The sequence below is a fragment of the Pseudomonas sp. YuFO20 genome, from assembly GCF_035064975.1.
Lineage (GTDB): Bacteria > Pseudomonadota > Gammaproteobacteria > Pseudomonadales > Pseudomonadaceae > Aquipseudomonas > Aquipseudomonas putida_AE.
In genome coordinates this window covers 56,645-144,685 of record NZ_JAXDEO010000007.1, presented here as the reverse complement: position 1 = coordinate 144,685, position 88,041 = coordinate 56,645, and the positions used below count along the sequence as shown (strand labels likewise).

Sequence of the window (88,041 nt, the reverse complement as noted above, 5' to 3'; positions counted from 1 at the left end):
GATGGTGCCGGGGATGCGGCCCATTTCTTCGCGGACCATGTCGCCCAGGGAGCGACCGTTGCGGCGGGTGGACATGAACAGGACCATGAAGTCCTGCACGGCACCGGCCAGCACCACGCCGGCAATCAGCCACAAAGTACCGGGCAGATAGCCCATCTGCGCCGCCAGGACCGGACCGACCAGCGGCCCCGCGCCAGCGATGGCCGCGAAGTGGTGACCGAAGAGGATATGCTTGTTGGTCGGGACATAATCCAGACCGTCATTGTTGAGCACGGCGGGGGTAGCCCGTCGAGCATCGAGTTGCATGACATTATTAGCGATGAACAGACTGTAGTAACGATACGCAACGAGATAGATGGCCACGGCAGCGACCACGATCCACAAAGCGTTGATCGCTTCACCTCGGCGAAGTGCCACGACGCCCAGGGCGCACGCCCCAACGATTGCCAGCAGCAGCCAGGGTAAGTGGCGTAGCGGGCTATTATTATTTTTCATTTTATTATTCCAGCCAGAGTGGACAAGAAAGACAGCAACATCGAGTTTAGCTCGCCTGACAGCAAAGGCCATACCCCAACATTGGTCTAGACACCTGGCGGCGCTGGCAGCTTTTCGCGATGCCGGTCTATAGTCAGCGTACATTTCCGAGGATCGTGCCATGAGCGAGCTCCCTGCCGAACGTCGCCGTTTCAAACGTATTGCGTTCGATGCCAGAACCGAGCTGGGCCAGGGGCCGTTCATCTGGCCGGTGAAACTGATCGACCTGTCGCTCAAGGGCTTGCTGATCGAGCGGCCGGAACCCTGGCTGGGCGATCCGCAGCAGGATTTTTTTGTCGACATCCATCTGAGCGAAGACGTCGATATCGAGATGGATGTGCAGTTGACCCATCAAGACCACGGGCAGCTCGGCTTCGAGTGCAGGCATATCAGCCTGGAGTCCATTGAGCGCCTGCGGCGATTGATTGAATTCAATCTGGGGGATCCGCAGGAGCTTGAGCGGGAACTGGGTGCCCTCATCGAAATCTGAATCGCCCCCCTGCAGGAGCGAGCTTGTTCGCGAAAAACGTCCGGATCACGCGCTCACTCAGACAGCGCGCGTCATCGTTAACGTCCATCGCGAGCAAGCTCGCTCCTACAGGGGATTGGTGTTATTCGAACAGGGCGTCGAGCGCCTGCTCCAGTCGGGTGACCGCGATGATCTGCAACCCCGGCGGCGCTTCTTTCGGTGCATTGCCCTTGGGCACGATCGCCCGCTTGAAGCCGTGCTTGGCCGCTTCCTTCAGGCGTTCCTGACCGCTAGGCACCGGGCGCACTTCACCGGACAGGCCGACCTCACCGAACACCAGCAGGTCATGGGGCAGCGGCCGATTACGCAAACTCGACATGACGGCTGCCATCAAGGCCAGGTCAGATGCCGTTTCCAGTACTTTCACCCCACCAACCACATTGAGAAACACATCCTGGTCGTGGGTGGGAATGCCGCCGTGCCGGTGCAAGACCGCCAACAACATCGCCAGGCGGTTCTGGTCCAGGCCCAGGGTCACCCGGCGCGGATTGGCCAGGTGACTGTCATCGACCAGCGCCTGGACTTCCACCAGCATCGGCCGTGTGCCTTCCCATGTCGCCATGACCACACTGCCTGGGACTTCTTCCTGGGCACGGGTCAGAAAAATAGCCGAAGGATTGGAGACTTCTTTCAGGCCCTTGTCGGTCATGCCGAACACACCCAGTTCGTTGACCGCGCCGAAACGATTTTTTACCGCCCGCAAAAGGCGCAGGCGCCCATCTGATTCGCCTTCGAAATACAGTACGGTGTCGACCATGTGCTCCAGCACCCGCGGCCCCGCCAGGGCGCCCTCCTTGGTCACGTGCCCCACAAGGAAAATCGCGGTGCCACACTGTTTGGCATAACGCACCAACAGCGCCGCGCTTTCGCGAACCTGAGACACGCCACCCGGCGCCGATTGCAGCTGTTCGGTAAAAATCGTCTGGATCGAGTCGATCACCATGACCCGGGGCTTTTCCAGCCGGGCGGTGGCAATGATGGTTTCAATGCAGGTTTCGGTCATGACCCGTAGCTGATCCTGAGGCAGCCCCAGGCGTCGAGCGCGCATGGCCACCTGCTGCTGCGACTCTTCACCCGTGACATACAACGCCGGCATGCTCTTGGCCAGATTGCACAAGGTTTGCAGCAGAATGGTGGATTTGCCGATGCCGGGATCGCCGCCGATCAGCACTACCGAGCCGTCTACCAGGCCGCCACCGAGCACCCGGTCGAGCTCACCGGAAGCCGTGGAGAAACGCGGGACTTCCTCGACACTGACTTCAGCAAGGGTCTTGATTTGCGCCTGCTGGCCGGCCCAGCCGGTGCGACCGCTGGGCGCCGCTGCCCCGCCACTTTCCACCATGGTTTCGGTGAGCGTGTTCCAGGCGCCGCACTCGCCACATTGTCCGGCCCACTTGGGAAAGGTTGAGCCACACTCGGTGCAGCCGTACATGCGCTTGGCCTTGGCCATCGGAACTCCCGGCAAAAACCGCGATGATAGCTCAGGTCAGCTGTCCTGGTACGTCGCGATTGATGCCAGACAACCTTAATTGAATACGGCTGGTGAATAGCAATCTTGTTCGAAAGACCTCAATTACAAATTCATAACATATAAGTTATTTACTTATACACAAATTCACCAAAATACCTGGCCACCCTAACAGCGACAGAAAAAAACCTGTACAAATATTAACTATCAACTCCCTGCACGTATAACACCCCTTTTATAGCCATACAAATATGGACGCCTGAATTTTACCTCCCACTAACTCCGATTATAGATTGACACCCTGACCTAATAACCAGTGCAACCTGCTGGAAGACTTATCACCCATTTACCGGTGAGCGTCCGAACATTCAAATCACTAGTGCAATCCATAGCGATTTCTTTCAAGCCCATCATCGATTGCCCAGCGGCTGGAAGCAGATGCAAGGAGATCCCGGCGCATGGAGAAGCGCAATTTGTAAACTTTTTACCGCAGAATCAGTCGATTGCAGGCAGACCTCACACGCAGTCGTTTCGAGCAGGATGCGATCTGCTGATTTACACTGCGTTCACCAACCTCATCTGTAACAAGGAAATGTCCTATGGGCGTGATAAGCGAGTTCAAGGCCTTCGCCGTCAAAGGCAATGTGATCGACATGGCCGTCGGTATCATCATCGGCGCTGCTTTCGGCAAGATCGTGACGTCGTTTGTCGGCGATGTGATCATGCCCCCTATCGGTCTACTGATCGGCGGGGTGGACTTCAGTGACCTGGCCATTACGCTCAAGGCCGCCCAGGGCGATGCCCCGGCGGTGGTGCTGGCGTACGGTAAATTCATCCAGACCCTGATCGACTTCGTCATCGTCGCCTTCGCAATCTTCATGGGCGTCAAGGCCATCAACCGCCTCAAGCGTGAAGAAGCCGTCGCGCCCACCCTGCCGCCGGTTCCGACCAAGGAAGAAGAGTTGCTCGGTGAGATTCGCGACTTGCTCAAGGCCCAGAACAACCGACCTTGAAACAAACGGCGCCATCAAGGCGCCGTTTTTTTACCAGAAGTTCTCGACCGCCACCTGACCGGGTCGCCGGCTGAGGCTCAAGTGCATGTCGCGCTGCTTGAGCAATTTGCGCGTGTCATCGATCATCTGCGGGTTTCCGCACAACATCACCCGTGAATGCTCAGGCGTCAGCGCCACGCCAGCCGCCCGCTCCAGCTCGCCGTTTTCAATCAAGGTGGTGATCCGCCCGTTGAGGGCGCCGGGGTGCCGCTCGCGAGTCACGGTGTTGATGAGCTGCAACTTGTGGGCAAACTCCTGCAAATAGTCGCGCTGCGCCAAGCCGGCGATCAGCGCCTGATAAGCCAATTCCCTGGACTCCCGGACGCTATACACCAGGATGATGCGCTCGAATTTTTCCCAGACCTCGAAGTCCTGCAGGATCGATAGAAACGGTGCCAGACCTGTACCGGTGGATAACAGCCACAAATCACGGCCGTCGACGAAGCGGTCGAGTGTCAGGTAACCATAGGACTGCCGATCGACCAGCAGCGTATCGCCCACGCCCAGCCGGCTGAGCTCGCTGGTGAATTCGCCGCCGGGTACGACGATGGAAAAGAACTCGAGAAACTCGTCGTAGGGTGAAGACACCATGGAATAGGCGCGCCATACCGTACTGCCGTCCGCCTTGACCACGCCCAGCCGGGCGAATTGCCCCGCGCGAAAGCGAAAACCTGCATCCCTCGTGGTGCGCAGGGTGAACAGGTTCGACGTCAACGGCTGGACATCGAGCAAGGTCTGGCGGGTAAATTTCTCTTCACTGGCAGTCATGGGGTGCTCCCTTCAACACATGACCGCAGTGTCTCGCATTGCGGGCCCCATAAACACCGGCGATTTGTAGTGTTTTTAGCGAAACATCTTCTGATGAGTGACTATTCCCAAACACATTTAACCACTTAGTTAAACAATAAGAAAACCTGCGCAATTACATTAACACTGACATCTTTCGAACTCGATAACATTAGAACCATAAACCTGATTTGAAAATTTAAACAAAACAAAAAATTCTCACCGCCCTGTATGAAACATCCTACAATCCGTGCGTACTGGACATTGGATCCATACACACCCGAGCCGAAAAAGACGGGAGCTCAAAGATGGAAAGGTGGAAGGAGTTACAACTCAGCCAGATAGCCGGCGCAAAGGAGATCGACACCGCCTACCAGGTAGCGCTGCGTTTCGCGAAAAATATCGGATATAAATTTTTTGAATTTTCAGTCACTTACAAAACCAGATCGGAGCAAATAAACACACTCAGACTCAACAATTATCCTGCAAGCTGGAACACCGAGTATGAACAGAAAAAACTTGGTAAAATTGACCCAGTAGTGGCTCATTGCAATCAAACCATGTTGCCCGTTCTATGGAGTGAAGAGCTTTTCTGCAAAGTCCCATCGATGTGGGAAGCGCTTGGAATTCAAGGATTTCAACACGGCTGGTCGCAATCGTTGCATGACGATGAAAGCGGCCTGTTCAGCATCCTGAGCCTGGCCCGGAGCCATTGTCCCATCAGTGCGTTTGAGCTGTACGAGAATTTCGGCTTTTCCGTCTTCATAGGACAGCGTCTGCATGCACTGGTCGCACAATCGCTTCCAACGCATTCGGCAAAATCGGCTGCGACGAATTTGTCGCTTCGGGAAATCGACGTGCTGAAACTCGCAGCCGATGGCAAGACGGCCTACGAGAGTGCCAGGATTCTCAATCTCAGTGCACGCACCGTCAATTTCCATGTGCAGAGTGCGATTGAGAAACTGGAGGTCAATAACAAGATTTCGGCCGTCATTGCCGCAGTCAAGGCGGGCTATTTCGGCAGCGGCGCGCTGCGCTGATCACAAAACCTGCGGGTAATCCAAAAGAAAAAATCGTACCATTTGCATCCCTCTTGAGTGTTGACGTGTAAAAAAGCATGCCGCAGTTCACTCGGACGGTCCCGCCCGCAACAAACGCCTCAGGGCCGCGGAACATCCTCGTTTATCTATCAGAGCCCCCTGCCCGATGCCCTTGCTCGAAACCCCGTTCGCCCAGCTCGACCTGATCCGCCAGCCCGAACAGCAGAACGAACCGCTGCAAGCCTTTGACGCCGCAGACGAGTACCTGCTCAATCACCTGGCCGAGCAGCAGCCCGCGGCGAATTCGCGGGTACTGGTGCTGAACGACAGTTTTGGCGCATTGGCCGTCAGCCTGGCAGGCAGGGTCAATGTGACCAGCAGCGGCGATTCGTTCCTGGCCTTGCAGGGGCTGGAAAAGAATCTGGTCCGTAACGGCCAGGCGTTTGACGCCGTGCCCCACGTACCGGCCAGTGAACCCTTTATGGGACCGTTCGACCGGGTGCTGATCCGGGTGCCGAAGACACTGGCATTACTGGAAGAACAACTGATCCGCCTGCAAGGCCAACTGTCGCCCGGCGCCCAGGTGATTGCCGGAGCAATGCTCAAGCATCTGCCGCGTGCGGCCGGCGATCTGCTGGAGCGCTATATTGGCCCGGTGCAGGCCTCGTTGGCGGTAAAAAAAGCCCGGCTGTTGATCGCCACGGCTCAAGCCAAAGCCGCCGTCGAGTCCCCCTACCCGAGCCGTTATCGACTGGATGATCCGGCGATCGAACTGCTCAATCACGCCAACGTGTTCTGCCGTGAAGGCCTGGACATCGGCACACGAGCCTTCTTGCCGCACCTGCCGAAGAACCTCGGCAGCGCAAGGGTCGCCGATCTCGGTTGCGGTAACGGCGTGCTGGCCATCGCCAGTGCCCTGCAAAACCCCGAAGCCCGCTACACGCTGGTCGATGAATCCTTCATGGCGGTGCAATCGGCCGCCGAAAACTGGCGCGCCACGCTGGGTGAGCGGGAGGTGATCGTGCGGGCGGGCGATGGCCTGGCCGGGCAGGAGCCCCAGTCGCTGGATGTGGTGCTGTGCAATCCACCTTTTCACCAACAACAGGTGGTGGGTGACTTCCTCGCCTGGCGGATGTTCCAGCAAGCCCGTGAGGCGCTGGTGGTGGGCGGAGCGCTGTACATCGTCGGCAACCGCCATCTGGGCTATCACAGCAAGTTGGCGCGTTTGTTTCGCGGAGTGGAGCAAGTGGCGGCCACCCCGAAATTCGTGATCCTCAAGGCCCGCAAGTAACACGCAAAAAAACCCTCCAGCTGGAGGGTTTTTTATGCCATAGGGCTTTCAGTGAGTCGTCAGGCCTGCGGCGTTCATGAACATGCGCATCAGGCTGGCCACAATGAACAGCGCGCCGACGCTGCCCGCCCAGATCAAGGCCAACCAGCCGAGCCGCTGCCACAGCGGTTTTTTTTCGGCTTGCTCGATGTCGTGCAGGGAATGTTTGCCGGGCATGGCACATTTCTCCAATAAAGGTCGGATGGCGCCTGTGCTGACGCCATCGCGAGCAGGGGCCTAGTGATAACCATCCTCGTGAGTGACCTTGCCGCGGAACACGTAGTAGCTCCAGAAGGTATACCCCAGGATGAACGGGATGATGAACAGCGTGCCCACCAGCATGAAGCCTTGGCTTTGCGGGGGTGCGGCGGCGTCCCAGATCGAGATCGACGGCGGCACGATGTTCGGCCACAGGCTGATTCCCAGCCCGCTATAACCGAGGAAGATCAATACCAGCGTCAACAGGAATGGCGTGTAGTGCGCATTGCGCGCCACCGCGCGGATCAATCCGTAGAGGGTCACTAGCACCAGGATCGGCACCGGCAGGAACCAGAACAGGTTCGGCAAGGTGAACCAGCGCGCTGCAATCTCGGCGTGGGCCAGAGGAGTCCAGATGCTGACGACACCTATCACCGCCAGCAAGACGAACGCCAAGGGGCGCGCCAGATCGTGCATCTGTTCCTGCAACTTGCCTTCGGTCTTCATGATCAGCCAGGTGCAACCGAGTAAAGCATAGGCCACCACCAGCGCGGCGCCGCAGAACAGGGTGAAGGGGGTCAGCCAATCCAGCGAGCCGCCGGCAAACTGCCGATCGACCACCGGCAGGCCATCGATGAACGCCCCCAGCGCTACGCCCTGGAAGAACGTTGCGGCGATCGAACCGCCGATGAATGCCTTGTCCCACAAATGGCGCTTGTCGTCCTTGGCCTTGAAGCGGAATTCGAACGCCACGCCGCGGAAGATCAGCCCGATCAGCATGAAGATCAGCGGTAGATACAAGGCCGAGAGCACCACCGAATAGGCCAGCGGGAAAGCCCCGAACAACGCCGCACCGCCCAGCACCAGCCAGGTTTCGTTGCCGTCCCAGACCGGGGCGACGGTGTTCATCATCACATCGCGGTCGCTCTTGCCGGGAATGAACGGAAAGAGAATGCCGATACCGAGGTCGAAACCGTCCATGACCACGTACATCATGATGCCGAAGATGATGATCACGGCCCAGATCAGCGGAAGATCAATACCCATGATTCAAATCTCCTTGGTCACGGTGTGGTCGTGATCGGCGTGTTCATCGTCCGCTGCGGACAACGGACGCGCCGGCGTACGTTTCTGGCCGGGACCGCCTTCGTTGGTTTCCTTGCCTTCGTCGATCTTCGGCCCTTTGCGCACCAGGCGCATCATGTAGCCGAGACCTGCACCGAACAGCGCGAAATACACCACCACGAACAGGATCAAGGTGATGCTCATCTGCATGAAGCTATGGTTGGAGGACGCATCCGCCGTGCGCATCAGGCCGTAGACCACCCACGGCTGGCGACCGATTTCAGTGGTGAACCACCCGGCGAGGATCGCAATCAACCCGGACGGCCCCATCCACAACGCCAGGTAGAGGAAAGGCCGCGAGGTGTACAGCTTGTCGCGCTTGCGCAGCCACAGGCTCCACAGACCGGTGAAGATCATCAGCAAGCCAAGGCCGACCATGATCCGGAACGACCAGAACACAATGGTCGAATTCGGCCGATCCTCGGGTGGAAATTCCTTGAGCGCCGGCACCTGTTTATCCAGCGAGTGGGTCAGGATCAGGCTGCCCAGGTACGGAATCTCGACGGCGAATTTGGTCTTTTCTTCCTTCATGTCCGGCCAGCCGAACAGGATCAACGGAGTCGCCTCGTCGCCCTTGTTTTCCCAGTGGCCCTCGATCGCGGCGATCTTGGCCGGTTGATGCTCCAGCGTATTGAGGCCATGGAAGTCGCCGATGACCGCCTGGATCGGTGCGACGATCAAGGCCATCCACATCGCCATCGACAACATGGTGCGGATCGCCGGATTGTCCTTGCCGCGCAGCAGATGCCAGGCCGCCGAGGAACCCACGAAGAACGCCGTGGCGACAAACGCCGCCGTCGCCATGTGCATCAAGCGGTACGGAAAGGACGGGTTGAAGATCACCGCCAGCCAGTCGGTGGGAATCACCTGGCCGTTGATGATTTCAAACCCCTGGGGCGTTTGCATCCAGCTGTTGGAGGCGAGAATCCAGAAGGTCGAGATCAGCGTGCCAATGGCGACCATGACCGTGGAGAAGAAGTGCAGGCCGCGTCCGACCTTGTTCCAGCCGAACAGCATGACACCGAGGAAACCGGCTTCGAGGAAGAATGCCGTGAGCACTTCATAGGTCAGCAACGGACCGGTCACCGCGCCGGCGAAGTCCGAGAAGCGGCTCCAGTTGGTGCCGAACTGATAGGCCATGACCAGTCCGGAGACCACACCCATGCCGAAATTGACGGCAAAGATCTTCGACCAGAAATGGTAGAGGTCCCGGTAGGTGTCGTTATTGGTTTTCAGCCACAAGCCTTCGAGCACCGCCAGGTAACTCGCCAGGCCGATGGTGATGGCTGGAAACAGGATGTGGAACGAGATAGTGAACGCGAACTGAATTCGGGCGAGATCAAGTGCCTCTAAACCGAACATAAGTCTTCCTCTGTCAGGTAGTACGGCTGCGGGCTCGAAGCCTGCACCCACGGCCCCCACGGATATGGAGTGTGGCGAATCTCTGTTTGTTCTTTTTTTGTACGCATCACAACGCAGGGAGTCTGGCCTCATGGCCGCCGGATCAATTCCTTTTGTCGGTCTTGATCTGGATCAATCAACGATGAAAGAGTAGTCCCATTTACGGGGATGACCCGCGTGGTCTTTTGCCGCGTGACAAGTTGCCTCACGGCTTCAGTCACAGGTTGAAATGAATCAATGGAAGGCAGTGGACCAGAAGTCAGCGGAATCGATGCTTGGCTAACGAAATTTTCCCGCGCCGCAACTTCCTGTTACAGGTTGGTGATAATCTCGACCTTTCCCTCCCCAGACTTGCCTTCAAATGCCCAGCCAAGAGCCCTTGCTGTTACGTCACCATCGTCCTTTCATCGCCTTCTGGCTGGCCCGGGTTTTCACCGCCAGCGGTTTTCAGATGCTCACCGTGGCCATTGGCTGGAACCTCTACCAACTGACCGGCAACGTGCTCGACCTGGGCCTGGTCGGCCTCGTGGAGTTCGCGCCGCGCGTGCTGTTCATGCTGCACACCGGGCACGTTGCCGATCGCTACGACCGGCGCAAGGTCGCGGCCATCTGCCAGTCGCTGCAAGCCCTGATCGCCCTGTCGCTGGCCATCGGCAGCGCGACCGACCATGTCACTCGGGAAATGATCTTCATCCTTGCATTCCTGCTCGGCGCCGCGCGCTCCTTCGAAATGCCGACCACCCAAGCCTTGCTACCGAGCATCGTGCCCAGCGCACTGTTTCCCCGGGCCGTGGCCGCCGCGCAGTCGGCCCAGCAATCGGCGACCATCGTCGCCCCGGCACTCGGTGGCTTGCTCTACGCCTTCGGCAGCGTCTGGGTGTATGGCCCGACGGTGATCCTGTACATCATCGCCTGCGCACTGATGCTCAACCTGCCCGCCCGACAAACACCTCTGAACAAGGGCAAGGCCACTCTGGATTCACTCCTGGCGGGCATCCGTTTCATCCGCAGTCGCCCGGACATTCTCGGGGCAATCTCCCTTGACCTGTTCGCTGTCCTGCTGGGGGGTGCGACGGCATTGCTGCCGGTGTTCGCCAAGGACATTCTGTTGACGGGCCCGTGGGGCCTGGGCCTGCTGCGTTCGGCACCGGCGGTGGGCGCGCTGCTGATGTCGCTGTTCCTGGCGCGGTTTGCCGTGGAACGCAATGTCGGACGGGTGATGTTCACCGCTGTGGGGGTGTTCGGCGTCGCGACGATCGCCTTTGGCTTGTCGACTTCGTTCTGGTTCTCGCTGGCCGTGCTGGTGGTCCTCGGCGCGGCCGACATGATCAGCATGGTGATCCGCGCCTCGTTCGTGCAACTGGAAACCCCGGACGAAATGCGCGGCCGGGTGAGCGCCGTGAACGGGCTGTTCATTGGCGCTTCGAACCAATTGGGCGAATTCGAATCCGGCCTGACCGCCCACTGGTTCGGCACCGTGCCAGCAGTCGTCATGGGCGGTATCGGCACGCTGGTGGTGACAGGGACCTGGATCAAGCTCTTCCCGACCCTGGCCAACCGCGACCGGATGCATGTGCCGGTGGAAGAGGTAAAGGCCTGAGGCTGTTGCCATCACAATTTTGCCGACCAGGTGCAATACGTAATTAACGCATAGAGTGTAAGGTATCGCCTTACACATTCCCCACGGGAGGCAGAACATGCCCACGCACAACCCGCCGCACCCTGGTGAAACACTATTGATGGATGTATTGCCCGAGTTGGGCATCAGCGTCGCGGAACTTGCCCGGCATCTTGGGTTTGCGCGTCCTCACCTGTCGCGGGTACTGCATGGACATGCACCAGTCAGTCCGGATCTGGCCGTACGCCTGGAGCGCGCTGGAATCGGCAAGGCTCGCATGTGGCTAGGGGTCCAGACCGACTATGACCTATGGCAAGCAGAGCAGCGTGAGCAACCGCCCATCAAACCCATCGCCGCTCACGCCTGACGCCGTCTAAATCATCAACTCCCCCGCCACTGCCACCCGCGTGGCTTTGCCACACAACTGTTCCACCAGGGTCAGGGCAAACTCCAAAGCGCCACCCGACCCTTGGGCGGTGATGCAATTGCCGTCGACCACCACCGGTTGATCGACGAAGTTGCAGCCCGACAGTTGATGGCTGGCCGAGGGCAGGCAGGTCATGCGCCGCTGGCGCAGCACGCCGAAGGATTGCAGGGCTGTTGCGGGGGCTTCGGCAATGCCAGCGAACAGGCGACCTGCCGCGGCCTGGTCCTTGATCAGTTGCTGCAGGGGCTGATGGGCGCTCAGATGTTGCGTCCCTGTGGCACCGCCAGGCAGGACGATCAGATCGAACGGCTGGGCCAGCAGATCCACCAGCATCGCATCGCAGGTCAAGCGCGTACCTCGGGCACAGGTGAGCATGCGCCGTCCCTCGATGCTGGCAACCACTACCTCGACTTTTGCGCGGCGCAATACATCGATCAAGGTCACGGTCTGCAGGTCATCGGCGCCCTCGGCGAGGGTAATCAAGGCTCGAAAGGTCATGGGAACTATCCAGGGGATGGTTCTTGAAGCGTAGTCAGCTTTCCTGACGCCTGTTCGGGCCGCCGTCGTTACTTGATGTAAAGCTGGGTCGACAGCGTGTTGCCCGGCGCGTTGATCGAGGTATTGCTGAAGATGAACGTACCTTCCTGCTTACCTGCCAGATTGAAAATGTAAAGGTTGCCGACGATCCTGGTCCTTTGCGAGCAGTCGGTCAGGTTGCCGTTGTCATAAGCGCAAACCGGCGTGCGGGTGCCGTCCACTTCGAAGCCATCGAGCGCGGCATGGGGCTGGCTGCGACCGTAGCCCACTTCCAGCACATAGATCCTGATGTTGGGCCCCGCGTGGTTGCAGCGGGTCTGTGTCTGCCCTTCGTCAATCGTCTCGAAACCACAACCCGGCGACTCGACCTTGAGCACTTTTACCTGGGTCAACGGCGGTGCCGATGCCGCCGAGGCGGATTGTGCCGCCAGCGCCAGCAGCATCAAGACAGCGGACATGATCGTCAGACGCTTTTTCATCCAATTGCCACCCAAAAAAACCAGCGCGCAGTATGGCGGGTTTGGACTGAACACAAAACATCGACGACGATCACCGCCATAAGCAGCCATAACCCCACGCTGCTGGTATGATGCGCGGCTTTTTCCGGCCCACAGTATTTTCCCAGGCGCGTTCAGCGGTCTGTGCTTTGCTGTTGAGGTCGATACATTCACGGCGCCGGGCGCGCCACGGGGAGCAGACATGCTGGAAAGGCTGTTTCAACTCAAGGCACACAACACCAACGTGCGGACCGAGATTCTGGCGGGCGTCACGACTTTCTTGGCCATGGCCTACATTCTGTTCGTCAACCCGAGCATCCTCGGCGAGACCGGCATGGACAAGGGTGCGGTGTTCGTCGCCACCTGTCTGGCAGCCGCCATCGGCTCCACAGTCATGGGCCTGATCGCCAACTACCCGATCGCGCTCGCGCCGGGCATGGGCCTGAACGCCTTCTTCACCTACACCGTGGTCCTGCACATGGGCCATACCTGGCAAGTGGCGCTGGGGGCGGTGTTCATCTCGGCGGTGTGCTTCTTCCTGTTGTCGATCTTCCGTATCCGGGAATGGATCATCAACAGTATTCCGCTGCCGCTGCGTTCGGCGATTGCGGCCGGTATCGGCCTGTTCCTGGCGCTGATCGCCCTGCACAACGCCGGTATCGTGGTGAGCAACCCGGCGACCATGGTCGGCCTCGGTGACCTCAAGCAACCGGCACCCATCCTCGCCACCCTGGGTTTTGCCCTGATCGTCGCCCTCGAAGCCCTCGCCGTGCGGGGTGCAGTGCTGATCGGTATCCTGGTGGTGACCATCGCTTCCATCGTCATGGGCTTCACCCCGTTCGGCGGCGTCATGTCGATGCCGCCGTCGCTGGCCCCGACCTTCCTGCAACTGGACATCAAGGGCGCACTGGACATCGGTCTGGTTAGCGTGATCTTCGCTTTCCTGTTCGTCGACCTGTTCGACAACTCCGGCACCCTGATCGGCGTCGCCAAGCGCGCCGGGCTGATGGGCAAGGACGGCCACATGCCGAAAATGGGCCGCGCACTGATCGCCGACAGTACCGCCGCAATGGCCGGTTCCCTGCTGGGCACCTCGACCACGACCAGCTACATCGAATCCGCTGCGGGCGTGAGTGCGGGCGGCCGCACCGGCCTGACCGCTGTCGTCGTGGCGATGCTGTTCCTGCTGGCGCTGTTCTTTTCGCCACTGGCCGCCAGCGTTCCCGCGTTCGCCACGGCCCCAGCGCTGCTGTTCGTCGCCGTGCTGATGACATCCGGCCTGGCCGAAATAGACTGGGACGACATCACCGTCGCCGCGCCGGTCGTCATTACCGCGCTGGCCATGCCATTCACTTATTCCATCGCCAATGGCATCGCCTTCGGTTTCATTGCCTGGACCGCCATCAAACTGATGTCCGGTCGTGGCCGTGAGCTGAACCCGGCGCTGGTGATCCTGTCGATTCTGTTCGTGATCAAGCTCGGTTGGTTCAACGCATGACTTTTGATTCCCAGGCCTACACCGTCCAGCTCGAAGAAAAGGTCACACGCCTGCGTGACCTGCTGGCCCCATTCGACGCGCCCGAGCCTGTGGTCTTCGACTCGCCGCTGCAGAACTTCCGCCTGCGTGCCGAATTCCGCCTGTGGCGCGAAGCCGGCGAGCGCCACTACGCAATGTTTTCCCAGGAAGACAAACGCACGCCGATCCTGATCGAAGAGTTCCCGATCGCCAGCCAGCGCATCAATCAATTGATGCCGCAGCTCAAGGCCGCCTGGCAAGCCAGTGCGCCTTTGAGTCACAAGCTGTTCCAGGTGGAGTTTCTGACGACCCTGGCCGGCGATGCGATGATCACCCTGTGTTATCACCGCCCGCTGGACGAGCATTGGCATGCAGCCGCGAGCAAACTGGCGGCGGACCTGAACGTCAGCATCATCGGCCGCTCCAAGGGCAAGCGCGAAGTCATCGGTCACGATTACGTAGTCGAGCAGCTGGAGGTCGGCGGCCGCACCTTCAGCTACCGCCAACCGGAAGGCGCGTTCACCCAGCCCAACGGCACCGTGAACCAGAAGATGCTCAACTGGGCGTACGACGCCCTCGGCGATCGCCCTGACGATTTGCTGGAGTTGTACTGCGGCAACGGCAACTTCACCCTGCCGCTCGCGACCCGCGTGCGCAAGGTGCTGGCCACCGAAATCAGCAAGACCTCGGTCAACGCGGCGTTGAGCAACCTCAGCGAAAACGCTGTGGATAACGTCACGCTGGTGCGTTTGTCCGCCGAAGAGCTGACCGAAGCCTTGAACGAAGTGCGCCCGTTCCGCCGCCTGCAGGGCATCGACCTGAAAAGCTACGAGTTCGGCAGCGTCTTCGTCGACCCGCCCCGCGCCGGCATGGATCCGGACACCTGCGACTTGACCCGACGCTTCGACAACATCCTCTACATTTCCTGCAACCCGCAAACCCTGGCGGACAACATCGCCCAGTTGCACGACACCCACCGCATCACCCGATGCGCGATGTTCGACCAGTTCCCATGGACGCATCACATGGAATCCGGGGTGTTGTTGACCCGGCGGTGATTGCTGTGGCCACAAACAAATCAGCCGTCATCACGACGGCTTTTTTGTGGGCGTTCAAACCACGACGTCGACTTTGCGTGGACGTCCACCTTTCCTGCCATTGGCCCTCGCCGCCTCGGCCTTGGCGGCGCTGCTCTGCCGACCGTTGCGCGAAGCAATCACCGAAGCCGCCATCGCCATCAATGGCTCGCTGGCCGAGATCATTCCGGCGATAGAGATCTGCAGGTCCTTGCCTTCGTGGCAGAGCGCGGTGCCGGTAAAACCCACCTCGAAACCAGCAAAATCCTCGATCTCGAATCCATCGAACTCAGGGTAATTTCCAACTGGCAGCAACACCCCGCTGCCATCTTCGAAGCTGACCGCCAGACACGGAGCCTGAAAGGTTACCGACGTCGCCTGCAGCCCGCTGCTTTGGCGAGACTTGCCTCGTTCAATCGCTCGATCAAGGCGGGCCTCTGTCACCGGCCGATCTATCTGGACCTTGGCTTTTACCGTTTTCATAACTCGATCTCCACACATTCCTGTGCACCTATCAGGGATAACCGCGTCCGGTTCGTTTGCGGCTCATACAAAGCCGAACCAATCATGTTGGTGGTACTGACAATCCTCTTCACCACAACGACCTCTCCGGTTTGCCAATCCCACAATTGATTATCAAGGCAGGCCGTTTGCAGTTTTCGCCACCAGATGCGACGAGCACGCAGCAAATGGGCAGGCAGCTTGAGCGATTGGCGCAACCCCTCAAGTACCGCAATCGGTGGCCGACGCGAGAGTGGAACCACATCCCAGAGTTCGACACCGTTGTGCCAAAAGCTGAATCTGAAACGCGCACTCCACGCGCCTGCCTCCACATGTGCGTGAGGAGGACAATGTTCATCACGCAGCATGATCACCACCGAGAGCCCTTTGTAGCTGCATATCTTCATGCTAACCCATCCGTTAGGTTAATGAGTCGAAAGATTCGACATTCCTGGGGAAAACTGACGACCGGTGCCTCGAACACTCAATCGTCAATACGCCTCTGAGACTAGCGTTCAGCGGCGCCCTGGGCCGATGGAGGCCCCGGTAAAATCGTAAGCATTGCTTTCACGCACCCCACAAAAAAGCCGTCGCTGGGACGGCTGTCTTTTGAAGGTCCTGCATCTCCCTGAAATACTGATTTAATGAGTTCATTTGATCCCCGGTGCAATCAATCATGCAGCGACAATTCGACGATCTTCAATTGGGCAGCATCGAGCTTTTTTGCCTGGCTGCCGAAGCCGGCAGCTTCACTGCCGCCGCACTGGTGGCGGGCGTCACACCGGCCGCGGTGAGCCGTTCGGTGTCGCGTATGGAAGAACGCCTTGGCGTGCGGTTGTTTGCACGCACCACCCGCAGCGTCAAGCTGACCGACAGCGGTCGGCGCTACTACGAAGAATGCCGCCAGGCACTGGCGCAACTGGTCGAAGCCCAGCGCGAGGTCATGGGCCAGCAACAGGTACCTTCAGGAACCTTGCGCATCAGCATCCCGACCACTTATGCCCACCACCGCATCCTGCCGTTGCTGCCGGCCTTTCGCGCGCGCTTTCCGGCGGTGAAGGTCGAGTCGCACATCAGTAATCGCAACATCGATTTCGTCGGCGAAGGTTATGACATGGCGATCCGTGTGCGCGCTATTCCGGACTCCGGCCTGATCGCCCGGCAGCTTGAAGATGCCGCGCTGGTGATGATTGCCAGCCCCGAATACCTCAAGCGGGCCGGCACGCCGCAAACCCTCGACGACCTGCAACAGCACGAGTGCATTCAATACGAACTGCCCAGCAGCGGCCGGCGCATTGCCTGGTTGTTCAATGACGGTGGCATACAGCGCGAAATTCTCGCCGAGGGCAACTTCAGTTGTTCCGACGATGTATTGGGTGGCGTGACCCTGGCGAAACATGGTGCGGGGTTGTTCCAGACCTATCGATTTATCGTCGAGAAGGAACTGGCCAATGGCTCGCTGGTGGAAGTGCTCAAACCTTATGGGGGGCGTTCGCGGCCGTTTACCCTGCTCTACCCGCAAAGTCGTCATATGCCCCTGCGGTTGCGCGCGTTCATCGACTTCCTGGTGGAGCAGTTGCCACGCTGAAACGAAACCGTCCGATCACCGCACACAAAAGAACCGTATGCGGGCGGTCCAATTGACCAAATTAACCATCTGGTACATTTTATCTCCACAGGCCGAGACCTTGGCCAACGCCAAAAATAATAAGTGGAGAAACCTTGATGTCCCCTATCATTCTGGTGCTCAACGGCCCGAATCTGAACCTGCTTGGTACCCGTGAACCGGCGACTTACGGCCACGAAACCCTGGCTGATATTTCCGCCATGTGTGGCCGAGCCGCCGAAGAGTTCGACCTGGCGGTGGAGTTTCGCCAGACCAACCACGAAGGCGAACTGCTCGACTGGATTCATGCCGCCCGCGGCCGTTGTGCCGGGATAGTGATCAACCCGGCCGCCTGGACGCACACTTCGGTGGCGATCCGCGATGCGCTGGTCGCCAGCGAACTGCCGGTGATCGAAGTGCACCTGTCCAACGTGCATGCCCGTGAGCAATTTCGGCACCACTCCTTCGTCTCGGGCATTGCTACGGCGGTAATGGCCGGTTTTGGCAGCCATGGCTATCGCCTGGCACTGGAGCATTTCAGCCAACGTCTGAAGGGGTGAGCGTGATGAGCAAGAATCAAACCGTACTGGCAGGCCTGATCGGCGCCGGCATCCAGGCTTCCCGCACCCCTGCCCTGCACGAGCATGAAGGCGATGCCCAGGATTTGCGTTATCTGTATCGCCTGATCGATCTCGATCAACTGCAACTCGACAGCAACGCCCTGCCCGAGCTGCTGCTGGCTGCCGAACGCATGAACTACACCGGCCTGAACATCACCTTTCCGTGCAAGCAGGCGATCATCCCGCTGCTCGACGAACTGTCGCCAGAAGCCCGTGGCATTGGCGCGGTGAACACCGTGGTGTTGAAAGACGGCAAACGCATCGGCCATAACACCGATTGCCTGGGGTTTGCCGAAGGTTTTCGGCGTGGCTTGCAAGGCGTTGCCGTTGAGCGCGTCGTACAAATGGGCGCCGGCGGCGCTGGTGCAGCAGTGGCCCACGCGTTGTTGAGCGAAGGCGTACAACAACTGAGCATTTTCGATGTGGAAATCAGCCGCGCACAGAGCCTGGCGGACAACCTCAATCAGCATTTCGGCAGTAACCGCGCGGTGGCCGGTCATGACCTGGCACTGACCCTGGCCGAGGCTGATGGCCTGGTCAACACCACGCCCATGGGCATGAAAAAACTGCCAGGCATGCCGGTGCCGGTCGAGTTGCTTCGGGCTGAGTTGTGGGTGGCGGAGATTGTCTATTTCCCGCTGGAAACCGAACTGCTGCGTAATGCCCGCGCCCTGGGCTGCCGAACGCTGGATGGCGGCAACATGGCGGTGTTCCAGGCGGTAAAGGCATTCGAATTGTTCAGCGGCGTGGTGCCGGATGCGCAGCGGATGCTGGCGCATTTTCAGAGCATGATTGGTTAAAGATCAAAAGATCGCAGCCTTCGGCAGCTCCTACAAGGCTGCGATCTTTTCAGGCCTGCAGATATCGCAGGACCGACTCGCAAATCATCTCCCGATGACGCTGCTTGATGCTCTCGTCCGGCAAGTCGATCTGAAAGATCTCGCCGAAAGTGTGGCGGTTCGACACGCGATAGAAGCAGAACGAACTGATCAGCAAATGCACATCCAACGGATCAAGCCCTGTGCGGAACAGCCCTTGCTCGGCACCGCGACGCAGGATCTCGCCCAGTGAATCAAGGATGGTGTTGTTCATGGCCTTGATTGCATCGGAGCGTTTCACGTATTCGGCGTTGTGAATGTTCTCGATGCTGACGATGCGCACGAAATCGACGTTGCGGTCATGGTGATCGAAGGTGAACTCCACCAGCCGCCGAATCGCCTCGACGGGCGGCAGTTCCGCCAGGTGCAGCCGGTTTTCGGTATTGCGGATATCGCCGTAGAGCTTCTCCAGCACCTCGACGTAGAGCTGTTCCTTACTGCCGAAGTAGTAATAGATCATGCGCTTGGACGTGTGGATGCGCTCGGCGATGGCATCGACTCGAGCCCCGGAAAGCCCTTGCTGAACGAACTCGACAATCGCCTCCTGCAGAATGTTCTCGCGGGTTTTTTCCGGATTGTTCTTGCGACTCTTGCGCGGTTCGGCAACCGGTTGATCGGGTGCTGCGGAGAGTTCTGAAGTCATTGTCATTGCGGGCTCACGGCCATCACTGCACAGGCTGGCGATTATGAGCCGCGCCGCACAGTGAAGGAAGCCGTGCGGCAGCGGTTTGTCGGTGTGGTTACGATTTTCCTACAACTTTGTCTGACGCACCGCACCGCTGCGGGATTTGGCCATGGCTGCCAGGCGCACCGCCACGTTGGCAGCGCCGTAACCGGCATAACCGTTCTTGCGCTGAATGATCTCGAAGAAGAACCGCCCTTCGAACGGTTCGGTGTACACGTGGAACAGCTCACCGCCCTGGGCATCACGGTCGTACAGCACGTTGTAATAGGCCAGTTCGCTGAGAAACTCGTCGTCAAAATCGAAGCGCGCCGCCAGGTCATCGTAGTAGTTGAGCGGAATATCCAGCAGCGGCACGCCCGCCGCCTTGGCGCGACTGACTTCGGCAAAGATGTCATCGCAATCAAACGCGATGTGGTGCACGCCGGAGCCGCGATAACTCGACAACGCGTGTGAGATGGCGGTGTTGCGGTTTTCGGAAATATTCAGCGGCAGGCGAATCGAACTGTCACGGCTGCGCAGCGCGCGGCTCTTCACCAGACCATAAGGATCTGGCAGCACCACTTCGTCATCGGCCTCGAAGTCCAGCAGGCTCTTGTAGAACAGCACCCAACTGTCGAGGCTGTCGGCGGGCAGCGCCATGGCCATGTGGTCGATGCGCTTGAGGCCACCGCCGGTCACTACGGCCGGTTGCAGGTTGAAGTCGGTACCATAGACATCGGCGTCTTGATCGACGAGGTAGATCAGGCTGCCATCCGGCGCGCGCACGGCGGCCAGTTCCAATTCATTGGGACCGACCAATCCGCGATACGGCTGGCCTTTGTAGGCCACGGCCCTGGCCAGCGCGCTGGCACTGTCCTTGACTCGCACGGCGGTGGCGCACAACGATGGACCATGGGCCTCGAAGAAACTGTGGGCGAACGAGTACGGTTCGGAGTTGAGGATCAGGTTGATATCGCCCTGGCGCAGCAGGCTGACGCTCTTGGAGCGATGCTCCCCGGCCTTGACGAAACCCAGCCGCTCCAGCCAATGGGAGAGCTTGGCGCCGAGGCTTTCGTCCACGGCGAACTCGAGAAACTCGATGCCGTTGTATTCGCTGGCCTTCGGCGTCTCGAACAGAATCTCGGGGTTGGCCGTTGGTTTGGCTTCCTGGGCCAGGCGCTCGCGGGTTTTCTCTTCCAGGTACAGCAACGAGCGCAAACCGTCGGCAGCGTTGGCTCGAGGCGGCGCGGCGCGGAAACCGTCGTTGAAGATCTCCAGCGACAGTGGCCCGGTATAGCCACTCTTGATGATCGGCGCGAGGAAACCCGGCAAATCGAATTCGCCCTGGCCCGGGAAGCAGCGGAAATGCCGGCTCCACTCCAGCACGTCCATGGCCAGGATCGGGGCATCGGCCATTTGCACGAAGAAAATCTTGTCACCGGGAATCTCGGCGATGGCGCTCGGGTCGCCCTTGAGCGACAGCGTATGGAAGCTGTCGAGCAATACGCCGAGGCTCGGATGATCGGCCTGACGGACGATGTTCCACACCTGTTGCCAGGTATTGACGTGGCGTCCCCAGGCCAGCGCTTCGTAACCGATACGCAGGCCTCGCGCGCCGGCGCGTTCGGCCAGCAGGCGCAAGTCGTCGACCAGGATCTGTTCATCACCGATGGAGTCGGCCGAGGCGTTGCTGCACACCAGCACCAGGTCGGTGCCCAGCTCCTGCATCAGGTCGAACTTGCGCTCGGCCCGCTCAAGGTTGCGCGACAGACGGTCACGGCGGCAGCCTTCAAAATCCCGAAATGGTTGAAACAGCGTGATGGCGATCCCGAGATCGGCGCACATCTGTTTAATTTCTCGCGGGCTGCCGTCGTAGTAGAGAAGGTCATTCTCGAAGATCTCCACGCCGTCGAAACCGGCGGCGGCAATGGCTTCGAGTTTTTCCGGCAGGGTACCGCTCAAGGACACGGTGGCAATGGAACGCTGCATATTTCGACTCCCGGTGATGGAGGCAATCTTGTTAGGGGTATCGCACGCTTGTTGCAGCGGCCCCGCTGCCGGGAATGGCGGTCTCACGGACGCCATCGCCGGCAAGCCGGGCTCCTACAGGGATTGCGTTTAGCTTTGAATGAATTATTGGCCTGGTGATTCCTCACGGCAATTCAAAGTGTACTATCCAGTTAGTTTTTCGTGCGATTATCGAACAAAATGGCCGTTAGCGAATTGACGATTTTTCGTCCACTGCGCAACATCAACACCACATTGGGTCCGGTCATGAATCATCGGTTCCAGTTAACAAGACCCTGAACACCACATAAAAATTTCAAAAAACGGGTATACGCTCATGCGCTCATTAAACGCCTTGCTCGATTACACCACCGTCATTACGCCTTGCCTGGCGTCCATCCGAACCCCGCGCACCGCTGGCACCCACGTGCCGCTCGCTGAATAACTCGTCAGCCGACGAACACAGCCGATCAGTCCAACCGCGCCCGTCGCCCTCGATTGATCACGCGCCCTTGAAGTCCCGACGAGCTTCGCTTGTCAGTCATTGAACGGATGGCACAGATGAATCCTACACATAGCTCACGCATGGCTCCGGCCATGAGCGCTGCCACTGGCGGCATCGGCGACAAGATCCGCGGCGCCATGGCTGTCGGCAAAACCCGTTGGGGCATGCTGGCGCTGGTGTTTTTCGCCACCACCCTGAACTACATCGACCGCGCCGCCCTGGGCGTCATGCAGCCAATCCTGGCCAAGGAAATGAGCTGGACGGCGATGGACTACGCCAACATCAACTTCTGGTTCCAGGTCGGCTACGCCATCGGATTCGTGCTGCAAGGCCGCCTGATCGACCGGGTCGGCGTCAAGCGCGTGTTCTTCTGCGCCGTGCTGCTCTGGAGCCTGGCGACCGGCGCCCACGGCCTGGCCACTTCGGCGGTCGGCTTCATGGTGTGCCGCTTCATCCTCGGCCTGACCGAAGCCGCCAACTACCCGGCCTGCGTGAAGACCACGCGCCTGTGGTTCCCGGCCGGCGAGCGCGCGGTGGCCACCGGTATTTTCAACGCCGGGACCAACGTCGGCGCCATGTTCACACCGATGTTGCTGCCACTGATTCTCCACGTGTGGGGCTGGCAGGCGGCGTTCCTGTGCATGTCGGCACTGGGCGGGATCTGGCTGGTATTCTGGGGCCTGAAGTACTTCAACCCGGAAGATCACCCACGCGTCAAACAGTCGGAACTGGACTACATCCAGAACGAAGTGGAACCGGAACAAGTCCGCGTACCCTTCTCGAAAATCCTGCGCATGCGCGGCACCTGGGCCTTCGCCCTTGCCTACTCGATCACAGCGCCGGTGTTCTGGTTCTACCTGTACTGGCTGCCACCGTTCCTCAACCAGCAATACAACCTGGGCATCAACGTGACCCAGATGGGCATCCCGCTGATCATCATCTACCTCACCGCCGACTTCGGCAGTGTCGGTGGCGGGATCCTCTCCTCGTTCCTGATCGGCCGCGGCGTCAATCCGATCAAGGCGCGCCTGATGTCCATGTTCCTGTTCGCCTGCTGCATCATCGGCGTGATCATGGCGGCCGGCTCCAGCAACCTGTGGGTCGCAGTGGCCGCCATTTCCCTGGCCATCGGTGCGCACCAGGCCTGGACCGCGAACATCTGGAGCCTGGTGATGGACTACACGCCCAAGCACATGATGAGTACGGTGTTCGGTTTCGGCGGCATGTGTGCGGCGATTGGCGGGATGTTCATGACCCAGCTGGTCGGCCACATCCTGACTGTCACCAACAACAACTACACCGTGCTGTTCACCCTGATCCCGGCGATGTACTTCATCGCGCTGATCTGGATGTACTTCATGGCCCCGCGCAAGATTCCGAAAGTAGAAGGCTGATGTTCCCTCGGCGCAGGCCCGGTTTCGGGCCTGCGCTTTTTTTTGCCTGTTGTTCAGGAGCGATCAGCGACGGCTTTGCTGCCAGGCCGCCGCCAGGCCACTGCAGCAGATCACGGCGATCCCGACGACGGTGGTCAGAGTCGGCGTGTGGGAAAACAGCAGCCAGCCCAGCAGGCCGGCAAACACGATCTGACAATAGCTGAAAGGCGCCAGCAAGGCTGGCGCCGCATGGCGGAAGGCCTGGGTCAGGAACAGGTGCGCCGTCATCCCGCAGGCACCCAGCGCCAGCATCATCGCGCCGTGCAGCAAGGTCGGTACCTGCCAGAAGAACGGCACCAGCGCACTCATGACCAGGGTGTTGCACAGCCCGGCAAAGAAGTTGCTGGTGGTCGGGCTGTCGATCTCACTGAGCTTGCGGGTCAGCAATTGGTAGAAGCAGAAAAACAATGCCGAGCACAACGGCAACAACACCGCCAGGGTGAACAGATCCCCACCGGGGTGCACGATGATCAGCACCCCTATAAACCCGCAGATCACCGCCAGCCATTGGCCACGGGTGACCTTCTCCCCAAGCAACGGCACCGACAGCGCGGTCACCAGCACCGGTGCCAGGAAGTTAACCGACGTTGCCTCGGCCAGCGGGATGTACATCAATCCCGTGGTGAAAAACAGGCTGGTGCCCAGCAGGCACAAGGCCCGAATCAGTTGCAGCAACGGCCGCTTGGTCCGCAGCACGCGCAGCCCGGATTGCGGCAGGAATATCCCGGCCATCAGCAAGGTGTGCACCACATAACGCGCCCAGACCACCATGACAATCGGATAGAACCCGGAAAGGTACTTCGACAGGGCGTCATGGCTGGAAAACAGGAAGGTTGCGACAACGATCAGCAGGATCCCTTTGAAGGGCTGATTGACGCCGGAAAGCGGGGTGCTGACGGTCATTGGGGTTCCTTGTTCAAATCAAAAGCGTCGCGGGACCTATGTCAGCCGCGCCAGCAATTCACGGGTTTTGCTCAATGCCATCTGCGCCCGATCCAGCCCGCTCACGCCCTGCTCCAGCAGTTGCACGGTGGGAATCTCCAGGCTCAATGGAATGTTAGCCGGCAAACACCGCAACAGCCCCGGCAAATCACAATCGCCATCGCCGGGAAAACGCCGTTCATTACGCGCCTGCCGCAAGATCTCTGCCATGACGGCCGGCCTGGGCCCCGCCACGTCGCACAACTGCGCATACCGTAACCGCGAGGGGGCAACCCTGGCCAGATCTTCCAGCCGCGACCCGGAGCGATCGAAGTGAAAGGCGTCGACCAGCACCGCCGCATTTTCACGCCCCGCCCTTTCGACGATGCGCACGGCTTGCTGCAGATCGCGCGCGTCGGTCCAGGGCATGAACTCCAGGTGCGGGTGCAGCCCGTAAGGCGCCGCCAGATCACACAGCCTGGCGAAATTCTCGGTCATTCGCTGCTCGTCAGGATCGTTGCCGGCCACCAGCAATTCAGTGGCACCGAATTCGGCGCCCACCGCCAGCACTTGCTCGAAATCGGCCACCAGGGTGTCCGGTTTCAGCCGCAGGATTTCCACATCCAGGACACGAATGCCGGTGTCGCGCAGACGCGCCAGGGTCTGGCGCCGCAGATCGCCATCCGCCACCAGCGCGAAATGGTGTTCCTGCGGCGTCGCCGGCACCAGGCGCAAGCCAACATGGCTGTAACCGGCCCGCGCCGCGACCTCGACCATGTCCGGTGGTGACAACTCCAGCACGGTAAGACTGGCCAGGGAAAAGATTCGTTCACTCATGCTCAATCCTCGATCAGGGCCGGTGCGCAGGCGCGCCCGGTTTCAGCGGCCTGGCGAATCGCCTCGACCAGCGCCAGGGTGCGGGCTGCGTCAGCGGCGCTGACCAGCGGCTCGACCTGCCCACGCGCCACGCGCACGAAGTGCTGCAACTGCAAGCGCAGCGCGGGTTCAACACTGAAAGGCTCGTTCGTCGACGCCAGGGGTTGATGCCAGCCACCGTCGGCTTGCGTGTAGTGCCAGTGCTTGAGCTGCGGGATACTGAGCGCCCCGGCGGTTCCCGCCAGCAAATAGCACGGCTGGTCGGCCTGGCGTGGATACACCGGGTTCTCTCCGGAGCCCAACTCCCAACTCCAGGGCGCTGCCACCGCATCGGACCCGGTCAGGCTGCCCAGCGCACCGTTGTCGAATTGCAGCAGCACGGCCCCGCAATCCTCGTTGGCAAACCCGCGCACGGCGTTGCTGGTGATGGCCTGCACCTGGCGCACTTCACCGCACAAATGCCGGAGTAGATCGAGGTCGTGGATCAGGTTGGTCAACAACATGCCCGCACCGGGCTCACGGCGCCAGGCCGTTTCGAAATAACTGTCGGGTTTGCGCAATTGCCAGAGTGCGGTGACGGTGCTCAACCGGCCCAACGCGCCGCTGTGGACAAGTTCATGGGCGCGGACGATCAACGGGTTGTGGCGTCGATGATGGCCGACCAGCACGGGAACGCCGCTCGACTTCGAGGCAGCCACCAACTCCCGGGCCTCATCCAGGTGCACACCCACCGGCTTTTCCAGCAACACTGGTACCCCGGCAGCCAGGCAATCGAGCGCGGTGCTGACGTGCAGCGTATTCGGGTTGGCGATAATGACCGCCTCCGGCTTTGCCTGCTCCAGCATCTGACGATGATCGGCGAAATACCCTACTCCCCATTCTCTCGCGAGGCCCGGCGCTTGCGGGCCGGGGTCGGCCACTGCACACAAGGTCGCTTCAGTCAGGATTTTCAACTGCTGGTAATGCTGCTGGCCCATGTTGCCAGTGCCGATCAGGGCTATACGCAATGGTGAACTCAAGGTGCGGTCCTCTTGTGTTATTGTTGGAATCAACAATTTAGAACCTGGTTCCAGATTCTTACACAAGCACGCATTGAAAGTGTTCGAACAGCGCACAGCTTTGGCAAGCTCAACGCCAGCCAAAATGTGGGAGCGGGCTTGCTCGCGAAGAGGGTGTATCAATCAACATTTCCGTTGCATGACACACCGCATTCGCGAGCAAGCCCGCTCCCACAGGGGATTGTACAGGCCTCAGGGAAATAGCTCTGACGCCAGACTCGCCGCCGACAACTCATCGGTAAACGCCAACAACAACGGCGCCAGTTCATGCAGCCGCGCCCCCGGTAGCCGCGCACTCGGCCCGGCGATGCTGAGCACGCCGATCACCCGTCCATCACCGGGATGTCGCACCACCGCGGCAATCGCCGAGGTACCCACCGCCGAACTTTCCTCGACACACGCATAGCCCTGCTCCCGTGCCAGGCGCAACCGTTCAAGCAATTCAATGTTGGACCTGGGGGCATTCGGGCCCAGCTCCAATGGCCGGTCCGCCGCCTGGCGCTCCACCAGCGACAAGGCTTCGGCATCGCTCATGCAAGCCAGCCAGGCATGACCGGAGGCGGTGTAGAACAGCGGCGCATCCCGCCCCATGTCCGGGTCGTAACGCAGACCGGAACGAGCCCCCTGCGACTTGGCGATCCAGGTCTGGCGCTCGCCTTCGATGACCCCCAGGCGCACCAGTTCGCCGGTTTCCTGAGCCAGCCGGTCGAGCACCGGCTGCACGATATCCGCACCGCTGCTCGACAGATAACGGAAGCCCATCGCCACCAGCCGGGTCGACAGGTGATAACGCAAGTTCTCCGGATTCTGGCGCACATAGCCGAGCCGGATCAGCTCAGCCAGCAAGCGATGGGTGGCACTCTTGGGGATGTCCAATTGCTCTGCCAGCACCTGCATCGGCAGGCCGCGAGGGTCGCTGGTGAGGCTTTCAAGCACACTGAAAACACGTTCGATCTGACTGCCGGCCATGGGGGTATCCACGCAAAATTTGCTCGATTCTAGAAGACAACCAGAGGAATGCGAAATCTGGAACTGACTGTCCGATAACCGCCCGCTTTACTCAGCATCGACTTGCCGGCTCTCTGCAGCCCTCATATATTTTCTGGAACCAGATTCCACAATAATAAACAGCGGAGTTCAATCAATGCCTGCCCAACCCCTTCCCGACATCGATTGCGATGTGCTGATCGTCGGCTCCGGTGCGGCCGGACTGGCAACGGCCGTGACGGCGGCATGGCATGGCCTGAAGGTGATAGTGGTGGAAAAAGACCCGGTATTGGGCGGTGCCACCGCCTGGTCCGGCGGCTGGGCCTGGGTACCGTGCAACCCCCTGGCCCGACGAGCCGGTATCGTCGAGGACGTTGAACTGCCGCGCACTTACTTGAAACACGAACTGGGCGATCAGTATGACCCGGCAATGATCGATGCCTTCCTCGAGGCCGCTCCGCGCATGGTGGCGTTCTTCGAACAACACACCTCGCTGCAATTCGCCGACGGCAATGCGATCGCCGACATTCATGGCGACACGCCCGGCGCCGGCACCGGTGGGCGTTCGGTGATCGCCGCGCCCTATGACGCGCGCAACGTCGGCAAGCTGCTCAAGCGCCTGCGCAAAACCATGCGCGAAACAGCCTTCATGGGCATGCCGATCATGGCGGGGGCCGACCTCACCGCGTTTCTCAACCTGACCCGCTCGTTGTCGGCGGCCTGGCACGTTACCCGGCGTTTCACTCGCCATCTGTTCGACCTCGCCGTGCATGGCCGGGCGATGCAGCTGGTCAACGGCGTGGCGCTGGTGGCGCGCCTGGCGAAATCCGCCGATGATCTTGGCGTGTTGCTGTGGGAGTCGGCACCGGTCACCGAGTTGCTGCACGAGAACAATCAGGTAAAGGGCGCGGTCGTTCGCACCGGCAAAGGTTCGATCCGCATCAAGGCACGCAGGGCGGTGGTGCTCGCGGCCGGCGGTTTCGCCAATGACATCGAACGGCGTAAGGCCCTGTTCCCCCGCACACCGACCGGACACGAACACCTGGCACTGCCGCCCCTCGGCGTGTCCGGCGATGGCCTGCGACTGGGCGAGAGCGTCGGCGCCCGGGTCGACACCAACCAGGCATCGCCTGTGGCCTGGGCACCGGTGTCACGCGTGCCCTATCGCGATGGCAGCAGCGGCCACTTCCCGCACATCATCGAACGCGGCAAGCCGGGGATCATCGGCGTGCTGAGCAATGGCCAGCGCTTCGTCAACGAAGCCAACGGCTATTACGACTATGTGACGGCCATGGTCGCCAGCGCCCCGCCCGGCGAAGAAGTGGCGTCCTGGCTGATCTGCAGCCATGGCTTCCAGCGACGTTATGGCCTGGGTATTTCCCGGCCGTTTCCGGTACCGCTGTCGTCCTTTATCCGCAGCGGTTATCTGAAAACCGGCAACACCCTGGAAGAATTGGCCCAAGCCTGCGGCATCGACCCGATCGGCTTGTGCACCACCGTGTCGGACTACAACCGGCACGCCCAAAACGGCCAGGACCCACAGTTCGGCCGCGGATCAACGCCCTACAACCGCAAACAGGGGGATGCGCGCCAACAGCCCAACCCCTGCGTCGCACCCATCGAACAAGGTCCGTTCTATGCCGTGAAAGTCGAACCGGGCTGTTTCGGCACCTTTGCCGGACTCAAGGTCAATCAACACGCCCAGGTCCTCGACGACTCGGGGCAGGCCATCAGCGGCCTGTATGCGGCGGGAGCCGACATGGCCAGCATCATGGGCGGCCACTACCCCGCCGGCGGCATCAACCTGGGGCCGGCGCTGACATTCGGCTACATCGCCGCACGCCATATCGCCGGCATCAGCGCTTATGAAAAGGAGATCGACCATGCAACACATCGTTAACGCACAGGGCTTGAACATGCCCAAGCTCGGCCTCGGCACCTGGCCAATGCTCGGTGAAGAATGCACCCGGGCCGTGGAACAGGCCCTGGCACTGGGTTATCGCCACGTCGATACCGCTGCGGCCTACAACAATGAGGACGCTGTCGGTCAGGCACTGTTGAATAGCCCCACACCCCGTGAACAGATCCACGTCACCAGCAAAGTCTGGTGGGACCAGCTGCAACCCGATGCCATGCGCCATTCCATGGACCGCAGCCTCAAGGCTCTGCACAGCGATTACATTGACCTCTTCATGATCCACTGGCCCGGCACCGATTGGGACTTGCCGCGCACGATCGAAACCCTGGTGTCCTTCAAGGAACAGGGGTTGGCGCGCAACATCGGCGTGGCGAATTTCCCGCTGCCCCTGCTGCGCAAAGTGGTCGAGGAACTGGGCGCACCGCTGTCAGCCATTCAGGTGGAATACCACGTGCTGCTCGGACAAAACGCACTGCTGGACTACGCCCGTCAAAATGACCTGGCACTGACAGCTTATTCGCCGCTGGCACGCAACAAGGTCTCGGATGTTCCGGCTATCCAGCAAATTGCTGCCAGACACGGAGTACTGCCGACCCAGGTCGCACTCAAGTGGCTGCTGGATCAACCGAACGTGGCCGCCATCCCCAAGGCCAGCAGCAAGGCCAACCAAATAGCCAACCTGGAAGCGTTCGCAGTCAATCTGGATGATCAGGATCGTGCGCTGATTGCCGGCTTGTCCAAGCGTGAGAGGCAAGTCAGTCCGGACTTTGCGCCCGTGTGGGACGCGTTCGATCGATAACCGCGAAAAGGCCACTTTTGATGTGCGACACCCGTCGCAATGACTGTGGCTTACCAAACCTTACACATTTCACCCACACGCCTTGGCCAGTGCGGTTATTCATAGACCCGGCGCTACACGCCCCACCCATCTATGAGAGACCGCCAACATGCTATGGAACAAGGCAAGACGCAGCAAAAACGTGAACGACACTCGCCAGGGCAAGGATGCCCGCACACTTACAGGGACAACACTGGCTGCCGGACTGGCCGCCGTCGCCCTGGCCGGCGCAGGACTCTATTCGACACTGGACACGCCAGCGGACGTCATTGCGCCCGCGCCCTCGTACACCCTGAACCACCCCCTCCCTCAACCATCGGTCGAGCCTGAAGAAGATCTGCAGCTGATGTTTGTCCAGTCGGTGCTGGGCGATACCGAAGACACCTGGCAACAACTGTTTGCGCAAGTGGGCCGAGACTACCCGCTACCCACCTTGACGCTGTTCGAAAACGGCGTGGTCTCCGGCTGTGGTTTCGCCAGCTCCAGCAGTGGCCCGTTCTATTGCCCGAGCAATCAACAGGTGTATCTCGACCTCGGCTTTTTCAACAAACTGGAGCAGCAGTTTGCAGTGGTCGGTGACTTCGCGCGGGCTTATATCATCGCCCACGAAATCGGGCATCACGTGCAGCTTGAACTGGGACTGTCCGAACCTTTCGAAAAAGCCTTGCTCGAACAACAACCGGTCAGCGGCGATGGCGGACTGGAGGTCCGTGCGGAGTTGCAGGCCGATTGCCTGGCCGGAGTCTGGGCGCACCATGCGCAACAGCGCCTGGACTGGATGGAGCCGGGTGATATCGAAGCCGCCCTGCATGCCGCGGCAATGTTCGGTGACGACCAACTGCAAGCTTCGCGAAATGCCAAGGTTCGACCGGAGACATTCAGCCACGGTACTTCCCGCCAGCGCGTGAACTGGTTCAAGACAGGATTTGCCTCGGGCCTGCCAGAGACCTGTGACACCTTTACTGCCGATGCCCTGTGATCCCGCCCGTCCATGAAACCTCTGATGTCACCGCATGGATAGAACCGCCGTCGCTCCCGGCTGTCTGACGACCGGACTGGCGCCGCGTCTGGTCTGCAGCAACACTCATCCCACGGTTCTTTACCCGCAACATCAGAGGATTCCCACATGCTATGGAAAAAAGGCCGACGCAGCGACAACGTGGTCGATGCCCGTGGCGATGATGTCGGCGGCGGTGGCGGCGGGATGCGTTTTGGTGGCGGCAAGGGCCTGAGCCTGACGGCGATCCTGCTGATCGTCGGCATCGGCTGGATCACCGGCCAGGACCCGCTGCAGATCCTCGGACAATTGACCGGGCAGATGAGTGAACAATCGGCGCCGACCACGTCCCAGACGCGCAAGGCGCCACCGGCCAATGATGAAGGGGCCGAGTTCGTCCGCTCGATCCTCGGTGATACCGAGGATACCTGGCGGCAGATTTTCCAGCAGGCGGACCGGCAGTACAAGGATCCGACCCTGGTGCTGTTCAGCAACCGGGTCAATTCGGCCTGCGGGCTGGCAACCTCGGCGACCGGCCCCTTCTATTGCCCCGCAGACCAGAAGGTCTATCTGGACATGGGCTTCTTCCAGGAGATGTCCCAACGCTTTGCGGCCGCGGGCGATTTCGCCCAGGCCTACGTGATCGCTCACGAAGTCGGACACCATGTTCAAACCTTGCTCGGCGTTTCGGCGAAGATGCAGGTCGCCCGCCAGCAAGGCCGGCAGATGGAAGGCGATGGCGGCTTGCTGGTGCGCCAGGAGCTGCAAGCGGACTGCCTGGCCGGGGTCTGGGCCAACAACGCGCAGAAGCGCCTGAACTGGCTGGAGCCGGGCGACATTGAAGAAGCATTGAACGCGGCGAACGCCATTGGCGACGATCGCTTGCAGCAACAGGGTCAGGGCCGCGTGGTGCCGGACTCGTTTACCCATGGTACGTCAGCGCAACGGGTGCGCTGGTTCAAAACCGGATTCGCCCAGGGCCAGGTTGGCCAGTGCGATACCTTTGCGGCGAAAAATCTGTAGATGAAGAAGTGGTGGTTAGTCGTACTGTTCACATGCGCAACGTCCCAGGCCGCCGAGCACGCGGTCAAGGAACTCAGCCCCGGGCGCCTGCTGTTGAAATCCGGTGAAATCGCGGTGGGCATCAGCCGTGCCCCGGCAAAAATCGAGCGGGTATTGATCATCGTCCATGGTCGCTTGCGCAATGCGCAAACCTATCTGCAGAGTGGCACGCACGCGGCCGAACTGGCCGGGCAAAGCGCTACGACCCTGGTGATCGCCCCGCAGTTTCTCAATGAAACCGACGTTGCGCAGCATCCAGTGGCGGACACCGTCCTGCGCTGGCAGGGCAATGAGTGGATGGCTGGCGGTGAATCCACCGCACCCTTTCGCCTGAGTTCCTACGACGCGCTGGACGAAATCATCGCTCGCCTGGGTGATCGTCAGCAGTTTCCGGATTTGAAGCACATCGTCATTGCCGGTCACTCGGGAGGCGCTCAGGTGGTTCAGCGCTACGCCCTGCTGGGTCACGACAAGTCGGCCCTGGAAGCCGCCGGTGTGCAGCTGCGCTATGTCGTCGCCAACCCCTCTTCCTACACCTATTTCGATGAGCGTCGGCCAGTGGCCTTCAATCATGCAGGCTGTCCGCAATTCAACCGCTGGAAGTACGGGCTGACAGATATGCCTGCCTACGCAGAAGGACAAACTGCCGCCCTGCTGCAGGAAAAGTACCTCAAGCGCAACATCGTTTATCTGCTGGGGCAGCAGGACGTCGATCCCAATCATCCAGCCTTGGACAAAAGCTGTGAGGCAAAGGCCCAGGGTCCGAATCGATTGGCCCGCGGGCGCTACTACTTCAATTATCTGAAGCGCCTGCAACCCCAGGGGTTGCAGCAGCAACTGATTGAAGTGCCCGGGGTCGGGCATAACGGGGACGGAATGTTTACATCACCGCAAGGACAACAGGCGTTGTTCCCGTAACCGAAATTCCCCTGTAGGGCTGCCGCAGGCTGCGATCTTTTGCTCTCAACAAATCAAGCCAAGAGCATCTGCCGCAAGGCGACACAATCCGCCGCATGCCAATCGGTCAGCTCAGGCCACGGATTATCCGGCAGGTTGACCAACACCGTCCGCGCTCCTGCCGCGCGACCGCAATCAAGGTCAAACCGGTAATCACCGACCATCACCATCTCGCTGGCCGACACCTTCCAGGCTTGGGCCAGCTTCAGCAATCCACCAGGATGGGGCTTGGGTGGCGCTTCATCGCGGCCCAGCACATCCTCCACGGCGAAGCAGTCAGCCAGGCCGATAGCCTCCAGCGTGACATGCGCGAGTTCGCGAGCATTGCGCGTGAGGATCCCCAGGCGATACCCGCGGCCAGCCAATTCACGCACCAGCTCCACCGCCCCCGGTGCCGGTTTCGAGCCCAGCGCCAGATCGCGTTCGTGCTCGAGCAGCCAGGCGTGTTTGGCGCTGGCTTCTTCGGCGGGCAGTGCCGCCAGATGCGTGAGGATGTCGTCTTCAGGCGGGATCGCCAACGCTACGCGAATCGCCGCAAAATCATGCACCGCCACCGTCAGGGTGCCGTCCATGTCGAACACCCAATGGCGCACCTCGGCCAGGCTCATGCCCAATCCTTGCGATGGCGAATCAGGCCTTCCTGAGTGACCGAAGCCACCAGTTGCCCGGCGCGGTTGAACACGCTGCCACGGGTGAAACCGCGGGAATTGCCGGCCCACGGGCTGTCCATCGCATACAGCAACCAGTCATCGGCGCGCAGGTCGGCGTGGAACCACAGCGCGTGATCGAGGCTGGCAACCTGCATGTCCTTGTGCCAGACCGATTTGCCGTGGGGCAGCATCGAGGTGGTCAGTAGACCGAAGTCCGAAGCGTAGGCCAGCAGATACTTGTGCAAGGCCGGGGAGTCGGCCATGGCGCCGTCGGCGCGAAACCAGACGTATTTGACCGGATCGCTGGCTTTCGGGTTGTAGGGATCTTCCTCGGTGACGGGCCGGAATTCGATCGGTTTCGGGCACAGCAATTTTTCACGCATGTGCTCGGGAATCAGGTGAGCGCGCTGCTGGGTCAGTTCCAGTTCCGATGGCAGGTTTTCCGGCCCGACCACTTGCGGCATTTCGGTCTGGTGCTGGAACCCTTCTTCGTCGTACTGGAACGAGGCGCTGCAAGTGAAGATCGGCTGGCCCTTCTGGATCGCCGTCACCCGCCGCGTGCTGAAACTGCCACCGTCGCGCACCCGGTCAACGGAATACACCACCGGCAACTTGGCATCGCCCGGACGCAGGAAATAGCCATGCATCGAATGCACATGACGCGCCTCTTCAACGGTCTGGCTGGCCGCCGACAGCGACTGACCGAGCACCTGGCCGCCGAACAGCTGACGAAAGCCCAGGTCCTGGCTGCGGCCACGGAACAGGTTTTCTTCGATCGGTTCCAGGCTCAGCAGGTCGACCAGATCATCCAACACTTGGCTCATTCAGACTCTCCTCACACAACGCAATGCCGCGCAGTCCTGGCTGCGTCGGTCGATTCAATTTCTGGCCGGTGCCAACATGGGGGCCATTGTAAACGTCCGTGGCAGGTTATCCATGCAAGGTTTGCAGCCATTGTTCACGGCTGATTCGGTACAGCACGTGGCGACGCAGGGGATGATCGAGGGCCAGCCTGGGATGATCGAAGTCATCGGCCGGATCGTGATGCATGCCGATCGCCTGCATGACTTTCTGCGACGGCAGGTTGCTGACCGCGGTAAAGGACACGACTTCGTTCAACACCAGGCGATCAAAGCCGCAGCGCAGAGCGGTCCATGCCGCTTCGCTGGCATACCCCAGGCCCCAGTGCTCGCGCGCCAGGCGCCAACCGATTTCAATGGCGGGAGTGAAAGGCGCGTCGAAACCGACCACGCCCAGACCGGTAAAACCGATGAACTGACCGGTGTCCTTGCGCTCCAGCGCCCAGAGGCCAAAGCCATGCTCGACAAAGTGCTCGCGAACCCTGTCAATCATCGATGCACTTTCAGATCGGCTCAAGGGCGCCGGAAAATAACGCATGACCTGTGGATCGGCGCACATCGCGGCAAATTCCGCCAAGTCGCCATCATGCCACTGCCGCAACAGCAATCGCGCGCTCGCCAGTTCCAGTATCGGCTCCATCGTCCCCCTCCCCCAATTCCATGCTGCCAGTCTACAACGCTGGTAGGATCCTTCACTCATTCCGAAACGAAATCATCATGCCGCTGCCGCTGATCTACCACGAAGACTACAGTCCCGAGTTCCCGGCGGATCACCGCTTCCCCATGGACAAGTTTCGTCTGCTGCGCGATCACCTGGTGGACAGCGGCCTGACTCGCGACGCCGACCTGCTGCGCCCACAGTTGTGCCCGCCGCAGATTCTCGCCCTCGCCCATGACCCTTCGTATATCGAGCGCTACATGAGCGGCGATTTGTCCCGTGAAGACCAGCGACGCCTCGGCCTGCCCTGGAGCGAAGCCCTGGCCCGGCGTACGGTGCGGGCAGTCGGCGGTTCGCTGCTGGCGGCAGAGCAGGCGCTGGAGCATGGCCTGGCCTGCCACCTGGCAGGCGGCACGCACCATGCGCATTACGATTTCCCCGCCGGTTTCTGCATCTTCAACGACCTGGCGGTGATCAGCCGTTTCCTGCTGGAGAGTGGTCGGGTGAATCGGGTGCTGATCTTCGACTGCGATGTGCATCAGGGCGACGGGACTGCGCGGATTCTGCACAACACGCCGGAAGCCGTGACCGTTTCCCTGCACTGCGAGAAGAACTTTCCTGCACGCAAAGCCGAAAGTGACTGGGACATCCCGCTCCCCAACGGCATGGGCGATGCCGATTACCTGAAGGTGGTGGACGATGCGCTCAACTACCTCTTGCCCCTCTATCAGCCGGACCTGGTGCTGTACGACGCCGGTGTCGATGTGCACAAGGACGACGCGCTCGGTTACCTGAAGCTGACAGACGAAGGCGTCGCCGCCCGCGATGAAGCCGTCATGCGCCATTGCCTGGGTCGGGACATTCCCGTTGTCGGCGTGATTGGCGGCGGCTACAGCAAGGACCGCCGGGCCCTCGCCCGCCGTCACGGCATCCTCCATCACAGCGCCCAACGGGTCTGGCAGTCATCAGGCTGTCACTGAGTTGTGGATGCTTTACCCACAATGCCTGTGGAACTGCCTGTGGATAACCTGAGTGAAAGGGACTGCAGCCCATGCCACCTGCAGGCTACAGAGAAGTGATTATTTTTTAACCAGCCACTGAATAGACCTCTGAACCCTGTAGGAGCGAGCTTGCTCGCGATGGACTCAAGGGCACCGCATAAATTCAGGATGAGCGCGTCATCGTTAACGTCCATCGCGAGCAAGCTCGCTCCTACAAGGGATGGGGGCTGCTAGAATGCCCGCCCTCTTCCGCAGAACCGCAGCGCACGCCATGACCCAGCACTCCGCCTCCTCCCCTTCATCTGTCGCCATCATCGGCGGCGGCCCCGCCGGTCTGATGGCGGCTGAAGTCTTGAGCAAGGCCGGGATCAAGGTCGACCTGTACGACGGCATGCCTTCCGTGGGGCGAAAATTCCTCCTGGCCGGCGTAGGCGGCATGAACATCACCCACTCCGAGGCCTACCCGGCGTTCCTTTCGCGTTACGCCGAACGGGCACCGCAGATTGCGCCGCTGTTGCGCGCCTTCGGTGCCGATGCGTTATGCCAGTGGATACATGACCTGGGCATCGACACCTTTGTCGGCAGTTCCGGGCGGGTCTTTCCCACCGACATGAAGGCCGCGCCCCTGCTGCGCGCCTGGCTCAAGCGCCTGCGCGACAGTGGCGTGGTTATCCACACCCGTCATCGATGGCTCGGCTGGAATGCCGATGGCAGCCTGAAAGTGTCGAGCCCCGAAGGTGAAAAAACCTTAACGCCTGATGCAACGTTGCTGGCCCTCGGCGGCGGCAGTTGGTCACGCCTGGGTTCGGACGGCGCGTGGATGCTGCCACTGGAGCAAAAGGGTGTAGGACTCGCGCCGCTGCAACCGAGTAATTGCGGTTTCGAGGTGCAGGCCTGGAGCGATTTGATGATCAGCAAATTCGCCGGCGCACCGCTGAAAAACATCGCCATCGGCCTCAACGACGACGTGCCGAGGCTCGGTGAATGTGTGATTACCGCCATGGGGATTGAAGGCAGCTTGATCTACGCCTTGTCGGCACCGATCCGTGAAGCCATCAACCAGTACGGTTCGGCGACCGTTCATCTCGATCTTCTGCCCGGACGACCTGTGGATAAAATCCAGGCTGCCTTGAGCAAGCCACGGGGATCACGCTCGATGGCCAAGCATCTGCATAGCCAGTTGGGTATCGATGGGGTGAAAGCGGCACTGTTGCGAGAGCTGACATCTGCCGACACCTTTACCGACATGGCATTGCTGGCCAAGGCGATCAAGGCGTTGCCGATGACACTGGTGAAGACCCGACCGCTGGATGAGGCCATCAGCAGTGCCGGCGGTGTGTTGTTCGAGGCGATGGATGAGCGGTTGATGCTCAAGCAAATGCCTGGGGTGTTTTGCGCTGGGGAAATGCTCGATTGGGAAGCGCCAACGGGTGGCTATCTGCTGACCGCGTGTTTCGCCAGTGGGCGTGCAGCGGGGTTGGGGATGGTGGAGTGGTTGCAGCGCAAGGGCTGAAGACCGCGGCGCGCCCTTCGCGAGCAAGCCCGCTCCCACAGGGAATTTGTGAACAACACAGATCCAGTGTGGGAGCGGGCTTGCTCGCGAAGGCGGCTTAACAGACGCCGCAATTAATCAAGGTTTGCGCTTACGCGGCCCAGTGTTGAACACCGGCACTTTGCGCACAGGCTTTATCGAAGGCTCCGCCGGCGCAACCTCTCCGCTGTCCACCCACTTGCCCAGATTGCGTTTACCACCGCCACCACCCGAAGCCTTGGGCTTCTTCGGTTTCTTCGGCTTCTTGACCACCTGGCCGCTGGCATCGGTGTCCGGCACGCGATGCTCAGGCTCGAAGTCCGGCTCGTTCTGACGCTTGAGCGTCTGGCGGGTCAACATCTCGATGGCCGACAGCAGATTCACTTCATCGGCGCACACCAGGGAAATCGCCTCGCCGGTCGCCCCCGCGCGCCCGGTACGACCGATGCGGTGGATGTAATCCTCGGCCACGATCGGCAAGTCGAAGTTGACCACCAGTGGCAAGTCTTCAATATCCAGGCCCCGGGCCGCGACGTCGGTGGCAACGAGGATCTGCACTTCGCTGAGCTTGAAGCGGTCCAGCGCGCGCTGACGGGTCGCCTGGGGCTTGTCACCGTGAATGCCGTCGGCGTTGATGCCCAGGCCCTGGAGTTTTTCCACCAGCGCGTCCACGCCGTTGCGGGTCTTGGCGAACACCAGCACCTGCTTCCACTTGCCCTTGCGCATCAGGTGCACGAACAGCTCCGGCTTGCGCTTCTTGTCCACCGTCACGATCCACTGCTTGACCGTATTGGCGGCGACGTTGCGCGGGCTGACTTCGATGCTCAGCGGATCATTGAGCATTTGCCCGGCCAGCAGGCGGATGTCGTCAGAGAAGGTGGCGGAGAACAGCAGGGTCTGGCGCTTCTTCGGCAACGCCTTGTAGATATTCGCCAATTCCTCGGAGAAACCCAGGTCGAGCATGCGATCGGCTTCGTCCAGCACCAGGGTTTGCAGCTGATTGAACTTCAGTGCGTTCTGGCGGAACAGGTCGAGCAGACGGCCCGGGGTCGCCACCAGCAGGTCGACGCCGCTACGCAGCTTCATCATTTGCGGGTTGATGCTGACGCCGCCATACACCGCGTAGGTGCGCAGCGGCAGGTTCTCGGCATATTGGCGCACCGCTTCGTGAACCTGCTCGGCCAGCTCCCGGGTCGGCACCAGAATCAGCGCACGCACCGAGTTGGCGGCGACTTTCGGCCCTTCCATCGCCAGCAACTGCAGGAGCGGCAAGGCGAAACCGGCGGTCTTGCCGGTGCCGGTCTGGGCGGCGGCCATCAGGTCGCGACCGGCCAGCACCGCCGGAATGGCTTGTGCCTGAACCGGCGTCGGAGTCTGGTAGCCGAGCGTCTCAAGGGAGCGCAGCAAGGGTTCGATCAGGCCAAGGGTGGCGAAAGTCATGGGAGTACCGTAGGAAAATTCAGCGCGATTGTGCAGAAGGAGTGTGCAATGCCGCGCAGTTTACCCTAATTCACACGGGATTCTGTCGGCACTGCCTTGACCACTGGCCGTTCCGGTGTGCGGCGCCATTGCGGCAGGCCAATCAGCACCACGGCACTGATGATCACCAACATGGCCAGCGCTTCCTCGATGCCGATGGTTTCGCCGACAAACACGATCCCCAGCAACACGGCCACCGCCGGGTTGACGTAGGCATAACTGGTGGCCGCCGCCGGACGCACATGCTTGAGCAGATACATGTAGGCATTGAAGGCAATGATCGAACCGAACACGGTCAGGTACGCCAGCGCCGCCCAGCCCTCGATGGGCGGCATCTGCTCCAGGTGTTCACCGCTTACGGCGCTACCGATCAGCAACACCACGCCGCCCACCAGCATTTCCACGGCGCTGGCCATGGCGCCTTGAGGCAACGGCAAGTGTTTGCTCCACACCGAGCCGAACGCCCAGGTGGCCGCGGCAAAGATCAGCAACGCCGCACCCAGCGGACTCGATTGCAGGTTGGAGCCCAGGTTGAGCATGGCAATGCCGATCATGCCGAGCGCAATCCCGGCCCATTCGAGACGGGTATTACGCGCGCCCCAGAAATATCCACAGAGCAAGGTGAACAGCGGCACCGTCGCCACGGCCAGCGCGGCGACACCGGACGCCACGCCCGTGTGTTCAGCCAGGCTAACCCCGCCGTTACCGCAAGCCAGCAGTAACACACCGATGATCCCGGCGGCTTTCCATTGCGCCCAGGTCGGGGCCGGCGCTCCGCGCCAGCGCAGGAAGGCATACATCAGCGTCCCGGCGATCACGAAGCGAATCCCCGCCAACAGCAACGGCGGCCAGTACTCCACACCGATGCGGATCACCAGGTAGGTCGAGCCCCAAATCACGTACAACGCGAAAAAGGCAGCGATTAACGGCAAGGGAAAACGACGTAGACCAGGCATGGGGGGCAGCTCACAGGCAGGACAAGTGAACAGCTATTTTAGAAAGGCTGACATGGGAAAATAAGTTACAAAACCTGTTTAAAGCATCAGTACACTTTTCAAAACACGGAGTTCAGCGCTATAAACCGTGCTTTCGAAAGTCCGTTATTTTCAGGAGTTCGACCGTGGACAAATATGACCGCATGCTGCTCAGCGCCCTGCTGGAAAATGGTCGCGCGTCATATGCCGACCTGGCGCGCAAGGTCAACCTCTCCGCCCCGGCCGTGGCCGAACGCGTGGCCAAGCTCGAATCCAGCGGCGTGATCACCGGCTACCAGGCGAAAGTCGACATGGCCAAGCTCGGGCTGCCGATCCAGTGCGTGATCGAATTGCGCCTGAACCAGCATGGCAATCAGAAGGCCTACGACGACCTGATCAAGATCCCGCAGCTGACTGAATGCCACCGGGTGACGGGCGACCCGTGCGTGATCATGCAGGCGGCGGTGGCTTCGATGCCGGAGCTGGAGGAGTTGATCAACCGGATTGCCACGTTTGGTTTCAGCAAGACGTCGATTGTGTTGTCGAGTGCCATCGAAAAGCGTGTGCCGTTGGGGCATATCGAAAGGAATGGAACGGCATGATGCGGCGCAATCCCTGTGGGAGCGGGCTTGCTCGCGAAAGCGGTGTGTCATTCAACATTGATCTCTACTGAACTGACGCTTTCGCGAGCAAGCCCGCTCCCACAAGGGATTGGCGGTGCTTTCAGAACCCGCGATAGCGCTTGAGATGCTCACCCACTTTGGCCGCCGGGACCTTCTGCAACTTGCACAGCAGATCATGGGACAGCTCACTCAACCCATGCTTTTGCCGCAACTCCCCGGCCAGGTGCGTCAGCAGGTTGGCCGCCATCTCGGCATCGGCCATGGCCCGGTGAGCCTTGCCGGTGTGGGGCAGGTTGGCGAAGGTGGTGAGGGTGCCGAGTTTGTGGTTCGGTGCCGCAGGCATCAGGCGCCGCGCCAGCAGGAGCGAGCAGGCAAAGTTCTGCAAGCGCGTGCGTTTGATTCGCCCCAGCTCGAAGTCCCAGAACTTCTGGTCGAATGCCGCGTTGTGCGCCAGCAGTGGCGTAGTGCCGACAAACTCGTTGACCTCGTTCATCACCTGCTCCGCCGCAGGCGCGGTGCGCAACATGGCGTTGCTGATACCGGTCAGTTGTTCGATGAAGCCCGGGACGCGGACGCCGGCGTTCATCAGGCTCTGGTAACGCTCGACGATGCGCCCTTGCTCGAGGATCACCACGGCAATTTCCGTGGCCCGGCAGCTGCTGCTCGGAGAGATCCCGGTGGTTTCAAAGTCGATGACTGCTATGCGTTCCAAACCTGTTTCAACTCCGTAAAAATCAATTCTTGAGCAGCAACGCGCCTTCGATCGGCACGTAGCGGCTGGCGGCGCGGATCAGCGAATTGGCCGTGAGGCCCGGCACCCCGTAGGCCACCGCTTGCACCCCGTGTTTGCTGATGATGCGCTCCAGCAGCATGTCGAAATCACCGTCGCCGGAGGCCAGCACCACTTCATCGACATGGTCGGCCGCGTCCATGATGTCGAGGGTGATGCCCACGTCCCAGTCGCCCTTGGCCGATCCGTCGCTGCGCTGGATATAGGGCTTGAGCTTCACGGTGAAACCGAGGTTGCGCAGGATCTGCTGGAACTGCTGCTGCTTGCTGTCGCCACGATCGATCGCGTAGGCGTAGGCCTCGACGATCTCGCCCTGCTTGCTGATGTCAGCCCACAACGCGGCATAGTTGAAGTGGCAACCATAAGCCTGGCGCACGGTGTAGTAGAGGTTCTGGACATCGGCGAACACTGCGATTTTTTTCACCGGACACCTCATTAACGCGCAGGCAGGATCAGGCACCAGGCCCGAAAAGTCGCCCAGTATGCCAGCCAAGAGGTGAGTTTCGCGAATAATCGGCCCGGAGCGCCGCAGCGCCCCGGACGAATGGCGTATCAGACGAAGGAGTCGTCGTCACCGCCGAAGAACGATGAGCTGTCATCGCTATAATCGGCGTCGGCAAAACCGCCCTGGTCGTTGCCGTAGGTATCATTGCCGGCCATGCGCTGGTCATCGCCCCAGCCAGTGTTGCCCTGGTCGTTGACCTGGGCCGGTTCTTCCTTGATGACTTCGACGACTTCCTGCGCTGGCTGGTTGTGGTGGAACAGGCTGCTGATACCTTGTGCCAGCATCACGCCACCCGCCACACCAGCCGCTGTTTTCAGCGCACCGCCGAGAAAGCCGCTGCCCGCCGCTGCTGGGGCCTGTTGCTGGGGTGCATAGCCCTGCTGTGGAGAGGCACCGAAGTTCGGCTGCTGAGGCTGTGCGTTGAACGACGGCCGTGCCGGCTCACGCCAGCCGCCACCACTGGTCGCTGCCGATTGCACGGGCGCAGGCTGCGGATCACGGCTGCCGCCACCAAAGATGCTCGACAAAAAGCCACCGCTGCTCGGCGCCGGAGCGGATGTTTGCGCCTTGGCCTGTTGCAGTTCGGCCTGCAATTGCTGGATTTGCGCCGTCAGTTGTTTGTTCTGTCCGTCGAGGCTCTTGATCGCCGCCTCTTGCACCAGGATCGCCTGGGTCATGAAATAACCTGCCGCCGGTTGGCGCACCAGGTGTTCCTTGATCCGCGCCTCGGCCTGGGCGTCGCGCGGGGCTGAGTCCGTCTCGGCCTGTTGCAGCCGGGAAAACAGTCCATCGATCAGGGTTTGTTCTTCGCTGTTCATGGCGACCTCGTAGATTGCCGGGAAAATCGTTGCCTTCACCCACAAAGGATAAGGTGCCCGACCTTAATGGAGGCTGAAACAAGTTGTTTCAATGACCTTTACCGAACGTTTACGTTTGCGCCCTCCCGCGTTTCATCGGTTAAAGTGGGCCACTGCTTTCAACCAGCGATACCAACTGATGAATCCGTTCGATGTACTGCGTGACTCCTTGTATTTCTTCAAACGCAATCTGCGCCAGATCGTGCAGCTGTGCCTGCCGTTGGTGATCATCGAGGCCCTGTTGCAACAAGTGGTCGACCGCTCCACCGAGCCGGACAGTTTTCCGGGCATCAGTGTGATCGTCGGCTTGCTGGTCTATCCGCTGTACACCGCCGCCCTGATCCTGTTCCTCGACGCCCGCAGCCGTGGCGAATCGCCAAGCAATCGCGAGCTGCTGTCGAGGTCCGCTTATCTGTGGCCGCGTTTCGCCCTGCTGACCGCCCTGAACACCCTGCTGATCCTGCTTGGCCTGTCACTGTACTTCCTGCCGGGCATCTGGCTGATGGTGACCCTGGCCTTCGGCGAGTACCTGCTGGTGCTGCGCGGCCTGGCGCCCTTGCAGGCCATGAAGGAAAGCCTGCGCCTGACCCGCGGCCATTTCATGCGCATCCTGGTGTGCATCCTGTGTGTGATGGGGCCCTTGTGGCTGCTCAAGGGCGCCACATTGGCAGCGTACCCCGAGCCGCAGAACCCGGTGATCTCGCTGCTGATCGACAGCGCCCACAGCTTCCTGCAGCTGTTCACCAGCGTGGTGCTGTTCCGCCTGTTCATGCTGATCAGCGAGGTGCCGGAAAAAATCGATGGGCCACGTTGACCGTGGGCGACCGCCCGTCAGTCGGGTATGCTCGGGGTCAACTTCCGTAACGCGATAAGCCGAGCCATGACCCGACTGCTGCGCTACACCTTGCTGGGATTGTTGATCGTCATCGGCTTGACCGGCGTGGCGGTCTACAGCCTGACCTGGCGCCCCGAGGCCAGGGAATCAGCGCCAGTCAGCTGCACCCAGGCGTCCACCCTCGCACCAACCCTCGCACCAACCCTGGCACCGGGCCAGGCACTGAAGGTCATGACCTGGAACGTCCAGTACCTGGCGGGCAAGCGTTACGTGTTCTGGAATGACCTGGCCGCCGGCACCGACGATTCCCCCACGCCGGAAGACATGGCCTTCAGCCTCGATGAAGTGGCGCGCGTGATTCGTGACGAGCAACCGGACGTCGTGCTGCTGCAGGAACTCGATGACGGCGCCAAGGCCAGCGACTACCAGAACCAGCTCAAACTGTTGCAGGAGCGGCTCGCCGACCTGTACCCCTGCAGTGCCCAGGCCTTCGACTGGAAGGCTGACTTCGTGCCCAACCCGCATATTTTCGGCAGCGTCGGCCGGCAGTTGGCGACCCTGAGCCGCTATCAGATCGAGCACGCCGAGCGCCTGCAATTGCCGATCACTTCGGCCAATCCGATCAGCCGCCAGTTCCAACCGAAAAACGCCTTGCTGGTGACGTACCTGCCCTTGAGCGACGGTGGCCAGCTCGCGGTCCTCAACACCCATCTGGACCGTGCGAGCCAACCTGACGAGACGCTGCAGGCACAGGTCGCGGCCGTGGCCAAGGTCCTCGACAAGTTCGAAAGCCGCGGCACGCCCTGGCTGATCGGTGGCGACTTCAACCTGCTGCCGCTGGGGCAATACCAGCGCCTGCCCAACGAACAGCGCACCCCCTACTCCGCCGACAGCGCCCTGCATCTGTTGTGGGACAAGTACCCGATGATCCCCACCAATAACGAGTCCGGCGGGATCGACCGCGCGCGCTGGCTGACCCATTACCCGAACGATGCCGGGTTGAACGGCCCGGACCGGACCGTCGACTATCTGTTCTACAGCCCGCGGATCAAACGGGTTGAGGCGATGGTCCGGCAGGACGATACCTTGCGCATCTCCGATCACCTGCCGGTGATTGCGCGGTTCCTGCTGCCCGCCGCGCCGTAGCTTGTCGCGTCATTGCTTGCGCGGCTTGATCCGTGCCGTGGCTTCGGCCACCAGCGGGTCGTCCGGCCAGTAATGTTTCGGGTAGCGTCCCTTCAAGTCTTTTTTCACCTCGGCGTAGGTGCTGCGCCAGAAGTTCGCGAGGTCCTGGGTCACCTGCACCGGCCGCCGCGCCGGGGACAGCAAATGCAGCTTGACCACTTGCCGGCCACCGGCGATGCGCGGGGTTTCGGCCAGGCCGAACAGTTCCTGCAGGCGCACCGCCAGGATCGGCGGCTGTTCGCTGTAGTCCAGACGAATCGATGAACCCGATGGCACGCTCAAGTGGTGGGGCGCCAGCTCGTCCAGCCGTTGCGGCATTGGCCATGGCAACAGGTTATGAACGATGCTCGAGAGGTCGAGATTGGCGAAATGACTGAGCCGCGAGACTTTGCCCAGATACGGCATCAGCCAGTGCTCAAGGTTGTTCAGCAGCGCAGCGTCGCTGACATCCGGCCATTCGCTTTCACCCTTGCCGCCCAGGTCCAGCTGGCGCAACAACGCCACCCGTGCCTGCCACTGGCGCAACTCCGGGGTCCACGGCAACAGCTCCAGGCCTTTGCGCCGCACCAGATTCACCAATGCCTGGCTGCGGGCGCTTTCATCGAGGCCGGTGAGCGGTTCGCGGCTGAGAATGAGCTCACCGACCTTGCGTTGGCGCTCGGCCCGCAGCACGCCTTCGCGCTCATCCCAGTCCAGTTGATCGACGCAACGCACCTGTTCGGCCAGTACCGAGTCGAACAACGCCGGATCGAAATCCGCCGCCAGATAGATCCGCTCTTCACGTTGGCCCTGGCGGCTGCCGAGGTCGGCGATCACCAGCCACGGCTGCTTCATCAGGCTGTCGGCTTCGGCAAACAGCGCCGCACGACCGTTGGCCAGGCGATACTCGGCACCGCCGGCACGGCGTTGCTGGGCGACGCGGTCGGGATAGGCCAAGGCCAGTAACGCCCCGAGCCAGCGCGGATGGTCGAGGTCGCTGACCGGCTCCGATGCCTTGCCGCGCAGATAACCGCGATACTGCCGCGCCAGTTGCCGGGCGCGTTGTACGCCACCCTGGGTACCCCGGGAGGCGCGCTGTTCGCCGGACAGCAAGGCCAAGCGGCTGTGCAAATCGGCGCCAGCGCCACGCAAGATGTCGCGCTCGCCAAGCAATGCCGCGACATCGCACGCCATGTCGGCCAGGCCGAGCGCCTGTCCTCGCAACAACAAGTGCGCGATGCGCGGATGCGCCGGCAGTTCGGCCATGGCCTGACCGTGACGGGTCAGCGCTTCGCCATCCAACGCGCCCAGACGAACCAGCAAGTCCTGAGCTTGTGCATAAGCGGCGGTCGGCGGCACATCAAGCCAAACCAGCTGCCCCGACGTCACGCCCCAACGCGCCAGCTGCAGCGCCAGCCCGGCGAGATCCGCCGAGAGTATTTCCGCACTGCCATAAGCCGCCAATTGTTCGTGCTGATCCTGGGACCACAAGCGGTAGCACACCCCCGGTTCCAGTCGCCCTGCCCGGCCCGCACGCTGGGTCGCGCTGGCCTTGGAAATACGCTGGGTGTCGAGGCGGGTCATGCCGCTGCCGGGGTCGAAACGCGGGACCCGCGCCAACCCGGCATCGATCACTACGCGTACGCCGTCGATGGTCAGGCTGGTCTCGGCGATGTTGGTGGCCAGCACCACTTTGCGTTGGCCTGGCGGCGCCGGATCGATCGCCGCCCGTTGCGCGGCGAGGTCCAGTTCGCCGTGCAGCGGGCAGAGCAGGACCTGAGGGTTATCGCCCAGCGCATCGGCGAGTTGTTGATGCACGCGACGGATCTCGGCCTGTCCCGGCAGGAACACCAGCACGCTGCCGCTTTCATCGTTCAAGGCTTCGAGGATGGTCTGCACCAGCCGTGGTTCGATGAATTCACCGGCCTGGAACGGCCGGCCCCAGCGCATCGCGACCGGGTACATGCGGCCTTCGCTGCGCAGGATTGGCGCGTCGTCCAGCAACCCGGCCAGCCGCTCGCCTTCCAGGGTGGCCGACATCAAGAGGATTTTGAGCGGCTGATCGTCGCGGAACAGTTCGCGGCCATTGAGGCTCAGGGCCAGCGCCAGATCGGCGTCGAGGCTGCGCTCGTGGAACTCGTCGAAGATCAAAAGGCCCACGCCCTCCAGCGCCGGATCGTCCTGCAGACGCCGGGTGAGAATGCCTTCAGTGACCACTTCGATGCGGGTGTTGGGGCCGACCTTGCTGTCGAGCCGAATGCGATAACCCACGGTTTCGCCGACCTTCTCGCCCAGTTCACTGGCCAGGCGCTCCGCCGCTGCCCGCGCGGCCAGACGGCGCGGTTCAAGCATCAGGATGGTCTGCCCGGCCAGCCATGGCTCGTTGAGCAAGGCCAGGGGCACACGGGTGGTCTTACCGGCGCCGGGCGGTGCTTCGAGCACGGCTTCGTGGCGTGTCGCCAGGGCTTCACGCAGGGCGGGTAAAACTTCATCAATCGGCAAAGAAATCATGCTGGCTCCCAAACAGAGGCGCGAGTATAACGGCGAACTGCCCAGTGTTCGTTGCGGTCCTAATTCATATCGACGACGCTTCGTTTTGAAATTACCCAGGAGATTTCATATGCGTGTTCCCTTTCGCCTGATCGGCGGCGTTCTGGTCGCGACCCTGCTGACCCAACTGACTGCCTGCGGTTCGATCTTCTATCCGGATCGTCGTGGCCAGATCGATGGCAAGATCGACCCGGCCATTGCCGTGCTCGATGCCGTGGGCCTGCTGTTCTACATCATCCCCGGCCTGATCGCGTTTGCCGTGGACTTCGCCACGGGTGCGATCTACTTCGAACCGGGCAAGACGGCCCAGGTCGACCCGGAAAAACTCAAGGACGCCATTGGCGCGGACGGCAAGGTCGATAACCTCAAGTTGCAGTCTATTCTGCAGCGTGAACTGGGCCGCAGCTTGCCGCTGGACGATCCACGCCTGATCCAGTCCAAGGGCAGCGCCCAGCAACTGGCCATGTTCGGCCTGCAACCCGCCGCGTAATCGGGGCACGACAAGGAACATCCGCACCCATGATCTCCAGCGACGAACATGCCCGCCTGCTGCGGCTGGCGACCCGTGCCTCGATGGCGGTGGCCTGCACGCTGATCGTCGCCAAAGCCATCGCCTGGTGGCTGAGCGGGTCGGTGAGCATGCTCGCCGGGTTGACCGACTCGGCACTCGACGGCGTAACCTCGCTGCTCAACTTGCTGGCCGTGCACTACGCCTTGCGCCCGGCCGATGACGACCATCGTTACGGACATGGCAAGGCCGAGTCGCTGGCCGGCATGGCCCAGGCGCTGTTCATTGGCGGCAGTGCGGTGTTGATTGCGCTACAGGCAGTGGACCGGTTCAAGCATCCGGAACCGGTGGGTGCACCGTGGATCAGCATCGGCGTGATCGTGTTTTCGCTGGGCCTGACCCTGGCGCTGCTGATGGTGCAGCATCGGGTGGTCAAGGCCACCGGCTCCAACGCTGTGCGCGCCGACTCCCTGCATTACCGTTCGGACATGCTGCTCAATGGCAGCATCCTGGTGGCGCTGGTGCTCGCCGGGTTTGGCTGGCATCGGGTCGACCCCTGGTTCGGCCTGGGGATTGCCGCGTACATCCTCTGGAGCGCGATCACGATTGCCAGGGAAAGTTTTGCCGTGTTGATGGACGAAGAGCTGCCGCCGGATGTCAGCCAGCACATGCTGGAACTGGCCTGCAGTGTGCCGGGGGTGTTGGGTGCCCATGATTTGCGGACAAGGATTTCCGGCAACCAATGGTTTGTGCAATTGCACCTGGAGTTGCCGGGGGAGCTGACCCTGTCAGTTGCCCACGGCATCAGCGATCAGGCCGCCGATGCAATTCATGCCGCCTACCCGCGGGCCGAAGTGCTGGTGCACGCGGATCCGATAAAGGCAGTTTCAAGCTCCAAGCTTGAAGCTACAAGATGAAGGCTTAGCGCTGACTTGTAGCTTGTTGCTTGAAGCTTGTAGCTTGTAGCTTGTAGCTGCTACTGAACCCGATAACCGCGACTGCTCAGGCATCCGCCCTGGGCCTGGCGGTAGGTCTGCACCACCGTCGGGTCCGGTTGATAAGTATCGACCCGCGGGTCAAAACCACTCTGCTCGACCGCCCAGCGGTAGCAATCGTAGCCATCCTGGTTGACCTGCTCCGGTGACTGGCCGCTGGCCGGATAGGCCTCCACGTCGTAGCCATTGCCACTCGCCAACGGTTGGCCGGGCGGCTCGACCACCACGTAATCCTGAGTGCTTTGCTGATAGGCGTAATAGGACCCCGCCGCCAGGAACAGCAACGATCCACCGATCCAGACTTCACGGGCGTAATCGGGCAGATACTGGATGCGAATCCCGCGCGGCGGCTGCACCACCACATAACGCGGACCTTGCGGGCGATACCAGTAGCCGCCGGAGTAGTAGTAATCCCGGCCCCCATAGGGCACTCGGTAGTCGCGGTCGGGGAAGCGGTCGATCACGTGCCCCGGACGATATTGCGGGCCGGGGCCCCATCCATTGCCGTGGCCACTGGGGCGACCCTGCCAATGGTTACTGTCATTGGACGGTGCGCCTATGTAGCCATTCCAGTGCTGGTTGGGATCGTTGCGCCGCGGCTCGTCCTGATAGTAACCACGCCGCGGCGGCTGAGTCTGTTGTACCGTGTCCGGTCGAGGCTGGATGGGCAGGTCATTGGCCGGCAGTTGCGGCGGTGGTGGCGGCGAGCGCACCCGGCTGTTGTAATCCGGCGCTGGACGGCTTTGCCCTTGGTTATTGTTGTGCGGATTCTGATTCTGGCCGTTGTCCTGATGCCCACCGCCCCCGTGTTGTCCACCCTCGGGGCCGCGGTTCTGCGGCTGATCGGCCAACGATTGCGCGCTGACACTGACACATAACAAACCAACACCGGCCAAACGCCAGATGCGCGATCTCATGCTTTTCCTCAATGCGGGTCAGGGCCTGTACGTAAGACTGGAAATGCACAGGCCGGTTCTGCAACAGGTTATCAGTCGCGCAACTTATTTATTGAGGGCGGGCGGCAAATGGCGCGCAAGAAAAAGGGGAGACCCGTCGGCCTCCCCTTGAGAACTTCGTCCGTGCTCGACGCTTTTGACGTCGGCTCACCTCACGCCGTCTTCTGGACAGTGTGTAGCTCGGGGGCCAGCACATCCCCTGTGGGGGTGGCGACCGCGGCGGGCCTGATTCGGCGGACCGCATTGGACTGTTTGTCCGAGCAGTGATTCTGGTGATAAGAATAGGCCTGGAGCACCGGCAGAGGATTGCGAAGATTGCTGAAATAAACATCACTTGCGCAATTTTTAACCCTGGATAGATAATCTGTCGCAATAGTTATGACAAGGGACCGTTTGATGAGCAAACTCGACCGATACGACCTGAGCATTCTGGCTGAATTGCAGCGTGACGCGCGCATTTCCAACCAGGAACTGGCCGAACGCATCGGCCTGTCGCCTTCACCCTGCTCACGGCGGGTCAAGCAACTGGAGGACGATGGCTACATTACCCGCCAGGTGGCCCTGCTCGACCGCAAAATGCTCGGCCTGAGCCTGACGGCGTACGTACTGATCGGCATGGACCGGCACACGCCGGAGCGCTTCGAAAACTTCGAAGCCGCCATCCGCACCTTGCCGCAGGTACTGGAATGCAGCCTGGTGACCGGGATGGATGCCGATTACCAACTCAAGGTGGTGGTGCCGGACATGGACCATTATCAGAAATTGCTGCTGGGGCACCTGACACGGATTGAGGGGGTGACCAGTGTGCGTTCGAGTTTTGTGCTTAATCAGGTTTTGAACAGCACCGAATTGCCTTTGACTCATCTGCGCAGTTGAGGACGCCTTCGCTGGCAAGCCAGCTCCTACAGGGTTTCATATGCGCTGGAGATTCATTGTAGGAGCTGGCTTGCCAGCGAAGGGGCCAGCACAGGCGACGAATAGCTGCGACACACTGCCGCAGGTCAACTCCCAGCCAATGTCCATTGGCGTATACTCCGCGCGCCCTTTCAGCCTCGCCCGCGCGGAGATGTTCAATGGATCCTGCAGTTTTTGAAGAGTGGATGATGACCGGCCTGGTCAGCATCCTGATCATTTTCATGGGTTTCATCGTCTGGGATCTGGCGAAGAAGTCCAAGGCCGGGCGGTTCGGCTCGTTCATCCTGTTTTTCGTGCTGGGGCTTGGCGTGGCGGCATTCGTCATCAAGAGCGTGGTGATCGGCCTGATCGAAACCGGCACTTTATAAGCGCGCCGGCACCTCTTTCCACTGGCCCTGATCGAGCCCCTCGATCGACCAGTCACCGATCCTGACCCGCACCAGCCGCAACGTCGGCAACCCGACCGCCGCGGTCATGCGGCGCACCTGCCGGTTGCGGCCTTCGCGAATCACCAGCTCCAGCCAATAGGTCGGCACACTTTTACGAAAGCGTACCGGCGGGTTGCGCGGCCACAACTGCGGCTCATCCAGTTGCCGCGCCTCGGCAGGCAGGGTCATGCCATCGTTCAATTCGACACCGTCACGCAAGCGCTGCAACTGCTCGGCGCTCGGCTCGCCTTCGACCTGCACCCAGTAGGTCTTGGCCAGTTTGTGTTTCGGGTCGGCGATGCGCGCCTGCAATTGGCCGTCGTTGGTCAGCAGCAGCAGGCCTTCGCTGTCGCGGTCCAGCCGTCCGGCGGGGTAGATCCCCGGAATGTCGATGTAGTCCTTGAGGGTCGCGCGCCCTTCTGCATCGCTGAATTGCGTCAGCACATCGAAGGGTTTGTTGAACAGGATCAACTTGGGCGCGGCCGGCGGCGCCTTGGCGACACGGCGCGGGGCTGTGGGGGATGGCTTTGCGCCAGGGCGGCGGGAAACAGGACGTGGCGGACGGGACATGGCGGACAAACATCTAACGGTCAGGGCTGCCAATGCTAGTAGCCCGACCGTTAAATGACCATCGCCAAATCAGCGGAATGGCGGCTCGTCGAAGCTGCGCAGCTTGCGCGAGTGCAACGAGTTGAGCTCGGTGCGCAGCAGATCCACGGCTTCGATGCCGATTTTCAAGTGCTGGCTGACCGCGCGTTCGTAGAAGGCGTTGGCCGAACCTGGCAACTTGATCTCGCTGTGCAGGGGTTTGTCCGACACGCACAGCAGCGTGCCGTAAGGCACCCGCAAGCGATAACCCTGGGCCGCGATCGTGCCGCTTTCCATGTCCACCGCCACCGCGCGGGACAGGTTGATCAGCGGCCGCTCCTGGGCCCAGCGCAGCTCCCAGTTACGATCGTCGTAAGTCAGTACGGTGCCGGTGCGCAGGCGCTTTTTCAGTTCGTCGCCCTTCTCGCCGGTGATGTTGGCCGCTGCCTGCTGAAGCGCAAGTTGCACTTCGGCCAAGGCCGGAATCGGAATGTTCGGCGGCACCACCCGGTCGAGAATGCCGTCACGGCGCATATAGGCGTGAGCCAGCACGTAGTCGCCAATGGTCTGCGACTGGCGCAGGCCACCACAGTGGCCGATCATCAGCCAGCAATGCGGACGCAGCACCGCCAGGTGGTCAGTGATGTTCTTGGCGTTGGACGGACCGACGCCGATATTGACCAGGGTCACGCCGTGACCGTCAGTGGCGATCAGGTGGTAGGCCGGCATCTGGTAGCGATGCCAGACCACGCCAGCGGCAATCGCCGAGGCTTCGCCGTGATCCATGCTCTTTTCGATGATCACGTTACCCGGCAGCACCATGCGCACGAAGCGCGGGTCGTTGCGCAATTGCTCCAGGCCATGGACGATGAACTGGTCGACGTAACGGTGATAGTTGGTCAGCAGGATCCACGGCTGTACATGCCGCCAGTCGCTGCCGGTGTAATGCACCAGGCGGCGCAGGGAAAAATCCACCCGGGCGGCATCGAACAGCGCCAGGGGCAGCGGATCGGTGTTTTCCCAATCGTACAAACCGTCGGCAATACCGTCGGTCGCCGCCGACAGGTCGGTACTCGGGAACACCCGCGCCAGCACGGCGGCGGTGACACCGGAACCGGCCAACTCATCGCCCTGCTCGACCACGTACGGATAAGGAATGTTCTGCTGGCTGACACCGACTTCCACGGTCACGGTGAAGTCGTGCATCAAGGGCACGAGCTGCTCCAGCAGGTATTTACGGAACGCGGCGGGATGGGTGACGGTGACGCTGTAGGTGCCCGGCAACTGGACCTTGGCGTAGGCGCGTGTGGTCTGCGGGACTTCGCCCTGGCAGTGGTAGGTCAGACGCAGTTCGGGATAACGAAACATCGCCCGTTGTTCGGCGTCCGGCTCGACACGATCCTTGAGATAACGCTTGAGCGCCTGGTTCAGCGCGGTGGTTGCACGATTGTGCAAGAGCGCAAGCCGGTCTACAGCTTGCTCGGCGGTTTGAACGACAATAAAAGCTTCGGTCACGATCAGCATCCTGTGTTCTGACTTGCAGGCCTTCATCTTGCCTGTATCGTCGCTTCACGGGAACCCTGTGGGAGCGGGCTTGCTCGCGAAAGCGGTGTCCCATTCAACATTGATGTTGACTGACAGTCCGCCTTCGCGAGCAAGCCCGCTCCCACAATGGTTTTGTAGTGTTCATGAACCTGAGTTCAGAATCCTTGCGGGGTGGACCGGGCGACTATCGCCTCCACATCCACTCCTCGCGGCAACCCACCGTAAACCCGGCCGCCACCCTTCAGACGACTGGCGATAAACCCGTCACTCACCGCCGCGTTACCCGCCTCCAGCAACAGCTTAGCCTGTAACCCAAGCGCAATATCCTCGGTCAATTGCCGCGCACGGTACTGAATGTCGCTGGTGTCCTTGAAAGCGCTCTGCAGCTGGCTGATGTGCGCGGCCAGGCGTTTGTCGCCATGACCATCGCCCAACTCGTTGAATAGCGCATCGAGCACACCCGGCTCCTTGGACAGGGCGCGCAGCACATCGAGACATTGCACGTTGCCGGAGCCTTCCCATGTCGAGTTCACCGGCGCCTCGCGGTAAAGGCGTGGCAGGATGCTGTCTTCGACGTATCCCGCGCCGCCCATGCACTCGGCGGCTTCGTTGATCATGGCCGGCGCGCGTTTGCAGATCCAGTACTTGCCCACCGCCGTCACCAGCCGGGCGAACTTCGCTTCCTGTGCGTTTTCCAGATGATCCAGCGCCTGGCCCATGCGCAGGCTCAAGGCCAGGGCGGCCTCGCTTTCCAGCGCCAGGTCGGCCAGCACGTTCTGCATCAAGGGCTGTTCGCTGAGCAACTTGCCGCCAACGCTGCGGTGGGCGCAATGATGGCTGGCCTGGGTCAGTGCCTGGCGCATCAACGAACTTGAGCCGACCATGCAATCGAAACGGGTCATGGCGACCATCTCGATGATCGTCGGCACGCCGCGCCCCTCTTCACCGACCATCCACGCCAGGGCACCGCGAAACTCCACTTCGCTGGAAGCGTTGGAGCAGTTGCCGAGTTTGTTTTTCAGGCGCTGGATGTAGAACTGATTGCGCGTATCGTCCGGACGATGTCGCGGCAGCAGGAAACAGGTCAGCCCCTTGTCCGTCTGCGCCAGCGTCAGGAAGGCATCGCACATGGGCGCCGAACAGAACCACTTGTGCCCCACCAGTTCGTACGGCTGGCCAGGACCGCTGGCGCCCACGGGATAAGCCTTGGTGGTGTTGGCGCGGACATCGGTGCCGCCTTGCTTCTCGGTCATCGCCATGCCGATGGTGACGCCGGCCTTGTGGGCCATGCCGACATTGCGCGGGTCATACTCGGTGGACAGAATCTTTGGCAGCCATTGATCTGCCAGGTCCGGTTGCAGGCGCATCGCCGGAACACTGGCAAACGTCATGGTCAGCGGGCAGCCACTGCCGGCTTCGGCTTGACTGTGCAAGTACGTCATGGAGGCGCGGGCGACATGGGCACCGTCCTGCGGATGAGCCCAGGGCAACGAAGTCAGGCCATGGCCGACCGCCGTGCGCATCAACTCGTGATAGGCCGGATGAAACTCCACCAGGTCGATGCGATGACCGTAGCGGTCATGGCTGCTGAACACCGGTTTGTTCTGGTTGGCCAGAAAGCCAGCTTCCATCAATGGTCCGCCGGCCAGCGCTCCGTATGCGTCAATCCGCGATTCGGCCCAACCGGCCCCAAAGCGCCGCGACCATTCCTGTAGCGGCAAATCGATGCGGTACAGGTTGGCGCCGTCCAGCGAGGGCGGCTGGTTGGTGACTTCGTGGGTTTCGGCGAACTGATGCAGGTTCATGACGGGGCTCCTTTGGTCAGCCAAGGGACTTCAGTTAAGCACCGCCCCTTGGCCGAACAAAGTGTCATATCTGCCTAACTGTCGGCACTTTCGCCCTGTTCAGTACAGAGCACTCGACGATAAAGCGCGGCTTGCAAGTCCTCGAACTTCACCGGTTTGCTCAAATGGACGATCTGCGCGCCGCTCGGGCAGCGCTCCCGGTCGGTACCCAGGGCGATCATGAACACCGGCAGTTGCGCGCAACCGGGCATTGCCCGGATCTCGCAGCACACGGAAACGCCGTCCAAAGACTGCAACTGACAATCGACCAGCACCGCATCGAACGTTTCACGCTGCAGCAAATCGAGCGCGGCGTGACCGCTGTCAGCCGTGCGCACACGGAATCCGAGCTTGAGCAACATACCGCGCATCACCAACTGATTGACGTTGCTGTCATCCACCAGCAATACGCTGCAATCCTGGGGCAGGCGCATTTGTGCCAACTGCCGCATCGCGAGTGGCGTGGCAGGCCGCTCCGGTGCCGGCAGGTCAAATTCGACGTCAAGCTGAAACCGGCTGCCACGCCCAGGCTCGGAGCGGTGTGTCAGGCGCCCGCCAAGCAGCTCCACTAATTGTCGGCAGATGGCCAGGCCGACACCCAGCCCGCCGTACTCGCGCGTCATCGAACCGTCGAGCTGGAAGAAGCGCTGATACATCGTCGCCTCCCCAAGGTCGGTGAAGCCGATACCGGTGTCGATCACCGCAAAGGACAACGCCAGTCGCTCGGGGTTGAGCGTTTTCCCCGTGACCCGCAGCGCCAGTCCGCCGACCCGGGTGAACTTGATGGCGTTATCCAGCAGGCACTCCAGGCATTGCGCCAACTTGGCGCTGTCGCCGTGCAGGCGATCCGGCACACCCGGTGCCACATCGACCTTGAAGTCCAGCGATTTGCTCGAGGCATTGCCGTCGAACTGTGCACGCAAGGCCTCGACCACGGCGCGCAAACTGAAGGTGGACGGGGTCGCCTGGAGCTTGCCCGCCTGCAACTCGGTGAGGGTGAGAATGCCGTTGACCATGCGCATCATGTCCCGCGCCGACCCCGCGGCCGTTTGCTGATATTGCTCCAGCTCAGGATCCATCTCGACGGTCTGCATCAGCTCCAGCGACCCGATCACGCCATTCATGGGTGTGCGCAACTCGTGGGTCAGGGTGGCGAGGAATTCGTCCTTGAGCTTGTTGCTGTGCGCCAGTTGCTGGTTAAGCACCTCAAGCTTTTGCCCCGCCTCGAACAGGGTTTGCGCCTGCTGCTCACGCATGGCGTTGATGCGGTCGGCCAGGGCCATGGACAGGAGCGCCACTTCGATGGCCGAGCCAATCTGGCTGGAGTACATGGTCAGGAACACGTTCGGCAGGTAACCCAGCACCATCAAGGTATTGATGATGCCGCCGAGCAGAAACGCCGACCAGGCAATGATGAAATATCGCGCGACCCGCAAGCCACGCAGCCAGGCAAAAATCCCCGCGGCAAAGATCACCACCGTGAAAGTCAGTGCCAGGGTCGTGGCCAGGCGCAACGCCAGGGCGTAGCTGGTCATCAGGGACAACCCGACCACCAGCGCGCCGAACGCCACCAATGCCAACAGCAAGCGGTCCATCCAGCGGCTGAGGGTAGCGGTCTGCAGGAAGCTGCGGGCGAATTGGCTGCCGAACAACCCGGCGCAACCGATGAAAAACGGCGTCGAGGCGTTGGCCCACCAGGGATTGTCTGGCCAGAAGTACTGCACGGCGGCGCCGTTCACCGACAGCTGATACAAGCCGAACGAGGCGATGTAGAAGATGTAGTAGAGGTAGCTGGTATCGCGCACGCTGAGGTAGATGAACAGGTTGTAGACCAGCATCCCCAGCAGTACACCGTAGATAAGCCCCAGCACATAGAGGCGCACCGGCTGGTCTTCGAGATACGCCGTGCTGGACCACAGCGTGACCGGCGCCTGGATCGACCCCTGGCTTTGCAGGCGCAGGTACAGGGTTTGCGCCTGGTCAGGGGTAAAATCCACAGTGAACAGGTAGTTGTTCTGGCGGATTTCGCGACTGTCGAACGGCAAGGCATCGCCGGTTTGCCTGGCCAATTCATAGTTTCCGCTTGCATCAGGCAGATACAGGTCGAGGTGATCGAGCGGTGGGTACGCCAATTCCAGCAGCCAGGTCCTTTGCGCAGCCGGGTCGGTCGGGCGGTAATGCAGATCGATTTTCAGCCAGAACACCGAACGCGAGTAACCGGCGTTGAGGGTGGCTTTATCATGCGCCTTGAAGTTGCCGGCCGCGGCCTGCGCACGGACATCCGCGACGGTCAACTGACCACCGACATCTTCAAACACTTGCAGGGTTCGCCCGAGGGGAAGGCTTTGGGTGAGTTCATTGAACTCAACGGCGTTCGCCAAGAGGGGCAAACACAACACAAACATCAGCAAATAGCGCATTCATGCCCCAGCGTGGCCTGTCCGGTCCTGTCAGGAAGCCCCCCATTCCTTTTGAGTAGACGTAAGACCGGTGATACCTGTTATTGGTTTGGATCCACTCTAGCATAGCCGTTGATGGCTAATGAGCACTACCAAAATTTTTCCTACAAAGGCTCTAGCACGGGCGTTCCAGCGAAGATTATTGAGATAGAGCCCGCGCCCCATGTAGGAGCTGCCGAAGGCTGCGATCTTTTGAAGGTCGCGCAGCTGTCTGCGGTTATGCGCACGCACCGAAAAAAGATGTTTGGTGGTAAGCTCGCGCACCATGAATATCTACAGCTCTCGCCCCGTTGTCCTCTGTCTCTCCGGCCACGACCCAAGTGGTGGCGCCGGCTTGCAGGCAGATATCGAAGCCTTGCTCGCTCAGGGTTGCCATGCGGCTCCGGCCGTCACCGCCCTGACCGTGCAGGACACTGTCAATGTCACTGATTTCCGCGTGCTCGACCGTGAGTGGGTGTTGGCCCAGGCCAACGCCGTGCTCAACGATTCCGAAGTCGCGGCCGTCAAGCTCGGCATGCTCGGCTCCCTGGAAATGGTCGACACCGTGGTCGAACTGCTCTCGGCGCACCCGCACTTGCCGGTGGTCTGTGACCCGGTGCTGCGTGCCGGCGGCGGCGGTCGCCTGGGCAAGGACGAAGTCGGCTACGCCATGCGCGAACGCCTGCTGCCGCTCTCGATCATCGCCACCCCCAACCTTCCCGAAGCCCGGATCCTCGCCGAACTGCCGGAAGGCACCGCGGACCAGTGCGCTGAAAAACTCCTGCCGTTCGTCAAACACCTGCTGATCACCGGCGGCCATGGCGACGAAACCGAAATCCACAACCGCCTGTACAGCCGCGATGGCTTGCGCGAAACCTACACCTGCCAACGCCTGCCCGGCAGTTATCACGGTTCGGGTTGCACCCTGGCCAGTGCCCTTGCCGGCCGTCTGGCCCAAGGTGAAAACCTCGCCAGCGCCGTACAGACTGCACTTAACTACACGTGGCGCACCCTGCGCGATGCGGAGCAGTTGGGCAAAGGCCAATTCGTGCCACGCCGCCTGCCTCTGGACTTCTGTTCGTAACGCCATGAGGCCTGCTCGATGAAACTACGTGGCCTGTACGCCATTACCGACAGCCAGTTGCTGGCCGGTAAATTCCTTTCGTACGTGGAGGCGGCGCTGGAAGGCGGCGTCACCCTGCTGCAGTATCGCGACAAGAGCAGCGATGAAGCCCGTCGACTGCGCGAGGCCGAGGCCCTGCGCGATCTGTGTGAACGCTACAAGACCCGATTGATCATCAACGACGACGCCGAGCTCGCCGCACGCCTGAACGTGGGCGTGCATCTGGGCCAGACCGATGGCCCGCTGTCGCCGACCCGCGCCTTGCTCGGCTCCAAAGCCATCATCGGCTCGACTTGCCACGCGCAACTCGATCTGGCCGAGCAAGCTGCCAGGGAGGGCGCCACTTATGTCGCCTTCGGCCGCTTCTTCAATTCCACCACCAAGCCCGGCGCACCGACCTGCAGCCTCGACTTGCTCGACCAGGCCCGCAAGCAGTTGCACCTGCCGATCTGCGCGATCGGCGGCATCACCCTGGACAACGCCGCCCCGCTGGTGGCCCACGGCGTCGATCTGCTGGCGGTGGTGCATGGCCTGTTCGGCGCCCAGAGCACGGCTGAAGTGACCCGCCGCGCCCGCGCCTTCAACGAACTACTAAAAATCTGATTTTGAGAGCCCGATCATGTCTCGTTCCGAAACGCTGTTTGCCAATGCCCAGAAACACATTCCCGGTGGCGTGAACTCGCCGGTTCGCGCGTTCAAGAGCGTTGGCGGCACGCCGTTGTTCTTCAAGCACGCCGAAGGCGCCTACGTCACCGATGAAGACGACAAGCGTTATGTGGATTACGTCGGCTCCTGGGGCCCGATGATCCTCGGCCACAGCCACCCGGATGTCCTGGACGCCGTGCGCAAGCAGCTTGAACACGGCTTGTCCTATGGCGCACCGACCGAGATGGAAACCCAGATGGCTGATCTGGTCTGCTCGCTAGTGCCCTCGATGGAAATGGTGCGCATGGTCAGCTCCGGCACCGAAGCAACCATGAGCGCAATCCGCCTGGCCCGTGGTTTCACCGGTCGCGACAGCATCATCAAGTTCGAAGGCTGCTACCACGGTCACTCCGACAGCCTGCTGGTCAAGGCCGGCTCCGGCGCCCTGACCCAAGGCGTGCCGAGCTCGGCGGGTGTACCGGCGGCGTTCGCCAAACACACCCTGACCCTGCCGTTCAACGACATCGATGCGGTTGAAGCCATGCTCGCCGAAGTCGGCCAGGATGTGGCGTGCATCATCGTCGAGCCGGTCGCCGGCAACATGAATTGCGTGCCACCGGCCCCAGGCTTCCTCGAAGGCCTGCGGACCTTGTGCGACAAGCACGGCGTGGTGCTGATTTTCGACGAAGTGATGACCGGTTTCCGTGTTGCCCTCGGCGGCGCCCAGGCTCACTACGGCGTGACGCCAGACCTGACCACCTTCGGCAAGATCATCGGCGGTGGCATGCCGGTGGGTTGCTTCGGCGGCAAGCGCGAAATCATGTCGCGCATCGCCCCGCTGGGTCCGGTCTATCAAGCCGGTACATTGTCGGGTAACCCGCTGGCGATGGCGGCAGGCCTGACCACCTTGCGCCTGATCAGCCGTCCGGGCTTCCACGACGAACTGACCGACTACACCACTCGCCTGCTCGACGGCTTGCAAGTGCGTGCGGATGCGGCAGGCATTCCCTTTGTGACCACCCAGGCCGGCGGCATGTTCGGCCTGTACTTCAGTGGCGCCGACGACATCGTGACCTTCGATGACGTGATGGCCAGCGACGCAGCCTTGTTCGGCCGCTTCTTCCACCTGATGCTGGAAGGTGGCGTGTACCTGGCGCCAAGCGCTTTCGAAGCCGGCTTCACCTCGATCGCCCACGGCGAAGCCGAGTTGAAACTGACCCTGGATGCCGCCGAGCGCGCATTTGCTGCACTGAAGTAACGCCGTAGCGCTGACGCTGGCCATAACCAGCGTCAGCTTTTGCCTACGCTCCTGCCCTTTTTCCTACTCATCTGCTAATAATCCCGAACAAAGTGGGCGATATATTTCCCGCGCAGCAGAAAAACGAGTAAAGACTTTGTAAGGTTGGCCCTGCTTATTTCATAATGCGCGCTTATTGGATCCCCTCGATGGGTCCGCGCGCCCCTCAGAGGTAAGTCGATTCCCATGAACCGCACCGGCCGCGCCCTTTCACTGGGCTGCCTGTTGCTCCTTCAGCCCCTGCTCGCGCTCGCACAAGCAGGCGGTAACTCGTTGTTAATCCCAGCGATGGGTCGCTGCACCCTCAATACCCAGCCGCAAGACCTGGCCCAGGCACTTGCCGCCTGCCAGAAAGCGTCGGATGAAGGGGATGCTCAAGCGCAATACGAGTTGGGTGAGTTCTACTACGACGGTAAAAACGCGCCACGCGATCTCAATAAAGCCTTGAGCTACTTCGAAAAGGCCTCGCTGCAAGGCCACGCCCAGGCCCAATTCAAACTCGGTACCATGTTCTTTCATGGCGAAGGCGTACCGGCCAATAACATTCAGGCGTATATCGTGCTGAAGATGGCCGCGGTCAACGGCGCGGAAGAAGCACTGGACACCGCCGACGAAGTCGCCGAACAAATGCCCCGCCAGGAACTGGAAGTCGCCACCCAGGTGCTGGGGCAAATTTTCCGTAAATACCTGATGGAATTGCAGAGCGCCGATGGGCGTACGCCGTTCGCGCCGCTTCCCTGATTTCTGTATTGATCTGTCTGGCCCCTTCGCGAGCAAGCCCGCTCCCACATTCAATCTCTTCACTGGAGATCCATTGTGGGAGCGGGCTTGCTCGCGAAGCAGGCGACTCGGTCTTGAGCCTTACTTCTCAGGCATCGGCACCGGAAACGGCATCACATTGCCGACCGTGCCGCGGGCTTCGCTGATTTTCGGTGTGCCCAGGCGCTCGACCTCGTCGATGCGCACGATCGAATGCATCGGCACGAAACTGCGCACGACCCCTTCGAACTGGGCCTTGAGCTTCTCTTCGCTCGGGTCGACGACTACCTGTGTGCGCTCGCCAAAGACGAACTCTTCCACTTCCAGGAAGCCCCACAGATCGCTCTGATAGATCTGCTTGGCGTACATTTCGAACACCTGGCCCTGGTTGAGGAAAATCACCTTGTAGATTGGAGCTTCACGTTTGGTCATGGCAGGCGAAACACATCGGGGATAAAAATGAGGGCGCGAACTATAGCATAGCCGCCGGACGCGCAGCGGTAGGAACCTGAGTGCATGTTCCCTATAATGCGCGGTTCTTTGAATCACGTGATGACCCTGTCCATGGCCAAGAAGCTTTACATCGAAACCCACGGTTGCCAGATGAACGAGTACGACAGCTCGCGCATGGTCGATCTGCTGGGCGAACACCAGGCCCTGGAAGTCACCGCGCGCGCTGAAGACGCCGACGTGATTCTGCTCAACACCTGCTCGATCCGCGAGCGCGCCCAGGACCGCGTCTATTCCCAGCTGGGCCGCTGGCGCGAACTGAAGCTGGCCAACCCGGACATGGTGATCGCCGTCGGTGGCTGCGTGGCCAGCCAGGAAGGCGCCGCCATTCGCGATCGCGCGCCGTACGTCGACGTGGTGTTCGGCCCGCAGACCCTGCATCGCCTGCCGGAAATGATCGACGCCGCACGCATCAGCAAGCTGCCGCAAGTCGACGTCTCGTTCCCCGAAATCGAAAAATTCGACCATTTGCCCGAGCCGCGCATCGATGGCCCGAGCGCCTACGTGTCGGTGATGGAAGGTTGCAGCAAATACTGCACGTTCTGCGTGGTGCCCTACACCCGCGGTGAAGAGGTCAGCCGGCCGTTCGACGACGTGATTGCCGAAATCATTCACCTGGCCGAACACGGCGTGCGCGAAGTGACGCTGCTCGGGCAGAACGTCAACGGCTATCGCGGCAAGACCCACGACGGTCGCCTGGCGGATCTGGCCGAACTGATCCGCGTGGTCGCCGCGGTCGATGGCATCGACCGCATCCGCTACACCACCTCGCACCCGCTGGAATTCTCCGACAGCCTGATCCAGGCCCACGCCGACGTGCCGGAACTGGTGAAACACCTGCACCTGCCGGTGCAATCGGGCTCGGACCGGATCCTCGCGGCGATGAAACGCAACCACACGGCGCTGGAATACAAATCCAAACTGCGCAAGCTGCGCGCCGCCGTGCCGGGAATCTGCATCAGTTCGGACTTCATCGTCGGCTTCCCCGGCGAGACTGAAAAAGACTTCGAACAGACCATGAAGCTGATCCAGGACGTCGGCTTCGACTTCTCCTACTCCTTCGTCTACAGCCAGCGCCCGGGTACACCCGCCGCCGACCTGGCCGATGAGACGCCGGAAGAGCTGAAGAAAGAGCGCCTCAACGCCCTGCAACATCGCCTGAACCAGCAAGGTTTCGAGATCAGCCGACAGATGGTCGGTTCGATTCAGCGGATTCTTGTAACCGATTATTCCAAGAAAGACCCCGGCGAGCTGCAAGGCCGAACCGAGAATAACCGTATCGTCAACTTCCGCTGCGACAATCCGACCCTCATCGGCCAGTTCGCGGACGTGCACATCGACGCCGCACAGCCACACTCGCTGCGGGGCTCGCTGATCCAATAACTCCGAAGATCCCTGTGGGAGCGGGCTTGCTCGCGAAGACGGCGCGTCAGTCGACATTAATGGCGCTGACAGACCGCATTCGCGAGCAAGCCCGCTCCCACAGGTACAGCGCCACACGCGGGAATCAGATTGGTCTGTATAAGAGCTTTCGCACCCGCGCCACTGGCGCTATCCTTGAATCATCCCAATTGCCCCAGGGCGGCTAAATACGACCTTGAACGCACCCATCGAACCACATCGTTTCATCCTCGAGCCCTTTGAGGCTCGCCGCTTCGCCAATCTGTGCGGGCAATTCGACGAGCATTTGCGCTTGATCGAACAGCGCCTGACCATCGAGATCCGCAACCGCGGAAACCAGTTCGAGCTGATCGGCGAGCCAAAACACACCACCTCCGCGGAAAATCTCCTGCGCCGCCTGTACCGGGAAACCAAGGGTACCGAGCTGTCACCGGACTTGGTGCACCTGTTCCTGCAGGAATCCGCCGTCGAAGAGCTGGATAACCACTCGCCCGCCGAAGCCTCCGTCGCCCTGCGCACCAAGAAAGGCATGATTCGCCCTCGCGGCTTGAATCAATTGCGCTATGTGAAGGAAATCCTCGGTAACGACATCAACTTCGGCATTGGCCCGGCCGGTACCGGCAAGACCTACCTGGCCGTCGCCTGTGCGGTAGATGCGCTGGAACGCGAGCAGATCCGCCGCATCCTGCTGGTGCGCCCGGCGGTCGAAGCGGGCGAAAAACTCGGCTTCCTGCCCGGCGACCTGTCGCAGAAAATCGACCCATACCTGCGCCCGCTCTACGACGCACTGTATGAAATGCTCGGTTTCGAATACGTCGCCAAGCTGATCGAGCGCCAGGTGATCGAAGTCGCGCCACTGGCCTACATGCGTGGCCGGACGCTGAACAACAGCTTCATCATCCTCGACGAAAGCCAGAACACCACGGTCGAGCAGATGAAAATGTTCCTGACCCGGATCGGCTTCGGCTCCACGGCTGTCATCACCGGTGACATCACCCAGGTCGACCTGCCTCGCGGCACCAAGTCCGGGCTGCACCATGTGATCGAAGTCTTGAAGGATGTGCCGGGCATCAGCTTCACGCACTTCCAGCCCAAGGACGTTGTGCGCCATCCATTGGTGCAGCGGATTGTCGAAGCCTACGAGCGCTTCGAAACCAAAGCGGCCGATGATGCCGCCGCCAGGGACAGCCGACGCGATGCTTGAGCTTGACCTGCAAATCGCGACCCAAGCTCCCGCCCCCAGCGAAGCCGAGTTCCGCCAATGGTGCGAACTGGCCCTGCGCCAGCGCACCGCAGACTCGGAAATGACCATTCGCCTGGTCGACGAAGCCGAAGGCCGCGAACTGAACAACACCTGGCGGCACAAGGATTACGCCACCAACGTCCTGTCGTTCCCTGCCGATGTACCGGACGAGTTTCTAGACATCCCGCTGCTGGGTGACCTGGTGATCTGCGTGGCGGTGGTCGAGCGCGAAGCCACCGAGCAGGGCAAGGAACTCAAGGCCCACTGGGCGCATCTCGTGATCCACGGCTGCTTGCATCTGCTTGGTTACGACCATATTGAAGATGACGAAGCCGAAGAGATGGAAGCACTGGAACGAACGTTGCTTGCAGAACTGGGCTATCGCGATCCGTACGCGGACGACGAAATCGAAGTACCCCCTACCGAAACAACAAAGGATTCAGAGTAATCGCTATGAGCGAAGATCGATCGAGCAACGGGCAGAAGTCTTGGCTGGGTAAGCTCACCCAGGCTTTTGCCCACGAGCCGAAGAACCGCCAGGAGCTGCTGGAGCTGCTGCGCGATGCACACCAGAACAAACTGCTGGACAGCGAAGCGCTGGCCATCGTCGAAGGCGCTATCCAGGTGGCCGACCTGCAGGTACGGGACATCATGGTCCCGCGCTCGCAGATGGTCAGCATCAAGGCGACCCAGACACCTCGCGAGTTCCTGCCTGCCGTGGTCGATTCGGCCCACTCCCGCTACCCGGTGATCGGCGAAAGCCACGATGACGTGATGGGCGTGTTGCTGGCCAAGGACTTGCTGCCGTTGATCCTCAGGGAGAACGGCGACAGTTTCAACATCAAGGACCTGCTGCGCCCGGCCACGTTCGTGCCGGAGTCCAAGCGCCTGAACGTACTGCTGCGTGAGTTCCGCGCCAACCACAACCACATGGCCATCGTCATTGACGAATACGGCGGCGTGGCGGGCCTGGTGACCATCGAAGACGTGCTGGAACAGATCGTCGGCGACATCGAAGACGAGCACGACGTCGAAGAAGACAGCTACATCAAGCCACTGCCCAGCGGCGACTTCCTGATCAAGGCCCTGACGCCGATCGAGAACTTCAACGAGTTCTTCGACAGCGAATTTTCCGACGACGAGTTCGACACCGTGGGCGGCCTGGTGATGAGCGCGTTCGGGCACTTGCCAAAACGCAACGAAATCACTGAAATCGGCGCCTATCGCTTCCGCATCCTGAACGCCGACAGTCGGCGGATTCACTTGCTGCGACTGACACCTATCGCCCGGTAAAACCTAAGGATTGAAATGCGCTGGACAACCCGCCCCGGCTGGCCCGGTAACCTGCTGGCCGTGGCGGCCGGTGCAATCACCACCCTGGCCCTGGCGCCGTTCGATATCTGGCCACTGGCACTGCTGGCGGTCGGGCTGTTCTATGCCGGCTTGCGTGAACTGAATCCACGCCAGGCCCTGGGGCGTGGCTGGTGTTTCGGCTTCGGCCTGTTTGGCGCCGGCACCAGTTGGATCTACTACAGCATTCATCACTTCGGTGGCGCGTCGGTGCTGTTGGCCGGCTTCCTGATGCTGATCTTCACGGCGGCGATTGCCTGGTTCTTCGCCCTGCCCGCCTGGATTTGGGCGCGCTGGTTGCGGCGCAATGAAGCACCACTGGCAGACACCCTGGCCTTCGCGGCGCTGTGGGTCGGCCAGGAAGCGTTTCGTGGCTGGTTCCTGACCGGTTTCCCATGGCTCTACTCTGGCTACAGCCAGCTTGACGGCCCCCTGGCCGGCCTCGCGCCGGTTGGCGGGATGTGGCTGATATCCTTCACCCTGGCCCTGACGGCTGCATTGATCTACAACGCCGTGCGCCTGGTGCGCACGGGGCGCAAAGGCTTCATCGCCGTGGGCGTTGTGTTGCTGGCAGGCCCGTGGGTGGCCGGCCTGGCGCTCAAGCACCACGCCTGGACCAGCCCGTCGGGCACCCCGCTGAGTGTCGCGGCGCTCCAGGGCAACATCGAACAGAGCATGAAGTGGGACCCGGCGCAGCTCAACGCGCAATTGGAGCTGTACCGCGACATGAGCTTCAGCTCGAAACGGGTCGACTTGCTGATCTGGCCGGAAACCGCGGTCCCGGTGCTCAAGGAATCTGCCCAGGGCTACCTGGACATGATGGGGAAATTCGCCGCCGAGCGCGATTCAGCCATGATCACCGGCGTACCGATCCGCGAAGTCGTCCACCAGCAGAAACGTTTCTACAACGGCATTACCGTGGTGGGCGAAGGCGACGGCACCTACCTCAAACAAAAGCTGGTGCCGTTTGGCGAATACGTGCCGTTGCAGGATGTGCTGCGGGGCCTGATCGCGTTCTTCGACCTGCCCATGTCGGACTTTGCCCGCGGTCCTTCCGACCAGGCCATGTTGCAAGCCAAGGGTTACCAGATTGCGCCGTTCATCTGCTACGAAGTGGTGTACCCGGAGTTCGCCGCCGGCCTTGCCGCGCAAAGCGACCTGCTGCTGACCATCAGCAACGACACCTGGTTCGGCACCTCCATCGGCCCGCTGCAGCACTTGCAGATGGCGCAGATGCGCGCGCTCGAGGCGGGCCGCTGGATGATCCGCGCGACCAACAATGGCGTGACCGGCCTGATCAACCCGTTTGGCCAGATCACCACGCAGATCCCGCAGTTCGAACGCGGCATCCTGTACGGCGAAGTGGTGCCAATGCACAACCTCACACCGTACCTGCAATGGCGGTCGTGGCCATTGATCATTGTTTGTGTGCTGTTGTTTGGCTGGGCGTTGATTGCCAGCCGGATGGCCAAGACCGTCTGAAGATTTGTGTCGCCTGCAAAAGATCGCAGCCTGCGGCAGCTCCTACAGGGGATTGCATTCCAATTGTAGGAGCTGCCGAAGGCTGCGATCTTTTGCTTTTCAGCGGTAGAAAAGCCTATAAGCGATCTGCCCCACTGCCTCATTCAACAACTGCCCGCTGCGCCAGATGGCCTTGAATTCCGGCATCCAGCCGCCCAGCGGCTCGGCGTTGTTCACGCCCAGGAATCCGACTGGTGCCGGCACCACTTCAAACCCGGCCTTCTGGAAACTCCAGACCGCGCGCGGCATGTGCCAGGCCTGGGTGACCACCACCACGCGCTTGATGCCCTCAGGCAACAGGACTTCGGCGCTGAATGTCGCGTTTTCCCAGGTGGTTCGGCTTTGCCCTTCCTGCCACCGCACAGCCACGCCAAAATCATCGCGCATTGAGTCAGCCATCATTTTGGCTTCGGTGGGCGGCGAGCCGTAATGCAAGCCACCACTGGTCAGGATCGGCAAGCCCGAGGCCTTTGCCAGGCGAGCGGCATAGCGTTCTCGCTCCAGGGCCATTCCGGTGGGTTGATCACTGCCCCAGGCCAGGTCACCCCGTTCGCGCCCGGCCCCCAGCACCACGATCGCATCGGCGCGCTGGGCCAGGGTTGCCCACTCGTCGCGAGGCAAAGGGGCTTCACGCTCAAGGAGCCCGGCGCCCCATTGCACCATCACCGGCAGGCTCATCAACCAGAACCCGCCCACGCCCAGCGCAAAACACCATCCGGCAAGGCGCGGTCTTGAGCGGCGCCACCACCAGGCGAGCACCAGCAACAGGATAAGGACGCCGGGCGGCATCAGAAGGTGTTTCACGAAATAGCGAAAAGGCATCGGGCATCTCCTTAAAGATGCCCGAAGCCTAAGTGGGTTGACGCAATGCGACAATAAATACGGAAGGACTATGCTTCAAAAAACCGTGGAGCATGGCTCTATGCCTTACTTGAACTGCAGGGACCGGACCTTTACCGCGTCTCTGCCAGGTATTTTGTCCTTGAGCCAGATGATCTTGGCCGAACGTGGTGCATCGAGTTGCTTCACTGCTTCAGACAAGCATCCCTGCGTTTCACGCTCACTGCGATCGAGGTACGCCTTGACCAGTGCAAACTCTGCGGGGCTCAAGCCACGCAACTCCAGTTCCAAAGGGCGTTCATCGCGCAGCCGACCAGCTGTTTTGGCTGCATCAAGGGCCATGCCCAAACGATCGATCAGTCTTTCGTACAACTCCGGTTTTGTAGCTTTTTGCCGTGACTCAACCATCCCTCACCTCATTGGAAGATAAGACCTACTCCCCATTTAGAGCTTAGCTTCCATCGACAAACCGGCTGGACGCCGCGACCAACGGCCCTCGCAGCGGTTTTTGCGAGACGCGCGGCAGTAATCAGGGTTTCCCTCGATAGAGTGCGGTCATGTATGCTACGGCGCTTCCTGTAACTCCACTTCCAGCTCCTCTGGACACCGAAACGCCGAATTGGCGCACTCACCGTCCAAGGTCGCATTGAAGAGGATTAGGCCACCCCTATTCAGTTCAAAAGTAGCCATGCACGAACAATATCAGCCCCGTGAAATCGAAGCCGCCGCCCAGTCGTTCTGGGACGAGCAAAAGTCCTTTGAAGTCAGTGAACAGCCAGGCAAGGAGACCTACTACTGCCTGTCGATGTTCCCTTACCCCAGCGGCAAGCTACACATGGGGCACGTGCGCAACTACACCATCGGCGACGTGATCTCCCGCTACCAGCGCATGCTCGGCAAGAACGTCCTGCAACCCATGGGTTGGGACGCCTTCGGCATGCCGGCGGAAAACGCCGCGATGAAGAACAACGTAGCGCCCGCCAAGTGGACCTACGAGAACATCGCCTACATGAAGACCCAGCTGCGCAGCCTGGGCCTGGCGGTGGACTGGTCGCGCGAAGTGACCACCTGCAAGCCCGATTACTACCGCTGGGAACAATGGCTGTTCACTCGCCTGTTCGAAAAAGGTGTGATCTACAAGAAAAGCGGCACCGTGAACTGGGACCCGGTCGACCAGACCGTCCTGGCCAACGAGCAGGTGATCGACGGTCGCGGCTGGCGTTCCGGCGCGCTGATCGAAAAGCGCGAAATCCCGATGTACTACTTCAAGATCACCGCCTACGCGGATGAGCTGCTGGAGAGCCTCGACGAACTGACTGGCTGGCCTGAACAGGTCAAGACCATGCAGCGCAACTGGATCGGCAAATCCCGCGGCATGGAAGTGCAGTTCCCGTACAACGTCGACTCCATCGGCGAAGCCGGTGCACTGAAAGTCTTCACCACCCGTCCGGATACCCTGATGGGCGCGACCTATGTCGCCGTGGCTGCCGAGCATCACCTGGCCGCCCTCGCCGCCAAAAACAACCCGGAGTTGCAAGCGTTCATCGCCGAATGCAAGGGCGGTAGCGTCGCCGAAGCCGACGTCGCCACCCAGGAGAAAAAAGGCCTGCCGACCGGCCTGTTCGTCGAGCACCCTTTGACCGGCGAAAAACTGCCGGTATGGGTCGCCAACTACGTGCTGATGCACTACGGCGACGGCGCGGTGATGGCTGTTCCGGCCCACGACGAACGCGATTTCGAGTTCGCCCACAAGTACAACCTGCCGGTCAAATCCGTGGTGCGCACAAGCGCAGGTGACACCAACCCGGCGCCATGGCAAGACGCCTACGGTGAGTACGGCACGCTGATCAATTCCGGCGAGTTCGACGGCCTGGACTTCGCGGGTGCCTTCGACGCCATCGAAGTGGCGCTGATCAAGAAAGAACTGGGCGCCTCGCGCACCCAGTTCCGCCTGCGCGACTGGGGCATCAGCCGTCAGCGCTACTGGGGCTGCCCGATCCCGATCATCCACTGCAATACTTGCGGCGACGTGCCGGTGCCGGAAGATCAATTGCCTGTCGTGCTGCCGGAAGACGTCGTACCCGATGGCGCCGGTTCGCCACTGGCGCGCATGCCCGAGTTCTACGAGTGCAGCTGCCCGAAATGCGGCCAGCCTGCCAAGCGTGAAACCGACACCATGGACACCTTCGTCGAGTCCTCGTGGTACTACGCCCGCTACGCCTCGCCGCACTTTGAAGGTGGCCTGGTAGAGAAATCGGCGGCCGACCACTGGTTGCCGGTGGACCAGTACATCGGCGGTATCGAACACGCGATCCTGCACCTGCTCTACGCGCGCTTCTTCCACAAGCTGATGCGCGACGAAGGGCTGGTGAGCTCCAACGAGCCGTTCAAGAACCTGCTGACCCAGGGCATGGTAATCGCCGAGACTTACTACCGTCGCGAAGCCAACGGTGCCTACACCTGGTTCAACCCGGCGGACGTCGAGCTCGAACGCGACAGCAAGGCCAAGGTCATCAGCGCCAAGCTGATCGCCGACGGTCTGCCGGTGGAAATCGGTGGCACCGAGAAGATGGCCAAGTCGAAGAACAACGGCGTTGACCCACAGTCGATGATCGACCAGTTCGGCGCCGACACCTGCCGTCTGTTCATGATGTTCGCCTCGCCACCTGACATGAGCGCGGAATGGTCCGACTCCGGGGTCGAAGGTTCGCACCGCTTCCTCAAGCGCGTCTGGCGCCTGGCTCAAACGCACGTCACCCAGGGCCTGCCGGGCAAACTGGACGTCGCCAGCCTGAACGACGAGCAGAAAGCCATTCGCCGTTCGATCCACCAGGCCATCAAGCAGGCCAGCCACGACGTCGGCCAGAACCACAAATTCAACACCGCCATCGCCCAGGTGATGACGCTGATGAACGTGCTGGAAAAAGCCGCACAAGGCACCGAACAGGACCGTGCGCTGGTTCAGGAAGGCCTGGAAACCGTGACCCTGCTGCTGGCGCCGATCACCCCGCACATCAGCCACGAGCTGTGGCATCGCCTGGGTCACGCCGACCCGGTGATCGACGCCGCCTGGCCGGTTCTGGACGAAAGCGCCCTGGTGCAGGACAGCCTGACGCTGGTCATCCAGGTCAACGGCAAGCTGCGCGGCCAGATAGAAATGCCCGCCAGCGCCAGTCGCGAAGACGTCGAAGCCGCCGCCCGGGCCAACGAGAACGTGCTGCGTTTCGTCGATGGTCTGACCATTCGCAAAGTGATCGTGGTGCCCGGAAAACTGGTCAACATCGTCGCCAGCTAATTGGATCAGGCGCCTGGCCATGCCAGGCGCCGAATAAAACCTTTCGGGCCGCTTGATTGGCCCACATGGTTTCAAGGGGAGCAACACAATGATCAAACGCAACTTGCTGGTGATAGGCCTCGCAGTCCTGTTGAGCGCCTGTGGCTTCCAGCTACGTGGCACCGGCACCACCGAACTGGCGATCAAGGAACTCGACCTGAGCGCCCGCGACGCCTACGGCGAAACCGTGACACAACTGCGCCAGTCGCTGGTCAGCAGCGGCGTCAACGTCTACACCGGCGCCCCCTACAAACTCATCCTGACTGACCAGCAGGAATCCCAGCGCATCCTCAGCTACGCAGGCGCCGGTCGTACGGGCGAATATCAACTGAGCACGGTACTCAGCTATGACATTCGCGGCCAGGGCAACCTGCCCCTGCTGAGCGACAAACTCGAAGTGCAGAAGGTGTTCATCCATGACGGCAACAACCTGGTAGGTTCCGACCAGGAAGCCAGCGATGCCCGCAGGGAAATGCGTCGCGAGCTGGTTCAACGCATGATGTTGCGCCTGCAGCAATTCACCCCGGCCCAGCTGGACCAGTTGCAGCAAACGGCGGCAGCCAAGGCCAAGGCGGAAGCCGCGGCGCTGGAAGCAGCGCAGAAGGCTGAAGCGGAAACACCGCGCCAGTCTCCCATCGAACTGCCTCGTCAGTAAGCCTTACGGGGCGCCCCGGCGCCCCGTTTGCCCCCTCTTATGAAGCTCGCCCCTGCCCAACTCGCCAAACACCTGCAAGGCGCCCTCGCGCCGGTCTACGTCATCAGTGGCGATGACCCCTTGCTGTGCCAGGAAGCCGCCGACGCCATCCGCACGGCCGCGCGCCAACAAGGCTTCGACGAACGCCAGGTGTTCGCCGCCGACGCCAGCTTCGACTGGGGAACCTTGCTGCAAGCCGGCGCCAGCATGTCGCTGTTCGCCGAAAAACGCCTGCTGGAATTGCGCCTGCCTTCCGGAAAACCCGGTGATAAAGGTGCTGCCGCGCTCATTGAGTACTGCTCGCGACCAGCGGAAGACACGCTGCTGTTGATCAGCCTGCCGAAGCTTGATGGCAGCGCGCAGAAAACCAAATGGGGCAAGGCGCTGGTCGAAGGCCAACAGACCCAGTTCGTGCAGATCTGGCCGGTGGATGCCAACCAGTTGCCCAGCTGGATCCGTCAGCGCCTGTCCCAGGCCGGGCTGTCCGCCAGCCAGGACGCCGTCGAGTTGATCGCCGCCCGGGTCGAGGGCAACTTGTTGGCCGCCGCCCAGGAAATCGAAAAGCTCAAGCTGATGGCCGAAGGCGGCCAGATCACCATCGAAACCGTACAGGCCGCGGTGGCCGACAGTGCACGCTTTGACGTTTTCGGCCTGACCGATGCCATTCTCAATGGCGAAGCCGCCCACGCGCTGCGGATGCTCGAAGGGCTTCGCGGTGAAGGCGTCGAGCCCCCGGTGATTCTCTGGGCCCTGGCCCGGGAACTGCGGCTGCTGGCCAACATTTCCTTGCAGTACAGCCAGGGCACGCCACTGGACAAGGCCTTCAGCCAGGCCAGACCGCCGGTCTGGGACAAGCGCAAACCACTGATGAGCAAGGCCCTGCAACGCTATTCGGCGCAACGCTGGGCGCAATTGCTGCTCGAAGCCCAGCGCATTGACGCGCAGATCAAGGGCCAGGCGGCGGGTTCGCCGTGGATGAGCTTGAGTCGCCTGACGTTGTTGATGGCTGGGCAGCGATTGTCGTTGCCTGCTGAATAAAATCAAAAGATCGCAGCCTCAAAAAACACACATGCATTTGCGCTATAGACAGCCGCCCAACTTCGGCCGATGATTTGCCCCGCAAAAAACCCTCACTTGCGAGCGCCCACCATGAGCAAAAAGCCGTCCAAACGCGGCCCCAACAAGGCCAAATCCATCATCGCCCAGCCATTGTTCCGCAGCCGACAGGAACGAGCCGGCAAGGGTAAAGGCAGCTACCGCCGCGAAGCCTTCCAGTCTGACAACTGGGAGGCTTCTTACTTTCTGGCGGCCTGAAAGGCAAGCAACCGCTCAACATGTTAAGGTCTATACCTGATTCGTTTTCCCTGGACCCGTGCATGCCCCTTTGTCTTTCCCGTCGTTGGCAGTTTCGCCAATTGATCGCTGCCTCCAGCCTCATCTTGCTAGTCGCCTGCGCGGAAAAACCCACCGCCGCCGACGCCCAGCCGATTCAGACTCTGCCTGTCGCCACCGCCCCGGCGGTCATTCCACCCGTGGTTCCAACCGGTGAAAATCTCGACATCCAGCCAACCCAGACTTTCGCCGAATGGCAGGCGGGTTTTCGCAAGGACGCCCTGGCCGCCGGCATCCGTGCCGACCTGTTCGACCGCGCCTTCGCCAATGTCAGCGTTGACCCGAGCGTGATCCGCGCCGACCGCAGCCAACCGGAATTCGCAAAACCGGTGTGGGAATATCTCGATGGCGCCCTGTCGCCGCTGCGGGTTCGCAAAGGCCAGGCATTGGTCGAGCAGTACGCCGGCATCCTGCAAAGTATCGAACAGCGCTACGGCGTCGACCGCCAGGCACTGGTCGCGGTATGGGGCATGGAAAGCAACTTCGGCCAGTTCCAGGGCAGCAAGTCGGTGATCAACTCACTGGCCACCCTCGCCTACGAAGGCCGCCGCCCCGGTTTCGCCCACGCGCAATTGATCGCCGCCCTGCAGATCCTCCAGCAAGGCGATATCGAACCCGAGAAAATGCTGGGCTCCTGGGCGGGCGCCATGGGCCAGACCCAGTTCATCCCGACCACCTACAATACCCACGCCGTGGACTTCGATGGCGACGGTCGACGCGATATCTGGGGCAGCGCCACCGACGCCCTGGCGTCGACCGCCCACTACCTGCAAAGCTCCGGCTGGCAAAAAGGCCAGCCGTGGGGCTTTGAAGTGCAGCTGCCGGGCAGTTTCAACTACATCCTCGCCGATGGCTCGATTCGCAAGAGCGTCGCCGAATGGCGGCAACTGGGCGTGGTGCTGCCCAACGGCGGCCAGTTCCCGGCTGGCTCCGAGCAACTGTCCGCGGCGCTACTGTTGCCGGCAGGCTATCGCGGCCCAGCCTTCCTGGTGCTCGACAACTTCCGCGCGATTCTCAAGTACAACAACTCGTCGTCCTACGCCCTCGCGGTGAGCCTGTTGGCTGAGCGCTTCAATGGCGCCGGGTTGATCAGCGGCACCTGGCCCAAGGATGACCTGCCCCTGAGCCGTACCGAGCGGATCGAACTGCAGAACCTGCTGAGTGCGCAGAACTACGACGCGGGCACTGCCGACGGCATCATCGGTGCCAATACCCGCAAGGCGATCCGCAGCGCCCAGCAGTCTTTTGGCTGGCCGGCGGATGGTTATCCGACGCACAAGTTGCTGGAAGGATTGCGTAGCCGCTGAAGGCTTTACCCACTGTTGTAGGAGCGAGCTTGCTCCGGGCGGCGTTCCGACGATGGACTCAAGGGCGCCGCGTTTAGCCAGTAAACACGCGTTATCGTTGACGTCCATCGCGAGCAAGCTCGCTCCTACACGGGGGGGGGGGGCGAGGTTTAGCGTCTTACGACGTTTTGTTCCAGCGCCAGTTGCTGGTTACCCGCATCCAGTTTCACCAGCGCCCCCATCGGCAGCGTCAGGTTCGGATTGCAGTGCCCGCTGCGCCACCCGGACAGCACCGGGATGCACAACGGTTCCAGGGTCTGCTTCAGCAATCGATCCAGGGCCTGTGCCTCTACCCCCGCTATATCACCCACCAGGACCCCACGCAGCTTGTGCAACACACCCGCCAGCCGCAGATGGGTCAGCAGTCGGTCGATGCGATACAGCGGCTCGTTGATGTCTTCGATAAACAGGATTACACCGGCGGCATCGATCTCGAAAGGCGTGCCCATGGTCGCGGCAATCATCGACAGGTTACCGCCTAGAAGGCGCCCATAAGCGACGCCCGGCACGATTGTCGTCAAGGGGCGGCCAACCGGATGGGCAAGCACCATACCGGCCCTGCACTGCCCTCTGAGCATGTTGAAGAACGAGGATTCGGTCGGCGGCAGCCGCTCGCCCAGCAGATCGGCGTTGAGCAACGGGCCGTGGAAGGTCACGAAACCCGCGTAGCGGCTGATCGCCAGATGCAGCGCGGTGATGTCGCTATAGCCGATGAATGGCTTGGCGTTTTGGCGCAGCAGCTGGAAATCGATGCGATCGAGCAACCGCGGGGTACCGTATCCGCCGCGCAGGCAAATGATCGCATCGACCTCGGGATCCATGAACGCGGCATGCAGGTCATTGAGTCGCACCTCGTCCCTGCCGGCCAGGTAGCCGTCCTTCTCGAACACCCCGGGAAAAATCCGCAGCGCATAACCGCGAGCACGCATCCAGGCGATGGCCTTCTTGGTGTCCAGCGCCGCCGGACCTGCAGGCGCGATAACAGCGATCAGCCCTTGCATCGGCAAGGCCGGTACAGGCGTGTGAGGAATGAGCGTCGGGTCAGGTCTTGCGTTCATCCATGGATCTCCCTGCGTGAAAGCATCAAGCACACATTAGTCAGGAACGCAGACAAACAGAAGCGGATCAAGCGTCTCGCAGTCGCAGGAAAAGACTGATGTGCCTGTGAGAAAGGCAAAAAAAGCCCGCAAGGCCGATTGAACGTTGCGGGCTGTTTGTTCATGGCCGAATCAGGACGACATCAACTCGGCCTTGACCAGCTTCGCCTGCTCGTCGGCGTGGTACGAAGAGCGTACCAGCGGGCCGGAAGCAACGTTCTTGAAGCCCATTTTGTAACCTTCCTCTGCGAACCAGGCAAAGGTGTCCGGGTGCACGAAACGCTGCACCGGCAAGTGACTGCGCGACGGTTGCAGGTACTGGCCGAGGGTCAGCATGTCGATGTCGTGCTCGCGCATGCGCTTCATGACTTCGATGACTTCTTCGTCGGTTTCGCCCAGGCCCAGCATCAGGCCGGACTTGGTCGGAATGTGCGGCATCATCTGCTTGAAGCGTTGCAGCAGGGTCAGCGACCACTGGTAGTCCGAACCCGGACGCGCAGCCTTGTACAGGCGTGGTACGGTTTCCAGGTTGTGGTTGAAAACATCCGGCGGCTCGGCGGCGGTGATTTGCAGGGCGATGTCCATGCGGCCACGGTAATCCGGAACCAGGGTTTCGAGCTGTACGTTCGGCGACAGCTTGCGGATCTCGCGGATGCAGTCGGCAAAGTGCTGGGCGCCGCCGTCACGCAGGTCGTCGCGGTCGACCGAGGTGATCACCACGTACTTGAGTTTCAGGTCGGCGATGGCGATGGCCAGGCTTTGCGGCTCGTTGACGTCCAGTGGCTTCGGACGGCCGTGGCCGACGTCGCAGAACGGGCAACGACGGGTGCAGATGTCACCCATGATCATGAAGGTCGCGGTGCCGCCGGAGAAGCACTCGCCCAGGTTCGGGCAGGACGCTTCTTCGCACACGCTGTGCAGCTTGTGTTTGCGCAGCAAGGCCTTGATGCGGTCGACTTCCGGAGAGACCGGGATACGTACGCGAATCCAGTCAGGCTTCTTCGGCAGTTCGGTGGTCGGAATGATCTTTACCGGGATGCGTGCAACCTTCTCGGCGCCGCGCAGCTTGACGCCGGCTTCAACCTTGGCACGCGGGGCCGGGCGCTCGGTGACATCGAGCGTCGGGATCATGGTTTGCACTGCATCAGTAGTCATATCAGTCGATTCCGCCCGTGAGGGTCGTCTGCTCAGCATAGTCGAGGTGTTTGACGAGCTGCGCGCGCAGCCGGGCACTTACCTCGGCAAATTCAATCGATCCTGCGTGATCGCTCAGCTGGGTCATCGCCAGCCCGGCGTAGCCGCAGGGATTAATCCGTCGAAACGGTTCCAGGTTCATGTCCACGTTCAGGGCCAGGCCATGAAAGGAACAACCGTGGCGGATCCGCAGACCCAGGGAAGCGATTTTCGCGCCATCGACGTACACGCCCGGCGCATCCGGCTTGGCCGCGGCGGTCACGCCGTAACTGGCGAGCAGTTCGATCAGGCATGCCTCCATGCGACTTACCAGGTCGCGTACGCCGAAACCCAGCTTGCGTACGTCCAGCAACAGGTAGGCCACCAGTTGCCCGGGCCCGTGATACGTCACCTGGCCACCGCGATCAACCTGCACCACCGGGATATCGCCCGGCAGCAGCAAGTGCTCGGCCTTGCCGGCCTGGCCCTGAGTGAAGACCGGCGGGTGTTCGACCAGCCAGATCTCGTCGGCGGCATCGCTGCCGCGTTCGTTGGTGAAGCGCTGCATGGCATGCCAGACCGGCTCGTAAGCCATCTGGCCAAGCTCGCGAAAACCCACCGCGGCGGACATCACAGCACCATGTGCACGAAACCGGTGGCTCGCAGTTCGCTGTTGATGTTGTACAGCTGGTCCTGGTCGGTCGCGACGATGTGCAACTGGATGGTGGTGTATTTGCCGTTGGTGCTCTGGCGCTCATCCACGCGGTCATGGTTGATCGTCGCGTGTTTCTTGACGATCGCGATGATCTTGTCCTTGTTGCCCACACCAGTATCGCTGATCACCTTAACCGGGTAATCAACGTTGGGGAATTCGATCTTGGGCGCCTTTACTTCGGTATCGGTCATGGCGTAACGGCCTCGTAAGCGTAAGCCGTGGCGACGGGCATAGCCCCACGCCGGATCAGCGCGGGGGCCATGCTGGTGCACACTATCAGTTGAACAAGCCGTAGAAGAATAGACGGATGCTATCCCACATGCGACGGAAGATACCACCCTCTTCGACGCCATCCAGAGCGATCAGGTCGGCGCTGTGCACCACCTTGTCTTCCAGTTTGACTTCGACTTTGCCGATCACGTCGCCCTTGGCGATTGGCGCAACCAACTGCGGGTTCATGGTCATGCTGGCGGCGAGCTTTTTCAGCTGGCCTTTTGGCAGGGTCATGGTCAGGTCTTGAGCCAGGCCTGCCTTGATCTGGTTGGTGGCGCCTTTCCAGACCGGAGCCTGGGCCAGCTCGGTGCCCTTCTGATAGAAGGTCTGGGTTTCGAAGAAGCGGAAACCGTAGGTCAGCAGCTTCTGGGTTTCGGCGGCGCGAGCCACTTCGCTGTTGGTGCCGAACACCACGGCGATCAGGCGCATGCCATCACGTACGGCCGAAGACACCATGCAGTAGCCGGCTTCGTCGGTGTGACCGGTTTTCAGACCGTCAACGGTCTTGTCACGCCACAGCAGCAGGTTGCGGTTCGGTTGCTTGATGCCGTTCCAGAAGAACTCTTTCTGCGAGTAGATCGCATAGTGAGCCGGGTCTTCGTGGATGATCGCGCGGGCCAGCACGGCCATGTCGTGAGCCGACGAGTAGTGCTCGGGGTTCGGCAGGCCGGTCGGGTTCATGAAGTGGCTGTTGGTCATGCCCAGGTCAGCCACGGTCTTGTTCATCATGTCGGCGAACGCGTCTTCGCTGCCGGCGATGTGCTCGGACAGCGCAACGCTGGCGTCGTTACCCGACTGGATGATGATGCCGTGCAGCAGGTCGCTGACAGTTACCTGCGAGCCGACCTTGATGAACATCCGCGAGCCGCCGGTACGCCAGGCGTTTTCGCTGACGGTCACCGGATCGTTTTCACCGATCTGGCCGCGACGGATTTCGAGGGTCGCGATGTACGCGGTCATCAGCTTGGTCAGGCTGGCTGGCGGCAGACGCTGGTCACCATTGTTTTCGACCAGCACGTTGCCGCTGCTGGCGTCCATGAGCACGTAGGCCTTGGCGGCCAGTTGCGGTGGCGACGGCATCATCTCGACCGCGAATGCGGCAGGCGAGAGGAGCAGCGGGACTAGAAGGCACAGGCGTTTGGCAAAGGTGGTGATGTTCATCCGTCTCTCGAAATCGCTAATGGAAACTTGCCCGAGGGCAAAACTATTCAGACAGCCTTCTAACGGGCCGTCGCGTGTTCAGCTGCTCACTCAGTAACCCTTGCCGGGCTTTTGTTCTTCAACGAGCCAACAACCTGGTTCACCCCCCAAAACCGCAGATGAACCGTCAATCAAGTTCTACGTATTACTCAGTGGCTTACTCGGTCACTACGCTCGGCGAACCGAGATTAGCCAGCCGCACACTGTTCTGCACTTGCTGGATTTCACCCGGCGAACCGATCGGCCCCAGGCGCACCCGATGCAGTGTCTGTTGATTGCGCACGATCGAGCTGATGAACACCGGAGCGCTCACCATCCCGCTGAGCTTGGACCTCAGCAGTTCGGCAGCGTCCGGGTTGGCGAACGCGCCCACCTGCAGATACTGGCCAGACGCTGATGCAGAAGCGTTTTTTTTTGCATCCACTTGTACCGGGACAACGGCGGCGGCGTGTTGCTGCGGCGGTGGCGTCCATTGCTCGACGGTACCGGCCGAGGCCGTGATTACCGGGGCGCTATTCTGCGCGACTTTCGGCTCATTGAGCATCAATGGCGCCGGACGGCCTTTGGCGGCCCACCATTGCTGCGGGTCGATGCCTTCGACCTTGACCCGCGCGGTGCCGGTTTCGGCGTAACCGAGCTTCTTCGCAGCCGCATAGGACAAGTCGATGATCCGGTCCGAATAGAACGGGCCGCGATCGTTAACGCGCAGGATCACGCTCTTGTTGTTGTCCAGGTTGGTCACCCGGACGTAACTTGGCAGTGGCAATGTCTTGTGCGCGGCACTCATGCCGTACAGGTCATAGACTTCGCCGTTGGCGGTGTTCTGACCGTGGAATTTGGTGCCGTACCAGGACGCCGTACCCGACTGCACGTAGGTCTTGGACTCTTGCAACGGGAAGTAAGTCTTGCCCAGCACCGTGTACGGGTTGGCCTTGTATGGGCCGGTGTGCAGGGTTGGCGTGGCGTCCGGGATGCGGGAAACGTCGACGTCCCACCATGGCGCGCCATCCTTGTGGGCACGGTTGATGTCCAGCCCCGGCGTCGAGCGCACGGCGGTGGTAGTCTTCTGCGCCGGCGCGCGGCTGGTAGAACAACTGGCAACCAGCACTGCCAACGCGGCAAATGCCATCAGCTTCAGGGGTTTATTCATAGGCAATGCCCGCATTACTTGACGCCCCGTGCTTGGACCAGCTGTTCAGACAGTTGATGTACGGCCATGGCGTACATCACGCTGCGGTTATATCGCGTGATCGCGTAGAAATTCTTCAGGCCCATCCAGTATTCAGGGCCATTGTCGCCTTCCAGGCGGAATGCGGTAACCGGCATATCATCGCGCAGCGCATCATGACTTGACCAGCCCAGGGCCCGCAACTCTCCAACGGTTTTAGTCGGCTCGATACCGGCGGTCAAACCATCGTCCACCTGTTCGCCGCGCACGTCGGCGCGGCTGACCACCGGCTCGCCGGCAACCCAGCCGTGGCGCTTGAAATAGCTGGCGACGCTGCCAATGGCATCGTCCGGGTTGTTCCAGATATTGATGTGGCCGTCTCCGTCGAAGTCCACCGCATAGGCGCGAAAGCTGCTCGGCATGAACTGCGGCAAGCCCATGGCGCCGGCGTAGGAGCCCTTGAGGGTCAGTGGGTCGACCTGCTCTTCCCGGGCCAGCAGCAGGAACTCACGCAATTCCTTGCGGAAAAATTCGGCACGGGGAGGATAGTCGAAACCGAGGGTCGACAAGGCATCAATTACCCGGAAATTGCCGGTATTGCGGCCAAAAAAGGTCTCAACACCGATAATCGAGACGATCACCTGCGCCGGTACGCCGTATTCCTGCTCGGCACGGGCCAGCACGGCCTCATGCTGACGCCAGAAGTCGACGCCACGGGCAATCCGCGCATCGGTAATGAACATCGGCCGATATTCGTTCCACTGCTTGACCCGTTCGGCCGGTTTCGAAATGGCATCCAGGATCGACTGCTTGCGCTGCGCCTCGCGGAACACGCCCATCAGTTGCTCACCGGCGAAACCATAGTCGCGGGTCATCTCACCGACGAACTCGGCCACTTGTGGCGAGCCGTCGTAATCGCCGGCCAACGCTTGTTGCGCAGTGCCAAGGATGCTTACCAGGCCGACCCATGGCGCGTACCGAGTCGCCCAGCCACGCATTGCTTGCATTGAACTCTTCACCTTATTCAAACCTGCGCGATCCACTTGCGATGGGTATGGATCGACATCAAAACCCCAAACGCTGACAGCAGCGTCACCAGCGAAGTTCCTCCGTAGCTAATGAACGGCAACGGCACCCCCACCACCGGCAACAGGCCGCTGACCATACCGATATTGACGAAAACATACACAAAAAATGTCATGGTCAAGGCCCCCGCCAGCAATTTGCCGAACAAGGTCTGCGCCTGGGCGGTAATCACCAGCCCGCGACCGATCAACAGCAGGTAGATCAGCAACAGCGCGCAAATGCCCACCAGGCCGAACTCCTCCCCCAGCACCGCGATGATGAAGTCGGTGTGGCTTTCCGGGAGGAAATCCAGGTGTGACTGGGTGCCCAGCAACCAGCCCTTGCCGAACACGCCGCCGGAACCGATCGCAGCCTTGGACTGAATGATGTTCCAGCCGGTACCCAACGGATCGCTTTCAGGGTCGAGGAAGGTCAGGATCCGCTGTTTCTGGTAGTCGTGCATGATGAAGAACCACATGGCGATCGCCACGGGCACGGCGGCCGCCAGCACACTGACAATCCAGCGCCAGCGCAGTCCCCCCATGAACAGCACGAAGGCGCCGCCGGCCAGGATCAGCAGCGAGGTGCCGAGATCCGGTTGGCGCACGATGAGAATGAACGGGATGCCGATCAGCATCAGGCTGATGCCGACATGCTTGAGCTGCGGCGGCAAGGTGCGCTTGGACAGGTACCAGGCAATGGTCGCCGGCATCAGGATCTTCATGAATTCCGAAGGCTGGAAGCGTATGACGCCGGGAATATTGATCCAGCGCGTGGCGCCCATGGCGTTGTGGCCCATGACATCAACCACGACCAGCAAAAGCACGCCGATCACATAACCGACCGGCACCCAGCGCGCCATGAACCGCGGTTCGAACTGAGCGATAACGATCATCGACACCAGGCCGATGCCGAACGACGTCGCCTGCTTGGCCAGCAAATCCCAGCTCTTGCCACTGGCCGAATACAGCACGAACAGGCTGCCGGCAGCCAGGGTCAGCAGCAGGATCAGTAGCGGGCCGTCGATGTGCAGGCGCTGCAGCAGCGTTGCACGACGACGCATCACATCCTCGCTGGAGAGCATGCGATCAAAATTATTCATCACGGGCGGTTGCCTCTGCACTGATTGGGGCGGCGTATTCGGGCTTCAGGCGACCGTCCTGGCCCAGCAGCCAGGCGTCCATGACTTGACGCACCACCGGCGCGGCCACGCCGGAGCCGGATTCACCGTTCTCGACCATCACCGACACCACGATCTTCGGATCGTCGGCCGGGGCGAAACCAACGAACAGGGCGTGGTCGCGATGACGCTCCTGGACCTTGGAACGGTCGTACTTCTCGCCTTGCTTGATCGCCACCACCTGGGCGGTACCACTCTTGCCGGCAATCCGGTACTGCGCACCGATCGAGGCCTTGCGCGCGGTGCCCCGGGCGCCGTGCATGACCTGCTGCATGCCATGGTTGACCCGCGTCCAGTCCGACGGATCGCGCAGGATGATGTCCGGCATCGGGTTCTCGTCCACCGGCTTCTCGCCTTCGATGGTCTTGGCCAGGTGTGGTCGGTTCCACACGCCTTTGTTGGCCACCAGTGCCGTGGCCTGGGCCAGCTGCAATGGCGTCGACTGCATGTAGCCCTGGCCGATCCCCAGGATCAGCGTTTCCCCCGGGAACCACGCCTGTCGGCGGGTCGCTCGCTTCCATTCGCGGGTCGGCATCAGCCCCGGCGATTCTTCGAACATGTCCAGGGAGACCTTCTGGCCAATGCCGAACTTGGTCATGTACGCCGACAACCGATCGATCCCCAGCTTGTGGGCCAGGTCATAGAAGTAGGTATCGTTGGACCGCATGATCGCCGTATCCAGGTCGACAAAGCCGTCACCGGTACGGTTCCAGTTGCGGTATTTGTGATCGTAGTTGGGCAGCATGTAGTAACCCGGGTCGAACACCCGGGATGACGCGGTCACCACGCCCGCGTCCAGCCCCGCGATCGCTACCGCCGGCTTGATGGTCGAACCCGGCGGATAAAGGCCACGCAGGACACGATTGAACAGCGGCCGGTCGATGGAGTCGCGCAGCTCGGAATAGGCCTTGAAACTGATGCCGGTGACGAACAGGTTCGGGTCGAAGCTCGGCTGGCTGACCATCGCCAGCACCTCGCCGGTTTTCGGGTCCAGCGCCACCACCGCGCCACGACGCCCGCCAAGCGCGGCTTCAGCGGCTTCCTGCAACTTGATATCCATGCTCAGGACGATGTCCTTGCCGGAAATCGGTTCGGTACGCTTGAGCACCCGCAATACGCGTCCGCGGGCGTTGGTCTCGACTTCCTCGTAACCCACCTGGCCGTGCAGTTCCGGCTCGTAGAAACGTTCGATGCCGGTTTTGCCGATGTGATGGGTGCCGCTGTAATTGACCGGATCGAGCGACTTCAACTCTTTCTCGTTGATCCGCCCCATGTAACCCACCGAGTGGGCAAAGTGCGCACCCTGCGGATAGTGACGGACCAGTTGCGCGACCACTTCCACCCCGGGCAGGCGGAATTGATTAACGGCAATGCGGGCGATCTGCTCTTCGGTCAGTTCAAACAGGATCGGCACCGGCTCGAACGGCCGTCGCCCCTGGCGCATGCGCTTCTCGAAAATCACCCGATCCTCGGGCGTCAGCTCCAGCACTTCGACGATCACATCGAGCACTTGCTGCCAATCGCCAGAGCGCTCGCGGGTCATGCTCAGGCTGAAGCTGGGTCGGTTGTCGGCAATCACCACGCCGTTGCGGTCGAAAATCAAGCCGCGGGTCGGCGGAATCGGCTGCACATGGACGCGGTTGTTTTCCGACAGGGTCGAGTGGTATTCGTACTGGATGACCTGCAGGAAATACAGGCGCGCGATCAGCACCCCAATGAGCAGCACCACTGCAATGGCACCGAACACGACGCGGCCACGCACCAGACGGGCGTCTTTTTCGTGGTCCTTGATGCGGATCGGTTGGGACATGAGGGCGCAACTACTTGTGGTAGGGGTGACCGGACAGCACTGTCCAGGCACGATACAGCTGCTCGCCGATGAGGATGCGCACCAGCGGGTGCGGCAACGTCAGCGGTGATAGCGACCAGCGCTGATCGGCACGGGCGCAGACTTCCGGTGCCAGCCCTTCGGGGCCGCCAACCATGAAGTTGACCGTGCGCGAGTCCAGCCGCCAGCGATCGAGCTCGACCGCCAGCTGCTCGGTGCTCCAGGGCTTGCCGTGGACTTCGAGGGTGACAACGCGCTCGTTTGGCCCGACCTTGGCCAGCATGGCTTCGCCTTCCTGACGGATGAAGCGCGCCACGTCGGCGTTCTTGCCACGGGTATTGAGCGGTATTTCCACCAGTTCCAGCGCCAATTCGGACGGAAGACGCTTGGCATATTCATGCCAGCCTTCTTCCACCCACTTGGGCATGCGGGAACCGACGGCGATCAGTCGCAGTCGCACAGCCGTTCCTTATTCCTGGTCTTTGTTGAGCTTGGTGAAATGCTCATGACCGACTTCAGGGCTGTGGTGTTTGCCATCAGCGGCACGGCTCTGCTCGGCACCTTTCCACAGGCGCTCCAGGTCGTAGAACTGGCGGGCATTGGAGGTCATCATGTGAACGATCACGTCGTCCATGTCCAACAGCACCCAGTCGCTGTCGCCCTTGCCTTCTTCACCCAGCGGCTTGATGCCCAGGGCTTTGACGGCTTCGCGAACCTTGTCCAGCATCGCGCCGATCTGGCGGTTGGAGGTACCAGTGGCGATGATCATGTAGTCAGTGATGCTCTGCTTGTCGCGAACATCGATCACCAGCACGTCCTGGGCCTTGACGTCTTCCAGGGCGGCTACGGCGATCTTGACCAGCTCGTCGCCTTTTGGCGGTTCGGCAGCCAGTACCTTCTCAGGCAGCGGAGCGCTCTTGAACGTGCCTTTGCGTTTAACTTTGCTTTCGTTGTTGCTCGTCATATAAAACTCGTTTTGCTCGTATGTTCGGGCGCTTCGGTACACGTTGTTGCCACGTGCCTTGAAGCACTCCTATTCAGTTCGACGCACGGTAAAGTCCGTGCGCATCGATGTAGGCCAGGACCGCGTCGGGCACCAGGAAACGTACCGACTTACCGCTGGCCAGCAGTTGACGGATCTGGGTGGCGGATACCGCGAGCGGTGTCTGCCAGACGAATGCAATCTGTCCGCTCGGCCCCTTGAGGGCCAGCGGGTCGCTCACCGAGCGCGCTGCCAGCAGGTTGCGCAAGGCATCCGGCGGTTCGCTGTCGGCATCCGGGCGTTGCAACACCAGGATATGGCAATGCTGGAGCAACTCTTCCCAGCGGTGCCAAGTGGGCAGGCCGCAAAATGCGTCCCAGCCCAAAAGCAGAAAAACCTGGGTCTCGGCGGGCATTTCGGCACGCATCAACTCCAGGGTATCAATGGTGTAGGACGGTTTGTCCCGCTGCAATTCGCGGTCGTCCACCACCAACGGTGCCACACCGGCCACCGCGCATTCGACCATCGCCAGACGGTCTTTCGCCGACACCTGCGGCGTACCCCGATGGGGCGGCCTGGCACTGGGTGTCAGGCGCAGTTCATCGAGCGCCAGCGATTCGGCGACTTCCAGCGCACCCCGCAAATGGCCGATGTGCACCGGATCGAAGGTCCCGCCCAGTACGCCGATGCGTCGAGGTGCAGGCGCGCTGGCGGTGACCGGGGCTGACGGGTCGAGGTCGCCCAAGTCAGACCGGCTCCTGTCCGCGCAACTGGCCATCACCGACCACGATGTACTTCTCGCAGGTCAGACCTTCGAGACCGACCGGGCCGCGGGCGTGCAGCTTATCAGTAGAAATGCCGATCTCGGCACCCAATCCGTATTCGAAGCCATCGGCGAAGCAGGTCGGGGTGTTGATCATCACCGACGAAGAATCGACTTCAGCCACGAAACGCCGGGTGTCGCCCTGGTGTTCGCTGACAATCGAATCGGTGTGATGGGAGCCAAAATGGTTGATGTGCTCGATCGCCTGGTCAAGCCCGTCGACCACGCGGATCGACAGGATGGGCGCCAGGTACTCGGTGCTCCAGTCCTCTTGCGCGGCCGGCACGGCGTCGATGATTGCCCGGGTACGCTCGCAGCCGCGCAGTTCGACGCCTTTTTCGCGGAACTGGGCCGCCATCGCCGGCAGGAAATCTTTGGCAACGATTTGATCGACCAGCAGCGTCTCCATCGCCCCGCAGATGCCGTAGCGGTAAGTCTTGGCGTTGAACGCGATGCGCTGGGCTTTCGCCAGGTCGGCGTGCTCGCTCACGAAAACGTGGCAGATACCGTCCAGGTGCTTGATCACCGGCACCCGGGCATCCCGACTGACGCGCTCGATCAGGCCACGGCCACCACGGGGCACAATGACGTCGACGTATTCAGGCATGCTGATCAGCGCACCAACGGCAGCGCGATCAGTGGTTTCCACCACTTGCACCACGGCGGCCGGCAGATCGGCCTCGGCCAGGCCGCGCTGGATGCAGGCGGCGATGGCACGATTGGAATGAATGGCTTCGGAGCCGCCGCGCAGGATGGTCGCGTTGCCAGACTTCAGGCACAGGCTGGCCGCATCGATGGTCACATTCGGCCGTGACTCGTAGATGATCCCGATCACGCCAAGCGGGACGCGCATCTTGCCCACCTGGATACCCGACGGGCGATAGCTCATGTCGCGGATCGCGCCGACCGGGTCGGGCAACGCCGCGACCTGGCGCAGGCCAACGATCATGCCGTCGATACGCGCCGGGGTCAGCGCCAGACGCTCGAGCAGGGCCGGCTCCAGACCATTGGCGCGACCAGCCGCCAGGTCCAGCTCATTGGCCGCGGTCAATTCGCCGCGGGCTGCATCCAGCGCATTGGCAGCCGCCTGCAGCGCGCGGTTTTTCTGCGCGGTGCTGGCACGGCCGATCACGCGGGAAGCCTCGCGGGCAGCGCGACCCAGGCGGGTCATGTAGTCAAGAACGGACTCAGTCATGGTCTGGAGTGGTCTTTGCTAAGGTCTTGGTAAAGAGTAAAGCGGCAGATTATAGCTGTCGCGTCCGCCGACTAACAGCGGTGACGGGCGGATGGTCGAAATCGAGGGCAATTTGCCGACGTTCAGCCGGGATTAAGCTGCAAATTGTTATCATCACGACTCACTCAGCCCTGATAAACGCCGTTCATCATGACTAACCTGACTGTTCGCGCCTCCGCCGAGGGCCTGCCC

Annotated in this window: 87 protein-coding genes (1 of these 87 running past the window's edge); 41 read left to right on the top strand and 46 right to left on the bottom strand. The window is 61.1% G+C overall.

Annotation, left to right across the window (positions count from 1 at the left end; all coding sequences use genetic code 11):
• Positions 1-495, bottom strand: a 495-nt coding sequence (locus tag SOP85_RS06330; protein WP_323626419.1) for a carbon starvation CstA family protein, incomplete at its 3' end; no start/stop codon positions are given.
• A gap of 160 nt (positions 496-655) precedes the next feature.
• Between SOP85_RS06330 and SOP85_RS06325 the strand changes: the two genes are divergently transcribed.
• Positions 656-1,024: a PilZ domain-containing protein gene (locus SOP85_RS06325; protein WP_274074519.1), complete on the top strand. Its 369-nt coding sequence runs from the start codon at positions 656-658 to the stop codon at positions 1,022-1,024.
• A 121-nt stretch (positions 1,025-1,145) separates the two neighbouring features.
• On the opposite strand, the gene radA is transcribed toward SOP85_RS06325, so the two are convergent.
• A complete protein-coding gene (gene radA, locus SOP85_RS06320) occupies positions 1,146-2,513 on the bottom strand; it encodes a DNA repair protein RadA (RefSeq protein WP_323626418.1) in 1,368 nt (455 codons plus the stop codon).
• Between the two features lie 617 nt (positions 2,514-3,130).
• Here radA and mscL point away from each other — a divergent pair.
• Complete coding sequence (gene mscL, locus SOP85_RS06315) at positions 3,131-3,544, top strand: large-conductance mechanosensitive channel protein MscL (protein WP_274074517.1); 414 nt, start codon at positions 3,131-3,133, stop codon at positions 3,542-3,544.
• 30 nt (positions 3,545-3,574) lie between these two features.
• On the opposite strand, the gene SOP85_RS06310 is transcribed toward mscL, so the two are convergent.
• On the bottom strand, positions 3,575-4,351 hold the full coding sequence (locus tag SOP85_RS06310; protein WP_274074516.1) for a ferredoxin--NADP reductase: 777 nt from the start codon (positions 4,349-4,351) through the stop codon (positions 3,575-3,577).
• 326 nt (positions 4,352-4,677) lie between these two features.
• Between SOP85_RS06310 and SOP85_RS06305 the strand changes: the two genes are divergently transcribed.
• On the top strand, positions 4,678-5,409 hold the full coding sequence (locus SOP85_RS06305) for a helix-turn-helix transcriptional regulator (protein ID WP_323626417.1): 732 nt from the start codon (positions 4,678-4,680) through the stop codon (positions 5,407-5,409).
• 166 nt (positions 5,410-5,575) lie between these two features.
• On the top strand, positions 5,576-6,700 hold the full coding sequence (locus SOP85_RS06300; protein ID WP_323626416.1) for a methyltransferase: 1,125 nt from the start codon (positions 5,576-5,578) through the stop codon (positions 6,698-6,700).
• A 48-nt stretch (positions 6,701-6,748) separates the two neighbouring features.
• Here SOP85_RS06300 and SOP85_RS06295 read toward each other — a convergent pair whose 3' ends face one another.
• The 3 genes from SOP85_RS06295 to SOP85_RS06285 are packed head-to-tail and all read right to left on the bottom strand — an operon-like array spanning position 6,749 to position 9,424.
• The gene (locus SOP85_RS06295; RefSeq protein ID WP_323608308.1) at positions 6,749-6,916 is read right to left on the bottom strand and encodes a DUF2474 domain-containing protein; all 168 of its coding nucleotides are present in this window, start codon (positions 6,914-6,916) and stop codon (positions 6,749-6,751) included.
• A 60-nt stretch (positions 6,917-6,976) separates the two neighbouring features.
• Positions 6,977-7,984: a cytochrome d ubiquinol oxidase subunit II gene (cydB, locus tag SOP85_RS06290; RefSeq protein ID WP_274074512.1), complete on the bottom strand. Its 1,008-nt coding sequence runs from the start codon at positions 7,982-7,984 to the stop codon at positions 6,977-6,979.
• 3 nt (positions 7,985-7,987) lie between these two features.
• A complete protein-coding gene (locus tag SOP85_RS06285; RefSeq protein ID WP_274074511.1) occupies positions 7,988-9,424 on the bottom strand; it encodes a cytochrome ubiquinol oxidase subunit I in 1,437 nt (478 codons plus the stop codon).
• A 400-nt stretch (positions 9,425-9,824) separates the two neighbouring features.
• On the opposite strand from SOP85_RS06285, the gene SOP85_RS06280 reads away from it, so the two are divergent.
• On the top strand, positions 9,825-11,063 hold the full coding sequence (locus tag SOP85_RS06280) for an MFS transporter (protein ID WP_274074510.1): 1,239 nt from the start codon (positions 9,825-9,827) through the stop codon (positions 11,061-11,063).
• Between the two features lie 97 nt (positions 11,064-11,160).
• Positions 11,161-11,448: a HigA family addiction module antitoxin gene (locus SOP85_RS06275; RefSeq protein ID WP_274074509.1), complete on the top strand. Its 288-nt coding sequence runs from the start codon at positions 11,161-11,163 to the stop codon at positions 11,446-11,448.
• Positions 11,449-11,454: 6 nt separating this feature from the next.
• Here SOP85_RS06275 and SOP85_RS06270 read toward each other — a convergent pair whose 3' ends face one another.
• Together SOP85_RS06270 and SOP85_RS06265 are read right to left on the bottom strand one after the other, a co-directional pair.
• Entirely contained in the window at positions 11,455-12,006 is a 552-nt protein-coding gene (locus SOP85_RS06270; RefSeq protein WP_323626415.1) for a DJ-1 family glyoxalase III, read from the bottom strand.
• A gap of 68 nt (positions 12,007-12,074) precedes the next feature.
• Entirely contained in the window at positions 12,075-12,524 is a 450-nt protein-coding gene (locus tag SOP85_RS06265) for a DUF4879 domain-containing protein (RefSeq protein WP_274074605.1), read from the bottom strand.
• A 220-nt stretch (positions 12,525-12,744) separates the two neighbouring features.
• On the opposite strand from SOP85_RS06265, the gene SOP85_RS06260 reads away from it, so the two are divergent.
• Complete coding sequence (locus tag SOP85_RS06260; protein ID WP_274074507.1) at positions 12,745-14,040, top strand: NCS2 family permease; 1,296 nt, start codon at positions 12,745-12,747, stop codon at positions 14,038-14,040.
• Entirely contained in the window at positions 14,037-15,116 is a 1,080-nt protein-coding gene (gene trmA, locus SOP85_RS06255) for a tRNA (uridine(54)-C5)-methyltransferase TrmA (protein ID WP_323626414.1), read from the top strand. Before SOP85_RS06260 ends, trmA begins: the two co-directional genes overlap by 4 nt.
• A gap of 54 nt (positions 15,117-15,170) precedes the next feature.
• Here the strand turns inward: trmA and SOP85_RS06250 are convergent, their stop codons facing one another.
• Together SOP85_RS06250 and SOP85_RS06245 are read right to left on the bottom strand one after the other, a co-directional pair.
• The gene (locus tag SOP85_RS06250; protein ID WP_323626413.1) at positions 15,171-15,617 is read right to left on the bottom strand and encodes a DUF2442 domain-containing protein; all 447 of its coding nucleotides are present in this window, start codon (positions 15,615-15,617) and stop codon (positions 15,171-15,173) included.
• Positions 15,614-16,042 (bottom strand): DUF4160 domain-containing protein, encoded by a 429-nt coding sequence (locus tag SOP85_RS06245; RefSeq protein WP_323608312.1) that lies wholly within the window; start codon positions 16,040-16,042, stop codon positions 15,614-15,616. The genes SOP85_RS06250 and SOP85_RS06245 overlap by 4 nt, the downstream gene beginning before the upstream one ends.
• Positions 16,043-16,311: 269 nt before the next feature.
• Here SOP85_RS06245 and SOP85_RS06240 point away from each other — a divergent pair, with 269 nt between their 5' ends.
• The 3 genes from SOP85_RS06240 to SOP85_RS06230 all read left to right on the top strand — a co-directional run bounded on the left by SOP85_RS06240 (position 16,312) and on the right by SOP85_RS06230 (position 18,661).
• Positions 16,312-17,223, top strand: a complete 912-nt coding sequence (locus SOP85_RS06240) for a LysR family transcriptional regulator (protein WP_274074504.1) — start codon at positions 16,312-16,314, stop codon at positions 17,221-17,223.
• 137 nt (positions 17,224-17,360) lie between these two features.
• Complete coding sequence (gene aroQ, locus SOP85_RS06235; RefSeq protein ID WP_274074503.1) at positions 17,361-17,801, top strand: type II 3-dehydroquinate dehydratase; 441 nt, start codon at positions 17,361-17,363, stop codon at positions 17,799-17,801.
• A gap of 5 nt (positions 17,802-17,806) precedes the next feature.
• Positions 17,807-18,661 (top strand): shikimate dehydrogenase, encoded by an 855-nt coding sequence (locus tag SOP85_RS06230; protein ID WP_323626412.1) that lies wholly within the window; start codon positions 17,807-17,809, stop codon positions 18,659-18,661.
• Positions 18,662-18,710: 49 nt separating this feature from the next.
• Here the strand turns inward: SOP85_RS06230 and SOP85_RS06225 are convergent, their stop codons facing one another.
• Both SOP85_RS06225 and quiC read right to left on the bottom strand, forming a co-directional pair.
• Positions 18,711-19,388: a TetR/AcrR family transcriptional regulator gene (locus SOP85_RS06225; RefSeq protein ID WP_274074501.1), complete on the bottom strand. Its 678-nt coding sequence runs from the start codon at positions 19,386-19,388 to the stop codon at positions 18,711-18,713.
• Between the two features lie 102 nt (positions 19,389-19,490).
• Entirely contained in the window at positions 19,491-21,392 is a 1,902-nt protein-coding gene (gene quiC / locus SOP85_RS06220) for a 3-dehydroshikimate dehydratase QuiC (RefSeq protein ID WP_274074500.1), read from the bottom strand.
• Positions 21,393-21,971: 579 nt separating this feature from the next.
• On the opposite strand from quiC, the gene SOP85_RS06215 reads away from it, so the two are divergent.
• Positions 21,972-23,309 (top strand): MFS transporter, encoded by a 1,338-nt coding sequence (locus SOP85_RS06215; RefSeq protein WP_406591190.1) that lies wholly within the window; start codon positions 21,972-21,974, stop codon positions 23,307-23,309.
• 63 nt (positions 23,310-23,372) lie between these two features.
• Here the strand turns inward: SOP85_RS06215 and SOP85_RS06210 are convergent, their stop codons facing one another.
• The 4 genes from SOP85_RS06210 to SOP85_RS06195 form a co-directional block, all read right to left on the bottom strand.
• On the bottom strand, positions 23,373-24,251 hold the full coding sequence (locus tag SOP85_RS06210; protein WP_323626411.1) for a DMT family transporter: 879 nt from the start codon (positions 24,249-24,251) through the stop codon (positions 23,373-23,375).
• A 36-nt stretch (positions 24,252-24,287) separates the two neighbouring features.
• A complete protein-coding gene (locus SOP85_RS06205) occupies positions 24,288-25,106 on the bottom strand; it encodes a sugar phosphate isomerase/epimerase family protein (protein ID WP_323626410.1) in 819 nt (272 codons plus the stop codon).
• A gap of 2 nt (positions 25,107-25,108) precedes the next feature.
• Positions 25,109-26,164, bottom strand: a complete 1,056-nt coding sequence (locus SOP85_RS06200) for a Gfo/Idh/MocA family protein (RefSeq protein ID WP_323626409.1) — start codon at positions 26,162-26,164, stop codon at positions 25,109-25,111.
• A 231-nt stretch (positions 26,165-26,395) separates the two neighbouring features.
• Positions 26,396-27,172, bottom strand: coding sequence for an IclR family transcriptional regulator (locus tag SOP85_RS06195; RefSeq protein ID WP_323626408.1), 777 nt, complete (start codon positions 27,170-27,172; stop codon positions 26,396-26,398).
• A 175-nt stretch (positions 27,173-27,347) separates the two neighbouring features.
• Between SOP85_RS06195 and SOP85_RS06190 the strand changes: the two genes are divergently transcribed.
• The 5 genes from SOP85_RS06190 to SOP85_RS06170 all read left to right on the top strand — a co-directional run bounded on the left by SOP85_RS06190 (position 27,348) and on the right by SOP85_RS06170 (position 32,923).
• Complete coding sequence (locus SOP85_RS06190; protein ID WP_323626407.1) at positions 27,348-29,090, top strand: FAD-dependent oxidoreductase; 1,743 nt, start codon at positions 27,348-27,350, stop codon at positions 29,088-29,090.
• Positions 29,074-29,907 carry an aldo/keto reductase gene (locus tag SOP85_RS06185; protein WP_274074495.1) on the top strand — a complete coding sequence of 278 codons (834 nt, stop codon included), beginning with the start codon at positions 29,074-29,076 and terminating at the stop codon, positions 29,905-29,907. Before SOP85_RS06190 ends, SOP85_RS06185 begins: the two co-directional genes overlap by 17 nt.
• Before the next feature lie 148 nt (positions 29,908-30,055).
• Positions 30,056-30,925, top strand: a complete 870-nt coding sequence (ypfJ, locus tag SOP85_RS06180) for a KPN_02809 family neutral zinc metallopeptidase (protein WP_323626406.1) — start codon at positions 30,056-30,058, stop codon at positions 30,923-30,925.
• A 147-nt stretch (positions 30,926-31,072) separates the two neighbouring features.
• Entirely contained in the window at positions 31,073-31,966 is an 894-nt protein-coding gene (gene ypfJ / locus SOP85_RS06175) for a KPN_02809 family neutral zinc metallopeptidase (RefSeq protein WP_274074493.1), read from the top strand.
• A complete protein-coding gene (locus SOP85_RS06170) occupies positions 31,967-32,923 on the top strand; it encodes an alpha/beta fold hydrolase (RefSeq protein ID WP_323626405.1) in 957 nt (318 codons plus the stop codon).
• Between the two features lie 53 nt (positions 32,924-32,976).
• On the opposite strand, the gene SOP85_RS06165 is transcribed toward SOP85_RS06170, so the two are convergent.
• The 3 genes from SOP85_RS06165 to SOP85_RS06155 form a co-directional block, all read right to left on the bottom strand.
• Positions 32,977-33,570: an HAD family hydrolase gene (locus SOP85_RS06165; protein WP_323626404.1), complete on the bottom strand. Its 594-nt coding sequence runs from the start codon at positions 33,568-33,570 to the stop codon at positions 32,977-32,979.
• Positions 33,567-34,436: an acyl-CoA thioesterase II gene (gene tesB / locus SOP85_RS06160; protein WP_323608320.1), complete on the bottom strand. Its 870-nt coding sequence runs from the start codon at positions 34,434-34,436 to the stop codon at positions 33,567-33,569. The genes SOP85_RS06165 and tesB overlap by 4 nt, the downstream gene beginning before the upstream one ends.
• Positions 34,437-34,542: 106 nt before the next feature.
• Positions 34,543-35,112: a GNAT family N-acetyltransferase gene (locus tag SOP85_RS06155; RefSeq protein WP_323626403.1), complete on the bottom strand. Its 570-nt coding sequence runs from the start codon at positions 35,110-35,112 to the stop codon at positions 34,543-34,545.
• Between the two features lie 77 nt (positions 35,113-35,189).
• Between SOP85_RS06155 and SOP85_RS06150 the strand changes: the two genes are divergently transcribed.
• Positions 35,190-36,110 carry a histone deacetylase family protein gene (locus SOP85_RS06150; RefSeq protein ID WP_323626402.1) on the top strand — a complete coding sequence of 307 codons (921 nt, stop codon included), beginning with the start codon at positions 35,190-35,192 and terminating at the stop codon, positions 36,108-36,110.
• 292 nt (positions 36,111-36,402) lie between these two features.
• Positions 36,403-37,644, top strand: coding sequence for a TIGR03862 family flavoprotein (locus tag SOP85_RS06145; RefSeq protein WP_323626401.1), 1,242 nt, complete (start codon positions 36,403-36,405; stop codon positions 37,642-37,644).
• Between the two features lie 117 nt (positions 37,645-37,761).
• Here SOP85_RS06145 and SOP85_RS06140 read toward each other — a convergent pair whose 3' ends face one another.
• Together SOP85_RS06140 and yedA are read right to left on the bottom strand one after the other, a co-directional pair.
• The gene (locus SOP85_RS06140; RefSeq protein WP_323626400.1) at positions 37,762-39,102 is read right to left on the bottom strand and encodes a DEAD/DEAH box helicase; all 1,341 of its coding nucleotides are present in this window, start codon (positions 39,100-39,102) and stop codon (positions 37,762-37,764) included.
• A 65-nt stretch (positions 39,103-39,167) separates the two neighbouring features.
• Positions 39,168-40,097, bottom strand: coding sequence for a drug/metabolite exporter YedA (gene yedA, locus SOP85_RS06135; protein ID WP_323608324.1), 930 nt, complete (start codon positions 40,095-40,097; stop codon positions 39,168-39,170).
• A gap of 164 nt (positions 40,098-40,261) precedes the next feature.
• Between yedA and SOP85_RS06130 the strand changes: the two genes are divergently transcribed.
• Entirely contained in the window at positions 40,262-40,717 is a 456-nt protein-coding gene (locus SOP85_RS06130) for an Lrp/AsnC family transcriptional regulator (RefSeq protein WP_323626399.1), read from the top strand.
• 121 nt (positions 40,718-40,838) lie between these two features.
• On the opposite strand, the gene SOP85_RS06125 is transcribed toward SOP85_RS06130, so the two are convergent.
• The 3 genes from SOP85_RS06125 to SOP85_RS06115 form a co-directional block, all read right to left on the bottom strand.
• On the bottom strand, positions 40,839-41,450 hold the full coding sequence (locus SOP85_RS06125; RefSeq protein ID WP_323626398.1) for a 3'-5' exonuclease: 612 nt from the start codon (positions 41,448-41,450) through the stop codon (positions 40,839-40,841).
• Positions 41,451-41,472: 22 nt separating this feature from the next.
• The gene (locus SOP85_RS06120) at positions 41,473-41,964 is read right to left on the bottom strand and encodes a LabA-like NYN domain-containing protein (RefSeq protein WP_178134372.1); all 492 of its coding nucleotides are present in this window, start codon (positions 41,962-41,964) and stop codon (positions 41,473-41,475) included.
• 116 nt (positions 41,965-42,080) lie between these two features.
• Positions 42,081-42,851, bottom strand: a complete 771-nt coding sequence (locus SOP85_RS06115; protein WP_323626397.1) for a DUF2076 domain-containing protein — start codon at positions 42,849-42,851, stop codon at positions 42,081-42,083.
• A gap of 178 nt (positions 42,852-43,029) precedes the next feature.
• Here SOP85_RS06115 and SOP85_RS06110 point away from each other — a divergent pair, with 178 nt between their 5' ends.
• Together SOP85_RS06110 and SOP85_RS06105 are read left to right on the top strand one after the other, a co-directional pair.
• Positions 43,030-43,704: a YciC family protein gene (locus SOP85_RS06110; RefSeq protein WP_274074481.1), complete on the top strand. Its 675-nt coding sequence runs from the start codon at positions 43,030-43,032 to the stop codon at positions 43,702-43,704.
• 66 nt (positions 43,705-43,770) lie between these two features.
• Positions 43,771-44,871, top strand: a complete 1,101-nt coding sequence (locus SOP85_RS06105; RefSeq protein ID WP_323626395.1) for an endonuclease/exonuclease/phosphatase family protein — start codon at positions 43,771-43,773, stop codon at positions 44,869-44,871.
• 9 nt (positions 44,872-44,880) lie between these two features.
• Here the strand turns inward: SOP85_RS06105 and hrpB are convergent, their stop codons facing one another.
• Positions 44,881-47,400 (bottom strand): ATP-dependent helicase HrpB, encoded by a 2,520-nt coding sequence (gene hrpB / locus SOP85_RS06100; RefSeq protein WP_323626393.1) that lies wholly within the window; start codon positions 47,398-47,400, stop codon positions 44,881-44,883.
• A 109-nt stretch (positions 47,401-47,509) separates the two neighbouring features.
• Between hrpB and SOP85_RS06095 the strand changes: the two genes are divergently transcribed.
• On the top strand, positions 47,510-47,929 hold the full coding sequence (locus tag SOP85_RS06095; protein WP_274074478.1) for a polyribonucleotide nucleotidyltransferase: 420 nt from the start codon (positions 47,510-47,512) through the stop codon (positions 47,927-47,929).
• Positions 47,930-47,958: 29 nt separating this feature from the next.
• Positions 47,959-48,864 (top strand): cation diffusion facilitator family transporter, encoded by a 906-nt coding sequence (locus SOP85_RS06090; RefSeq protein ID WP_323626391.1) that lies wholly within the window; start codon positions 47,959-47,961, stop codon positions 48,862-48,864.
• Positions 48,865-48,923: 59 nt separating this feature from the next.
• On the opposite strand, the gene SOP85_RS06085 is transcribed toward SOP85_RS06090, so the two are convergent.
• Positions 48,924-49,859 (bottom strand): DUF6515 family protein, encoded by a 936-nt coding sequence (locus SOP85_RS06085; protein ID WP_323626390.1) that lies wholly within the window; start codon positions 49,857-49,859, stop codon positions 48,924-48,926.
• A gap of 435 nt (positions 49,860-50,294) precedes the next feature.
• On the opposite strand from SOP85_RS06085, the gene SOP85_RS06080 reads away from it, so the two are divergent.
• Both SOP85_RS06080 and SOP85_RS06075 read left to right on the top strand, forming a co-directional pair.
• Entirely contained in the window at positions 50,295-50,774 is a 480-nt protein-coding gene (locus SOP85_RS06080) for an Lrp/AsnC family transcriptional regulator (protein ID WP_007894448.1), read from the top strand.
• 197 nt (positions 50,775-50,971) lie between these two features.
• Complete coding sequence (locus tag SOP85_RS06075; RefSeq protein WP_046815823.1) at positions 50,972-51,181, top strand: DUF2788 domain-containing protein; 210 nt, start codon at positions 50,972-50,974, stop codon at positions 51,179-51,181.
• On the opposite strand, the gene SOP85_RS06070 is transcribed toward SOP85_RS06075, so the two are convergent.
• The 4 genes from SOP85_RS06070 to SOP85_RS06055 all read right to left on the bottom strand — a co-directional run bounded on the left by SOP85_RS06070 (position 51,176) and on the right by SOP85_RS06055 (position 57,638).
• Positions 51,176-51,811: a pseudouridine synthase gene (locus tag SOP85_RS06070; RefSeq protein ID WP_274074475.1), complete on the bottom strand. Its 636-nt coding sequence runs from the start codon at positions 51,809-51,811 to the stop codon at positions 51,176-51,178. The genes SOP85_RS06075 and SOP85_RS06070 overlap by 6 nt on opposite strands.
• 69 nt (positions 51,812-51,880) lie before the next feature.
• On the bottom strand, positions 51,881-53,380 hold the full coding sequence (gene amn / locus SOP85_RS06065) for an AMP nucleosidase (RefSeq protein WP_274074474.1): 1,500 nt from the start codon (positions 53,378-53,380) through the stop codon (positions 51,881-51,883).
• 149 nt (positions 53,381-53,529) lie between these two features.
• Positions 53,530-55,179 carry an acyl-CoA dehydrogenase family protein gene (locus SOP85_RS06060; RefSeq protein WP_323626389.1) on the bottom strand — a complete coding sequence of 550 codons (1,650 nt, stop codon included), beginning with the start codon at positions 55,177-55,179 and terminating at the stop codon, positions 53,530-53,532.
• A gap of 74 nt (positions 55,180-55,253) precedes the next feature.
• The gene (locus tag SOP85_RS06055) at positions 55,254-57,638 is read right to left on the bottom strand and encodes a 7TM diverse intracellular signaling domain-containing protein (RefSeq protein WP_323626388.1); all 2,385 of its coding nucleotides are present in this window, start codon (positions 57,636-57,638) and stop codon (positions 55,254-55,256) included.
• A 304-nt stretch (positions 57,639-57,942) separates the two neighbouring features.
• On the opposite strand from SOP85_RS06055, the gene SOP85_RS06050 reads away from it, so the two are divergent.
• The 4 genes from SOP85_RS06050 to SOP85_RS06035 all read left to right on the top strand — a co-directional run bounded on the left by SOP85_RS06050 (position 57,943) and on the right by SOP85_RS06035 (position 61,462).
• Positions 57,943-58,740 (top strand): hydroxymethylpyrimidine/phosphomethylpyrimidine kinase, encoded by a 798-nt coding sequence (locus SOP85_RS06050; RefSeq protein ID WP_046815827.1) that lies wholly within the window; start codon positions 57,943-57,945, stop codon positions 58,738-58,740.
• Positions 58,741-58,758: 18 nt separating this feature from the next.
• The gene (gene thiE, locus SOP85_RS06045; RefSeq protein WP_323626387.1) at positions 58,759-59,382 is read left to right on the top strand and encodes a thiamine phosphate synthase; all 624 of its coding nucleotides are present in this window, start codon (positions 58,759-58,761) and stop codon (positions 59,380-59,382) included.
• Between the two features lie 16 nt (positions 59,383-59,398).
• On the top strand, positions 59,399-60,682 hold the full coding sequence (gene hemL, locus SOP85_RS06040; RefSeq protein ID WP_008066019.1) for a glutamate-1-semialdehyde 2,1-aminomutase: 1,284 nt from the start codon (positions 59,399-59,401) through the stop codon (positions 60,680-60,682).
• 225 nt (positions 60,683-60,907) lie between these two features.
• On the top strand, positions 60,908-61,462 hold the full coding sequence (locus SOP85_RS06035; RefSeq protein WP_274074470.1) for a tetratricopeptide repeat protein: 555 nt from the start codon (positions 60,908-60,910) through the stop codon (positions 61,460-61,462).
• A gap of 120 nt (positions 61,463-61,582) precedes the next feature.
• On the opposite strand, the gene SOP85_RS06030 is transcribed toward SOP85_RS06035, so the two are convergent.
• Complete coding sequence (locus SOP85_RS06030; protein WP_008066015.1) at positions 61,583-61,912, bottom strand: DUF1820 family protein; 330 nt, start codon at positions 61,910-61,912, stop codon at positions 61,583-61,585.
• Positions 61,913-62,044: 132 nt separating this feature from the next.
• On the opposite strand from SOP85_RS06030, the gene miaB reads away from it, so the two are divergent.
• The 5 genes from miaB (at position 62,045) to lnt (ending at position 67,466) form a co-directional block, all read left to right on the top strand.
• Positions 62,045-63,373 (top strand): tRNA (N6-isopentenyl adenosine(37)-C2)-methylthiotransferase MiaB, encoded by a 1,329-nt coding sequence (gene miaB, locus SOP85_RS06025; protein WP_274074603.1) that lies wholly within the window; start codon positions 62,045-62,047, stop codon positions 63,371-63,373.
• Positions 63,374-63,587: 214 nt separating this feature from the next.
• A complete protein-coding gene (locus tag SOP85_RS06020; RefSeq protein ID WP_274074469.1) occupies positions 63,588-64,595 on the top strand; it encodes a PhoH family protein in 1,008 nt (335 codons plus the stop codon).
• On the top strand, positions 64,588-65,082 hold the full coding sequence (gene ybeY, locus SOP85_RS06015; protein WP_274074468.1) for an rRNA maturation RNase YbeY: 495 nt from the start codon (positions 64,588-64,590) through the stop codon (positions 65,080-65,082). Before SOP85_RS06020 ends, ybeY begins: the two co-directional genes overlap by 8 nt.
• Before the next feature lie 5 nt (positions 65,083-65,087).
• A complete protein-coding gene (locus SOP85_RS06010) occupies positions 65,088-65,927 on the top strand; it encodes an HlyC/CorC family transporter (RefSeq protein WP_046815833.1) in 840 nt (279 codons plus the stop codon).
• 15 nt (positions 65,928-65,942) lie between these two features.
• Positions 65,943-67,466 (top strand): apolipoprotein N-acyltransferase, encoded by a 1,524-nt coding sequence (lnt, locus tag SOP85_RS06005; RefSeq protein WP_323626386.1) that lies wholly within the window; start codon positions 65,943-65,945, stop codon positions 67,464-67,466.
• A gap of 99 nt (positions 67,467-67,565) precedes the next feature.
• Here the strand turns inward: lnt and SOP85_RS06000 are convergent, their stop codons facing one another.
• Both SOP85_RS06000 and SOP85_RS05995 read right to left on the bottom strand, forming a co-directional pair.
• A complete protein-coding gene (locus SOP85_RS06000; protein WP_274074466.1) occupies positions 67,566-68,327 on the bottom strand; it encodes a YdcF family protein in 762 nt (253 codons plus the stop codon).
• 105 nt (positions 68,328-68,432) lie between these two features.
• Entirely contained in the window at positions 68,433-68,753 is a 321-nt protein-coding gene (locus tag SOP85_RS05995; RefSeq protein ID WP_274074465.1) for a hypothetical protein, read from the bottom strand.
• A gap of 280 nt (positions 68,754-69,033) precedes the next feature.
• Here SOP85_RS05995 and leuS point away from each other — a divergent pair, with 280 nt between their 5' ends.
• From leuS to SOP85_RS05970, 5 genes are all read left to right on the top strand, one after another.
• Positions 69,034-71,640, top strand: coding sequence for a leucine--tRNA ligase (gene leuS, locus SOP85_RS05990; RefSeq protein ID WP_323626385.1), 2,607 nt, complete (start codon positions 69,034-69,036; stop codon positions 71,638-71,640).
• 88 nt (positions 71,641-71,728) lie between these two features.
• On the top strand, positions 71,729-72,334 hold the full coding sequence (locus SOP85_RS05985) for an LPS-assembly lipoprotein LptE (RefSeq protein WP_274074463.1): 606 nt from the start codon (positions 71,729-71,731) through the stop codon (positions 72,332-72,334).
• 39 nt (positions 72,335-72,373) lie between these two features.
• Positions 72,374-73,411, top strand: coding sequence for a DNA polymerase III subunit delta (gene holA / locus SOP85_RS05980; protein ID WP_323626384.1), 1,038 nt, complete (start codon positions 72,374-72,376; stop codon positions 73,409-73,411).
• A 111-nt stretch (positions 73,412-73,522) separates the two neighbouring features.
• On the top strand, positions 73,523-73,687 hold the full coding sequence (gene arfA, locus SOP85_RS05975) for an alternative ribosome rescue factor ArfA (protein ID WP_056855798.1): 165 nt from the start codon (positions 73,523-73,525) through the stop codon (positions 73,685-73,687).
• A gap of 62 nt (positions 73,688-73,749) precedes the next feature.
• Complete coding sequence (locus SOP85_RS05970) at positions 73,750-75,072, top strand: lytic murein transglycosylase (RefSeq protein ID WP_274074461.1); 1,323 nt, start codon at positions 73,750-73,752, stop codon at positions 75,070-75,072.
• 149 nt (positions 75,073-75,221) lie between these two features.
• Here the strand turns inward: SOP85_RS05970 and SOP85_RS05965 are convergent, their stop codons facing one another.
• The 13 genes from SOP85_RS05965 to SOP85_RS05905 form a co-directional block, all read right to left on the bottom strand.
• A complete protein-coding gene (locus tag SOP85_RS05965) occupies positions 75,222-76,169 on the bottom strand; it encodes a S66 peptidase family protein (RefSeq protein ID WP_323626383.1) in 948 nt (315 codons plus the stop codon).
• A gap of 171 nt (positions 76,170-76,340) precedes the next feature.
• Complete coding sequence (gene lipA / locus SOP85_RS05960) at positions 76,341-77,363, bottom strand: lipoyl synthase (protein WP_406591207.1); 1,023 nt, start codon at positions 77,361-77,363, stop codon at positions 76,341-76,343.
• 1 nt (position 77,364) lies between these two features.
• Positions 77,365-78,012, bottom strand: coding sequence for a lipoyl(octanoyl) transferase LipB (lipB, locus tag SOP85_RS05955; protein WP_274074459.1), 648 nt, complete (start codon positions 78,010-78,012; stop codon positions 77,365-77,367).
• Entirely contained in the window at positions 78,012-78,287 is a 276-nt protein-coding gene (locus SOP85_RS05950) for a DUF493 domain-containing protein (RefSeq protein WP_020798754.1), read from the bottom strand. Before SOP85_RS05950 ends, lipB begins: the two co-directional genes overlap by 1 nt.
• An 85-nt stretch (positions 78,288-78,372) precedes the next feature.
• Positions 78,373-79,530 carry a D-alanyl-D-alanine carboxypeptidase family protein gene (locus SOP85_RS05945; RefSeq protein WP_274074458.1) on the bottom strand — a complete coding sequence of 386 codons (1,158 nt, stop codon included), beginning with the start codon at positions 79,528-79,530 and terminating at the stop codon, positions 78,373-78,375.
• Positions 79,531-79,726: 196 nt separating this feature from the next.
• Positions 79,727-80,734: a septal ring lytic transglycosylase RlpA family protein gene (locus tag SOP85_RS05940; protein WP_274074457.1), complete on the bottom strand. Its 1,008-nt coding sequence runs from the start codon at positions 80,732-80,734 to the stop codon at positions 79,727-79,729.
• Positions 80,734-81,744, bottom strand: coding sequence for a lytic murein transglycosylase B (mltB, locus tag SOP85_RS05935; protein WP_274074456.1), 1,011 nt, complete (start codon positions 81,742-81,744; stop codon positions 80,734-80,736). Before mltB ends, SOP85_RS05940 begins: the two co-directional genes overlap by 1 nt.
• 17 nt (positions 81,745-81,761) lie before the next feature.
• On the bottom strand, positions 81,762-82,865 hold the full coding sequence (gene rodA, locus SOP85_RS05930; protein WP_274074601.1) for a rod shape-determining protein RodA: 1,104 nt from the start codon (positions 82,863-82,865) through the stop codon (positions 81,762-81,764).
• Between the two features lie 31 nt (positions 82,866-82,896).
• The gene (gene mrdA / locus SOP85_RS05925) at positions 82,897-84,792 is read right to left on the bottom strand and encodes a penicillin-binding protein 2 (protein WP_274074455.1); all 1,896 of its coding nucleotides are present in this window, start codon (positions 84,790-84,792) and stop codon (positions 82,897-82,899) included.
• 10 nt (positions 84,793-84,802) lie between these two features.
• Entirely contained in the window at positions 84,803-85,270 is a 468-nt protein-coding gene (gene rlmH / locus SOP85_RS05920) for a 23S rRNA (pseudouridine(1915)-N(3))-methyltransferase RlmH (protein ID WP_007937439.1), read from the bottom strand.
• A 9-nt stretch (positions 85,271-85,279) separates the two neighbouring features.
• The gene (gene rsfS / locus SOP85_RS05915; protein ID WP_008065972.1) at positions 85,280-85,774 is read right to left on the bottom strand and encodes a ribosome silencing factor; all 495 of its coding nucleotides are present in this window, start codon (positions 85,772-85,774) and stop codon (positions 85,280-85,282) included.
• Positions 85,775-85,847: 73 nt separating this feature from the next.
• Positions 85,848-86,537, bottom strand: coding sequence for a nicotinate-nucleotide adenylyltransferase (gene nadD, locus SOP85_RS05910; protein ID WP_323626382.1), 690 nt, complete (start codon positions 86,535-86,537; stop codon positions 85,848-85,850).
• 1 nt (position 86,538) lies between these two features.
• The gene (locus SOP85_RS05905) at positions 86,539-87,810 is read right to left on the bottom strand and encodes a glutamate-5-semialdehyde dehydrogenase (RefSeq protein WP_323626381.1); all 1,272 of its coding nucleotides are present in this window, start codon (positions 87,808-87,810) and stop codon (positions 86,539-86,541) included.
• Positions 87,811-87,999: 189 nt separating this feature from the next.
• Between SOP85_RS05905 and SOP85_RS05900 the strand changes: the two genes are divergently transcribed.
• Positions 88,000-88,041: the 5' portion of a DNA-3-methyladenine glycosylase gene (locus SOP85_RS05900; protein WP_274074452.1), read on the top strand. The gene runs 657 nt beyond the window's last position; only the first 42 of its 699 coding nucleotides appear in the window; the start codon lies at positions 88,000-88,002; its stop codon lies off the right edge, out of view.

Excerpts from the sequence above, each read along its gene's own strand:
- rodA (WP_274074601.1), bottom strand. The coding sequence starts at position 82,865 with ATGCGTCGTCGTGCAACGCTGCTGCAGCGCCTGCACATCGACGGCCCG.
- SOP85_RS06090 (WP_323626391.1), top strand. The coding sequence starts at position 47,959 with ATGATCTCCAGCGACGAACATGCCCGCCTGCTGCGGCTGGCGACCCGT.
- SOP85_RS06095 (WP_274074478.1), top strand. The coding sequence starts at position 47,510 with ATGCGTGTTCCCTTTCGCCTGATCGGCGGCGTTCTGGTCGCGACCCTG.
- SOP85_RS05950 (WP_020798754.1), bottom strand. The coding sequence starts at position 78,287 with ATGACCGATACCGAAGTAAAGGCGCCCAAGATCGAATTCCCCAACGTT.
- SOP85_RS06275 (WP_274074509.1), top strand. The coding sequence starts at position 11,161 with ATGCCCACGCACAACCCGCCGCACCCTGGTGAAACACTATTGATGGAT.
- holA (WP_323626384.1), top strand. The coding sequence starts at position 72,374 with ATGAAGCTCGCCCCTGCCCAACTCGCCAAACACCTGCAAGGCGCCCTC.
- SOP85_RS06145 (WP_323626401.1), top strand. The coding sequence starts at position 36,403 with ATGACCCAGCACTCCGCCTCCTCCCCTTCATCTGTCGCCATCATCGGC.
- aroQ (WP_274074503.1), top strand. The coding sequence starts at position 17,361 with ATGTCCCCTATCATTCTGGTGCTCAACGGCCCGAATCTGAACCTGCTT.
- SOP85_RS06080 (WP_007894448.1), top strand. The coding sequence starts at position 50,295 with ATGAGCAAACTCGACCGATACGACCTGAGCATTCTGGCTGAATTGCAG.
- lnt (WP_323626386.1), top strand. The coding sequence starts at position 65,943 with ATGCGCTGGACAACCCGCCCCGGCTGGCCCGGTAACCTGCTGGCCGTG.
- SOP85_RS06085 (WP_323626390.1), bottom strand. The coding sequence starts at position 49,859 with ATGAGATCGCGCATCTGGCGTTTGGCCGGTGTTGGTTTGTTATGTGTC.
- SOP85_RS05995 (WP_274074465.1), bottom strand. The coding sequence starts at position 68,753 with ATGGTTGAGTCACGGCAAAAAGCTACAAAACCGGAGTTGTACGAAAGA.
- SOP85_RS06140 (WP_323626400.1), bottom strand. The coding sequence starts at position 39,102 with ATGACTTTCGCCACCCTTGGCCTGATCGAACCCTTGCTGCGCTCCCTT.
- SOP85_RS06250 (WP_323626413.1), bottom strand. The coding sequence starts at position 15,617 with ATGAAAACGGTAAAAGCCAAGGTCCAGATAGATCGGCCGGTGACAGAG.
- SOP85_RS05940 (WP_274074457.1), bottom strand. The coding sequence starts at position 80,734 with ATGCGGGCATTGCCTATGAATAAACCCCTGAAGCTGATGGCATTTGCC.
- SOP85_RS06070 (WP_274074475.1), bottom strand. The coding sequence starts at position 51,811 with ATGTCCCGTCCGCCACGTCCTGTTTCCCGCCGCCCTGGCGCAAAGCCA.
- SOP85_RS06050 (WP_046815827.1), top strand. The coding sequence starts at position 57,943 with ATGAATATCTACAGCTCTCGCCCCGTTGTCCTCTGTCTCTCCGGCCAC.
- SOP85_RS05985 (WP_274074463.1), top strand. The coding sequence starts at position 71,729 with ATGATCAAACGCAACTTGCTGGTGATAGGCCTCGCAGTCCTGTTGAGC.
- SOP85_RS06305 (WP_323626417.1), top strand. The coding sequence starts at position 4,678 with ATGGAAAGGTGGAAGGAGTTACAACTCAGCCAGATAGCCGGCGCAAAG.
- SOP85_RS06190 (WP_323626407.1), top strand. The coding sequence starts at position 27,348 with ATGCCTGCCCAACCCCTTCCCGACATCGATTGCGATGTGCTGATCGTC.
- SOP85_RS06120 (WP_178134372.1), bottom strand. The coding sequence starts at position 41,964 with ATGAGGTGTCCGGTGAAAAAAATCGCAGTGTTCGCCGATGTCCAGAAC.
- tesB (WP_323608320.1), bottom strand. The coding sequence starts at position 34,436 with ATGAGCCAAGTGTTGGATGATCTGGTCGACCTGCTGAGCCTGGAACCG.
- hrpB (WP_323626393.1), bottom strand. The coding sequence starts at position 47,400 with ATGATTTCTTTGCCGATTGATGAAGTTTTACCCGCCCTGCGTGAAGCC.
- SOP85_RS06230 (WP_323626412.1), top strand. The coding sequence starts at position 17,807 with ATGAGCAAGAATCAAACCGTACTGGCAGGCCTGATCGGCGCCGGCATC.
- SOP85_RS06075 (WP_046815823.1), top strand. The coding sequence starts at position 50,972 with ATGGATCCTGCAGTTTTTGAAGAGTGGATGATGACCGGCCTGGTCAGC.
- lipA (WP_406591207.1), bottom strand. The coding sequence starts at position 77,363 with ATGACTACTGATGCAGTGCAAACCATGATCCCGACGCTCGATGTCACC.
- SOP85_RS06165 (WP_323626404.1), bottom strand. The coding sequence starts at position 33,570 with ATGAGCCTGGCCGAGGTGCGCCATTGGGTGTTCGACATGGACGGCACC.
- mrdA (WP_274074455.1), bottom strand. The coding sequence starts at position 84,792 with ATGTCCCAACCGATCCGCATCAAGGACCACGAAAAAGACGCCCGTCTG.
- SOP85_RS06155 (WP_323626403.1), bottom strand. The coding sequence starts at position 35,112 with ATGGAGCCGATACTGGAACTGGCGAGCGCGCGATTGCTGTTGCGGCAG.
- arfA (WP_056855798.1), top strand. The coding sequence starts at position 73,523 with ATGAGCAAAAAGCCGTCCAAACGCGGCCCCAACAAGGCCAAATCCATC.
- SOP85_RS05945 (WP_274074458.1), bottom strand. The coding sequence starts at position 79,530 with ATGAACATCACCACCTTTGCCAAACGCCTGTGCCTTCTAGTCCCGCTG.
- SOP85_RS06035 (WP_274074470.1), top strand. The coding sequence starts at position 60,908 with ATGAACCGCACCGGCCGCGCCCTTTCACTGGGCTGCCTGTTGCTCCTT.
- SOP85_RS06215 (WP_406591190.1), top strand. The coding sequence starts at position 21,972 with ATGAATCCTACACATAGCTCACGCATGGCTCCGGCCATGAGCGCTGCC.
- SOP85_RS06030 (WP_008066015.1), bottom strand. The coding sequence starts at position 61,912 with ATGACCAAACGTGAAGCTCCAATCTACAAGGTGATTTTCCTCAACCAG.
- leuS (WP_323626385.1), top strand. The coding sequence starts at position 69,034 with ATGCACGAACAATATCAGCCCCGTGAAATCGAAGCCGCCGCCCAGTCG.
- SOP85_RS06000 (WP_274074466.1), bottom strand. The coding sequence starts at position 68,327 with ATGCCTTTTCGCTATTTCGTGAAACACCTTCTGATGCCGCCCGGCGTC.
- SOP85_RS06285 (WP_274074511.1), bottom strand. The coding sequence starts at position 9,424 with ATGTTCGGTTTAGAGGCACTTGATCTCGCCCGAATTCAGTTCGCGTTC.
- SOP85_RS05965 (WP_323626383.1), bottom strand. The coding sequence starts at position 76,169 with ATGAACGCAAGACCTGACCCGACGCTCATTCCTCACACGCCTGTACCG.
- mltB (WP_274074456.1), bottom strand. The coding sequence starts at position 81,744 with ATGCAAGCAATGCGTGGCTGGGCGACTCGGTACGCGCCATGGGTCGGC.
- SOP85_RS06310 (WP_274074516.1), bottom strand. The coding sequence starts at position 4,351 with ATGACTGCCAGTGAAGAGAAATTTACCCGCCAGACCTTGCTCGATGTC.
- radA (WP_323626418.1), bottom strand. The coding sequence starts at position 2,513 with ATGGCCAAGGCCAAGCGCATGTACGGCTGCACCGAGTGTGGCTCAACC.
- hemL (WP_008066019.1), top strand. The coding sequence starts at position 59,399 with ATGTCTCGTTCCGAAACGCTGTTTGCCAATGCCCAGAAACACATTCCC.
- SOP85_RS06055 (WP_323626388.1), bottom strand. The coding sequence starts at position 57,638 with ATGCGCTATTTGCTGATGTTTGTGTTGTGTTTGCCCCTCTTGGCGAAC.
- SOP85_RS06115 (WP_323626397.1), bottom strand. The coding sequence starts at position 42,851 with ATGAACAGCGAAGAACAAACCCTGATCGATGGACTGTTTTCCCGGCTG.
- SOP85_RS05970 (WP_274074461.1), top strand. The coding sequence starts at position 73,750 with ATGCCCCTTTGTCTTTCCCGTCGTTGGCAGTTTCGCCAATTGATCGCT.
- SOP85_RS06260 (WP_274074507.1), top strand. The coding sequence starts at position 12,745 with ATGCTGGAAAGGCTGTTTCAACTCAAGGCACACAACACCAACGTGCGG.
- SOP85_RS06185 (WP_274074495.1), top strand. The coding sequence starts at position 29,074 with ATGCAACACATCGTTAACGCACAGGGCTTGAACATGCCCAAGCTCGGC.
- SOP85_RS06010 (WP_046815833.1), top strand. The coding sequence starts at position 65,088 with ATGAGCGAAGATCGATCGAGCAACGGGCAGAAGTCTTGGCTGGGTAAG.
- ypfJ (WP_274074493.1), top strand. The coding sequence starts at position 31,073 with ATGCTATGGAAAAAAGGCCGACGCAGCGACAACGTGGTCGATGCCCGT.
- SOP85_RS06295 (WP_323608308.1), bottom strand. The coding sequence starts at position 6,916 with ATGCCCGGCAAACATTCCCTGCACGACATCGAGCAAGCCGAAAAAAAA.
- SOP85_RS06170 (WP_323626405.1), top strand. The coding sequence starts at position 31,967 with ATGAAGAAGTGGTGGTTAGTCGTACTGTTCACATGCGCAACGTCCCAG.
- trmA (WP_323626414.1), top strand. The coding sequence starts at position 14,037 with ATGACTTTTGATTCCCAGGCCTACACCGTCCAGCTCGAAGAAAAGGTC.
- SOP85_RS06225 (WP_274074501.1), bottom strand. The coding sequence starts at position 19,388 with ATGACAATGACTTCAGAACTCTCCGCAGCACCCGATCAACCGGTTGCC.
- thiE (WP_323626387.1), top strand. The coding sequence starts at position 58,759 with ATGAAACTACGTGGCCTGTACGCCATTACCGACAGCCAGTTGCTGGCC.
- SOP85_RS06245 (WP_323608312.1), bottom strand. The coding sequence starts at position 16,042 with ATGAAGATATGCAGCTACAAAGGGCTCTCGGTGGTGATCATGCTGCGT.
- quiC (WP_274074500.1), bottom strand. The coding sequence starts at position 21,392 with ATGCAGCGTTCCATTGCCACCGTGTCCTTGAGCGGTACCCTGCCGGAA.
- SOP85_RS06150 (WP_323626402.1), top strand. The coding sequence starts at position 35,190 with ATGCCGCTGCCGCTGATCTACCACGAAGACTACAGTCCCGAGTTCCCG.
- SOP85_RS06240 (WP_274074504.1), top strand. The coding sequence starts at position 16,312 with ATGCAGCGACAATTCGACGATCTTCAATTGGGCAGCATCGAGCTTTTT.
- SOP85_RS06110 (WP_274074481.1), top strand. The coding sequence starts at position 43,030 with ATGAATCCGTTCGATGTACTGCGTGACTCCTTGTATTTCTTCAAACGC.
- SOP85_RS06270 (WP_323626415.1), bottom strand. The coding sequence starts at position 12,006 with ATGACCTTTCGAGCCTTGATTACCCTCGCCGAGGGCGCCGATGACCTG.
- SOP85_RS06325 (WP_274074519.1), top strand. The coding sequence starts at position 656 with ATGAGCGAGCTCCCTGCCGAACGTCGCCGTTTCAAACGTATTGCGTTC.
- SOP85_RS06280 (WP_274074510.1), top strand. The coding sequence starts at position 9,825 with ATGCCCAGCCAAGAGCCCTTGCTGTTACGTCACCATCGTCCTTTCATC.
- ybeY (WP_274074468.1), top strand. The coding sequence starts at position 64,588 with ATGCTTGAGCTTGACCTGCAAATCGCGACCCAAGCTCCCGCCCCCAGC.
- rsfS (WP_008065972.1), bottom strand. The coding sequence starts at position 85,774 with ATGACGAGCAACAACGAAAGCAAAGTTAAACGCAAAGGCACGTTCAAG.
- mscL (WP_274074517.1), top strand. The coding sequence starts at position 3,131 with ATGGGCGTGATAAGCGAGTTCAAGGCCTTCGCCGTCAAAGGCAATGTG.
- miaB (WP_274074603.1), top strand. The coding sequence starts at position 62,045 with ATGGCCAAGAAGCTTTACATCGAAACCCACGGTTGCCAGATGAACGAG.
- amn (WP_274074474.1), bottom strand. The coding sequence starts at position 53,380 with ATGAAGGCCTGCAAGTCAGAACACAGGATGCTGATCGTGACCGAAGCT.
- SOP85_RS05905 (WP_323626381.1), bottom strand. The coding sequence starts at position 87,810 with ATGACTGAGTCCGTTCTTGACTACATGACCCGCCTGGGTCGCGCTGCC.
- SOP85_RS06060 (WP_323626389.1), bottom strand. The coding sequence starts at position 55,179 with ATGAACCTGCATCAGTTCGCCGAAACCCACGAAGTCACCAACCAGCCG.
- SOP85_RS06195 (WP_323626408.1), bottom strand. The coding sequence starts at position 27,172 with ATGGCCGGCAGTCAGATCGAACGTGTTTTCAGTGTGCTTGAAAGCCTC.
- SOP85_RS06300 (WP_323626416.1), top strand. The coding sequence starts at position 5,576 with ATGCCCTTGCTCGAAACCCCGTTCGCCCAGCTCGACCTGATCCGCCAG.
- SOP85_RS06265 (WP_274074605.1), bottom strand. The coding sequence starts at position 12,524 with ATGAAAAAGCGTCTGACGATCATGTCCGCTGTCTTGATGCTGCTGGCG.
- SOP85_RS06105 (WP_323626395.1), top strand. The coding sequence starts at position 43,771 with ATGACCCGACTGCTGCGCTACACCTTGCTGGGATTGTTGATCGTCATC.
- cydB (WP_274074512.1), bottom strand. The coding sequence starts at position 7,984 with ATGGGTATTGATCTTCCGCTGATCTGGGCCGTGATCATCATCTTCGGC.
- SOP85_RS06205 (WP_323626410.1), bottom strand. The coding sequence starts at position 25,106 with ATGAGTGAACGAATCTTTTCCCTGGCCAGTCTTACCGTGCTGGAGTTG.
- ypfJ (WP_323626406.1), top strand. The coding sequence starts at position 30,056 with ATGCTATGGAACAAGGCAAGACGCAGCAAAAACGTGAACGACACTCGC.
- lipB (WP_274074459.1), bottom strand. The coding sequence starts at position 78,012 with ATGTCCGCCGCGGTGGGTTTTCGCGAGCTTGGCCAGATGGCTTACGAG.
- yedA (WP_323608324.1), bottom strand. The coding sequence starts at position 40,097 with ATGCCTGGTCTACGTCGTTTTCCCTTGCCGTTAATCGCTGCCTTTTTC.
- SOP85_RS06210 (WP_323626411.1), bottom strand. The coding sequence starts at position 24,251 with ATGACCGTCAGCACCCCGCTTTCCGGCGTCAATCAGCCCTTCAAAGGG.